Annotated in this window: 115 protein-coding genes and 3 pseudogenes (2 of these 118 cut by a window edge); 62 read left to right on the top strand and 56 right to left on the bottom strand. The window is 64.2% G+C overall.

Going from position 1 to position 112,036, the window contains the following annotated elements; genetic code table 11:
* From AC51GT_RS09775 to msrB, 3 genes are all read right to left on the bottom strand, one after another.
* Positions 1-145, bottom strand: the 5' portion of a protein-coding gene (locus tag AC51GT_RS09775) for a hypothetical protein (RefSeq protein ID WP_496324310.1). 320 nt of this gene lie to the left of the window's left edge; only the first 145 of its 465 coding nucleotides appear in the window; the start codon lies at positions 143-145; its stop codon lies off the left edge, out of view.
* 107 nt (positions 146-252) lie between these two features.
* The gene (gene msrA, locus AC51GT_RS09770; protein ID WP_496324309.1) at positions 253-762 is read right to left on the bottom strand and encodes a peptide-methionine (S)-S-oxide reductase MsrA; all 510 of its coding nucleotides are present in this window, start codon (positions 760-762) and stop codon (positions 253-255) included.
* Positions 763-1,221 (bottom strand): peptide-methionine (R)-S-oxide reductase MsrB, encoded by a 459-nt coding sequence (msrB, locus tag AC51GT_RS09765; protein ID WP_496324308.1) that lies wholly within the window; start codon positions 1,219-1,221, stop codon positions 763-765. It abuts the gene before it with no gap.
* A gap of 180 nt (positions 1,222-1,401) precedes the next feature.
* On the opposite strand from msrB, the gene AC51GT_RS09760 reads away from it, so the two are divergent.
* A complete protein-coding gene (locus tag AC51GT_RS09760) occupies positions 1,402-2,676 on the top strand; it encodes an MFS transporter (protein WP_496328625.1) in 1,275 nt (424 codons plus the stop codon).
* Positions 2,677-2,796: 120 nt separating this feature from the next.
* Here the strand turns inward: AC51GT_RS09760 and AC51GT_RS09755 are convergent, their stop codons facing one another.
* Positions 2,797-3,786: a hypothetical protein gene (locus AC51GT_RS09755; RefSeq protein ID WP_496328624.1), complete on the bottom strand. Its 990-nt coding sequence runs from the start codon at positions 3,784-3,786 to the stop codon at positions 2,797-2,799.
* Between the two features lie 167 nt (positions 3,787-3,953).
* On the opposite strand from AC51GT_RS09755, the gene AC51GT_RS09750 reads away from it, so the two are divergent.
* The 3 genes from AC51GT_RS09750 to AC51GT_RS09740 all read left to right on the top strand — a co-directional run bounded on the left by AC51GT_RS09750 (position 3,954) and on the right by AC51GT_RS09740 (position 5,954).
* Positions 3,954-4,493 carry a Dps family protein gene (locus tag AC51GT_RS09750; RefSeq protein ID WP_496324305.1) on the top strand — a complete coding sequence of 180 codons (540 nt, stop codon included), beginning with the start codon at positions 3,954-3,956 and terminating at the stop codon, positions 4,491-4,493.
* A gap of 110 nt (positions 4,494-4,603) precedes the next feature.
* A complete protein-coding gene (locus tag AC51GT_RS09745; protein WP_496324304.1) occupies positions 4,604-4,978 on the top strand; it encodes a nuclear transport factor 2 family protein in 375 nt (124 codons plus the stop codon).
* A gap of 4 nt (positions 4,979-4,982) precedes the next feature.
* Entirely contained in the window at positions 4,983-5,954 is a 972-nt protein-coding gene (locus AC51GT_RS09740; protein WP_496328623.1) for an alpha/beta fold hydrolase, read from the top strand.
* A 13-nt stretch (positions 5,955-5,967) separates the two neighbouring features.
* Here the strand turns inward: AC51GT_RS09740 and fmdA are convergent, their stop codons facing one another.
* Together fmdA and AC51GT_RS09730 are read right to left on the bottom strand one after the other, a co-directional pair.
* The gene (fmdA, locus tag AC51GT_RS09735; protein WP_496328622.1) at positions 5,968-7,227 is read right to left on the bottom strand and encodes a formamidase; all 1,260 of its coding nucleotides are present in this window, start codon (positions 7,225-7,227) and stop codon (positions 5,968-5,970) included.
* Positions 7,228-7,239: 12 nt separating this feature from the next.
* Positions 7,240-7,536: an FmdB family zinc ribbon protein gene (locus AC51GT_RS09730; RefSeq protein WP_496328621.1), complete on the bottom strand. Its 297-nt coding sequence runs from the start codon at positions 7,534-7,536 to the stop codon at positions 7,240-7,242.
* Between the two features lie 124 nt (positions 7,537-7,660).
* Between AC51GT_RS09730 and AC51GT_RS09725 the strand changes: the two genes are divergently transcribed.
* A complete protein-coding gene (locus tag AC51GT_RS09725) occupies positions 7,661-8,539 on the top strand; it encodes a LysR family transcriptional regulator (protein ID WP_496324300.1) in 879 nt (292 codons plus the stop codon).
* Positions 8,536-9,447, top strand: a complete 912-nt coding sequence (locus AC51GT_RS09720; RefSeq protein ID WP_496328620.1) for a serine hydrolase — start codon at positions 8,536-8,538, stop codon at positions 9,445-9,447. Before AC51GT_RS09725 ends, AC51GT_RS09720 begins: the two co-directional genes overlap by 4 nt.
* Positions 9,448-9,481: 34 nt before the next feature.
* Here the strand turns inward: AC51GT_RS09720 and AC51GT_RS09715 are convergent, their stop codons facing one another.
* A complete protein-coding gene (locus AC51GT_RS09715) occupies positions 9,482-10,207 on the bottom strand; it encodes an SDR family oxidoreductase (protein WP_496328619.1) in 726 nt (241 codons plus the stop codon).
* Positions 10,208-10,341: 134 nt separating this feature from the next.
* Between AC51GT_RS09715 and AC51GT_RS09710 the strand changes: the two genes are divergently transcribed.
* Positions 10,342-10,821 carry a MerR family transcriptional regulator gene (locus AC51GT_RS09710; RefSeq protein WP_496328618.1) on the top strand — a complete coding sequence of 160 codons (480 nt, stop codon included), beginning with the start codon at positions 10,342-10,344 and terminating at the stop codon, positions 10,819-10,821.
* Between the two features lie 74 nt (positions 10,822-10,895).
* A complete protein-coding gene (locus AC51GT_RS09705; RefSeq protein ID WP_496328617.1) occupies positions 10,896-12,701 on the top strand; it encodes a penicillin-binding transpeptidase domain-containing protein in 1,806 nt (601 codons plus the stop codon).
* Positions 12,702-12,710: 9 nt separating this feature from the next.
* On the opposite strand, the gene AC51GT_RS09700 is transcribed toward AC51GT_RS09705, so the two are convergent.
* Positions 12,711-13,391 carry an SDR family oxidoreductase gene (locus AC51GT_RS09700; protein ID WP_496324295.1) on the bottom strand — a complete coding sequence of 227 codons (681 nt, stop codon included), beginning with the start codon at positions 13,389-13,391 and terminating at the stop codon, positions 12,711-12,713.
* Positions 13,392-13,482: 91 nt separating this feature from the next.
* On the opposite strand from AC51GT_RS09700, the gene ggh reads away from it, so the two are divergent.
* The 3 genes from ggh (at position 13,483) to AC51GT_RS09685 (ending at position 16,518) form a co-directional block, all read left to right on the top strand.
* A complete protein-coding gene (gene ggh, locus AC51GT_RS09695) occupies positions 13,483-14,823 on the top strand; it encodes a glucosylglycerate hydrolase (protein WP_496324618.1) in 1,341 nt (446 codons plus the stop codon).
* Between the two features lie 53 nt (positions 14,824-14,876).
* Positions 14,877-15,821, top strand: a complete 945-nt coding sequence (locus AC51GT_RS09690) for an alpha/beta hydrolase (protein ID WP_496328616.1) — start codon at positions 14,877-14,879, stop codon at positions 15,819-15,821.
* A 76-nt stretch (positions 15,822-15,897) separates the two neighbouring features.
* Positions 15,898-16,518, top strand: a complete 621-nt coding sequence (locus AC51GT_RS09685; RefSeq protein WP_496324293.1) for a TetR/AcrR family transcriptional regulator — start codon at positions 15,898-15,900, stop codon at positions 16,516-16,518.
* On the opposite strand, the gene AC51GT_RS09680 is transcribed toward AC51GT_RS09685, so the two are convergent.
* The gene (locus AC51GT_RS09680; RefSeq protein WP_496328615.1) at positions 16,515-16,688 is read right to left on the bottom strand and encodes a hypothetical protein; all 174 of its coding nucleotides are present in this window, start codon (positions 16,686-16,688) and stop codon (positions 16,515-16,517) included. The genes AC51GT_RS09685 and AC51GT_RS09680 overlap by 4 nt on opposite strands.
* 223 nt (positions 16,689-16,911) lie before the next feature.
* A complete protein-coding gene (locus AC51GT_RS09675) occupies positions 16,912-18,993 on the bottom strand; it encodes a PhoX family protein (RefSeq protein ID WP_496328614.1) in 2,082 nt (693 codons plus the stop codon).
* 127 nt (positions 18,994-19,120) lie between these two features.
* On the opposite strand from AC51GT_RS09675, the gene AC51GT_RS09670 reads away from it, so the two are divergent.
* The 3 genes from AC51GT_RS09670 (at position 19,121) to AC51GT_RS09660 (ending at position 23,050) form a co-directional block, all read left to right on the top strand.
* Positions 19,121-20,575, top strand: a complete 1,455-nt coding sequence (locus tag AC51GT_RS09670; RefSeq protein ID WP_496328613.1) for a phytoene desaturase family protein — start codon at positions 19,121-19,123, stop codon at positions 20,573-20,575.
* Positions 20,572-21,366 (top strand): LLM class F420-dependent oxidoreductase, encoded by a 795-nt coding sequence (locus AC51GT_RS09665; RefSeq protein ID WP_496324289.1) that lies wholly within the window; start codon positions 20,572-20,574, stop codon positions 21,364-21,366. The genes AC51GT_RS09670 and AC51GT_RS09665 overlap by 4 nt, the downstream gene beginning before the upstream one ends.
* A 139-nt stretch (positions 21,367-21,505) precedes the next feature.
* Entirely contained in the window at positions 21,506-23,050 is a 1,545-nt protein-coding gene (locus AC51GT_RS09660) for a hypothetical protein (RefSeq protein ID WP_496328612.1), read from the top strand.
* 16 nt (positions 23,051-23,066) lie between these two features.
* Here AC51GT_RS09660 and AC51GT_RS09655 read toward each other — a convergent pair whose 3' ends face one another.
* The 3 genes from AC51GT_RS09655 to AC51GT_RS09645 all read right to left on the bottom strand — a co-directional run bounded on the left by AC51GT_RS09655 (position 23,067) and on the right by AC51GT_RS09645 (position 25,987).
* Positions 23,067-23,747: an ABC transporter ATP-binding protein gene (locus AC51GT_RS09655; protein ID WP_496328611.1), complete on the bottom strand. Its 681-nt coding sequence runs from the start codon at positions 23,745-23,747 to the stop codon at positions 23,067-23,069.
* Positions 23,744-24,874, bottom strand: a complete 1,131-nt coding sequence (locus tag AC51GT_RS09650) for an ABC transporter permease (protein WP_496328821.1) — start codon at positions 24,872-24,874, stop codon at positions 23,744-23,746. The genes AC51GT_RS09655 and AC51GT_RS09650 overlap by 4 nt, the downstream gene beginning before the upstream one ends.
* A gap of 192 nt (positions 24,875-25,066) precedes the next feature.
* The gene (locus AC51GT_RS09645) at positions 25,067-25,987 is read right to left on the bottom strand and encodes an alpha/beta hydrolase (RefSeq protein ID WP_496328610.1); all 921 of its coding nucleotides are present in this window, start codon (positions 25,985-25,987) and stop codon (positions 25,067-25,069) included.
* Between the two features lie 93 nt (positions 25,988-26,080).
* Between AC51GT_RS09645 and AC51GT_RS09640 the strand changes: the two genes are divergently transcribed.
* On the top strand, positions 26,081-27,382 hold the full coding sequence (locus tag AC51GT_RS09640) for a TrpB-like pyridoxal phosphate-dependent enzyme (RefSeq protein ID WP_496324285.1): 1,302 nt from the start codon (positions 26,081-26,083) through the stop codon (positions 27,380-27,382).
* Between the two features lie 138 nt (positions 27,383-27,520).
* Here the strand turns inward: AC51GT_RS09640 and AC51GT_RS09635 are convergent, their stop codons facing one another.
* Both AC51GT_RS09635 and AC51GT_RS09630 read right to left on the bottom strand, forming a co-directional pair.
* Positions 27,521-28,618, bottom strand: coding sequence for an inositol-3-phosphate synthase (locus tag AC51GT_RS09635; RefSeq protein ID WP_496324284.1), 1,098 nt, complete (start codon positions 28,616-28,618; stop codon positions 27,521-27,523).
* Positions 28,611-29,252, bottom strand: coding sequence for a PadR family transcriptional regulator (locus AC51GT_RS09630; RefSeq protein ID WP_496328609.1), 642 nt, complete (start codon positions 29,250-29,252; stop codon positions 28,611-28,613). Before AC51GT_RS09630 ends, AC51GT_RS09635 begins: the two co-directional genes overlap by 8 nt.
* Positions 29,253-29,560: 308 nt before the next feature.
* On the opposite strand from AC51GT_RS09630, the pseudogene AC51GT_RS09625 reads away from it, so the two are divergent.
* From AC51GT_RS09625 to AC51GT_RS09615, 3 genes and pseudogenes are all read left to right on the top strand, one after another.
* Positions 29,561-29,950, top strand: a pseudogene (locus tag AC51GT_RS09625) (DUF5318 family protein); the annotation flags it as partial.
* A 191-nt stretch (positions 29,951-30,141) separates the two neighbouring features.
* The gene (locus tag AC51GT_RS09620) at positions 30,142-32,301 is read left to right on the top strand and encodes a transglycosylase domain-containing protein (RefSeq protein WP_496324282.1); all 2,160 of its coding nucleotides are present in this window, start codon (positions 30,142-30,144) and stop codon (positions 32,299-32,301) included.
* Between the two features lie 115 nt (positions 32,302-32,416).
* Positions 32,417-34,015: a glycosyltransferase family 87 protein gene (locus AC51GT_RS09615; protein ID WP_496328820.1), complete on the top strand. Its 1,599-nt coding sequence runs from the start codon at positions 32,417-32,419 to the stop codon at positions 34,013-34,015.
* A gap of 11 nt (positions 34,016-34,026) precedes the next feature.
* On the opposite strand, the gene AC51GT_RS09610 is transcribed toward AC51GT_RS09615, so the two are convergent.
* Both AC51GT_RS09610 and AC51GT_RS09605 read right to left on the bottom strand, forming a co-directional pair.
* Complete coding sequence (locus AC51GT_RS09610) at positions 34,027-34,635, bottom strand: GNAT family N-acetyltransferase (protein WP_496328608.1); 609 nt, start codon at positions 34,633-34,635, stop codon at positions 34,027-34,029.
* Complete coding sequence (locus AC51GT_RS09605) at positions 34,632-36,089, bottom strand: hypothetical protein (protein ID WP_496328607.1); 1,458 nt, start codon at positions 36,087-36,089, stop codon at positions 34,632-34,634. The genes AC51GT_RS09610 and AC51GT_RS09605 overlap by 4 nt, the downstream gene beginning before the upstream one ends.
* 172 nt (positions 36,090-36,261) lie before the next feature.
* Here AC51GT_RS09605 and rpsF point away from each other — a divergent pair.
* The 4 genes and pseudogenes from rpsF to rplI form a co-directional block, all read left to right on the top strand.
* Positions 36,262-36,537 (top strand): annotated as a pseudogene (rpsF, locus tag AC51GT_RS09600) (30S ribosomal protein S6); the annotation flags it as partial.
* A 243-nt stretch (positions 36,538-36,780) separates the two neighbouring features.
* The gene (locus AC51GT_RS09595; RefSeq protein WP_496324279.1) at positions 36,781-37,314 is read left to right on the top strand and encodes a single-stranded DNA-binding protein; all 534 of its coding nucleotides are present in this window, start codon (positions 36,781-36,783) and stop codon (positions 37,312-37,314) included.
* 67 nt (positions 37,315-37,381) lie between these two features.
* A complete protein-coding gene (gene rpsR, locus AC51GT_RS09590) occupies positions 37,382-37,645 on the top strand; it encodes a 30S ribosomal protein S18 (RefSeq protein WP_020106984.1) in 264 nt (87 codons plus the stop codon).
* A gap of 18 nt (positions 37,646-37,663) precedes the next feature.
* Positions 37,664-38,119: a 50S ribosomal protein L9 gene (gene rplI, locus AC51GT_RS09585; RefSeq protein WP_496324278.1), complete on the top strand. Its 456-nt coding sequence runs from the start codon at positions 37,664-37,666 to the stop codon at positions 38,117-38,119.
* Between the two features lie 77 nt (positions 38,120-38,196).
* Here rplI and AC51GT_RS09580 read toward each other — a convergent pair whose 3' ends face one another.
* Together AC51GT_RS09580 and AC51GT_RS09575 are read right to left on the bottom strand one after the other, a co-directional pair.
* Positions 38,197-38,814: a lipocalin family protein gene (locus tag AC51GT_RS09580; RefSeq protein WP_496328606.1), complete on the bottom strand. Its 618-nt coding sequence runs from the start codon at positions 38,812-38,814 to the stop codon at positions 38,197-38,199.
* Positions 38,815-38,826: 12 nt separating this feature from the next.
* Positions 38,827-40,962 (bottom strand): MMPL family transporter, encoded by a 2,136-nt coding sequence (locus tag AC51GT_RS09575; RefSeq protein ID WP_496328605.1) that lies wholly within the window; start codon positions 40,960-40,962, stop codon positions 38,827-38,829.
* A 132-nt stretch (positions 40,963-41,094) separates the two neighbouring features.
* Here AC51GT_RS09575 and AC51GT_RS09570 point away from each other — a divergent pair, with 132 nt between their 5' ends.
* Positions 41,095-41,538 (top strand): MarR family winged helix-turn-helix transcriptional regulator, encoded by a 444-nt coding sequence (locus AC51GT_RS09570; RefSeq protein ID WP_496324275.1) that lies wholly within the window; start codon positions 41,095-41,097, stop codon positions 41,536-41,538.
* A gap of 31 nt (positions 41,539-41,569) precedes the next feature.
* On the opposite strand, the gene AC51GT_RS09565 is transcribed toward AC51GT_RS09570, so the two are convergent.
* Positions 41,570-42,133 carry a hypothetical protein gene (locus AC51GT_RS09565; RefSeq protein ID WP_496328604.1) on the bottom strand — a complete coding sequence of 188 codons (564 nt, stop codon included), beginning with the start codon at positions 42,131-42,133 and terminating at the stop codon, positions 41,570-41,572.
* 504 nt (positions 42,134-42,637) lie between these two features.
* Between AC51GT_RS09565 and dnaB the strand changes: the two genes are divergently transcribed.
* A complete protein-coding gene (gene dnaB / locus AC51GT_RS09560) occupies positions 42,638-44,020 on the top strand; it encodes a replicative DNA helicase (protein WP_496324273.1) in 1,383 nt (460 codons plus the stop codon).
* Positions 44,021-44,237: 217 nt separating this feature from the next.
* The gene (locus AC51GT_RS09555) at positions 44,238-44,426 is read left to right on the top strand and encodes a hypothetical protein (RefSeq protein WP_496328603.1); all 189 of its coding nucleotides are present in this window, start codon (positions 44,238-44,240) and stop codon (positions 44,424-44,426) included.
* 98 nt (positions 44,427-44,524) lie between these two features.
* On the opposite strand, the gene AC51GT_RS09550 is transcribed toward AC51GT_RS09555, so the two are convergent.
* Positions 44,525-44,689 carry a hypothetical protein gene (locus tag AC51GT_RS09550; RefSeq protein WP_496328602.1) on the bottom strand — a complete coding sequence of 55 codons (165 nt, stop codon included), beginning with the start codon at positions 44,687-44,689 and terminating at the stop codon, positions 44,525-44,527.
* Positions 44,690-44,790: 101 nt separating this feature from the next.
* Positions 44,791-45,228 (bottom strand): winged helix-turn-helix transcriptional regulator, encoded by a 438-nt coding sequence (locus tag AC51GT_RS09545; RefSeq protein WP_496324270.1) that lies wholly within the window; start codon positions 45,226-45,228, stop codon positions 44,791-44,793.
* A 118-nt stretch (positions 45,229-45,346) separates the two neighbouring features.
* Between AC51GT_RS09545 and AC51GT_RS09540 the strand changes: the two genes are divergently transcribed.
* The 5 genes from AC51GT_RS09540 to AC51GT_RS09520 all read left to right on the top strand — a co-directional run bounded on the left by AC51GT_RS09540 (position 45,347) and on the right by AC51GT_RS09520 (position 49,576).
* A complete protein-coding gene (locus AC51GT_RS09540; protein WP_496328601.1) occupies positions 45,347-46,819 on the top strand; it encodes an MFS transporter in 1,473 nt (490 codons plus the stop codon).
* Between the two features lie 176 nt (positions 46,820-46,995).
* The gene (locus AC51GT_RS09535; RefSeq protein ID WP_496324268.1) at positions 46,996-47,415 is read left to right on the top strand and encodes a nuclear transport factor 2 family protein; all 420 of its coding nucleotides are present in this window, start codon (positions 46,996-46,998) and stop codon (positions 47,413-47,415) included.
* A gap of 108 nt (positions 47,416-47,523) precedes the next feature.
* Complete coding sequence (locus AC51GT_RS09530; protein WP_496328600.1) at positions 47,524-48,060, top strand: hypothetical protein; 537 nt, start codon at positions 47,524-47,526, stop codon at positions 48,058-48,060.
* Positions 48,060-48,347: a response regulator transcription factor gene (locus AC51GT_RS09525; RefSeq protein WP_496328599.1), complete on the top strand. Its 288-nt coding sequence runs from the start codon at positions 48,060-48,062 to the stop codon at positions 48,345-48,347. The genes AC51GT_RS09530 and AC51GT_RS09525 overlap by 1 nt, the downstream gene beginning before the upstream one ends.
* Positions 48,348-48,961: 614 nt before the next feature.
* Positions 48,962-49,576, top strand: a complete 615-nt coding sequence (locus AC51GT_RS09520) for an alpha/beta hydrolase-fold protein (RefSeq protein WP_496328819.1) — start codon at positions 48,962-48,964, stop codon at positions 49,574-49,576.
* Here the strand turns inward: AC51GT_RS09520 and AC51GT_RS09515 are convergent.
* A complete protein-coding gene (locus AC51GT_RS09515; RefSeq protein ID WP_496328598.1) occupies positions 49,560-50,933 on the bottom strand; it encodes an outer membrane protein assembly factor BamB family protein in 1,374 nt (457 codons plus the stop codon). The two genes, AC51GT_RS09520 and AC51GT_RS09515, sit on opposite strands and share 17 nt — an antisense overlap.
* 2 nt (positions 50,934-50,935) lie before the next feature.
* Positions 50,936-52,267 (bottom strand): hypothetical protein, encoded by a 1,332-nt coding sequence (locus AC51GT_RS09510; protein WP_496328597.1) that lies wholly within the window; start codon positions 52,265-52,267, stop codon positions 50,936-50,938.
* A gap of 199 nt (positions 52,268-52,466) precedes the next feature.
* On the opposite strand from AC51GT_RS09510, the gene AC51GT_RS09505 reads away from it, so the two are divergent.
* Positions 52,467-52,997 carry an ester cyclase gene (locus tag AC51GT_RS09505; protein ID WP_496328596.1) on the top strand — a complete coding sequence of 177 codons (531 nt, stop codon included), beginning with the start codon at positions 52,467-52,469 and terminating at the stop codon, positions 52,995-52,997.
* Positions 52,998-53,122: 125 nt separating this feature from the next.
* Here the strand turns inward: AC51GT_RS09505 and AC51GT_RS09500 are convergent, their stop codons facing one another.
* Together AC51GT_RS09500 and AC51GT_RS09495 are read right to left on the bottom strand one after the other, a co-directional pair.
* Entirely contained in the window at positions 53,123-53,527 is a 405-nt protein-coding gene (locus AC51GT_RS09500; protein ID WP_496324262.1) for a type II toxin-antitoxin system VapC family toxin, read from the bottom strand.
* A complete protein-coding gene (locus AC51GT_RS09495; protein ID WP_496324261.1) occupies positions 53,524-53,757 on the bottom strand; it encodes a type II toxin-antitoxin system Phd/YefM family antitoxin in 234 nt (77 codons plus the stop codon). Before AC51GT_RS09495 ends, AC51GT_RS09500 begins: the two co-directional genes overlap by 4 nt.
* A gap of 234 nt (positions 53,758-53,991) precedes the next feature.
* Here AC51GT_RS09495 and AC51GT_RS09490 point away from each other — a divergent pair, with 234 nt between their 5' ends.
* The 3 genes from AC51GT_RS09490 (at position 53,992) to AC51GT_RS09480 (ending at position 56,252) form a co-directional block, all read left to right on the top strand.
* On the top strand, positions 53,992-54,639 hold the full coding sequence (locus AC51GT_RS09490; protein ID WP_496328595.1) for a DedA family protein: 648 nt from the start codon (positions 53,992-53,994) through the stop codon (positions 54,637-54,639).
* A 177-nt stretch (positions 54,640-54,816) separates the two neighbouring features.
* The gene (locus AC51GT_RS09485) at positions 54,817-55,059 is read left to right on the top strand and encodes a hypothetical protein (RefSeq protein WP_496324259.1); all 243 of its coding nucleotides are present in this window, start codon (positions 54,817-54,819) and stop codon (positions 55,057-55,059) included.
* A 56-nt stretch (positions 55,060-55,115) separates the two neighbouring features.
* The gene (locus AC51GT_RS09480; RefSeq protein ID WP_496324258.1) at positions 55,116-56,252 is read left to right on the top strand and encodes a 3-ketosteroid-9-alpha-monooxygenase, oxygenase component; all 1,137 of its coding nucleotides are present in this window, start codon (positions 55,116-55,118) and stop codon (positions 56,250-56,252) included.
* A 47-nt stretch (positions 56,253-56,299) separates the two neighbouring features.
* Here AC51GT_RS09480 and AC51GT_RS09475 read toward each other — a convergent pair whose 3' ends face one another.
* Positions 56,300-56,887: a TetR/AcrR family transcriptional regulator gene (locus AC51GT_RS09475; RefSeq protein ID WP_496324257.1), complete on the bottom strand. Its 588-nt coding sequence runs from the start codon at positions 56,885-56,887 to the stop codon at positions 56,300-56,302.
* Positions 56,888-57,000: 113 nt separating this feature from the next.
* Here AC51GT_RS09475 and AC51GT_RS09470 point away from each other — a divergent pair, with 113 nt between their 5' ends.
* Entirely contained in the window at positions 57,001-57,789 is a 789-nt protein-coding gene (locus tag AC51GT_RS09470; protein ID WP_496328594.1) for an SDR family NAD(P)-dependent oxidoreductase, read from the top strand.
* Between the two features lie 18 nt (positions 57,790-57,807).
* Here the strand turns inward: AC51GT_RS09470 and AC51GT_RS09465 are convergent, their stop codons facing one another.
* From AC51GT_RS09465 to AC51GT_RS09450, 4 genes are all read right to left on the bottom strand, one after another.
* A complete protein-coding gene (locus tag AC51GT_RS09465; protein ID WP_496324255.1) occupies positions 57,808-58,560 on the bottom strand; it encodes an IclR family transcriptional regulator in 753 nt (250 codons plus the stop codon).
* A 178-nt stretch (positions 58,561-58,738) separates the two neighbouring features.
* Positions 58,739-59,392, bottom strand: coding sequence for an IclR family transcriptional regulator (locus AC51GT_RS09460; protein ID WP_496324254.1), 654 nt, complete (start codon positions 59,390-59,392; stop codon positions 58,739-58,741).
* Positions 59,393-59,565: 173 nt separating this feature from the next.
* Positions 59,566-60,477 carry a biphenyl-2,3-diol 1,2-dioxygenase gene (gene bphC / locus AC51GT_RS09455; RefSeq protein WP_496328593.1) on the bottom strand — a complete coding sequence of 304 codons (912 nt, stop codon included), beginning with the start codon at positions 60,475-60,477 and terminating at the stop codon, positions 59,566-59,568.
* Positions 60,478-60,505: 28 nt separating this feature from the next.
* A complete protein-coding gene (locus AC51GT_RS09450; protein ID WP_496324252.1) occupies positions 60,506-61,678 on the bottom strand; it encodes an acyl-CoA dehydrogenase family protein in 1,173 nt (390 codons plus the stop codon).
* Between the two features lie 243 nt (positions 61,679-61,921).
* Between AC51GT_RS09450 and AC51GT_RS09445 the strand changes: the two genes are divergently transcribed.
* The gene (locus AC51GT_RS09445; RefSeq protein WP_496324251.1) at positions 61,922-62,410 is read left to right on the top strand and encodes a nuclear transport factor 2 family protein; all 489 of its coding nucleotides are present in this window, start codon (positions 61,922-61,924) and stop codon (positions 62,408-62,410) included.
* A gap of 7 nt (positions 62,411-62,417) precedes the next feature.
* On the opposite strand, the gene AC51GT_RS09440 is transcribed toward AC51GT_RS09445, so the two are convergent.
* Positions 62,418-62,921: a flavin reductase family protein gene (locus AC51GT_RS09440; RefSeq protein ID WP_496324250.1), complete on the bottom strand. Its 504-nt coding sequence runs from the start codon at positions 62,919-62,921 to the stop codon at positions 62,418-62,420.
* A 207-nt stretch (positions 62,922-63,128) separates the two neighbouring features.
* On the opposite strand from AC51GT_RS09440, the gene AC51GT_RS09435 reads away from it, so the two are divergent.
* Complete coding sequence (locus tag AC51GT_RS09435) at positions 63,129-63,989, top strand: alpha/beta fold hydrolase (protein WP_496324249.1); 861 nt, start codon at positions 63,129-63,131, stop codon at positions 63,987-63,989.
* Positions 63,990-64,086: 97 nt separating this feature from the next.
* On the opposite strand, the gene AC51GT_RS09430 is transcribed toward AC51GT_RS09435, so the two are convergent.
* Positions 64,087-64,542: a hypothetical protein gene (locus AC51GT_RS09430; RefSeq protein ID WP_496328592.1), complete on the bottom strand. Its 456-nt coding sequence runs from the start codon at positions 64,540-64,542 to the stop codon at positions 64,087-64,089.
* Positions 64,543-64,785: 243 nt separating this feature from the next.
* The gene (locus tag AC51GT_RS09425; RefSeq protein ID WP_496324247.1) at positions 64,786-65,451 is read right to left on the bottom strand and encodes an O-methyltransferase; all 666 of its coding nucleotides are present in this window, start codon (positions 65,449-65,451) and stop codon (positions 64,786-64,788) included.
* Between the two features lie 111 nt (positions 65,452-65,562).
* On the opposite strand from AC51GT_RS09425, the gene AC51GT_RS09420 reads away from it, so the two are divergent.
* From AC51GT_RS09420 to AC51GT_RS09405, 4 genes are all read left to right on the top strand, one after another.
* Positions 65,563-66,255, top strand: coding sequence for a TetR/AcrR family transcriptional regulator C-terminal domain-containing protein (locus tag AC51GT_RS09420; protein ID WP_496324246.1), 693 nt, complete (start codon positions 65,563-65,565; stop codon positions 66,253-66,255).
* Positions 66,256-66,354: 99 nt separating this feature from the next.
* Positions 66,355-67,434, top strand: a complete 1,080-nt coding sequence (locus AC51GT_RS09415; protein WP_496328591.1) for an NAD(P)H-dependent amine dehydrogenase family protein — start codon at positions 66,355-66,357, stop codon at positions 67,432-67,434.
* A 69-nt stretch (positions 67,435-67,503) separates the two neighbouring features.
* Positions 67,504-68,358, top strand: coding sequence for an oxygenase MpaB family protein (locus AC51GT_RS09410; protein ID WP_496328590.1), 855 nt, complete (start codon positions 67,504-67,506; stop codon positions 68,356-68,358).
* Between the two features lie 93 nt (positions 68,359-68,451).
* Complete coding sequence (locus AC51GT_RS09405) at positions 68,452-68,925, top strand: TspO/MBR family protein (protein WP_496324243.1); 474 nt, start codon at positions 68,452-68,454, stop codon at positions 68,923-68,925.
* A gap of 39 nt (positions 68,926-68,964) precedes the next feature.
* Here AC51GT_RS09405 and gdhA read toward each other — a convergent pair whose 3' ends face one another.
* The 3 genes from gdhA to AC51GT_RS09390 form a co-directional block, all read right to left on the bottom strand.
* On the bottom strand, positions 68,965-70,308 hold the full coding sequence (gene gdhA / locus AC51GT_RS09400) for an NADP-specific glutamate dehydrogenase (RefSeq protein WP_496324242.1): 1,344 nt from the start codon (positions 70,306-70,308) through the stop codon (positions 68,965-68,967).
* Positions 70,309-70,457: 149 nt separating this feature from the next.
* Complete coding sequence (locus tag AC51GT_RS09395; protein ID WP_496324241.1) at positions 70,458-70,958, bottom strand: hypothetical protein; 501 nt, start codon at positions 70,956-70,958, stop codon at positions 70,458-70,460.
* A 78-nt stretch (positions 70,959-71,036) separates the two neighbouring features.
* Entirely contained in the window at positions 71,037-71,684 is a 648-nt protein-coding gene (locus tag AC51GT_RS09390; protein ID WP_496324240.1) for a LysM peptidoglycan-binding domain-containing protein, read from the bottom strand.
* A 229-nt stretch (positions 71,685-71,913) separates the two neighbouring features.
* Between AC51GT_RS09390 and AC51GT_RS09385 the strand changes: the two genes are divergently transcribed.
* Positions 71,914-72,762, top strand: a complete 849-nt coding sequence (locus AC51GT_RS09385; RefSeq protein WP_496328589.1) for an SDR family oxidoreductase — start codon at positions 71,914-71,916, stop codon at positions 72,760-72,762.
* 82 nt (positions 72,763-72,844) lie between these two features.
* Here AC51GT_RS09385 and AC51GT_RS09380 read toward each other — a convergent pair whose 3' ends face one another.
* Entirely contained in the window at positions 72,845-74,053 is a 1,209-nt protein-coding gene (locus tag AC51GT_RS09380) for an acetyl-CoA C-acetyltransferase (RefSeq protein WP_496328588.1), read from the bottom strand.
* A 74-nt stretch (positions 74,054-74,127) separates the two neighbouring features.
* On the opposite strand from AC51GT_RS09380, the gene AC51GT_RS09375 reads away from it, so the two are divergent.
* Positions 74,128-75,366 (top strand): CoA transferase, encoded by a 1,239-nt coding sequence (locus tag AC51GT_RS09375; protein WP_496328587.1) that lies wholly within the window; start codon positions 74,128-74,130, stop codon positions 75,364-75,366.
* Positions 75,367-76,557 (top strand): acyl-CoA dehydrogenase family protein, encoded by a 1,191-nt coding sequence (locus AC51GT_RS09370; RefSeq protein ID WP_496328586.1) that lies wholly within the window; start codon positions 75,367-75,369, stop codon positions 76,555-76,557.
* Positions 76,558-76,559: 2 nt separating this feature from the next.
* Here AC51GT_RS09370 and AC51GT_RS09365 read toward each other — a convergent pair whose 3' ends face one another.
* From AC51GT_RS09365 to AC51GT_RS09345, 5 genes are all read right to left on the bottom strand, one after another.
* Positions 76,560-78,050: a phospholipase D-like domain-containing protein gene (locus AC51GT_RS09365; RefSeq protein ID WP_496328585.1), complete on the bottom strand. Its 1,491-nt coding sequence runs from the start codon at positions 78,048-78,050 to the stop codon at positions 76,560-76,562.
* Between the two features lie 105 nt (positions 78,051-78,155).
* Positions 78,156-79,670, bottom strand: a complete 1,515-nt coding sequence (locus tag AC51GT_RS09360) for a glutamine synthetase family protein (protein WP_496328584.1) — start codon at positions 79,668-79,670, stop codon at positions 78,156-78,158.
* Between the two features lie 13 nt (positions 79,671-79,683).
* Complete coding sequence (locus tag AC51GT_RS09355) at positions 79,684-80,319, bottom strand: aromatic-ring-hydroxylating dioxygenase subunit beta (protein WP_496328583.1); 636 nt, start codon at positions 80,317-80,319, stop codon at positions 79,684-79,686.
* On the bottom strand, positions 80,316-81,641 hold the full coding sequence (locus AC51GT_RS09350) for an aromatic ring-hydroxylating oxygenase subunit alpha (protein WP_496328582.1): 1,326 nt from the start codon (positions 81,639-81,641) through the stop codon (positions 80,316-80,318). The genes AC51GT_RS09355 and AC51GT_RS09350 overlap by 4 nt, the downstream gene beginning before the upstream one ends.
* A 99-nt stretch (positions 81,642-81,740) precedes the next feature.
* A complete protein-coding gene (locus tag AC51GT_RS09345) occupies positions 81,741-82,610 on the bottom strand; it encodes a MurR/RpiR family transcriptional regulator (protein WP_496328581.1) in 870 nt (289 codons plus the stop codon).
* A 157-nt stretch (positions 82,611-82,767) separates the two neighbouring features.
* Here AC51GT_RS09345 and AC51GT_RS09340 point away from each other — a divergent pair, with 157 nt between their 5' ends.
* On the top strand, positions 82,768-84,345 hold the full coding sequence (locus AC51GT_RS09340; protein WP_496328580.1) for an HNH endonuclease signature motif containing protein: 1,578 nt from the start codon (positions 82,768-82,770) through the stop codon (positions 84,343-84,345).
* Between the two features lie 72 nt (positions 84,346-84,417).
* Here AC51GT_RS09340 and AC51GT_RS09335 read toward each other — a convergent pair whose 3' ends face one another.
* A complete protein-coding gene (locus AC51GT_RS09335; RefSeq protein ID WP_496328579.1) occupies positions 84,418-85,419 on the bottom strand; it encodes an aldo/keto reductase in 1,002 nt (333 codons plus the stop codon).
* A 113-nt stretch (positions 85,420-85,532) separates the two neighbouring features.
* Between AC51GT_RS09335 and AC51GT_RS09330 the strand changes: the two genes are divergently transcribed.
* The 5 genes from AC51GT_RS09330 (at position 85,533) to AC51GT_RS09310 (ending at position 89,137) form a co-directional block, all read left to right on the top strand.
* Entirely contained in the window at positions 85,533-86,369 is an 837-nt protein-coding gene (locus tag AC51GT_RS09330) for a helix-turn-helix transcriptional regulator (protein WP_496328818.1), read from the top strand.
* A gap of 66 nt (positions 86,370-86,435) precedes the next feature.
* Complete coding sequence (locus AC51GT_RS09325) at positions 86,436-87,023, top strand: TIGR03086 family metal-binding protein (RefSeq protein WP_496328578.1); 588 nt, start codon at positions 86,436-86,438, stop codon at positions 87,021-87,023.
* Positions 87,024-87,073: 50 nt separating this feature from the next.
* The gene (locus AC51GT_RS09320) at positions 87,074-87,370 is read left to right on the top strand and encodes a hypothetical protein (protein ID WP_496328577.1); all 297 of its coding nucleotides are present in this window, start codon (positions 87,074-87,076) and stop codon (positions 87,368-87,370) included.
* Positions 87,371-87,400: 30 nt separating this feature from the next.
* Positions 87,401-88,606 carry a sensor histidine kinase gene (locus AC51GT_RS09315; RefSeq protein ID WP_496324230.1) on the top strand — a complete coding sequence of 402 codons (1,206 nt, stop codon included), beginning with the start codon at positions 87,401-87,403 and terminating at the stop codon, positions 88,604-88,606.
* A 126-nt stretch (positions 88,607-88,732) separates the two neighbouring features.
* Positions 88,733-89,137: a carboxymuconolactone decarboxylase family protein gene (locus tag AC51GT_RS09310; RefSeq protein WP_482136393.1), complete on the top strand. Its 405-nt coding sequence runs from the start codon at positions 88,733-88,735 to the stop codon at positions 89,135-89,137.
* Between the two features lie 15 nt (positions 89,138-89,152).
* Here the strand turns inward: AC51GT_RS09310 and AC51GT_RS09305 are convergent, their stop codons facing one another.
* A complete protein-coding gene (locus AC51GT_RS09305) occupies positions 89,153-90,718 on the bottom strand; it encodes an AMP-binding protein (protein ID WP_496328576.1) in 1,566 nt (521 codons plus the stop codon).
* A gap of 179 nt (positions 90,719-90,897) precedes the next feature.
* On the opposite strand from AC51GT_RS09305, the gene AC51GT_RS09300 reads away from it, so the two are divergent.
* The 5 genes from AC51GT_RS09300 to AC51GT_RS09280 are packed head-to-tail and all read left to right on the top strand — an operon-like array spanning position 90,898 to position 95,209.
* Complete coding sequence (locus AC51GT_RS09300; protein ID WP_496324227.1) at positions 90,898-91,356, top strand: nuclear transport factor 2 family protein; 459 nt, start codon at positions 90,898-90,900, stop codon at positions 91,354-91,356.
* A 12-nt stretch (positions 91,357-91,368) separates the two neighbouring features.
* Positions 91,369-92,190 carry a mycofactocin-coupled SDR family oxidoreductase gene (locus tag AC51GT_RS09295; protein WP_496328575.1) on the top strand — a complete coding sequence of 274 codons (822 nt, stop codon included), beginning with the start codon at positions 91,369-91,371 and terminating at the stop codon, positions 92,188-92,190.
* 48 nt (positions 92,191-92,238) lie between these two features.
* Complete coding sequence (locus AC51GT_RS09290; RefSeq protein WP_496328574.1) at positions 92,239-93,054, top strand: LytR/AlgR family response regulator transcription factor; 816 nt, start codon at positions 92,239-92,241, stop codon at positions 93,052-93,054.
* Positions 93,051-93,428 carry a hypothetical protein gene (locus AC51GT_RS09285; RefSeq protein WP_496328573.1) on the top strand — a complete coding sequence of 126 codons (378 nt, stop codon included), beginning with the start codon at positions 93,051-93,053 and terminating at the stop codon, positions 93,426-93,428. The genes AC51GT_RS09290 and AC51GT_RS09285 overlap by 4 nt, the downstream gene beginning before the upstream one ends.
* A gap of 8 nt (positions 93,429-93,436) precedes the next feature.
* Positions 93,437-95,209, top strand: coding sequence for a sodium/solute symporter (locus AC51GT_RS09280; protein WP_496324223.1), 1,773 nt, complete (start codon positions 93,437-93,439; stop codon positions 95,207-95,209).
* A 60-nt stretch (positions 95,210-95,269) separates the two neighbouring features.
* Here the strand turns inward: AC51GT_RS09280 and AC51GT_RS09275 are convergent, their stop codons facing one another.
* Both AC51GT_RS09275 and AC51GT_RS09270 read right to left on the bottom strand, forming a co-directional pair.
* Positions 95,270-95,623 (bottom strand): hypothetical protein, encoded by a 354-nt coding sequence (locus AC51GT_RS09275; RefSeq protein WP_496328832.1) that lies wholly within the window; start codon positions 95,621-95,623, stop codon positions 95,270-95,272.
* A 23-nt stretch (positions 95,624-95,646) separates the two neighbouring features.
* A pseudogene (locus AC51GT_RS09270) lies at positions 95,647-95,967 on the bottom strand (class I SAM-dependent methyltransferase); the annotation flags it as partial.
* A gap of 272 nt (positions 95,968-96,239) precedes the next feature.
* On the opposite strand from AC51GT_RS09270, the gene AC51GT_RS09265 reads away from it, so the two are divergent.
* The 3 genes from AC51GT_RS09265 to AC51GT_RS09255 all read left to right on the top strand — a co-directional run bounded on the left by AC51GT_RS09265 (position 96,240) and on the right by AC51GT_RS09255 (position 99,718).
* Complete coding sequence (locus AC51GT_RS09265) at positions 96,240-96,602, top strand: DUF485 domain-containing protein (protein ID WP_496328572.1); 363 nt, start codon at positions 96,240-96,242, stop codon at positions 96,600-96,602.
* Positions 96,599-98,233, top strand: a complete 1,635-nt coding sequence (locus AC51GT_RS09260; protein WP_496328571.1) for a monocarboxylic acid transporter — start codon at positions 96,599-96,601, stop codon at positions 98,231-98,233. Before AC51GT_RS09265 ends, AC51GT_RS09260 begins: the two co-directional genes overlap by 4 nt.
* A 108-nt stretch (positions 98,234-98,341) precedes the next feature.
* Positions 98,342-99,718: an NAD-dependent succinate-semialdehyde dehydrogenase gene (locus AC51GT_RS09255; protein ID WP_496324219.1), complete on the top strand. Its 1,377-nt coding sequence runs from the start codon at positions 98,342-98,344 to the stop codon at positions 99,716-99,718.
* Between the two features lie 153 nt (positions 99,719-99,871).
* Here the strand turns inward: AC51GT_RS09255 and AC51GT_RS09250 are convergent, their stop codons facing one another.
* Together AC51GT_RS09250 and AC51GT_RS09245 are read right to left on the bottom strand one after the other, a co-directional pair.
* Positions 99,872-100,981, bottom strand: a complete 1,110-nt coding sequence (locus tag AC51GT_RS09250) for an NAD(P)/FAD-dependent oxidoreductase (protein WP_496328570.1) — start codon at positions 100,979-100,981, stop codon at positions 99,872-99,874.
* A 78-nt stretch (positions 100,982-101,059) separates the two neighbouring features.
* Positions 101,060-102,532: an MFS transporter gene (locus AC51GT_RS09245; protein ID WP_496328569.1), complete on the bottom strand. Its 1,473-nt coding sequence runs from the start codon at positions 102,530-102,532 to the stop codon at positions 101,060-101,062.
* Positions 102,533-102,773: 241 nt separating this feature from the next.
* Here AC51GT_RS09245 and AC51GT_RS09240 point away from each other — a divergent pair, with 241 nt between their 5' ends.
* Entirely contained in the window at positions 102,774-104,117 is a 1,344-nt protein-coding gene (locus AC51GT_RS09240) for an NAD(P)/FAD-dependent oxidoreductase (protein WP_496328568.1), read from the top strand.
* A gap of 34 nt (positions 104,118-104,151) precedes the next feature.
* Here AC51GT_RS09240 and AC51GT_RS09235 read toward each other — a convergent pair whose 3' ends face one another.
* A complete protein-coding gene (locus AC51GT_RS09235; RefSeq protein WP_496324215.1) occupies positions 104,152-104,448 on the bottom strand; it encodes a hypothetical protein in 297 nt (98 codons plus the stop codon).
* Positions 104,449-104,593: 145 nt separating this feature from the next.
* Here AC51GT_RS09235 and AC51GT_RS09230 point away from each other — a divergent pair, with 145 nt between their 5' ends.
* Positions 104,594-105,367 (top strand): nucleoside phosphorylase, encoded by a 774-nt coding sequence (locus tag AC51GT_RS09230; protein ID WP_496328567.1) that lies wholly within the window; start codon positions 104,594-104,596, stop codon positions 105,365-105,367.
* A gap of 18 nt (positions 105,368-105,385) precedes the next feature.
* Here AC51GT_RS09230 and AC51GT_RS09225 read toward each other — a convergent pair whose 3' ends face one another.
* Entirely contained in the window at positions 105,386-105,832 is a 447-nt protein-coding gene (locus AC51GT_RS09225; protein WP_496324213.1) for a riboflavin kinase, read from the bottom strand.
* 276 nt (positions 105,833-106,108) lie between these two features.
* Between AC51GT_RS09225 and AC51GT_RS09220 the strand changes: the two genes are divergently transcribed.
* Complete coding sequence (locus tag AC51GT_RS09220) at positions 106,109-106,663, top strand: NADPH-dependent FMN reductase (RefSeq protein WP_496328566.1); 555 nt, start codon at positions 106,109-106,111, stop codon at positions 106,661-106,663.
* Positions 106,664-106,768: 105 nt separating this feature from the next.
* Positions 106,769-108,241 (top strand): glucose-6-phosphate dehydrogenase, encoded by a 1,473-nt coding sequence (gene zwf, locus AC51GT_RS09215; protein ID WP_496324211.1) that lies wholly within the window; start codon positions 106,769-106,771, stop codon positions 108,239-108,241.
* Positions 108,242-108,243: 2 nt separating this feature from the next.
* Here zwf and AC51GT_RS09210 read toward each other — a convergent pair whose 3' ends face one another.
* The 5 genes from AC51GT_RS09210 to AC51GT_RS09190 form a co-directional block, all read right to left on the bottom strand.
* Complete coding sequence (locus AC51GT_RS09210; RefSeq protein ID WP_496328565.1) at positions 108,244-109,809, bottom strand: MFS transporter; 1,566 nt, start codon at positions 109,807-109,809, stop codon at positions 108,244-108,246.
* 94 nt (positions 109,810-109,903) lie between these two features.
* The gene (locus tag AC51GT_RS09205) at positions 109,904-110,782 is read right to left on the bottom strand and encodes an alpha/beta fold hydrolase (RefSeq protein ID WP_496328564.1); all 879 of its coding nucleotides are present in this window, start codon (positions 110,780-110,782) and stop codon (positions 109,904-109,906) included.
* A 365-nt stretch (positions 110,783-111,147) separates the two neighbouring features.
* Complete coding sequence (locus AC51GT_RS09200; protein ID WP_496328563.1) at positions 111,148-111,513, bottom strand: UBP-type zinc finger domain-containing protein; 366 nt, start codon at positions 111,511-111,513, stop codon at positions 111,148-111,150.
* Between the two features lie 65 nt (positions 111,514-111,578).
* Positions 111,579-111,740: a hypothetical protein gene (locus AC51GT_RS09195; protein ID WP_496328562.1), complete on the bottom strand. Its 162-nt coding sequence runs from the start codon at positions 111,738-111,740 to the stop codon at positions 111,579-111,581.
* A gap of 154 nt (positions 111,741-111,894) precedes the next feature.
* Positions 111,895-112,036, bottom strand: partial view of an FUSC family protein gene (locus AC51GT_RS09190; protein ID WP_496328561.1) — the end only. 2,036 nt of this gene lie beyond the right edge of the window; the window shows 142 of its 2,178 coding nt (coding positions 2,037-2,178); its start codon lies beyond the right edge, outside the window — the gene reads right to left on this strand; the stop codon is at positions 111,895-111,897.

The raw sequence follows: 112,036 nt of genomic DNA, 5'->3' as shown, positions 1-112,036 counted from the left end.
TGGCAAGAACTCCCAACACCAGCCAGCCGGCCGCCATGCCCCACCAGTATTGGACGGGTAGTCCCACTTCCTCGCTCACCTGGCGCCGCGCGCGGTCGGCGGACTCCAGTTCGCGGCGGGCTTCTTCCGGATCGATGTCGGCCATGATGGGAACTCACTTTCCTATTGGGAAAGTAGTATCTACTTTCCTGTCGGGAAAGTCAAAGCCCCCGCACGACCGGAGTCGGGCGAGGGCTTTGGTGTGTCTGCGATCTAGCTGGTGGTCTGTGCTCGACGGGGCAGTTTCCAACCCGGTCGGACGTAGTGACAGGTGTAACCGTTGGGGATCCGCTGGAGGTAGTCCTGGTGTTCGGGCTCTGCCTCCCAGAAGTCGCCGGCCGGGGTCACCTCGGTGACGACCTTGCCCGGCCACAGTCCCGACGCGTCGACGTCGGCAATCGTGTCCAGCGCCACCTGCTTCTGCTCGTCGTCGGTGTAGAAGATCGCCGACCGGTAGCTGGCCCCGACGTCGTTGCCCTGTCGGTTCTTGGTCGACGGGTCATGGATCTGGAAGAAGAACTCGAGCAGATCGCGGTAGCTGATCTGTTCCGGATCGAACTCGATCTCCAGGGCCTCGGCATGCGTGCCGTGGTTCCGGTACGTCGCGTTCGGGACATCGCCGCCGGTGTATCCGACCCGCGTCGAGAGAACGCCGGGCAGTTTGCGGACCAGGTCCTGCACGCCCCAGAAGCATCCGCCGGCCAGTATCGCCTTTTCGCTCATCTACTTCGCCTCCTCGGTGGTGAACAGCTCGAGATACTCGCCGTAGCCTTCCTTCTCCAGGTCGGCGACCTGGATGAAGCGAAGCGCGGCCGAGTTGATGCAGTAACGCAGACCGCCTTCGGCGATGGGTCCGTCGTTGAAGACGTGGCCGAGGTGGCTGTCGCCATGGGCCGAACGCACCTCGGTGCGGACCATCCCATGGGTGGTGTCACTCTTCTCTACGACGTTTGCCGGTTCGATCGGGGTGGTGAAACTGGGCCAGCCGCAGCCGCTGTCGAACTTCTGGGTCGAGGTGAACAGGGGTTCGCCCGAGACGATGTCGACGTAGAGGCCGGCTTCGTGGTTGTCCCAGAATTCGTTGCGGAAGGCCGGCTCGGTGGCCGATTCCTGCGTGACGGCGAACTGCGCCGGGTTCAGGCGCGCAACGGCGTCGGGATCTTTGCGGTATTCATGCGACACGTGGACTCTCCTTTGTATTTCTCACAGCCGGCTGCCGGCGTCTGACATCGGCAGGATTCGGCGGAGTTCTGTTCCTACAACGACGGGTGGGGCCGGGGTGTTCCTTCGCCCCCGGGCGCCGGGTCGATTCGAATGGGACCATGCTTGAAAGCCGGGGCCGAACGTGGGAAAGGGATATCTGTGCGCTCATGGGTGGTCTGGGCGACAGGTGTATTCGCCTATGTGGTGGCCATCCTCGCCCGCACCACCCTCGGTGTGTCCGGGCTCGATGCTGCCGACCGGTTTTCGGCGGCACCCGGTGTGCTCTCGACGTTCGTGGTGTTGCAGCTCACGGTTTACGCGCTCGCGCAGGTGCCCGCCGGCCTGTTGCTGGACCGCTTCGGGTCGCGGGCGATGCTCGCGACCGGTGGGCTGATCCTGGTCACCGGACAGATGACGATGGCGCTGACCGACGACCTGCCGGTCGCCATCGCGGCTCGGGTCCTGGTCGGGATCGGCGACGCGTTCACGTTCATCTCGGTACTGCGGTTGGTCCCACGGTGGTTCACCCCGCGCCGGGTACCGCTGGTCACCCAGTTCACCGGGATCTGCGGACAGTTCGGGCAGGTGTTGTCCGCGGTGCCATTCCTGATGCTGCTCGATGCCCAGGGCTGGACACGGGCGTACATGTCGGCCGCGGCCCTCGGGTTGCTTTCGGTGGTGTTGACGGTGGCGGTCGTCCGAAACGCCCCGGCCGGAACCGAGACGGCCGTGCCGCGGACCTCGCTGCGCGTGACGTTGGCGGGCGTCAAGACGGTGTGGTCGCGGTCCGGGACGAAACTGGGATTCTTCACTCACATGGGGACCCAGTTCTCGATCACGGTGTTCTCGCTGATGTGGGGCATCCCGTATCTGACCGCTGCTCAGGGGCTCTCGAAGGAGACCGCAGGCGGAATCCTGACGGTCTCGGTCGGTGTCATCATCGTCGCCGGAATCCTGATCGGGGTGTACTCCGGACGCTATCCGAAGCGGCGGTCGGATCTGGTGCTCGTGATCATGGGCAGCAATGCGGTGGTCTGGGCGGCGGTGTTACTGCTCCCGACCCGGGCGCCGATGTGGTTGCTGATGCTGTTGGTGGTGGTCATCTCGGTCGGCGGCCCCGGATCGGTGATCGGCTTCGACTTCGCCCGGACCTCGAACCCGGGCGCGGTGCTGGGCACCGCGCAGGGCCTGGTCAACATGGGTGGGTTCCTGGTGTCGATGGTGGTGATGCAGGTGATGGGCAGCATCATCGGCGCGATGGGCGGCTACTCGTTCGACTCGTTCCGGGTCGCGTGGACCGTGCAGTTCGCCGTCTGGATCTTCGCGATCGGGGGTGTCCTGGTCTATCGCGGGCGGGCGCGCCGGGAAGCAACCGCGCGCACGATGGAGATCTCGGTGCCCGCGCCCGGCACCGCTGCGCCGCCAACCAACTGACGGTTCGATCACTTCGACCTCGAGCAGTCCGGGGTCCCGGGACCAAAAAGCCCGATACCGGCGCAGAATTGCGCCGATATCGGGCTGGTGCGAACCACGGGTGGGCCCGCCTCACCGTAACTAGCCTGCGGGTGAGACAACGCCTCCGGTCAGGACGCGATAGGCGTAGGTGCTCGCGATGAGCGTGAGCGGGACGGTGACGAGCAACCCCAGGCCACACAGCAGGGCGCCCACGATGTTCAGGCCGACGCAGGCAAGTGCCAGCAGGAACAGCGGACCGACATTCTTGGAGGTCAGTTCGAAGCTCGCCTTGATCGCGGTCATCGCGTCCATGTCGCGGTCGATTGCGAAAGTCAGCGCGTACCAGGTCAGGAACATGATGATCAGGCCCGGGATGATGAGCAGGATGAAGCCGATCCAGGTGATGATGCCCACGACGATGGCGACGATGAACACCACGCCCAGGTTCCTGAAGTTGAAGAACGCGTTGATGTTGGGGCGCTGACCATCGAGTTCGGCCAGGGCGCCGTTGGTGACGGCGGCCTTGAAGATCGTGGTGACGACAAACGAGGCCAGGCTACCGAGCAGGCTCAGGAGCCACGAGTCGGTGTTGAAACTGAAGCCGGAGAATGCGAACTGGACGACGAGGCTGACGACGAACGCCAGCAGGCAGATCGCGATCCAGGGGCCGGCGTTGGCCTTGAACTTTTCCCAGCCGTAGTTGATCGCCGCACCGACGGACAGCTGTGGCGGCCCGAAGCCGCCGCCGGCGGGGTATCCGCCACCCTGCGGTGAGTACTGGCCCACCGGAGGTGGTGGCGGAAAGCCACCCGAAGACTGGTAACCACCCTGCGGCGGCGGGTAGTGCCCACCTGCCGGGGGCGGTGGATAGGACTGGCCGCCCTGCGGGGGCTGATATCCACCTTGCGGCGGGTACTGGCCGCCCTGCGGAGGCTGGTAACTGCCGGGCGCCGGGTACTGGCCGCCTTGCGGGGGCTGATAGCCGCCCTGTGGTGGGTATTGACCGCCCTGCGGCGGTTCGGGCTGCCCCGGATTCTTCCCGAGAGGAACGCCGGGTTCGTCTCCGGGCGGGGGTGGGTTCTGCGTCATTTCGCAATCCTTCGATGTCTATCGGACTTGGGCACTAAGTGTTCAGTTGACCCAATCCCAATGGGTATGGGGTGTCAAGGACATCGGGACTCGGTTGACCGGCGTGTGGTGAGTCGAGCGGTTCGCCCCGACGTTTGAAAGTTACGTCTGCTGGGCACCCCATGGTCATGACTACATTCACAGCACCGGGTCTCTCGGATGAGGCCACAAAGAAATTGATCGCAGTCATGCAGGAACGCCTCAGTGCATTCAACGACCTGCACCTGACTCTCAAGCACATTCACTGGAACGTGGTCGGACCGAACTTCATCGGCGTTCACGAGATGATCGACCCGCAGGTCGACCTCGTGCGCGGCTACGCGGACACACTCGCCGAGAGAATCGCGACGATGGGCGGATCGCCCAACGGCACCGCCAAGGCGATCGAGGAAGACCGCTCCTGGAAGGACTACTCCGTCGGTCGCGACACCGTCCAGGCCCATCTCGGTGCGCTCGACCTGGTGTACGTCGGTTTCATCACCTCGCATCGCGAGGCGATCAAGGTCGCCAGTGAGATCGACCCGATCACCGAGGACATCCTGATCGGCCAGACCGCTGAACTCGAGAAGTTCCAGTGGTTCGTCCGGGCGCACCTCGAGAACGCTGCGGGCGAGTTGGCCAATGCCGGCGCAAAGACCAACGCTGCTGCCGCTGACCAGAGTCGCTGACCGGCCACTTAAGACCGGACTCTCCAATACCCCGTCGGCACAGGTTGCCGGCGGGGTATTGTGCTGCCTCGAACTAGAACACGTTCTACTGATTCGAGGGGAGACGCCAGATGGCGAGTGTCGAGGAGTTGCAAAAGGTTGTCGAATCGTATGTCGACCTGGTTGCGAACGGAACGCCGGAACAGGTGGCCGATCTCTACGCCGACGGTGCATCCGTCGAGGATCCGATCGGCGCCGACATCCGGAACACCCGCGAGTCGCTGATCGAGTTCTACGGCGTGATCGCGGCGATGGACAAGGCCACCGCAGAACTGCATTGGACCAAGATCGCGGGGGACACCGCGGTCTTCGAGTTCACGTTGATCACCGAGACCGCGGGAATGTCGTTCAAGATCACCCCGGTCGACATCATGGTGTTCGACGACGACGGCAAGATCAAGACGATGCGAGCGGTCTGGCGGCCCGAGGACCTGCAGCAACTCTAGTGTCGTGCGCTATCGACGAGTGACGGTCGCCGGTTTCGACTGGAACCTCATCGATGAGGGTTCCGGGCCGGTGATCCTGCTCTGCCACGGCTTTCCGGGTCTGGCGTACAGCTGGCGTCACCAGGTCGAGCCGCTGGTGAGTGCCGGGTTCCGGGTGATCGCCCCGGACATGCCCGGATACGGCGCAACCACCGCGCCGGCGACGATCGGTGAGTACACGTATACGTCGGTCGGTCGGCGCTTGATCGGTCTGCTCGACGCGTTGGACGTCGATCGCGCGGTGGTGGTCGGCCACGATTTCGGGGCACCCACGGCGTGGACCCTGGCGCTCACACATCCCTTGCGCATTGCGGGACTGGTCCTGATGGCGATGCCGTACTCACCGGACCGGCTTCCGATAAAGCCGTCCGATGCGTTCACCGCCATCGCGCAGAACCACTTCTTCCATTTCGAGTACTTCCTGCAGCCCGGGCTCGCCGATGCCGAACTCGATGCGGCACCCCGAGAGTTTCTGCACCGCATCCATCACGCCCTCTCGGGGGCCTATCGCTACCTCGACATCTGGCAGCACCCGAGTGGTCGCGGGGGCACCAGGGTCGGATATCTCGACGCGTTACCGCAGGCGCCGCCACTGCCGTGGGCGTGGCTGACGGCCACTGACGTGGACATCTACGAAAGTGCTTATGGCGAAGCAGGTTTCACCGGTGGATTGAATTGGTACCGTGCCGCCGACCTCAATTGGGAGCAACAGGCCACGCGGCCGCGCAGTCTCGATGTGCCCGCGATGTTTCTCTGCGGCGGCAACGATCCCGTGCTGACGATGACAGGAACGAAGGCCATCACCCGAATGCGGGAGATGATGCCTCGGCTGCAGCGGGTCGAAATCTATCAGGGCGCCGGGCATTTCATCCAGATGGAATGCGCCCAGGAGGTCAGCGCCGCGCTGGTCGAGTTCGCGGTCGACCTCGACTGGTGAGTCCGCGACACCCTCACCGGCCGCGACTCGCGTGGGGTGCACCGATGCCGGGATCGATCTGGGTCGGGCCGTTGGGCCCGGGTGTGATGTCGAAGTCGAAGATCGCGGTCGGGAGGTACACGGTGGCGCAGGCATTGGGTATGTCGACCACACCGGACAACCGTCCTTCGATGGGTGCGGCGCCGAGGAGCAGATAGGCCTGTTCGGGCGCATACCCGAACTTGGTCAGGTAGTCGATCGCGTGCAGGCAGGCGCGCTGATACGACAGATGTGAGTCCAGGTAACGCTGCTGACCGTCGAGGGTGACCGAGGTGCCCGAGAACGCCAGCCACTGTGAATACTGCGGGTCGGTGTTGCCGGGCATGAAGATTGCGTTCTCGCCCACCCCGTAGGTGGTCATGCCATCGCGGAGGATGTCGACGCGGAGATCGATGAAACCACCCATCTCGATGGCGCCACAGAAGGTGATCTCACCGTCTCCCTGGCTGAAATGCAGGTCACCGACGGAAAGGTTGCCGCCGTCCACGAAGACGGGATAGAAGACGCGGGTGCCCTTGGTGAGGTTTTTGATGTCCTGATTGCCGCCGTTCTCCCGGGGTGGTGCGGTTCGCGCGGCTTCGGCTGCCGCAGAGGCGAATTCATCGCCGGTCAGGCTTCCGAGAATGGCATCTCGGGGTTCCGGTGGCAGTGCCAGCGGTGGCACCCGGTCGGGATCGGTTGCGATCAGGGCTGCTTCGCGGGTGTTCCAGGTTCCCAGGAGTTCTTTCGAGGGCGCGGTTCCCATCAGCCCGGGATGAACGATGCCGGTGAAGCCGACACCCGGGATGTGACGTGAGGTGGCGGTCTGGCCGGAGAAGTCCCAGACCGCCTTGTACGCATCGGGGAACTGTTCGGTGAGGAAGCCGCCACCGTTGTCGGTTGGGAATATCCCGGTGTAACCCCAGCCCTGGCCGGCCAGCGGTCCCGAATCCTCTTGCGGGATGGGGCCGAGGTCGAGGATGTCGACGATCAGCAGATCCCCGGGCTTGGCACCCTCGACCGCGATGGGTCCACTCAAGGTGTGGACCGTGGTCAGTGGTGCGTTGAGGATGTCTTCGGCCGAGTCGTTGTTCTCGATGGCCCCGTCGAACCATTCCCGGCAATGGACGCGAAAGCTCTCACCCGGTTTGACGGTGACCGCGGGCGGGATCGCGTGATGCCAACGGTTGTGGCCCAACAACTGCTGTTCGGTGAACTTCTTGGTGGAGTCGAGCGGAAACACCACGTCAGGCATGAGCTGATCTCCCTAGGGTCGGGGCAGGGTGGAATGCCGGGGGTCGGTGGACACGGTGCGACGCCGTGGCGCAGGTTGCCGGGGCGAGGGAAGCGGACCGTTCACGACAGTCGGTTCGGAGGCACTGCGTTTCGTCGCATCCAGGACACGCATCGACGGGGAACTGCCGGAGGTGAGGCCGACTGTGGTGATCATCCGCCGCGACGCCGATTCGCAGCGGGGACAAGATGACTCGGCGGGTAGTTCGGCGAGGGAATAGTGGCGGTCGAAGTCGCCGCAGGACTGGCAGCGGAATTGATACGTGGGCATACTGCCCTCCCGTCACTCGGGGGTGAAACGGCTGCCGGACCATCATTACACGCAGATCGCACTCCTCGCCGGGGCTCGACCGTGCAAATGCCTGTGGTCGCCGAAAGATGTCACAGTGGTGGGTATGGATCTGGTCCGACACCTGAGGTTCTTCGTGGCGGTGGCCGAAGAGGGACATTTCGGCCATGCGGCCGCACGCCTGGAGATGACACAGCCCCCGGTGTCCCAGGGGTTGCGACGCCTGGAGAAGGAACTCGGTGTCGAACTCATCCGCCGGGGACCACAGGGAGCTGTGCTCACCGGTGCCGGACGCGAACTCCTGCCCCGTGCCCGGGTATTGGTCGACGACGCCGAACGATTTGCCGGGGAAGCCCGGCGATTACGCGAGCACCGGGACGTCCTGCGATGCGGATTGCCCTCCGACCTGGACCCGGCGATCGCGGCCCGCTGTTCGATGGCCCTCGCCGGACTGGGACCCGATCGGGGACATCGGATGGTCACCGGCACGGTCGCGGAACTGGTCGCGGACGTGCGGAAGGGCCTGCTCGATTTCGCCGTGGTCGAGCATCCTTGTGTCCGTGACGATCTGGAGGCGGGTTCCGCGGTCCGCATCGATCGGACATTCATGGTTCCGCAAGGTCATCCGGTGACGACGGCGACGCGGCCTTCGGTGCGCATGCTCGCTTCGCTGGCGTTGGCGCATGTGCCCCGGGCCGCGAACCCGCCCGCCGTCGACCTGCTCCTCGACACACTCCATGTCCGCGGGCTCGACGTCGACGTCCTGCCTGTCCGGACCGCGGGTGAGGCCATCGCGGCCGTGGCGGGCGGTCAGGCCTTCGCGCTGGCGGTGGATGAAGATCACCTCCAGCACATCGCCGGCATCAGGCTGGTGCCGATGATCCGGGAGGACGTTCCCCTGCGACTGCTGGTCGTGCGGCGTCCGGGAGCCGATCAGGTGGCGATCGACGCGGTCGAATCGGCGTTGTGGAAACTCTCCCGGTGACCGCGCAGGATGTCGCGACGGCCCGGTCCCGGATCGGGGAGACCTTCGCCGACGCCGGCTGCGCGGGCTGGGTGCACGCCCGGACCATCGGTCGGGCGCCTTCCCGTGAGTTCGTCTGGGATGCAGACGATCCGGTGGTGATGGCGTCGGTGTACAAACTGCCGCTGATGGTGGCACTGTGTCGGAAATCGGACCGCGGTGAGCTCGACCTGGCCGCGACCGTCACCGTGGATCCGCGCAGTTGTGCGGCCGGACCGACCGGCATTGCGGCGCTGCACGATCCGATCACGTTGAGTTGGCGTGACCTGGCCGTGCAGATGATGGTGGTCTCGGACAACGCTGCCGCCGACGTGATCCTCGCCGAGGTCGGACTGGCCGCGGTTCGGGAGGTACTCGAGTCGGTCGGCCTGGAGGGGACCCGCGTGGTCGGCGGAATGGCTCAGTTGCAGCAACAACTCGTGGCCGAGACCGGGGCGGACACGGTCTCCGAGGCCTTTTCGGCGTTGGCGAACATCGACCGTGACGACACCATCAGCGCGTACGACCCAGCATTGGCCAGTGCCACCACACCACGTGAGGCCACCCGACTGCTCGAATTGATCTGGGACGATCGGGTGGCCTCACCGGCGATGTGCGACCTGATCCGCAAGACCATGCGTAAACAGGCGTGGCAGCAACGCATCTCGTCGGGATTCCCGCTGGGGGTGGCAACCATTGCGGGCAAGACCGGAACACTCGGCGCCATCCGGAATGAGGTTGCGGTGGTCGAATACCCCGGCGAGCATCCGATCGCGGTCGCCGTGTTCACCCATGCCGCCCGATCGGAGATGTCACTCCCGACGGTGGAGGCCGCGATCGGACGGGTCGCCAGGATCGCGGTGACGGAGGTCCGGAGCCCACTTGTCTGACTGTCACTGCGAGGCGAAGTGCCTGCTGCGCTGGTCAGCTCGCGGTGAGGAGTTCGGTCATCTGCTCGTAGAACGCGGCAGGGTCTCCGGCCAGTGACGCCTTCACCATCGCGGTCCAGTCGTCGACGATCACCTCGATCGAGCCGTCGACCAGGCCTTCGAGTGAGCGACGGGGCACGTCGCGGGGATCGATCTTGGGCCCGTCGTAGCCGGCCGAGATGTCCGTGTCGGCAGCACCGAGGAGGACCCCCTGTACGAGAGTGCCCGCAGCGGCGAGCTCGAGGCGCACGCCGTTGGTCATGTTCCATTCAGCTGCTTTGGCAGCGGAATACGAACCGGTGCCGGGGGCGGCGAACCAGGACAGGGCAGACAGTACGTTCACGATCGCACCACCACCGTGTGCGGCGAGGACCGGGGCGAATTCCCGGATCACGCCGAGTGTTCCCCAAAAATGTGTGTCCATCTCCCGGCGAATCTCGGACAGGTCGCCCGTGACCAGCGGCGCGCCGGTCGCGATGCCGGCGTTATTGACCAGGAGGGTTACATCCGGCGCGGCGGCGGCCGCCGCGGCGACGGACTGATGGTCGGTCAGGTCGAGTCGCAACTGCACCACCCGCTTGTCGTCGAAATCGAGGGTCGCCATGCTGCGGGCCGTCGCGTACACCTTGCTCACGCCACGGTCGAGCAACTCGAGCACGAATTGCCGGCCGATGCCACGATTGGCTCCGGTGACGAGGGCGATCTGATCAGTGATGTCCATGGGGGCCTTGCTTTCTGGGAGATCGGTGTGGTCATCGGGTCGTATCCGGCCCGACTTCGGCTACTCTAAAACCTGACGTTGACGTGAAGGGCAAGTCGGCGAACGGGATAGCCCATTTCGAGGAGGCGCACGGGATGCGGATAGGGGATGTCGCACGCCGCACAGGAGTCAGCACGAGAGCTCTCCGTTACTACGAGGAGCAGGGTCTTCTTGCTTCTGAACGTACTGCCAGTGGCCAGCGCACATATCCGGAGTCAGCCGTCGAGCGGGTGAAGTTGATCCAGCAGTTCTTTACCGCCGGTCTGTCGAGTCGAACGATCCTGCAGCTGCTGCCCTGTGTCGACACCGGCCAGGCCTCCCCCGAGGGCTTCGAGCTCCTCGCCGCAGAACGCGACCGCATCAGCGCCGCGATGGCAGATCTGGCTGCCGCACGCGATGCCCTCGACCGGATGATCGATATCGCGCACAACCCAACCCCTGAACATTGCCCCGCCCTCCGCGAGACCCCTTGGTTGCCATACGACGCCGCCGGCGCCACCACCGTTGTCCAGCTCCCGGATCGGGCGCGGCCAGTGGTCCTTGACGACGCCAGGGGTGGGGCCGAACTGCGGTGATAGCAGAACGCTATCGCCCGGCGGAGTGTTGCGACCTTGTGGGCGATGCGCCGGGATGGTTGAGTTCGCGGGCAATGAGTATTGATGAGCGCACTCGGCCGGGTAAACGATGGATGGCAGCAGCGGTGGTGCTGGTCGTGGCGCTGGTGGTGGCGGCCTGCGGTCAGCCCGGGGACGATCCGGAGAGCAACTTCGAGGCCTTCGCGTCGGCGCTGGAGAAGAAGGATGTGGCCGAGGCGGCTGATCAGACCACCGATCCGGCGACCGCCAGGGTGGCGATCGGGGACATGTACAGCCGCCTCGGGGACGAGGCCGAGGTCGATGTTGCGGTCGGAGACGTGGGATCCGACGGTGGGGACGGCCGACTGACCATGACGTGGACATTCGGGCCGGGTAGAGATCTGACGTATGAGACCATCGGCCGATCGGTGGAGACCGACGACGGCAGGCGGCTGGAGTGGTCACCGGCCCTGTTGCACAGCAACTTACGACCCGGAACATACTTCCAGTACTTCGACGACAAGGAGTTGCTCACCCCGGTCGTCGACCGATCCGGCGCCGAGTTGATGACCTGGCAGACGGTCGGTGTGATCACGTTGGATCAGGCGGCACTCGGCGAGGGTTCGGCAGCGCTGGCGCGGGTACTGGGCGGGATCGACCCGTCGATCACCGATGCGTCGATCCGGACCGTGGCAAAGGACCAGGGCGGACCGACCGTCACCGTCGCGACGCTGCGGGCAGATGATCTGGAAAGGGTTCGCGAACAGCTTGATTCGATCAACGGTGTCGAGGTCGCGGAGCAGGGGAAACTGCTCACCGTCGAACGTGGACTGCGCTCGCCCGTGCTGGCCGGGATGGAAGAGATCTGGAATGAGCGGATCTCGGCCGGGGCCGGGTGGTCGGTCCGGATCGTCGACGGTGACGGCAACAGCGTCGATCAACTCAAGAGTGTTCTCCCGCAACAGGTCGAACCGATCGGGCTGACACTGGACCTGCGATTGCAGATGCTTGCCCAGCAGGCCGTGTCGTCGCAGACCAAACCGGCGGTGCTGGTGGCGATCTCGCCGTCGACCGGAGGGATACTCGCGGTGGCACAGAACGATGCGGCGAACAAGGAGGGTCCGATCGCGCTGACCGGGCTGTACCCGCCCGGCTCGACGTTCAAGACCGTGACGACGGCGGCCGCGTTGACGTCGGGTGCGGTGACGCCGCAGACGCAACTGCCCTGTCCGGGCCGCGCGACCATCGAGGGACGGACCATCCCGAACGAAGACGAGTTCGATCTGGGTTCGGTCCCGCTCAGCACAGCCTTCTCCCGCTCGTGCAACACCACGATGGCCACGCTGTCGAACCGGCTGGGTGCCGGTGCGTTGCCGGCCGCTGCCGAACAGTTCGGGATCGGTGTGGACTTCGTGGTTCCCGGTATCACCACGGTCACCGGGAAGGTCGGCGCCGCGGATACGCCGGCGCGCAGGGTGGAGAACGGGATCGGGCAGGGCAGTGTCACCGTCTCGCCGTTCGGTCTGGCGGTGGCCGAAGCGAGCCTGGGCAATGGGTCACTGGTGGCGCCGGGCCTGGTGGCCGGTGAGCAGACCACCTCGGACAAGACGCCACCGCCGCTCGACCCCGATGTGGTCACGGCGTTGCGGGCGATGATGCGGGAAACCGTGACGTCGGGCACCGCATCGTCGCTGGCCGACATCGACGGGCTCGGCGGTAAGACCGGCACCGCGGAGTACGGCGACAACACCGACGCGCACGGCTGGTTCGCGGGCATCCGCGGTGACATCGCCTTCGCCTCGCTGGTGGTCGGTGGAGACAGCTCGGGTCCGGCGGTGGCGGTGGCCGGCGACTTCCTGCGGCCGGCCGCCGAGGGCTGAGACCCCGGGTCAGCGACGACCGGTGGGCTTGAGCACGATCTCCTGCGGGTGGGCGTCGACCGGGGTGTGGATGGCGGCGACCACCGCCGCGGCCACGGTTTCGGGGCGTAGGTAGCGGGTCCCGTCGTAGTCGATGCCGCCCTCCATGGCCACCAGTTCGGCCTGCATGTCGGTGTCGATCCGGCCCGGGAAGATCGATGTCACCCGCAGAGCGGGTTCTTCGATCCGGACCGCGTCGGCCAGCGCGCGCAGGCCGAACTTGCTGGCCGCGTAGACGCCCCAGCCCGGGTTGACCCGCTGACCGGCACCGGAATTGATGAACACCACATGACCGCCGGCGTTGCGCAGGGCGGGCAGCAGCTGCCGGGTGAGTTCGGCGGCGGCGATGAGGTTGACCTCGAGGACCCGGCGCCACTCGTCGGCGGGTGATTCCTCGACGGTGCCCCAGCTGATCACCCCCGCGTTGTGCACCAGCACGTCGAGCGAGCTGATCGCCTCGGTGGCGGCAGCGATCTCGTCGGGATCGGTCAGCTCGACCGGCCAGGTGCTCGCACCGTCCAGTGACAACGCCATGTCGTCCAGTTCGGTGGAAGGCCGGCCGCCGAGCAGCAGGTCATGGGTGGGGGCGAGTTGGCGGGCGATGGCCGCTCCCAGCCCGCGGCTGGCGCCGGTGATCAACGCGGTTGGCATGACCTCAACCTTAGTGCCGACGGGCCGGGCGCCCGAGGGGTCGGGCGACCAGACCGGGCGCGAATGGAGGTGGGGGGCCAGAATGTTCAGCGTGGGATACTCCGGCTTCACGAACACACAGCTGTCCGCCCGCGCGGCGTACCTTCTGCGCGGCAATGATCTGGGGACGATGACCAGCGCGGCGCCGCGCCTCTACCCGCACATGTGGAGCTGGGATGCCGCCTTTGTCACGGTGGGTCTGGCTCCGCTGAGTGTCGAGCGGGCGGTGGTCGAGATGGACACCCTGCTCTCGGCGCAATGGGGCAACGGGATGATCCCGCACATCGTGTTCGCCAACGGGCGCGATGGTTACTTCCCCGGGCCCGCCCGCTGGGAATGCTCAGAACTGGCGTTCAATGCGCCGCGGGCGCCGCACACGTCCGGCATCACGCAGCCGCCGGTGCATGCGATCGCGGTCCAGCGGATCCTCGATCATTCGCGGCGGCAGGGCCGCACCACCCGGTCGGTGGCCGAAGAGTTCCTCGACCGGCGCTGGGGTGACCTGGTGCGCTGGCATCGGTGGCTGGCGCACGCACGGGATCCGAAGGGGCGCGGCCGGATCACGCTCTATCACGGCTGGGAGTCGGGGATGGACAATTCCCCGCGGTGGGATGCGGCCTACAACAATGTGCTTCCGGGGGTGGATCTCCCGCCGTATACGCGGGCGGACCTGTCGCACGGCGCCGACGCGTCGATGCGTCCCACCGACATCGAATACGACCGGTATCTGTGGCTGGTCGAACAGATGAAGCGCGCCAACTACGACGACGCGATTCTGCCCGAGGTGATGAGTTTCGCGATCGAGGACGTGTTCGTCAGCGCAATCTTTGCGGTCGCCTGCGACGTCCTGGCCACGATCGGCGAGGACTATTCCAAACCGCTCGCCGACGTCCGCGACCTGCGGGCCTGGTCCGACCGCTTCCGTTCCGGTGTGGCCGCCTCGACGTCGGAACGCAACGGCGCGGCACGGGATTTCGACATCCGTGCGGACCGCTGGATCAATACCGAGACCATCGCCATGTTCGCGCCGTTGCTCTGTGGTGGTCTGCCGCGGGATCGTGAACGGGCCCTGTTGCGTCTGTTCGAGGGCCCGCGCTTCTGTGGTCATCCGGATCTGAAATATGCGGTGCCGCCGTCCACGTCACCGATTTCGGTGGACTTCAAACCGCGGGAGTACTGGCGCGGGCCGGTCTGGCCGGTGATCACGTGGCTGTTCTCGTGGGCTTTTGCCCAGCGCGGCTGGCCCGAGCGGTCTGCACGTCTTCGCGAAGAAGGGCTGCGGCAGACACAGGACGGATCTTTCGCCGAGTATTACGAGCCGTTCACCGGTGCGCCGCTGGGCAGCATGCAGCAGTCGTGGACGGCGGCCGCGGTCCTGGACTGGCTCGACTGAAAAATTGCCTGGTGGGTCTGGACACCACGGCCGTTGTCCGATTGAGTGATCCGATGGCCTCTCAAGTCGACCCGCCGTCGCCCTCACGGGTGACCGCTCCCGCCGGCGCCGACGTGATCACCCTCGAGTTGCCGGCGGTCACGCTCACCGCCTTTGCCTGGGGGCCGCCCGACGGTCCACTTGCACTGTGCCTGCACGGTTTTCCGGACACCGCCTACAGTTGGCGACATCTCGGTCCACGGTTGGCGGCCGAGGGATACCGGGTCGTGGCGCCTTTCACCAGGGGTTATGCGCCGTCGACGGTCGCGGCGGACGGTGATTACCACGTGGGTGCGCTGATGTCCGATGCGGTCGAGATCCATCGCCTTCTCGAGGCGGACAACCGCGCGGTGGTCATCGGCCACGACTGGGGTGCACTCACCTCCAACGGTCTTGCCGCATACGGGGATTCCCCGTTCGCGGCGGTGGTGTCGATGTCGGTGCCGCCGGTCGGCGCCTTCACGTCGCCGTCCGGCGACACCGCCGGGCTGATGAAGCTGCTCGGCCGCCAGCTGTTCATGAGCTGGTACATGATGTTCGTCCAGTTGCCGCGGCTGTCGGAGCGCAGCCTCGATCGGCTGATCCCGCTGCTGTGGCGTCGCTGGTCACCGGGCTACGACGCCGGTGAAGATCTGCCGCAGGTCTTTGCCGCCCTGCCGAATCGGGAGCATCGCGCCGCAGTGCTCGGCTATTACCGGGCGACGCTGCGACCGGGGCGCAGCGCCGATCGGTATCGCCGCATGCAGGTGGCGGCTTTCGGCAAGCCGCTCACACCACTGCTGTATCTGCATGGCGCCGACGACGGGTGCATGCAGGCCGGGTTCGCCGACCGTGCCGGCAAGGTCCTGGTGCCGGGTGGTCGAGTCCGCGTCGTGCCGGATGCCGGTCACTTCCTGCATCTCGAGAAGCCCGTGGAGGTGGGGGAGTTGATCATCGAATATCTCCGCCAGGACACGTGAGGGATTTATCGTGAATTGTTTGACCGGCGGATGAACAATTGATTGCCGGGGTCCGGCGGTCATAGAATCCCGGGTGATGAGTACGCCAACGAGGAAACCGCGCGGTGATCGGCATCCGGACAAGTTCGGGGACCGCCGCCGGGAACTGGCGAAATCTGCTCTGGCGACACTTGCCCGACGTGGTTACGCCAACACGAGTCTGCGCGACATCGCAAATGATTCGGATTTCACGCACGGCGTCCTGCACTACTATTTCGCGGACAAGAACGAACTGATGATCTTTGTCGTCCGCGAATACAAGGTCGAATGCGTGACCCGATATGACGCGGCCGTCGAAGCGGCCACCAGTGCGGCCGACCTGTCCGTCCGGTTCGCCGCGGCGCTGAAGGACACCGTGATCGTGGACGCGTCGATGCATCGGCTCTGGTACGACATGCGGGCGCAGAGCTTGTTCGACGAGCGCTTCCGGTCCGCGGTCGGAGAGATCGAACAGGGCCTCGAAGACATGACGTGGCGGGTGGTCACCCGCTACGGAGAGTTGGCCCAGGCAGCCCCGGCGCTGCAGCCACCGCAGGCCTACGCGCTGATCGACGGTTTGTTTCAGCAGGCGCTGTTCCGATGGCTGGGCGGCGACGATTCTGCCGGGGACTACCTGGCCGCACAGGTGAGCGACGTGATGGCCAAACTCTTCACCTAGGGGTTGGTCGTGGTCTCGGGGTTTGGCGTAGGCGTGGCGCCGGGTTCGACCGGGGGTGTGGCCGGTGGCGCGGGGGCTGGTTTGATCTTCTGCTTCAGCTGGTAGGCCTTGATGAAGATCGCCCCGAGAATTTTCTGAATGCGGGTGGGTTCCTGCGCTTGTTCTGACACGTTGGTTCGCTCCGTGGTTGGTCGGCAATGGTGTGACCCGGTGCGGGGCGATGATTCACGCGTCGAACCCTGCCCCGGTCGACACACACCGGACACACGCTCCCACCCCGTAGATCCCTCCCCGTCGGATCCATGGAAACGTAACCCATCCACGGCCGCGTGGATAGGCTTTCGCGACGGCCTTTTTGAAGGATGCCCGGTGTCCCGGCCCCACGATGCGGCGTCAGGTGCCGATCTGACCGCCGGTCTTCCAGACCGCCACCACGGCCGGACGGGGTTGGCTGTCACCACCGTCGGGCCAGTGTGAATACGGCTTGTCGGCGGAGTATCCGTCCTCCTCACCCGGATGCTGGACGCACACGATGACCCGGTCGGTCCCGATGATCGGGCCACAGGTCTCGGCGCTGCGCGGGACGGTGAGGAATTGCTTTGTCTCGCCCCGGTTCTCACCTGACAGCGCTACCGCGAACAGACCGTCGTTGTTGCCAAGGGCATTGCCGTCGGTCGAGACCCACAGGTTGCCGTGCGGATCGAAGGCCACGTTGTCGGGGCAGGAGATCGGGCTGACCCGAGTTTTGTCGAAGCCGCCGTAATAGGTGTCGGCGGCCGCCGGATCGCCGCAGACCAGCAGTAGATCCCAGGTGAAGGTGGTACCCGCGTGATCGTCGGTGATCTCGATGATCTGGCCGTTCTTGTTCTTGTTGCGGGGGTTTGGTGCATCGGCCGCGGCCTCATCGGCGGTGCCGCGATCGCTGTTGTTCGTCAGCGCGCAGTAGACCTTGCCGGTGACCGGATGCGCCTCGATGTCCTCGGGGCGATCCATTTTCGTGGGGTTGACCTTGTCTGCGGCTTGACGGGTGAACACCGCGACCTCTTCGGCGCTCATGCCGGCGACGCGTGAGCGGGCGCCGTCGTCGGTCACCGTCAACAGGGGAAACCAGGTGCCGGTACCGGCGAACGACCCAGACGACGGCAGTGCGCCGCTGCCGTCGATCGATGTGGGTTCGTCGCCCGTCAACTGGGCGACGTACAGGGTGCCGGTCGACAGGATGCTCATGTTGTGGCGCATCGCCGCGGCGCCGAGCCCGGGCTGAACCTTCTTGTCCGACACGAACTTGTAGATGTACTCGAACTTCTGATCGTCGCCTGTGTAGGCCACCACGGTGCCGTCGCCGGTGACGAAGATGTTGGCGCCTTCGTGCTTGAGCCGGCCCATGGACGAATGCTTGACCGGCGTGGATTCCGGATCGTGCGGGTTGACCTCCACGATATAGCCGAACCGGTTGCCCTCGTTGGGCTCTCGGGCCAGATCGAACCGGGTCTCGTAGCGGCCCCACTGGTGGTAGTCGTCTTCGTCGTCGAATCCGTAGCGCTCGAGACGCTCTTTGGCGACCGGTTCGGTGACCGATGCGGCGCCGGTGAAGTAGTTGTTGAAGTTCTCTTCCCCGGAGACCATCGTGCCCCACGGGGTCAGGCCCCCGGAACAGTTGCCGATGGTGCCGAGAATCGTTGTCCCGCCGGGATCAGCGGAAGTCTTCACGAACTCGCTGCCGGCCGCCGGACCGGTCAGGGTGAACGGGCTCATCGCCGTCAACCGCCGATTGCGGTCGCCGACCACGGGCGTGAGCTTGCCGGAACCACTCTCACCCCGGACCTCGACAACCGTGATCCCGTGCGCTGCCATCGAGATCCGGGCCTGTTGCTCGGTGGGCTCTTTGGGCCGGTAGCCGGAGAACATGAATTCTTCGGTCGTGTACTCCTGATTGACCACCAGGTAGAAGTGCCCGGCCCGACCGTCGATGGGGATCAGCCCGGCGAAGTCGTTGTTGAAGCCGAACTGCTTCTCCTGGGCGGCGGCGGTCTGATTGTCGAAATCGAAGTCGGGGGCACCGGGCAACACCGGATCGCCCCATTTGATGACCACCGCCTGTTCGTAGCCCGGCGGGATCACCAGGGCGTCTTCGACATTCGGTGCCACCGGGACGAAGTTCATCCCGGTGGTTCCGGTCCGGGCCGCAGCTCCGACACCGGTTCCGGCGGCGGTGCTGCTCGTGGCTGTCGACGTGGTGTTGTCACCGCAGGCGGCCAGGGCCGAGGTGGCGCCGACCGCCACCACTGCGGCGGCCGAGCCACGCAGGACCGAACGCCGTGAGATGGCTCCGCGGGCGATGTCCCGAAAGTAGGTGTTGTTGCTGCTGTTGGGGGGTTCATGCCAGCAGGCGTCGCCGCACTTGTAATGGCAGGTCACCAGAGAACGGGCAGACGCTTCTTCGTGCTTGGTGGTGATGGTGAGCGGAATTCGCACCGCATGTCCCCTCGGTAGTCAGACGTCGAGCAACCGGTCGAACGTTAGGCGGCGCAAACAACCGGCGCCCGAACCCGGGGTGAATCGGTGGTTAAGTCTTGGCATTTGGGGTCTACCGTTGATGGGCATGGGAGCAGACGGGTACGACGCAGTGGTTGTGGGATCGGGTCCGAACGGGCTGTCCGCGGCCGTCACCTTGGCCAAGACGGGCCGCAAGGTGCTCGTACTGGAGTCGCATCCCTCGATCGGTGGCGGGACACGGACCGCCGAACTGACCGAGCCGGGCTTTCGTCACGATGTGTGTTCGGTGGTGCATCCGACCGGTATGGCCTCCCCGGCGTTCAATTCGATGGACCTGACCCGGCACGGCCTGCAGTGGCTGGTGCCCGAGATCGGTGTGTCGCACGTGTTCGGTGACGGCACCGCTCTGCCGCTGTACACCGACCTCGCCCGGAGCAAGGAGTTCCTCGGTCGCGACGCCCGGGCCTGGTCGGCCACCGTGGGTTACGCCGCGGCGCACTCGGCGGATCTGATCGCCGATTTCTTCGGCCCCTTCCGTGTACCCCGGCACCCGCTGGCCGCCGCACATTTCGGTCCGCTGGCCCTGCTCAGTGCAGATGCGTTCAACAAGATCATGTTTCGGGACCCGCGGACGCGCACGGTGTTCTCCTCGATCGCCACCCATGTGGTCCGGCCGCCCGATGAGATCGCGACGGCCGCGGTGGGACTGCTCCTCGCGATGCTGGTGCATTCCGGCGGTTGGCCACTGGCGCAAGGGGGTAGTCAGGCGGTTGCCGATTCACTTGCCGGTGCACTCCGCGAGCATGGTGGGCACATCGAGACCGACCATCCCGTCCACAAGTTCGACGATTTGCCGGATGCCCCGCTCAAGCTCTTCGACATCGACCCCCGGCAGTTCGCCACCATCATGGGCCACCGACTGCCGGCCCGCTATCGTCGCCGGCTCGCGAAGTTCCGGTTCGGCCCGGGCACCTTCAAGGTCGACTTCGCCTTGTCCGAACCGATCCCATGGACCGACCCGCATACCGGATCCGCGGTCACGTTCCATCTGGCCGAGAACGAACAACAGATCCGCGCCAACGAGAAAGACGTGCAGGCCGGCCGGATACCGCAGCGTCCGAACCTGATCGGTGGCACGCCGACCGTGCTGGACCCGACGAGGGCTCCCGCCGGCAAGCACGTGGCCTGGGCATACTGCCACGTGCCGCATGGTTGCGACGTCGACCTGACGGCTGCCGTGGAGGCGGAGATCGAGCGGTGTGCACCGGGTTTTCGGGACGTCGTGCTCGCGCGGCACGCCATGACGGCGAAGCAGTATTCCGTGTACAACCCGAATTACGTAGGTGGCGACATCAATTCGGGCATTTCGGATCTCCGTCAGCAGTTCACCAGGCCGGTCGCGGCCCGGGTGCCCTACGCGACGCCGGTGCGGGGTGTGTTCCTGTGTTCGTCGTCCACCCCTCCCGGCGGTGGTGTGCACGGGATGTGTGGCATGTACGCCGCCGAAGCCGCGATCACTCAGGAGAATTCGGGACGGAACTCAGGCAGACTGAATTCATGACTGCACCCATTCAGATCGCTGTTCAGCTGCAACCACAACATGCCCGGTACTCCGACATCCGCGACGCCGTTCTGCGGGCAGAGGATGCCGGGGTCGACATCGCGTTCAACTGGGATCACTTCTTCCCGCTCTACGGAGAGCGCGACGGGGAGCACTTCGAGTGTTGGACGATGCTCGGAGCGTGGGCGGAACAGACGTCGAACATCCAGATCGGCGCGCTGGTCACCTGCAACAGTTACCGGAATCCGGACCTGCTCGCCGATATGGCCCGCACGGTCGACCACATCTCGGATGGACGGCTGATCCTGGGCATCGGATCAGGTTGGTTCGAGCGCGACTACACCGAGTACGGGTACGAATTCGGGACCGCGGGTGGCCGGCTCGATGCGCTCGGTGAGGCGCTGCCCCGGATCAAGGACCGGTTCGCGAAACTCAACCCGGCGCCGACCCGCGAGATCCCGATCCTGATCGGCGGTGGCGGTGAGAAGAAGACGCTGAAGTACGTGGCCCAGCACGCCAACATCTGGCATTCCTTTGTCGACGTCCAGACCTACCGTCACAAGGCGCAGGTACTGGCCGATCACTGCGCCGCGGTCGGACGCGATCCGAACGAGATCGTCCGGTCGACCGAGCTGTCCGAGGCCGAGACCCCCGCCGCCGCCGTGACGATGGCCGACGGCCTGGCCGACGAGGGCGTGACGCTGTTCACCGTTGGTCTGAACGGCCCGAGTTACAACATGTCGCTGGTCACCGAGCTGTGTGCGTGGCGCGACCGGCGCAACAGCGCGTAACGACCCCCTCCGAGAGGGCGATCACCCACACAGACGTGCGGCGGGTGTACGTCGGCGATAATGGTCGGCAAACGTCCGGTGGGTATGTCGCCCGCGGCGGGCGATAGGCTCGGCGAGACAGGTGACGAGGTGAGTTGCGGTGACCTACTGGTCGACGTCGCAGTCCCGCCTGTTGCCCGAAGCCGAGTTCATCGCCGCCATCGGGCAGTCCGCCGCGGCGGTGGCGCCGCCCGGGGCCGTCGGCGCGAAGATCTGTTTCGGTTTCGCCGGGACCTCGACCCGGTACACACTGACCTACTTCGGGCAGGTGCCGCCCACCCCGGTGCCGGCGCCGCCGGTCACGCTGGAACTGGCCAGAGACCTGCGGGTCGGGCGCTATCAGGCCGGGCTCGATGCGGCGCTCTCCGTGGAGATGACACTGAGTGCCGCCCCGCCGGTGGTGCGGTACGACCATGGCGAGATGGGACCCATCGACCCGGGACTGATCTTCGACCCGGACTCCTACCGGGACGACCTGCTCCGGTATCCACGAACCGCGCCGCAATGGCTGATCGACTACGTCGGTGGGATTCCGCTGGCGCAGTTGCTCTCTGGTACATATTTTCCGTTTCCGGGCCCGGGTTCGGTGCCTTCGCGCGCCACCGATCCGGCGTCGGCCGTGGCCATCGCACTGGACTTCATCCGCGTGCGCCGGGTGGACTTCGCCGGGCACAATCTGTATTCCCTGACCGCACAACGCATACAGGCCGGTTGGCGGGTGTTCACCCGCGCGCCGGCCGACCCGTCGCGCGCCGGTGGTCAGATGCGGTTGATCTTTCTGGTCGCCGACGACGGTGTTGTCGAAATTCCCGCCCTGGCAATGACTCCCGACGCGAACGAGTTGGCGTTCACCCAGCGTGCATTCCAGCGCGCGCATCAGGCGAGCCGGCTGCCGTCAGCTCCGGCCCCGGTGCAGTACGGCGGTGTTGCGGTCGCGACCCGCGGGGAGCCGGAGTCGACCGCCGACGTACCGGGAGCGCGCGAGGCCCAAACGGCCCGGGACAACCTGTGGCGCAGTGTCGGACAGGTGTACGAACCGCTGCTCCCGCCGCTGGACGCCGACGGCGTGCTCTGGCCGGGCGGGACCCGGGCGTACCGGGTGGTGCGACGCGTTCGGACCACGCTGCTCGCCACCGACGGGATGTCGGCACCGAGCCTGACCGGCGGTGGAACCAGCACCGTGTACGGTCCGGTGCCGGGTGGCTCGATGGTCGGTGTGGGAGCGGAGTTCTTCCTGGAGTCGGTCGATCCGGGACTGCGGGCCGATGAGAGTGTCCGCGAGCATTGGCTTTTCGGGGTGCTCTCGGCAGTTGCGGAACGGGCGGCCACCGACGGTTCGGATTTCGTTCGCTCGATCACGGCCGCACCCGAGGCGGTGTACGTGGAACTACCGGGCCTGGCCGGTCCCCGGGAATGGCTGGTGAACGGCACCGCCGGTGTCCTTCTGGGCAACAAGGGGTGGGGCGCGCCAAGCGGTTTCGACACCCCGCTGGGCCGCGTCGCGCTGATCACGGTGACGGTCCTGCGGGCCAGCGAATCGGTGACCACGTCGGCCTGGCCGTCGGCGGCCGGTGAGATCTTCCGGCAGCTCGACGCCCGGCGCGTCGGGCACTACTTCGATCCGGATCGGGTCGCGATCTATTAGGCAGCCCCCGGGACCGTCAACGCACCGGTGTGAGGCGCCCGTCGATCATCTCGACCACCCGATCGCAGTGGGAAAGGACATCGTGATCGTGGGTCACCATGATGGTGGCAACGTTTGCGCGGTGGGTCTCTTCGGCGAGCACCTGCACCACCTCGTGGCTGCGCTTGCGGTCGAGTGCGGCGGTTGGTTCGTCGACGAGCAGCAATGACGGCTCGGTGACCAGGGCACGGGCGATGCCCACCCGCTGACGTTCACCACCGGACAGCTGGCCCGGCCGCTTGTCGAGCCGATGACTCATGCCGACCGCCTCCAGCAACGGGAGGGGATCGCGGCCCCGGCGCCCGGTGATCGTCGGCATCAGGCGCAGCTGATCGAGTGTGGTCAGCGACGGCACCAGGTTGGCGGTCTGGAACACGAACCCGATGTGGTCGCGGCGGATCTTCGTCAGCTTCTTCGCCGTAACCCCGCTCAGGTCGGTCCCGGCCAGGTGAACCGAGCCTGTGGTGGGGACGGTCAGCCCGCCGGCAACCGCGAGCAGGGTCGACTTGCCAGACCCGGAAGGCCCGACAATGGCGACCAGCTCGCCGGGGGTGACCTGCAGGTTCACGTTGTCCAGGGCGGTGATCGAACTGTCGCCGTCCCCGAAGGTCAGTGTGACGTCGCGGAGTTCGAGGCCCGCGGTTCCGGTGGTGGTCATCGGTTCTCCCCCAGGGCGGTCAGTGGATTGATGCGGGCGACTCGGATCACCGCGACAGCCGCGCCGAGTAGTCCCAGGACGATCAGCAGGACCGCGCCCCGGAGAATGGGCCCGGCTTGCATGGAGAAGGGCATCCCGGTTCCGCTGAGCCCGGATCCGAACCCGACGCCGATGCCGACTCCCACGGCGACGGAGCCGAGAAGGACGAATGTTGCCTGCAGGATGCTGTCCCTGAGCAGGTACGGCGTCGAGGCACCGAGTGCGCGTAGGAGTGCAAGTTCTCGCGTGCGTTGCACGGTCCAGATCGTGAAGAAGGCCCCGACCACCAGTGCCGAGATCGCGTACAGGAACGCGGTGATCATCGACATGGTCATCGTCTCCGCCGCGTATCCGGGTGAGGCATCGAACGCGTCCTCGAGGCTCTTCGACGATGTGCCCGCCGCGGCATCACCGGATGTCAGTTCGGGCAGCTGGTTCGAGGTTCCTTCGATCGCGACCACGCTGGCCTCATCGTAGATCCGTGGGTCGAAGGAACCGTCGCTGTCGCCGCCGCTGTTGATCTCCTGCCAGGTGGTCAGTGGGACATAGGCGATGTCGACGTGGCCGAATGTGCGCTTGTCCGCGGTGAATCCGACAACGTTGAGTTCGGTGCCGATGCGATCGATCGTGATCCGGTCGCCGATCTCGACACCCTCGTCGCGGGCAGTCGAACTGACGATGATGTCGTTTGGTCCGGCGATGGCGGTGCCTTCGGCGGCCTCGGGTTCGAGAAATGAACCAGGGGTCACGCCGAACAGTGTCAGGTCAACGGGCGTGCCATCACTGTTGTGCGCGTTGACGATCGAGTTGCCCATCAGTTCGGCGTGCTCGACGTCGGGTTGCTGCGCCCACGTTTCGGCCTGCGTTTGGGTGACCACCGACCGGGAGAATGCCGAGTCGGTCTTGGTGCCCTCGGCGAATGCGAATGCCTGTACCGGACTGCGCTGAAGGCCGGAGACACCGTCGTCGACGAGGCCGGTGGACAATCCGGAGAGAATCACCATGAGGACCGAGATCAACGCGACGACCGCCCCCATCAACAGGAAACGTGTGCGCGCGTAGATCAGCTCGCGAACTGCCAGGAACATCCGAAACTCCTTGCCGATGAGCGCGGGCAGAAGAACGCTGTGCTCACCGTCGACCAGGGGGGTGACAGGGGTACTCGGGAGCAGTCCGGCCGGGGGCATGTTCCCGCCTTGCCGATCCGAGATCGCGTCCGGATTGTTCCGCCGGGTAACCCTACTACGGCAAGTAGTAGTTGTTCGGGGCGGCTCTGCCGGTCACTGGTCGGGCAGTCTCGGCCGCCCGTCCGTGCGGAGTGCGTGACGCATGGCGTCGGTCTGGGCAGCCAAGAATTCGCGGACGACGGGCGCACGGTGGCCGACCGCGTCGAAACCGTGGAAAGCCCCGGACACGACCTCCAACGTGCAGGGCACTCCCGCTGCCTCCAGCCGCGCGGCGTAGGTCCGGTCCTCTTCGAAGAACAGGTCCAGTGATCCGACTCCGATCCAGGCCGGGGCCAGACCGGTCAGATCGGTGCGACGGGCCGGAACCGCGACGTCGGGCGAGGTATCACCGAGGTAGCTCTCCCAGCCGAACCGGTTGCTCGCCGCGTTCCACAACCGGTGGTTCTTGTCGGGCGTGCCCGAGCGATCGTCGAGCATCGGATAGATCAGCAACTGCAGGATCGGGGTGATCTGGCCGCGGTCGTGGGCAAAGGCCGCGACCGTCGCGGCCAGTCCGCCGCCTGCGCTGGCACCGCCGACCACGATCCGGTCGACGTCGACCTCCGGCCGTTCGGCAAGCCAGCGCAGCGCGGCATAGCAGTCCTCCGCGGGGACGGGATAGGGGTGTTCCGGGGCGAGCCGGTACTCCACAGAGGCCACGGTGGCGCCGAGTGCGTCGGCAAAATGCTTGCAGGTGGCGTCATCCTGCGCCGCGGTGCCGATCACCATGCCGCCGCCGTGGATCCACAGGACCGCGGGCCCCGGGACGGTGGCCGGTTTGGTGGGACGGAACAACCGGACACTCACGCCGGGAGCGACCTGATGGACCGTGGCGGCGGAACTGCCGCGGATCAGTTTGGTCAGCGACCGGATCACCGGCACGGTCCTGGGTCCGACCAGTCGCTGCGGGATGAACAGCGAATACAGGCGCAGGTCAGGGTGGAATGCCCGGCGATTTCGGATGCGGTTGATCATCACGTCGGATGCTAGCCGGGTAACGCCGCCGGCCGTCTGGGTTTCGGGGTAACCCCCGTGACCGTGGACGGGGGTACGCCTAAAGTCGTGTGCATGACCATTGACACCCCCGTAGCCAGTCGTGACCTGATCAGTGTGGATGTCCCGACCCACTGGTACAACCTGGCAGCGGAGTTGCCCGAGCCGATCCCGCCGCATCTGCATCCCGGCACCAGGGAACCGGTCGGCCCTGACGATCTCGCGCCGCTGTTCCCGTCGGGCCTCATCGCGCAGGAGGTGTCGACCGAGCCCTACATCGAGATCCCCGAACCGGTCCGTGAGGTCTACAAGATGTGGCGGCCCTCGCCGCTGATCCGGGCCCGCCGCTTCGAGGAGGCGCTGAACACCAAGGCGCGGATCTACGTGAAGTACGAGGGGGTCAGCCCGGTCGGCAGCCACAAGACCAACTCGGCAGTGGCGCAGGCCTACTACAACTCGGTCGACGGCGTGACCCGCCTGACCACCGAGACCGGCGCCGGTCAGTGGGGTAGTGCCCTGGCTTTTGCCGGCGCGTTGTTCGGCATCGATGTCGAGGTATGGCAGGTGCGGGCCTCCTACGAGTCCAAGCCCTACCGCGGCTACCTCATCGAGACATACGGCGGCACATTGCATTCGAGCCCCTCGGAGTTGACCGAGGCCGGCCGCGCGATCCTGAAGGAGACACCGGACACCACCGGCAGCCTCGGGATGGCCGTCAGCGAGGCCGTCGAGGCGGCGGTGAAGGATCCCGGTGCGCGGTATGCACTCGGCAGCGTCCTCAATCACGTTGTGCTGCATCAGAGTGTGATCGGAGTGGAAGCCGTCGACCAGCTCGCGCTGGTGGAGTCCGGTGGCGCCGATTACGTCTTCGGTTGTGCCGGTGGCGGTTCCAACCTCGCCGGCCTGGCGTTCCCGTTCATCCGCGAGCAGATCCATGGCCGGTCGAACCCGAAGATCGTCGCCGCCGAGCCGGCCGCGTGCCCCTCGATCACGAAGGGTGAATACCGTTACGACCACGGCGATGTCGCCGGCCTGACGCCGCTGCTCAAGATGCACACGCTGGGTATGGATTTCGTGCCCGATCCAATTCACGCCGGCGGCCTGCGCTACCACGGCATGTCACCGGCGTTGAGCCACACCGTGGAACTCGGATACGTCTCCGGTGTTGCGATCGAGCAGAAGGACGCGTTTGCCGCCGGTGTGCTCTTCGCTCGGACGCAAGGCATCGTCCCGGCGCCGGAATCGACCCACGCGATCGCCGCAGCCGTCGACCGCGTCCGTGATTCCGACGCCGAAGAAGTGATCGTCATCGGCCTGAGCGGACACGGCCAACTCGACCTGCCCGCCTACTCGGCGTTCCTCAACGGAACGATGTAGCACCCCGATGATGTGGCCTTATGGCGTTGCCCACCTGGGCTTTTGATCGCCAAAAGGCCACATCATCGGGTTCGACGCCAAGAGCCGCACACCTCGAAAGGTGTGCGGCTCTTGGGTTGTGTCAGTTGTCGAGCTGGATCAGGCGTCTGCACCGATGATGAAGGCTTCGAGCTGGTCGCGCGCGACGTCGTCGGCGAGCTGCTCGGGCGGGCTCTTCATCAGGTAGGCCGAAGCCGGGAGGATCGGTCCACCGATGCCGCGGTCCTTGGCGATCTTGGCGGCGCGCACGGCGTCGATGATGATGCCTGCCGAGTTGGGGGAGTCCCAGACCTCGAGCTTGTACTCGAGGCTCAGCGGCACGTCACCGAAGGCGCGGCCTTCGAGGCGGACGTAGGCCCACTTGCGGTCATCGAGCCATGCGACGTGGTCCGAAGGTCCGATGTGGACGTTCTTGTCCTCGATCTTGTTGGCCAGCGCACCGGTCAGGTTCGAGGTCACAGCCTGCGTCTTCGAGACCTTCTTGGACTCCAGGCGCTCACGCTCGAGCATGTTCTTGAAGTCCATGTTGCCGCCGACGTTCAGCTGGTACGTGCGATCGAGCGTGACGCCACGATCTTCGAACAGCTTCGCCATGACGCGGTGGGTGATGGTGGCACCGACCTGGCTCTTGATGTCGTCGCCGACGATCGGAACACCGGCGTCGGTGAACTTCTTGGCCCAGACCGGGTCGCTGGCGATGAAGACGGGCAGTGCGTTGACGAACGCGACGTTGGCGTCGATGCAGCACTGTGCGTAGAACTTGTCGGCCTGTTCGGATCCGACGGGCAGGTACGAGACGAGGACGTCGACCTTGTTGTCCTTGAGCACCTGGACCACGTCGACGCCGTCGCCGTCGGCCTCGGTGATGGTCTCGCGGTAGTACTTGCCGAGGCCGTCCAGGGTGTGGCCGCGCAGGACGTTGACGCCGGTCGGCGGCACGTCAGCGATCTTGATGGTGTTGTTCTCGCTGGAGAAGATGGCGTCCGAGAGGTCGAATCCGACCTTCTTGGCGTCCACATCGAACGCGGCGACAAAGTTGACGTCGCGGACGTGGTACTTACCGAACTTCACGTGCATGAGGCCGGGAACGCTGGCGTTCTCGTCGGCATCCTTGTAGTACTGCACGCCCTGGACCAGGGATGAGGCGCAGTTTCCCACGCCAACAATCGCCACGCGAATTGAACTGTTGTCACCCATGGTCGGGTTCCCCTTCTTTGTGTGGTGTTACTGAGGTTGTTTCGGGTTCTGCAAAGACCGTTTCCGAGGGCAACGGTCCGGGATTTCTCGACGTGTCCGTCGAATCCTCGGTCCGTTCCGAGCTCTCGGCGGCGATGAGCTCGTTGAGCCAGCGGACTTCTCGTTCGCTCGACTCGAGACTCAACTGATGGAGCTGCTTGGTGTAGCGATCGACTGTGCGGTTCGAGCGACCGACAGCCTCTCGGAGACCCTCGCGGCGTTCTTCCACTTGCCGGCGCCGACCCTCGAGGATGCGCATGCGCGCCTCGGCGGGAGTCCGGCTGAAGAATGCGAGATGCACTCCGAAGCCATCGTCGGTGTAGTTCTGCGGGCCGGTGTCTGCGAGCAGTTCGGCGAACCGCTCCCGTCCCTTCGGGGTCAATGCGTAGACGCGGCGAGCGCGTCGCTTCAAAGTCCCGGGTGTGCCCGAATCCTCAGCGATCAAACCGTCTGCCTGCATTCGGCGCAGCGACGGGTACAGCGATCCATACGAAAACGCGCGGAATGCACCGAGCAGGCCGGTGAGCCGCTTACGCAGCTCGTAGCCGTGCATCGGAGACTCGAGGAGCAAGCCGAGTACTGCGAGTTCGAGCATATTCGGTCACACCTCCATCCGACGTGTTTCAGAAACCTGTAAGCCTGATGCTACACACGTATGTATCGCGCCGATATAACCGGTACCCCATACCGGCTTGACCTGCGCTGATCCCGCCCGCCCCTCCGCCGAGCGGGCCGAAAACACCGTCGAGCGGGCCGAAATTGCCGCCGAAACGGACAAGTTCGGCACGGTCGACGGTCATTTCGGCACGCTCGACGGGCGGGGGATATACCGCATCCGGAGCGACATCGCCGGACAACCACGAACGCCTGCTGGTCGGAGCCACGTACTCTTGACGAGTGCCAATGCAGCGACAGGTGGTGGACTACGCGCTACAGCGGAAGTCCCGGCTGGCCGAGGTCTACGCCGGGCGTACCGGTGTGGCCGAGGTCTGCGATGCCAGCCCCTATCTGCTGCGGGCGGCCAAGTTTCACGGTCTGACCAGCTCAGAACGATGCCCGATCTGCCGAAAAGAGCAGGTCACGATCGTTTCTTGGGTGTTCGGCGAGAAGCTTGGGCAGGTTTCGGGTTCGGCCCGTACAAATGAAGAGATTCAGCGCCTGGCGGCGAGCCAGGAGGAATTTTCGGTACACGTGGTGGAGGTGTGCCGCACGTGCAGCTGGAACCATCTGGTCCAGTCGTACGTGTCGGGATTGCCACCGCGACCGCCCGTACGCCGGACCCGCCGGGTTGCCGGCGGACGGGCATCGAAGAACACGACTACCGGTGATCCCGCGAAGGCGGACGCCGATAAAGGCCCAGCAGGAATGGGCACTGAAGGTATGGAGAAGTATCTGTGAGCAACGGCCCTGACGGACCGAACCGATCTGGATGGAACGCTGGCAACGGTGGCACCAGGCAATCTGCGTCCCCCGGTCGGAATCCGGTGCAGAAGAAGCGTGCGTGGCAGAAGGCGCTGGCCTGGGTCCTCGGCCTCGGTGGCGCCCTGTTGCCCGGCTTCGTCCTGGTGATGGCAGCGGTGTTCCTGTTCACCTACTCCGATGTGGCGGTCCCGGCCCCCGGTGACATCAAGCAGAGTCAGGTCGCGACAGTGGTCGACACCAACGGGGGTGAGATCGCCAGGATCATCCCGCCGGAGGGCAACCGCACCGACGTCGCGATCGAGGACATCCCGCTGGTACTCCAGCAGGCCGTCATCGCCGCCGAGGATCGTGAGTTCGAAGAGAACGCGGGCTTCTCCATCAGCGGATACGGGCGCGCCGCGCTCGGCAAGATCACCGGCAACGAGAGCGCCGGCGGTGGCTCGACCATCACCCAGCAGTACGTGAAGAACGTGCTCACCGGCGACGAGGCCAGCTACCAGCGCAAGTTCCGTGAGTTGGCGATCTCCACCAAGATGGCCAACGAGTGGTCCAAGCCGGAGATCATGGCCGCCTACCTCAACACCATCTACTTCGGCCGGGGCGCCTACGGCGTCGCCGCAGCATCGAAGGCGTACTTCAACAAGGACATCCGCGACATCACCTTGTCGGAGTCGGCAGTGCTCGCCAGCTCGATCCGGTCCCCTTCCTACTACGACCCGGCGACCAATCTCGAAGCAGCGCAGGTCCGCTGGCAGTACGTGCTCGACGGCATGGTCACCACCAAGGCGATCACCGAGGAGGAGGCTGCCGCGCAGCAGTACCCGACCGTGGTCGATCAGCAGGCACAGACCGGCGATCCGGCCAGTGACGGGCCGAACGGCCTGATCAAGCGCCAGGTGCTCGCCGAACTGGGCGGCCTCGACATCTCCGAGGACGAGATCCGTACCGGCGGACTGAGGATCACCACGACCATCGATCCGCAGGTCCAGAGCGCCAATGTCTCGGCGGCCAACAACTCGCTCGACGGTGAACCGAAGGATCTGCGGACCGCAGTGGTATCGGTCGATCCCAAGACCGGTGCTGTGAGGGGCTACTTCGGTGGCAACGACGGCAACGGTTTCGACTACGCACAGGCCGATCTGCAGACCGGTTCATCGTTCAAGGTGTTCGCGATGGTGGCCGCGCTCGAGCAGGGCATCGCGCTGTCGAAGACCTATAGTTCGGCGCCCTTCGAATCCGGCGGTGTCACCATCAACAACTCTGATGGCACCTCATGCGGTAGCTGCAACCTGGCCACCGCGATGAAGATGTCGCTCAACACGGTCTTCTACCGGCTGATGATGGACCTCAACGGTGGACCCACCGCGGTCGCCGATGCGGCTCACCGCGCCGGTATCCCGGAGACCCGGGCCGACGGCACCCCGACGCTGGAGAACCAGGACGGCAGTGGCGTCGAAGGCGGTGTGGTGCTCGGACAGTACGACTCCCGCGTGATCGACATGGCGTCGGCATACGCGACCCTGGCAGCCTCGGGCACCTATCACACGCCCCACTTCGTGCAGAAGGTCGAGAACTCGCAGGGTGAGGTGCTTTTCGAGCGCACCGACAACCAGGGCGAACGCCGGCTCCCCGCCGAGGTCGCCGACAACACCACCGCCGCACTCGAACCCATCGCCGCATACTCCAACGGCAATGCGCTCGATGGTGGTTCGCGGCCGTCGGCTGCCAAGACCGGCACCACGCAGCTCGGCGACACCGGTATGAACAAGGACGCCTGGATGGTGGGTTACACGCCGCAACTGTCCACCGCGGTCTGGGTCGGTACCGACAACGGCACCGAACTGGTCAACTACAACGGCTCCACGATCTACGGTTCCGGGCTGCCCGCGCAGATCTGGCGGACCGCCATGAACGCGGCGCTCGACGGCCAACCGATCGAGGACTTCCCGAAGCCGGCTGCAGTGGGCGGTATCTCGGGCATCCCGTACGAGGCACCGCCGACGTCCACGGCCACCTCCACCCGCACTGCGGCCCCGACGACCACCGAACCGGAGGAGACGGCGACGTCCCGACCCGGTGTGACGTTGGCGCCGGGCATCGTGATCCCGCTGCCCGGTGGCGGTGAGGCCGGCGAAGAGACCGAGACCGAGCCCGAACCCGAATCAGAGGCCGATCCGGAGTTGCCATCTGAAGAGGCCGGCCCGCCCACCAGGAATCCGTAGGCGGGTCGTGGCCACCGACGGCGATCCGGGGGGCTCTGCGGTGCCGACGGAACATCAAGGGCCGGACCAGGACACCGACGCCCGACACGCGAGCGACACGGACGAGACCGACGCGTTGAACTTGTTCGACACGCCTGCGGAGCCGGCATCGGATCGCCGTGAGGTGACCACCCGCGAGCTGCCCAGCCGCACCGACCCGATCGTCGCACCGGGCAGCATGGTGATCGGTGGCCCGATCGGCCTGCACGCGGTTGTCGGCCGCAGCCGCACCTGGACCCCGGTTCGGGTGCTGATGCTGATCGCGCTGGTGTTCCTGGCACTCGGTTGGTACGCCAAAGCCGGCTGCCTGCAACAGGCCCCCGATGCCGAGACCGGGGTCATGGGCCTGGACTGGGACAACCATCGGCAATACACCGCAATGTGTTATGCCGACACGATTCCGCTGTACAGCGCCGAGCGGCTCGATGTGGGCGCGTTCCCGTACAAATCGTCCTGGTATGAGGACGACGGGACGGGCGGGCAGCAGCAGCGGTTCATGGAGTACCCGGTCCTGACCGGAATGTTCATGTACGCGGCGGCGCAGACCGCGCACGGCTGGGAATGGGCGCACGAGAACTGGGGCGTCCCGGCGGCATTGGATGTCGTCCTGTTCTTCAATCTGGTCGCGCTGGGTCTGGCCCTGTGCTGGTTGGTGACCATCTGGGCGACGGCCCTGACCGCTTCGCGACGGGTGTGGGCGGCGGCGCTGGCCGCGGCCTCACCGCTGGTGATCGTGCACATCTTCACCAACTTCGATGCCATCGCCATCGCAGCGCTCTCGGTGGCCATGCTCGCGTGGTCGCGGCGAAACCCTTGGCTCACCGGCATTTTCCTGGGTATCGGCATGTCGGCCAAGCTGTATCCGGCGTTGTTGCTGATCCCGTTGCTGGTGCTGTGTCTGCGTGCGGGCAAGGTGCGCGACTTCCTGGTGACCGCGGCGCTGACGGCCGCTGCGTGGCTGCTGATCAACCTGCCGATCATGGTCACCCATTTCCGCGGCTGGACGGAGTTCTTCCGGTACAACTCGGATCGGGGCACCGACCCCGACACCCTGTTCAACGTCATCTCCGCGATCACCGGTTATCAGTGGGGCAATCAGCCGGGCCAGCCACCGACGCTGCTCAACGCCATCAGCATGGGACTGTTCATCCTGGTCGCCCTGGTGGTGGTGTTCATCGGGTTCCAGGCCCCGATGCGCCCGCGCCTGGCACAGTTGATGTTCCTGACCGTGGCCGGATTCCTGCTCGTGAACAAGGTGTGGAGTCCGCAGTACTCCCTGTGGTTGGTGCCGCTGGCGGTGCTGGCACTGCCGCACACCCGAATCTTGTTGTCCTGGATGTTGATCGACGCTCTGGTCTGGGTGCCCCGGATGATGTGGTACCTGTACAAGGAAACCGACGACGGGCTGCCCGAACAGTGGTTCCTGTCGGCGGTGGTGATCCGCGACGTTGCCGTGCTCGCGCTCTGCGCGATGGTGATCTGGCAGATCTATCACCCCACCTCCGACCTCGTCCGACGTGGCCGCGGGTGGCGCAGCATCGTCGTCGACGATCCCGGTGGCGGTGTTCTGGACCGAGCCGAAGACCGGATGCCGTGGCCGCGCCGGTCGACCAAAGCCGCACTCCGGGACAGTGATCAGCCCACCGAGGCGTTCGAGGTCGGTTCGCGGGCCTGACCGCGACGACGTCATCGCCGGACGCGCTGCTCCAGGACCTTCTTCGCCGTCGGCCAATCCTCGTCGGTCATCGCGTATTGGGCCGTGGTGCGCCACAACGACGGTCGCGGTCCGTTCGAGGTCTCCTCGGTGGGTCCGGGCAGTGGGCGGTGTTTGCGGAGGAGTCCCTCGAACGTGGCGCCCAGCTTGGTGATCCCGGCCCGCGACTGGGCATTTCGTTCGTCTGTATGCCAGATGATCCGTACTGCACCGAGCTGTTCGAAGGCGCGGTGCAGCAACAGGAGTTTGGCGTCCGGGTTGACCGTGGTGCCCTGTACTGCGGTCGAATACCAGGTGTGGCCGATGGCCACCGTCCAGCTCGCCGGATCGATGTCGTAGTAGCTGGTGGATCCGACGATCCGATCGGAGTCGCGGTCGATCACGGCGAAAGCCACCCGATCCGGGGTGTCGAGTGCGGTCTGGATGTACCGAACAGCGCTGTCCGCGCCGGTCGGAACCGTGGTCCATCGGTAGGCGTCCGGGCGATCGACCGCCGCGGACAGCTCGGGGGCGTCGGACAACTCCAACGGGCGCAGGGTGACCCGGGCTCCGGTCAGGACAGGCGCGGTGAACCAGCTCATGCCGGAACGGTAGTCTCCGGGACCTTCTCGGGTGAAGCGGTTTTCGGCGGTACCCGCAGGGGTGCCCCGACGAGGTGATAGATGAGGATCAGCAGACACAGCGCATGCGACCAGACGCCGAGCTGGACGCCGCCCATCACCCACCAGGTCATGTCGTCACCGCGGGTCAGGATGCCGAACATCCGGAAGATGGTGAGATCGAGTGCGACGTCGCCGATCAGATATGCCGCGATGATCCGCCAGTCGACGGCGAGCAGCACGAAGAAGGGCAGGATCCACAACGTGTACTGCGGTGAGTGCACTTTGTGGAAGAGCATGAAGGCGGCCAGCATCGCAGCGCTGGTCCCGATCCACGGGAAGACGTTGCCCCGCTGCCAATGCCGGACACCGAACCAGACCGCCGCGGCCATGCCGACGATGATCAACAGCGGTGAGGCCACCCCGACGAGCGAGTTGTAGAGACTGTCCGGGTCATGGGGTCCGTCGCCGGTGAGATGCCGAAGGCCCCAGTACCAGATGGAGTTGGTGTCGACGTCGGCCTTGCGTTTGCCCTGGAACGACAGGGAGGCCTTCCAGCCTTCGAAACCCGCGACCATGAACGGCAACTGGACGGCGACGACCGTTGCGATCGCGATCCCGACCACACCGCCGGCGCCCTTCCAGTCCAGATCGGATTTCGAGGCCCGCGCCCCGCGAGCGGCGCGGGTCAGGACGAAGATGGCCAGCGGCAGGACGAACAGGCCCGGATAGATCTTGAGACAGAACCCGATCGACAGGACAAACGACGTCCAGAAGGCGCTGGTCCGCAGCGACAACCACGGCAATCCGGTGCGGGGGTTGATGCGGGCGCCGAAGATCATGATCGCCACCGCGACCACGGTCGTCGCGACGACCGGCAGCTCCCAGTTGTGGAACGCATAGAGAATCAGTGCGGGTGTTGCGGCCCACAGCAGGACCCACCACCGCGCCAGCAGGGCCAGCAGGATGACGATCAGGACACCGAACGGTGCGATCAGCAGAGCCGACTGGAAGAGGAAGTCGCTGTCGGTGTGGGCGCCGCTGGCGCCGAGGTACATCAACAGACCCGAGAGCACCGGGTACTCGACCACGCCGCCGTACAACACGCCGTTCTCGGAGATGCCACCGTGGATGAACGGGAACACGTGGTTGTTGATGTCGCGGCCGATCCAGAGGAACTGCAGGTCCGAGTAACACGGCATCAGGATCTCGCCGGTCCCGACGGGCCAGTGGGCGCTGCGGCCGGACGCGTCGAACGGTGCTCCGCCGCAGGTGGCCTTGCCCAGATAGCCGAGCCACATGAACAGCGAACTGATCACCAGCGAGATCAGCAGGATCAAAACCAGTTCGCCGCGACCGGAACTCAGGCGCAGGCGCCAGGACGGTTTTTCGGAGGTCGTCAGCTCCCACGTTGAAGGGACCGGCGGCGAAGGCATGGGCTACAGGGTAGGAGATGGGGTGTCGCGTGGCCGTTGCCACCCATGGGGGCGGTCAGGATTTCGCTGGTCAGGGTCATCTGGGGTACCCTGGCTCGGTTGCCGACGCAGGCGACCCTCCTGCCACGGAACGTCCGTGGCCTACCTAGTCCATAGGAGGTGATGAGGTCTTATGCGTCATTACGAATTGATGGTCATCCTTGACCCCAACCTGGATGAGCGAACTGTTGCTCCTTCGTTGGATACTTTCCTCAATGTGATTCGCCAGGATGGCGGAAATGTTGCGGGCGTCGATGTCTGGGGCAAGCGTCGTCTTGCTTACGAAATCCTCAAGCACACCGAGGGTATCTACGCAGTCGTCGATCTGAACGCGGAACCGGCCACGGTCACCGAGCTCGATCGTCAGCTCAAGCTGAACGAATCGGTGCTTCGCACCAAGGTGATGCGCGTGGACGAGAAGGCCAAGGTGCGACGGGCGAAGATTGCTGCCAAGTTCGCTGCCAAGGCTGCGGCCAAGCCGCCGAAGGTAGCCAAGTAGCTACCCGGTGTTCTCGGAGAACCAAAGGCTCTCCGCGAACGTCCTAGTGCGTGTCGGTGCCGAGTTCTAGGCTTCCTCTCAGGCAGGGGGCCTCGCTCGGTGCACATCGACCCCAAACCACTGCGCAACCGCAACTGATCTCGGGAGATACACATGGCTGGCGATACCGTCATCACCGTCGTTGGAAACCTGACAGCCGATCCGGAACTACGGTTCACACCGTCCGGTGCCGCTGTCGCGAACTTCACCGTGGCTTCGACGCCGCGGACGTTTGACCGGCAGACCAATGACTGGAAAGACGGCGAAGCGCTGTTCATGCGGTGCAACATTTGGCGCGATGCCGCGGAAAATGTTGCCGAGTCTCTCACCAAGGGTTCGCGGGTGATCGTGTCCGGCCGGCTTAAGCAGCGGTCGTACGAAACCCGTGAGGGCGAGAAGCGGACGATAGTGGAACTAGAGGTCGACGAGATCGGTCCCTCACTTCGCTACGCCACCGCAAAGGTCAATCGGGCCTCACGCGGCGGCGGAACAGGCGGAGGTGGCGGCAACTTCGGGTCCGGCGGCGGCGGTGGAAACCGTGGCGGCGGCGGAGGTAACTCGAGTGCAGCTGCATCGAACGACGATCCGTGGGGCAGTGCTCCCGCGAGCGGATCGTTTGGTGGCGGGGACGACGAACCACCGTTCTGACGAACATTTCCAGACACCGATCGGGATGAAACCCGAGCCGTCTGAACATTTTTTGGAGTAAGTACACATGGCTGGAAAAGCTAAAGGCGGACGGAAGGTCCGTGGCGCAGAAAAGGTTGTCAAGGCCAAGGCCTGCACCTTCTGCAAAGAGAAGAACCTACTGATCGACTACAAGGACACCGCGCTGCTGCGTCGTTTCCTGTCGGACCGTGGCAAGATCCGCTCGCGTCGGGTCACCGGTAACTGCGTCCAGCACCAGCGTGACGTGGCCATCGCGGTGAAGAACTCGCGTGAAGTTGCCTTGCTGCCCTTCACTTCGACCTCTCGATAAGCGGAAAGGACCAAGAATATGAAACTGATCCTCACCGCAGAGGTTGAGAACCTGGGCACGCCCGGCGACACCGTCGAGGTCAAGGATGGCTACGGCCGTAACTTCCTGCTCCCGCGTGGACTGGCGATTGTTGCCACCAAGGGCGCAGAGAAGCAGGTCGAAGGCATCCGTCGTTCACGGGCTGCCCGCGAAGTCCGTGGCGTCGAACACGCCAACGAGATCAAGCAGGCCATCGAAGGACTCTCCGAGGTCAAGCTGGGCGTCAAGACCCACGACTCCGGCAAGCTGTTCGGTTCGGTGACCGCCAACGATGTCGTCGGCGCCATCAAGACCGCCGGTGGTCCGTCGCTCGACAAGCGGAGCATCAACCTGCCCAAGGGGCACATCAAGGCCACCGGTAAGTACCCGGTGGTGGTCAGCCTTCACAACGACATCGTTGCGAAGTTCGACCTGACCGTGGCTGCTGCCGAGTAGTCAGCTTCTGTCTACGACAAACCCCCGGCCCTTTTGGGTCGGGGGTTTGTCGTATGCGGGGTACCGCGGCTGGGAGATCAGACGGTGCAGAGCGGTCGGATCTCGTTCGAGCCACCGGCGGTCGGGGAGGTCAGGATCAGGCAGGCGTTGTAGCCGTCGTCCTCGGCTACCTTCCGGATCTCCTTCCAGCCCTCGGCACTGATGTTCGGTTCGCGCGACAGGACGAAGGCCGACGTGCGCGACGGGTTGCCGACAAACGCCCACGAGTAGTCGTCGGCGATGTGGGAGACCACGTAGTTGGTCGGTCCGCTCTTGGACTCCTGCGTCGGGACGCCCGGGAAGCTGACGTGCAGTTGCGCGCCGGTGACGGTGTCGTTGACGCGGGCGTTGCCGAGGATCCGGTTGTCGCCGCCCGTCCAGGTGATGCAGGTGTTCTCGACCCGGATGTTCGCTGCGTCGATCTGCTGATAGTTGGCCTTGGTGTCGCGGGCGCAGATGAGATTGAACGGCTGCGGCAAAGCGGCGACCTGGTTCCAGGTACCGAGGTAACGCTCCGTGTCGAGTTTGGCCACGGGCTTCAACGGCGGCGGGGCAGAGCTGATGTCGGCGGAGGCCGGTGCGGCGAAGGCCAGGGCGAATCCCACCGCCAGGGCACCGGTCACGAGTTGGGTGATGCGACGAGTCGAGAACGTCATGGTTGTCGTCTCCTACTTCGGTTGCGTTGATGACACAGGTTGTGGACGCGCTTGTGTATCCACATTGCCGGGCCACCAGATTCGTGGCCCGATCAGACTGAAGAGCGCCGGGATGACCACCGTGCGGACGAGGAAGGTATCGAGCAGGATGCCGATGCCGACGATGATGCCGAGCTGGGTCAGGGTGATCAGCGGGAGGATGCCGAGCACACAGAAGACGGCAGCCAAAACGATTCCGGCGCTTGTGATCACAGCTCCGGTGGAGGCCACGGCGCGGATGATGGCGTCGCGGGTTCCGTGTCCGGGGGTTTCCTCGCGGGCTCGGATCACCAGGAACATCGTGTAGTCGATGCCGAGCGCGACCAGGAAGAGGAACGAGTACAGCGGCACGTTGTCGTCGAGGGCTCCGAAGCCGAAGACGTGCTCACTGATCAAGCTGCCCAGTCCGATGGCGGCGACGGTGCTCAGCACCGTGGTGGCCACCAGGACCACCGGCGCCACGAGTGCTCGCAGGAACACGATGAGGATGACGAACACCACCGCCAGGATCAGCGGAATGATCAGGAAGCGGTCGCTTTCCGCGGCGTTGCGGGTGTCGAGTGCCTGCGCGTCCGAGCCGCCGACCAGGGCGTCGGAGCCGGGGATGTCGCCGGTCGCCGTGCGCAGATCGTCGATGATGTCGAAGGCCTGCTGAGAGGCCGGGTCCGCGTCGATCACCACCGACCACTTGGTCCATCCGGTGTCGGACTGTCCGGCTTCGGTCGCCGACTCGACACCCTCGGTGCCGTCGAGGGCTTCTTGAACCTGCGGTGCGGTATCGGTTTTCGCGACAACCGTCGTCGGATCTGCTTCGCCGGCCGGGAAGTGTTGCGCCAGAACGTCGAAACCTTCGACGGAGTCGGCGCTGACCCGGAACTGTTCGGTCTGTGACAGACCGATCTGGGTTCCGACCAAGCCGAGTGAACAGGCGATGAGCACGGTCAGTGCGATCGACAGAACGCGCACCGGATGACGGGAGACGCCGCCGGCGATTCGGAACCACAGACCACCCTCGGTCGGGATCGGATCCCCGACCTTCGGGATGAACGGCCAGAACAGCCGAGTTCCGCAGAGCGCCAACAACGGTGGCAGAACCAGGAGGGCGAACAGTACGGCGACCACCAGGCCGGCGGCGGCCAGAGCGCCGAGACTGCGGGTGCTCGGCAGGGCTGCGAAGAGCAGGGTCAGCAGGGCCAGCACCACCGTGGCGTTGGATGCCAGGATTGCCGGGCCGGCGTGCCGCACGGCCTGGCGCAGCGCCAACCGGTGATCGGATTCGGTGCGGAGTTCCTCGCGGTATCGGGAGATCAACAGCAGGGCGTAGTTGGTACCGGCACCGAAGACGAGCACGCTGGTGATCCCGGCAGTGGAACCGTCGAACGACAGGCCGGTGAGTTCGGCCAATCCGGTGCCGATCGAGTTGGCGACGCGATCGGCGAACGCCACGACGATCAGCGGGATCAACCACAGGATCGGCGAGCGGTAGGTCACGATGAGCAGAATCGCGACGACCAGGGCGGTCACGGCGAGCAGGGTGATGTTGGCGCCGGAGAACGCGTTCGCGGTATCCGCGCCGAACGCCGGCCCCCCGGTGACATAGGTCTTCAGGTCGGTGGGCAGGCCGTCGTCGGCGGCGCTGCGGAGGTCATCGACGAGGTCGGTGAGTTTGAAGCCGCTCAGATCGGTGTTCACCGGCACGATCGAGATCGCGGCCACGCCGTCCGGCGATGTGACGACCGGTGGGCCGGGCGGGGTGTCGGCAGGTACCGATCGGTCGACGGCAAGCATGCGCTGGTGTGCCGCGGCCACGGCTTCCTGATCCGCAGGGGTGAGCGCAGCGCCGTCCGCGCGCACGGTCACCAGTACCGCGGGGGCGACGTTGGAGTCGGGGAACTCCTCCAGAATGTCTTTGACCTGCGCCGAATCGGCGGAGCTCGGCAGCGAGGTGGGGGCCTCTTCGGCCGAATCATTGCCGCCGATCAACCCCATCGCGGCGCCCGCGAGTATCAGTATGACCAATGCGACCACCCACGACCGCCGACCCGTCACGAGATCGGCGAAGCGGTCCCAACGGGTGCCAGAATGGATGGACTTGTCGATAGTCGCCATTGCAAAACCGTCTCACATGTTCAACTATTGAGCAACTAAAGTATCTCGGGTTGAGATGCTTTGACCGGAAGAAGGAACCCTGTGTCCGAGCAACCGCCATCTGTGGACCCGCGCGCTGCGCTGGAATCCCAGATGTCCTCTGACCTGCGGCTGCTCAACGCCGCATCGGATCGGATCACGAGGGTTTTCGCGGGGCAGAACGATCTGAGCGCCAACGACTTCCGGGCACTGCTGCACGTGATGGTCGCCGACGCCGAAGGTGAGCCGCTGACCGCGGGCGCCCTGGGCAAGCGGATGCAGGTGTCCGGGGGTGCGGTGACGCATCTGGTCGAGAGGATGATCGCGACCCGACACATCCGGCGCGCATCGCATGAGCGTGATCGCCGGAAGGTGATGCTTCATTACGACGACCACGGCATGGCCGTTGCGCGGGAATTCTTTGCGCCACTCGGCCGCCACATGCGCGATGCGTTCGCAGACTTGCCCGACGACGATCTCGAGGCCGCGCACCGGGTGTTCACCGCGATGGTCGGCGCCATGCAGGCCTATCAAGAAGAGCTCGGCGACCCGAAATAGGCGAGCGCGGTTGAGGTTCGAGAATCTGGCGTCAGCCTTGGTCGGCGGGTGGGAATCGAGGATCGGCGTTCTTGTCATGGCGGTTGTCCCCTGCGGGATAGACGAACTTGAACCAGGTCTGGGTAACGGTGAACGCCCGTGAACCAGCGGCGCAGGTGACGCCGTCGGGGCTCACGGCGCAGGTTGATCCGTCGACGGTGATCGACTGGCCGATGTCGAGGAGTGGTGCGCGGAACCAACCCCGTGGGGTCGTTCGGTACCCGGTGTCGGCCGGAACCCAATACGGGCCGTTTTGTCCGCCGGAGATGGCCACCCCGACGGTGCCTGGCGGTGCGGTCCTGGGATGGCCGCTGCAGCCGTTGAAGCCGTATCCGGGGCCCAGCGCGCACGTGCGACCTCCGGGCGTGACAAAGAAAGTGCGCCCGTTGTCGGCGTGGTCGGGGGAGCGGTGGGGAGATGGGTCGATCGCCGCATATCCGGATAGGTCGGGCATCTGTTGATGGTTCGGCGATGGTGCGGCCGGCGCCGTCGCGCCCGTTGTCAGCAGCGCCGCCACGGCGGTAGCCACGATGATCGTCCCGACCAACTTCCGCACGAACGCCTCCCCCGAATGGTCCCCGTCACATCATTGCACCTGAATTGGCATCATCACGTGGACTCCCGGAGATGAGCATCAAAAAGGATCGCGAAGATCACTTTTGACAGCTCGCAAAGTAAGTCGCGTGTTTGCGGCGTGAAAGCCTGCGCGCCACCCGGGATTCATCATGAGCTAAACCGAACACGCCCGAAATCGGACATCTTGGGACACGCCGCCAGAACGCTATCCACAGTAACTAAAAGTCTTGAACAGCCTCTGAGCTGCGATGATCGCAAATGTGATCTCAGTTATCCACAAGTTCCCCACAGGGCGCTAACAAGATGGGTCGCCTGGTGCACAGATGGTTAACAGGGTGATCCACAGGTGCATTTGGCCGGATCGGCACCACCCCTTAGTGTCTGCCGGAGTGTGTCGATTCGGGTTGGCTCCGGCATGGCAGATCGGAGATGTCGGACAGGCCTGCGAGACTTGAACCGAACAAACTATCGAAGGGGTGGCGTCTTGGCCGTCGTTGATGATCGCGGGCATGCTGAACCTCAGGATCAGGCCCCACCGAGCGAGGATTTCGGTCGTCAACCCCCTCAAGACATGGCTGCAGAACAGTCGGTTCTGGGCGGCATGATGCTCTCGAAGGACGCCATCGCCGATGTTCTCGAGAAGCTGCGCCCCGGCGACTTCTACAAGCCCGCGCATCAGTCTGTGTACGACGCCATTCTGGATCTCTACGGCAAGGGCGAACCTGCCGACGCCGTCACCGTGGCGGGCCAGCTGGACCGCATGGGTGAGCTGCGCCGGGTCGGTGGTGCTCCCTATCTACACACGCTGATCTCTACCGTTCCGACCGCTGCCAATGCCGGCTACTACGCCGAGATCGTTGCCGAGAAGTCGATTCTGCGCCGCCTCGTCGAGGCGGGCACCCGCATCGTGCAGTTCGGTTACGGCGCCGACGGCCAGGACGTTGCCGAAGTCGTCGACCGCGCGCAGGCCGAGATCTACGAGGTCACCGAGCGTCGCACCACCGAAGACTATGTGCCGTTGGAAGAGCTGCTGCAGCCGACGATGGACGAGATCGACTCCATCGCCTCGGCCGGCGGAATGTCCAAGGGCGTGCCGACTGGCTTCCACGATCTCGACGAACTCACCAACGGACTTCATCCCGGCCAGATGATCATCGTCGCGGCGCGACCCGGTGTCGGTAAATCGACCCTTGCCATGGACTTCCTGCGGTCGTGCTCGATCAAGCACGGCAAAGCCAGTGCCATGTTCTCCCTGGAAATGAGCAAAACCGAGATCGTCATGCGGTTGCTCTCCGCCGAGGCCAAGATCAAGCTCGGCGACATGCGCGCCGGACGGATGAGCGATGACGACTGGACGCGACTCGCTCGCCGGATGGGTGAGATCTCCGAGGCGCCACTGTTCATCGACGACTCGCCCAACCTGACCATGATGGAGATCCGCGCCAAGGCGCGGCGGATGAAGCAGAAGCACGACCTCAAGCTTGTGGTGATCGACTACATGCAGCTGATGTCGTCGGGTAAGAAAGTCGAATCCCGCCAGCAGGAAGTCTCCGAATTCTCGCGAAGCATCAAGCTTTTGGCGAAGGAGATCGAAGTACCGGTGGTCGCGATCAGCCAGCTGAACCGTGGTCCCGAGCAACGTACCGACAAGCGTCCGCAGGTCTCCGACCTTCGTGAATCGGGATCGCTGGAGCAGGACGCCGACATGGTCATCCTGCTGCACCGCCCCGACGCCTTCGAACGCGACGACCCACGCGCCGGCGAAGCCGACATCATTGTGGGCAAACACCGTAACGGTCCGACCGCCACGATCACCGTTGCGCACCAACTACATTTGAGCAAGTTCGTGGACATGGCCCGCGGCTGATCGTTGCCGCGATCGGCATTGCGGATTCGCGGTTGGATTTCGCTTGCGGAACATGTTGCGGAGATGAACAGTGAGCCTTCACCAGTGGCATCCGAATCCCGATCGGAAATCGAGCAAGGGTTTCTGGCTCAAATTCGCGCTGTCGATGTCGATGATTCTGGCAGTGCTGATACTCGTGGCAGTGATTGCGTAGTCATTGCTTCTCTGGTCTCGAAACATGAACCAGGCGATGACCGACGCGGCGATCCGGCGGTACTACACCGATCAGTTCGATGAAGGTGCCCGCCTGACCACCAGATCAGGCCAGAGTGCACTTGAGTTCATCCGGGTGCAGGAGATCATCGGCGCGCGGATCGCCCCCAACTCGCGGATCCTCGACGTTCGGGCCGCTCTACCACCTCCATGACCGTTCCGATCGACTCACCGCATTGCAGGAGGCTGCCCGCGTAACCGTGTCTGGAGGGCAGCGGGCACTTCCATACCGCCGCTGAACTCGAGCGCGAATTACTCGAGGCGGAACTCGTCGACGTCGAAGTACACGCAATTGAAGGGGCCGCCGGACTCGCACTTGAACAGATGCCCACTGGCGACAGGGAACTCCTCGAGGCCGCACTGACCATCGCGCGGCGCACCGGTCACCTCCCCGGTGTTCGTGATATCAGCAACCACACCATCGCAATTGGGCGCGTGTCGTAAACGCAGCAGTCACGATTTGTGGACGACTGCCGGTGTGCCCGCATGCACCGATCTGCGTTGAGCACGAATCGAATTCATTCTCCGACGACGTTGAGTTCCGTCCTGGTGTCGTAGTCGGTGCGAGCGCCGGCGACCTCGTTCTGGTGCTGTTCGGTCCATCGCACCAAGGACTGAATGGTGTCGAGCAGGGTCACGCCCAGTGGCGTGAGCGCGTACTCGACCCGAGGGGGCACGACGGGGTACACGGTTCGGCGAACGAGGCCGTCGCGCTCCAGTTGGCGCAGGGTCCGAGTCAGCATGCGCTGGCTGATCCCGCCGATCTCGCGGCTCAGTTCGGTGAAACGCAGGGTGCGTCTCTCGAGTAGCGAGATGGCCAGCAGCGACCACTTGTCCGCGATGCGGTCGAGTATCTGGCGGACTTCGCAATCCTCCCGGGTGTCCCATTGCCGGGCGCCGTAGTCATCTTCGGTATCCCCGCAGTAACCGGGGATCTTTGAAGTGCCTTCTTCCATGGTCAGCAATGGTGCCTGAAGATGAGGTCAGTTACAAGAAGTAACTGTATGGCCCAAAGGGAACTGTCTCGATTCACCCAGGCCTCCGCTGCTTCATCCACAAAGGAGTTTGCCGATCATGACCACATCACAGGCTTCGATCCCCGGTGACCGCCCCGGTCGCCTCGGCTGGCGCACCCGGGGCGTGCTGTTCGTGCTCTGCGGTGCGATCTTCCTGGAAGGGATCGACGTGGCCATGCTGAACGTGGCGTTGCCGTCGATCCGGGCCGATCTCGGGCTGTCCACCGGTGAACTGCAGTGGGTCATGAGCGCCTACGTGCTGGGGTACGGCGGTTTCATGCTTTTGGGAGGGCGCGCAGCCGACCTCTTCGGGCGACGGCAGATGTTCCTGGTCCCCCTTGTGGTGTTCCTTCTCTTCTCCGGCCTGGGTGGTCTGGCCACCGAAGGGTGGATGCTCATCGTCGCCCGGTTCGTGACCGGCGTTGCTGCCGCGTTCATGACCCCCGCCGGGCTTTCCATCGTCACGACGAGCTTCGCCGAAGGTCCCCAGCGCAACAAGGCCCTCCTGATCTACTCGGGAACGGCATCAGGGGGCTTTTCCCTCGGGTTGGTCATCGGCGGCCTTCTCGCGGCGGTCGACTGGCGGTTGGTGTTCTTCGTCCCGGTAGCCGTGTCGCTGGTGATCCTGCTCGCGGCTTTCCCGCTCGTGCCGAAGTCCCCGCGCCCGGACCGCAAGGGTCAAAGCGTCGACGTCGCCGGGGCCGTCAGCATCGCGGGAGCGATCCTCCTGCTGGTCTTCACAGTCGAGCGGGCCACGCATGTGGAGGTGATCTGGACACTTGCCACCCTTGCGATCAGTGCCCTGTTGTTCGTCTCGTTCGTGGTGATCGAACGAAAGTCGTCGGCACCGCTGGTCCGCCTTGGCATCTTCGGATCGGGGTCGCTCGTGCGCACGAACCTTGCTGCACTGCTGTTCGCCGCAGGCTTCTTCGGGTTTCAGTTCATCGTCGTTCTGTACCTCCAGGAACTACGAGACTGGTCCACGCTGGCAACGAGTTTCGCTCTCCTGGCAGTCGGCATCGATGCGCTGTTGGCGCCGACCCTCACACCTAAGCTCGTCGATCGGTTCGGCTACCCACGGGTGGTCTTCGGTGGTCTGCTGATAGCGGTTCTCGCCTACGTCATGTTCTTACCGATCGGTATGGACTCGACCTACCTGGCGATGTTCCCGACCATGATTGTCTTGGGGCTCGCCTTCGCCCTGGTGTACGGACCTCTCACCATCGCAGCTACTGAAGGCATCAAGGAAGACGAGCAAGGTCTCGCCGGCGGACTGCTGTACACCTCGTTCCAGTTCGGAGCCGCGCTCGGCCTCTCGGCAGTCACCGTCGTATACGTCCTGGCTGCTGGTAGCGGCGGGTCGCCCGAACAAATGCTCGACGGCTACCGAGCAGCCTTGCTCGTGCCACTCGCCGCCGCCGGTCTCGCTGCCTGCATCACGGCGTTCGACCTCCGCCGCGTCGCGGTCGCCGGACCCGAGGCGGAAATCAGTCGCCGTCCCAGTTCCAAGGGTGAGCGACAAACGATCTAGAGCATCGGTGATCGGTTGCCTCGCAGCGACTTCGCGTTTCAGGTTCGGTGGGCCGTCGCTGTTGGCCGATAGGTCATTTGGCCGATGCGATCCGAGCGGCTGATTGTGATCATTGGTGTCGCAGCTATGCGGACGATGTCAGATCCGCAGCAACACAACTGGAAGGCGAAGTCGGGATGAATACGAATCTGAGTGCAGAGCAGCAGGAGTCACAGCACAAGGCCGTGGTGGTCGGGATGTACAACGACCTGAGGCAGGGCAACGGCGAAGCGGTCTTGATGGCGCTGAGTGAAGAGATCGCGTGGACGGTGCCACCGGGTTTGTCCTACGGCGGTACCTACCACGGCCGAGAAGCAGTGCTGAACAACGTCTTTTCCCGCTTCGTCACCGACTGGGAGGATTTCGAGGTTGACTGGGACGAGGTCTTCGGCGTCGGGAATGTGGTGATCGCACTCGGTCACTATGCCGGCAAGCGCCGTGAGACAGGCAAGACCATGCGTGCACGTTTTGCACACGTATGGCGATTCACCGATGGTGTGCCGGTCACTTTCGAGACCATCCCGGACACGCACACCATGGTCGCGGCGATGTCGTAGATGTGGGCAGCTCTTCTGAGAAGTGTTCTTCCGGTTGAAAATTGAGCGTCCGATAGGCCTCCGCGCCGGCACCGGTTGCGTGGACGGACCGAATGCTACTGTTCGGCGGTGCCTGAGATTCGAGTAGCAGAAGTACTTTCCGCGCTGTCTCTGACCACCGATCTCGCTGCCGGGGTCCCTTTTGAAAAAGGGCTTCGCACATGCGTGGTCGCCTCGGTGTTCGCCGACGAAGTGCTCGGTGTCGATGCGGTTACACTGCGGACCATCTTCGAGACGGCGCTGCTGCGCTCGGTCGGTTGTACCTCGTTCGCACCGGAACTCGCTGCGATCTTTGGGGACGACGTTGCCTTCCAAGCGGCGTTGAAGACGTTCGAGCCCGGCGACGAGGAGAAGTTCGCTTCCCAGTTGAGCACCCTCAGCGATCAGAACGGTACCGGGGGTTCGGGACTGGCCGCGCCTCCCGTGGAGGTCTTCCAAACAGTCGGCGTGGACGCCATGCGCAGTGGCTGCGAGGCCAGCCGCTCGTTGGGCGCCGGCCTGGGTTTGCGGCCGGAGTCATGGCGGCAGCGGACAGATTTGTCGGGCTCACCGAACCGCGTCCGTACCGTGCGGCCTACACGGTCGAGGCTGCCGTGGGGATACTGATGCGGGAGGTCGAGACCGGCGGGCTGGACCGACAGGCGTGTGCGGTGGTGATCGAAGCGGCAGGTCGGCCTCGGCCTCGATCGAAACTGCCTGCGGGACTGACCGAACGAGAGGTGGAGGTGCTCTGCCTGGCCGCACGAGGGCTGAACAACCGCGAGATCGGGGAGGAGCTCGGAATTTCGGGTCGGACGGTGGGACACCATCTTTCCCACATTTACGACAAGGTCGGCCGGCGCACCCGGGCCGGTGTTGCGGTGTTCGCGATGGAACACGACTTGCTTCCGTGACCCACTGCGTGGCCGTGCGCACCCTGATGCACGCAGTGAGGCCCTGATGCCGGGACCGAAACTTCGATGACGTGGGAGCAAGCGGTCTGTGCCATCCTGGGTGTCGATAATTTGTAGGAGGTAGTCGAACTGATGACGGTCACTGCGCCAGATCCGTCCGCCGGGTACACCGATGTCAACTTTCGTTGGTACAGCGAGGTTCCTGTGGTCGTCTCGCTTCATCTGACCGGTTATCCCGCACCACCATCCATGGCGGCATCGGGCTGACGCTCACCGAGCCGGGTGTTTATGCGACGACGGTGCGACTTCCGGACGACGCATGTGTGAGTTATGGCTTCTTGGTCTTCTAATCCGTTGAAGCGCAACAAGAATTTTCGATCTACCAGGTCCTCGACAATCTCGTCTCCGACCCAGCCAATCCTGATGTGATTCGCCGTCCGTTCGGTATGCGCGGCTGGTCGTCGGTGTTGGAATTGCCGGGCGCGCGGACACACCCGGCGTGGCCGGACCCTGACCAGGGTGCCACATCCGAGGGTGAATCGTCCTATGCCATAGTCGAATCAGGTCGTACGCTGACGATTCTTCCTGGTGATGCGGACGGACCGCTCTTGGTGATGTTCGACGGAGATCTGTGGGCCGACGCCGACGTCGGCTATCGCAGCGCAATGACTCAGCGCAACAAGGATGCAACTGGTCCATCGCCAACAACCATTCTCGTCAGCACACCTGACCGGCAGATTCTCGACAACCGAGAGTTGATGACCCACTTGTTGACACGCGAAATACTGCCGGCACTCGAACGAGCGGGAATCAGGGGGAAGGGGCTCATCGTCGGCGGACAAAGCTACGGTGGCCTGGCTGCGGCTGGTCTTCTGATCGACCTGCCCGACCTCATCGACGCTGCGATCGTCCAGTCGGGGTCTTTCTGGTTCGACGAAGAGAGCGAGACGCGCGACTATGGGCGGCCGGGGACGCTGACTCGGTCACTCGAGCGTTTGTCCGGAACCCGGACTCTCACCAATCGTGTTGTGGTGCAGGTCGGAAGCCTGGAGGGTGCGATGGTCGATCAGTCGCGGTGGTTCGTGGACGCAGTGAAGGGCGCCGGGGCGGAGGTGCACTTCGAAACCTACTCCGGCGGACATGATTACGCGTGGTATCGCCACGGAATTGCTCTACGCGATCGACCGTCTGTGCCCGTGACGGGGCCGGTCACTACGGCAGCGGTTTGAGACCGATCATCCGGCGGTCCGACGAGAAGATCCACCCGTCGTCGTGCCGTATGGTCGCGCCACCTGAGGCGAAGGTTTCGGGATCGGAGTCGATGGCAAGGAATGGTGCCGTCCACACCACCCGGCCGGTCTTGACATCTAATGCGGTCAACGCGATCCCGTCGGTGCCGACGAGCACGTTGTCGCCGGCCGCTGCCGGCGTCATCGTCTCAGCTGTGTCTTTGTGCCACAGCTGTTTTCCTGTCCAAAGGTCGATGCCGGTCTCATTCGCCCCGTCGCGCAGATAGATTATGTCGCCAGTGATGGCTGTCACGGCTCCCTGTGTCCCGTTGTCGCCGGTCACGAGGTCGATGTTGGTCCAGAGTCGATCGCCGGTGGTGCGGTCGTATGCGGAATCTCCCATCAAAATGGGTGCGTCGGTGCCCGACAGCTGATCGAGCGCCGGCCGCTGCACTGCGGCGCTCTTCACTGTTGCGAGCACCTTGCCGTCAGGGCCTCGGAGCAACTGCTCGGAGACTGCGTTGTATGTCTCGCAATCGGTATTAGACTGCGCCACAACACCACCGGATTCCAGACTCGCGGCGTAGATGCACTCGTTGCCGGTGTTCCACAGCTCAGCACCGGACTCGGCATCGAATTGCGCCATCTCGATCCCCGTCTGAACGGCACCGACGCCGTCCGTCACGGTCAGTACCTCGCTGTTGAACACCGAATCCCATCCGGCGCCGATGTCGAAGCTCTGCGACCAGTTGGCCGAGATGTCGTCGTAGTTGCCCGAATGGACTCGGACGTCGTTGTCTTCGGGATTGCCTTCGGCGGTGTAGAGGGTGTCCGAGGTGGTGGTGATACCAAAGACCGACTCGTCGACCGTCCGCCGTTCGACCTCCCCCGATTCGATGTCATAACGGACGAGCTCATAGCCTTCATTCATTGCGTAGCAATAGATCTTGCCGTCGAGCGGTTCCTCGCTGCATTGCTGGAGATCGGTCGCGGGAGCCTGCCAGCGGACCGTCCCATCGTCGGGATCGATGCCGATCATGACGGCGTCGTCGAGGGTGTAACCGTCGTTGGGGATGCCGGCAATGGTCATCAGGGTGTCATCCACAAGGATGAATCCAGGGAAACCGGAGTTGTAGGAGGACCCCCCGCGCGGGTCGGAGAAATCAGCGAACGGACGGTCGAGATACTCGGCGGCATCGAGGGACCAGGCGAGTCCGGGAGCTTCCGCAGTGGTCGCGGTGATCTTCTTGACCGGTGTCTGAGAATGGTGGTTCACCAATATAAATCCCGCCGCGGTGAGGGTCACAACGGCAGCTGCCGCGGCGGCGACGAGTTGCCAGGTGCTCTTGTCGGGCACGTCTACAGTTCCAATCCGGGTGTGAGCGCGATTGATTCGAGTTCATCGAGCGGGAGAATCTGATCGGCGCTTGCTGCGCTGGAGCTGACGGAGATCCTCGTCCCGGCGGGCCGCGTCACGACGACGGAGTTCGACATTTGTGTTGTGGATTCTTCTGGCTTGTTCATCGGGAAGGACGAGTAAAAGGACCGCTCGGTCTGCACGACGGTCCCGTCCTCGAGTGTGCGGAGCGTCTTCTGTCCACCCGAACCCGGTTCCGGGCGTTCCGGGGCGGGAAGGGCCTGACCCCCGGTGATCGAAATATTCAGATCCACACCTGCTTGTACATCCGAAATCCCGGTGCACAGCGTCTGGTTTCCCCCGAGTTGCAAGGGTTTCAGCTTCGGACCGCCGAGATCAACTGTCGCGAGGACCGCGTCGAGCTTACGTGCCTGCTCACGAGAGACGGCCGGGCCGTTGGTCTCGGAGTAGCCATAACACTCTTCCGGCGGGGGCGGGGTCCCAGCTGGAACGGCCGTGGTGACGCGGAGCCGTGGATCTGCGACGATGCGCACCAGATCATCAACGGTCAAGGGTATTTCACCGCTGTTCTCCTGCCGCGTGGCCCCGAAACTGTCGCTGGCGCTTGCGCTGATCCAGGATCCGTCGGCCACGTATGCCTGTGCCGACCTGCTGAGGGTGCGAACGCCGTTCACTTCCCGCCAGGTGTCGTGCACATCGACCACCGTGCCGTCGGCCAGGGTGCGACGCTCGTCGAGATGCCCTGCGACGCACGGTGGAATCGGTGCGGACTTCTGTTGTACGCCGATGTACAAACTCCCCTTTGCTTTCCCGTTGACCACGGAACCCGACGCCGATGTATATCCGTCCGGCGCCGAGTCGGAGTCGCCGAAGTCGGTGATCGGTTGAAAGATCAGCGAGCGTTCTGGACTCGCGAACTCGATCTCGGCACTGCCAGGCAATGTTTCGGCTACTGCCTGCGACATTGCGGTTGCTTTGGAGCCGTTGAACCAGGGAAATTTGGGGTTGTCGTAGGTTTGCTGGCTGCCTGTCATGACCGAGATCGCACTGTAGCCACCGAACTCGTCAGGTTGCTCGATGACGTCGCATCCGGGGATGTCAGCCGTCAGGTCGACCGGTTCTTCCACCCTGTCGAACTCTTCGGGCGCAGTGGGTTCTGGCTCCGCGGTCGACGACGTCGGAGCCGTCGTCAGTTCTGGTTCGGGCTCAGGTTGTAGGAGTCCCGCCATCACGATCCCGAGCGCGAGGACGGAGACGATGACAAGCGCGAAGGTCCACGCTTCTTTCTTGCGTGATGAGACGTGATCGTCCATCGGTCTCCCCCTGATCGTGGCCGCTACAGAAGCCATGTCGTGACGATCAGCAAGTTCGTTACGCGAAGCAGGATTCGTGCCGAGCCGTCGATCGAGTAGTCGAATACATGCGCTTTCGGTGGTGTGCGGTGTCAGTCTGAAGGGAAGCGGCCATAGCGGTATCGGCGAACGTGCCGCACAAACAATCCATGGAGGAGCGATGACTGATCCCCGCAAAAGTTCGACCACCACAGCCCCGCCGAAGGACGACGTCTCCAACGCTGAACTCGTCCGCTGGGCATTGGGTCGCCTCAACGCCCGGGACATCACCGGTCTGCGCAGGTTCTGGACCGCCGACACGATCGTCGATTTCCCAACCGGGACATGCCGTGGAGCCGACGCCATCGCCGCTTACTTCGAGGAGGTCTTCGCGGCTGTGCACGACTTCGACATGGAGGTCGTGTCGATCGCCGGGTCCGGCAAAGACGTTCTGGTCCACTGGCATCTGACCGGTCGGCATGCCGGTACTTTCGTCGGGGTGGCCGGAACCGGACGGCCGATCGCCCTCGATGGTTTCGACCACTTCGTCATCGCGGATCGGAAAGTCGTCACCAACACGGTGCGCTATGACCAGATGGAGTTTGCGCGTCAGATCAAGATGCTGCCCCCGGATGGGTCGAATGCGGATCGCGCAATGAAAGCTGCCTTCAACGTCAAAACCCGTGTCACGGGGAGGGTTCGCCTGCGCTGACAGAAGCGCTGATCGCCGGGCGGCTATCGATGAACCCGGTGTCAACGGACGTGTTGTCTCGAAGTCCAATGACGATTCGGGCTACTAGAGCTACGCGAGCTGCTACTGATCTGGGTTCCGGCAGTTCATTTGGACAGTCGTGTGTTGATCACCGGGGTGAGCGCGCCGTCGATCAGGAGTCGGTCACTTGTGGCGATCGTGAATCCCCGGCGCGCAGCCTGGGCGACGATCATTCGGTCGAATGGGTCTTTGTGATCCCAGGGCAGGCGGCCGGCGGTGGCCGCGTCCGCCGAATCGATCGACAGGCCGGTAGCTCCCATGGCCGCCAGTGTGTCGTCCCAGACCGACAGGAGCGCGTCGCCATCGAAGCGGCCGATACGGGTTTTGATTGCGATCTCCCACGTAGATGCCGCCGACACGAAGAGCTCGTTGGACCTATCGGACAACAGATCGCGAGCGGGTGATGCGATTCTCTCGGGGGCTGTCACCAGCCACAACAGCGCGTTGGTGTCGAGCAGAATCGACGTCACCGGGCGTCGTCCCAAGCCGACAGTTCAGACTCCGGCAGTGGTTCATCGAACGAGTCCGGAATGACGAGATGCGGCAGCTGTCCGAATGTTCGTGGAGTGGCATGGACGGGGGAGAGTACGGCCACCGGCCGGCCATGATTGGTGATCGTCACCGAGATGCCGGACCTTTCGACCTCAGCCAGAACTGCGTTGAGGCGCGTTTTGGCCTCTGTGCTGGTGATCATCTTCATGGAACCAATTTACACCAGTGAAACTAGTGCGAATAGTCCAAATGGGCCTTGTCATCGATCGCGCCAGGAGGTTCCACGCGCCGCAGAAAGCGCAACTGTCTGAGCCAGACTCCGTTGGCCCGTAGGGGAGGATCGGGAGTCAACGGGCAGGAATTGAATTGCTGGTATACCACTATCCGACCCGGCGTCCGAGGCAAACTCGATATCGGCAAACGGCAGGAGTTCGCAGCGCAGATGGACGTGATCAACGAATTCGTCACCGCCCAGGCCGGCGCGCTGTGGGTCTACCCGGTGCTGTTCGCGTTGTGCGCCATCGACGGGTTCTTCCCGCCGCTGCCGAGCGAGTCGGTCCTGATGACCTTGGCGTCGCTGTCCGGATCGACGGGTCGGCCATTTCTGTCGGTGCTCATTCTGGTCTCGGCGCTGGGTGCGATCGTCGGGGACAACATCGCCTACGAGATCGGGCGAAGAGTGGGCGCAGATCGCTTCGCGTGGATGCGCAAACCCAAGGCACGTGAGGCGCTCACCCGGGCACGCCACGGGCTCGACAAACGCGGCGTGGTGATCATCCTGACGGCGCGCTACATCCCGATCGGCCGGGTCGCCGTCAACATGACTGCCGGTGCCACGCACTACCCACGAAGAAAGTTCGTGCCCCTCACCATCGTCGCGGGTGTCACCTGGGCGCTGTATGGGGCCCTGATGGGACGGTTCGTCGGTGATTTCTTCGACGATCAACCACTGATCGGTGCGGGCGTCTCCATCGTTGTCGCTCTGGTATTGGGCGTCCTCCTCGATCGCGTGATGAAGAGGTTCCACGCGGTGCGGGAGGCTGCGGTTGTGGACCCCGACTCGGGGGAGCCCGAAAAGGGCGTCAGCTGACCAGAGAGTTGTTGCACGTGAAACATTGCCGCCGTCGGTGGTGGTGAATGTGCCGCATCTGTTCCGTTGGGCTGAATTCATGTGGTCCCCGCCACATCCCGGTTCCTAGTCTCGGTCTATCCGAGGAAGGGATCCGGAAAATTGCAGTCTCTCGCTTGCCACACCTGTGACGCTCGCGTGTCCGTCGCGAAGTACAGCCCCGCTCACACGAGCATCCAATGGACCGCCGAGGCCTCCCAGACGTGCCGGGAGATGGCCGCGGCCGCTGCCGTCGATTGCGGTGGCTACCTGCTGCGCTGTGAAGCGCTCGATCGCACGGTCGATGAAGCGGTGAAAGACGGCAAGATTCCGATGACCACTCGTTCTGAGCCGGCCGTCCGGCCCCTTGCCGCAGAAGAAGTCTTCACCGCCTCCCGGTGATCGCCGTTTACTTTCAGCCTGTTTGACCTCCCTACCCACCCCATCTGGAGAACCCCATGACCGTCGAGCAAGAGCGCATCGAGATCCGAAACATCGACACCGGCACCAATCCAACGCGTTTCGCGCGTGGCTGGCACTGCATCGGTTTGGCAAAGAACTTCCGTGACGGTAAGCCGCATCAGGTCCGCGTCTTCAACACCGAGCTGGTTGTGTTCGCCGACTCGACCGGCAAGATCAACGTGCTCGACGCCTTCTGCCGGCACATGGGCGGCAACCTCGCCCGGGGCGAGATCAAGGGCGACACGATCGCCTGCCCGTTCCACGACTGGCGCTGGAACGGCAAGGGCCGCTGCGAATCGGTTCCCTATGCCCGCCGCACCCCCAAGGTGGCCCGCACGAAGACCTGGACCACGATGGAGCGCAACGGCGTCCTGCTGGTGTGGAACTGCCCGCAGGGGACCGAACCGACTCCAGAGCTTGCGATTCCGGAGATCGAGGGCTACGAAGACGGACAGTGGAGTGACTGGACGTGGACGACGATTCACGTCGAGGGATCGCACTGCCGTGAGATCGTCGACAACGTCGTCGACATGGCCCACTTCTTCTACGTGCATTACCAGATGCCGGAATACTTCAAGAACGTCTTTGACGGCCACGTGGCCGGTCAGCACATGCGCTCGTACGGACGCGACGACATCAAGACCGGCGTGCAGATGGATCTTCCCGAAGCCCAGACGATCTCGGATGCGTTCTACTACGGCCCCTCGTTCATGCTCGACACGATCTACACCGTGGCCGACGGTTCGACCATCGAGTCCAAGCTGATCAACTGCCACTACCCGATCGACTCGAACTCGTTCGTGCTGCAGTTCGGCACGATCGTCAAGAAGATCGATGGCATGACCGATCAGCAGATGGCCGATATGGCAACGCTTTTCACCGACGGACTCGAAGAGCAGTTCGCGCAGGACATCGAGATCTGGAAGCACAAGTCTCGCATCGAGAACCCGCTCCTGACCGAAGAGGACGGCCCCGTCTACCAGCTCCGTCGCTGGTACAGCCAGTTCTACGTCGACGTCGAGGATGTCACCCCGGACATGACCCAGCGGTTCGAGTTCGAGGTCGACACCACCCGTGCCCTCGAGAACTGGCACAAAGAGGTCGAGGAAAACCTCGCAGCTCCCCAGGAGTGATGCCGTGCCTCTCGGCCCTGCCACTCCGATGGTGCAGGGTCGAGAGGTCAGGTGTTGCGGTGGCGCATCCCGTCGACGAACACGTTGATCACGGTGCGGGCCAGATCGGCAAAAGTCTGCTCGGGGCTCGGCCGGAACCAACGTGAGGCGTGCCAGAACGAGTCGTAGAGAAGTTCTTGAAAGAGCTTGGGGTCGACGTCGGTGCGCAGGTCGCCGGCGGCAACGCCTTCGGTGATGGCGTCGCGCCAGGCAATCTCCATGGTGTCGGCGGTCGCCGCCATATCGGCCTCGACCACACGTTCACGCATGTAGTCGCCCTCGCGCCGCCAGATCGAGGTGGCCCCGTGGTACTGCTCGCTCGTCTCCAGCGCGACCTCACCAAGCGCCACCAGGCGTTCAACAGGTGGCAGCTCCCGCGCCAACACGTCGTTGCACCGGGCCGACAGATCTTCGATGTACTCGCGGATGAGTTCGGTGACGATCGCTTCCTTGGACGGGAAGTAGTGGTAGAGCGCGCCGGAATAGACGCCCACCGCTTCAGCGATCTCGCGAATAGTGGTTGCAGACACGCCTTTTCGAGCAAAAATCTCAGCTGAGCGATCCAGGATCAACTTCCTGCGTTCTTGCGGATCCACGGCAATACCCCTGTCGGATGCGGGCATTGGGTGCCCACGCGCTGCTGATTGTGCCACATCCGTTGATCAAATGATCAATGGGCCCGAAAGTTCACGTTCCCAAAGGAGTATGCATGACTGCCCCCGGCCCCGATCATTCTTTCCAAGCAGGCGCGCTGAACGGCCACTCCGCCATCGTCACCGGCGCCGGGCAGGGGATCGGACGCGGTATCGCCCTGGCGTTGGCGGCGGCCGGAGCGCAGGTGGCGGTCGTCGGCCGGACCGAGGCGACCATCGGTGCCGTGGCCGAGGAGATCGTCGCCCGCGGTGGTCGTGCGGTGCCATTTGTCTGCGATGTGACCGACGGCGGTGCGGTTGAGGTGCTGGTGCCGGCGATCGTAGCCGAGTTCGGCGGAATCACGGTGCTGGTCAACAATGCCCAGACCGCGGCACCGGGATTGCTGCTCGAACTCGACGAGGCCACCTATCGGGAAGGCATGGAATCGGGCCCCACCGCAACATGGCGCATGATGCGGGTCTGTCATGAGTATTTGAAGGATGGCGGATCGATCGTGAATCTCGGGTCGGCGGCCGGCATCCGTTGGAACCCTTCGGGCACCGGCGGCTACGCGGCGGCAAAAGAAGCTGTCAGGGTGTTGACCCGAACTGCTGCATGCGAATGGGCGGCCGACGGAATACGAGTCAATGCGATTCTGCCGCTGGCCAATTCGAAGACGATGGAACAGTGGGCCGAACACGAGCCCGAAGCTGCCTCGGAGTATCTCCGCACGGTTCCCCTGGGGCGCCTGGGAGATCCGGAGGCCGACATCGGTCCCGCCGCGGTCTTCCTGTGCAGCGATGCCGCCCGGTACATCACCGGACACACACTGGCCGTCGACGGTGGGCAGGCGCTCGTCCGCTAGGTTGCAGCGCCCACCGGGTCATCCGGCTCGGCGGGCGGATCCGCTGTCGCCCAGGGATTGCCAGATCGCCCTGGCCGCGGCCCGCAGGGGCATCGCCAAGGTGACGGTGTCGACGCTGCCGGCCGGCCCGGTGACCGACAGGGCGCCGACGCAGGTGCGGGTGTTGCCGATCGGGGCGGCCACGCACGCGACACCGGGCACGGAGTCCTCGCATTCGTACGCCACGTTGCGCTGGCGGATGTGGGCGATCTCGTGGCGTAGCCCGTCGTTGTCACCCACGGACTTCAAGGACGCCACTGCCGAGCGGTTGCGCATCGGATCGACCCCGGAGTGTGCGATGAGCGCTTTGCCGAGCGCGGTCCGCAAGGCCGGTTGGCGCCCGCCGATCCGTGAGGGTAGCGCGACCGGACTGCATCCGACTTTGTCCAGGTAGCGGACGTCGTTGCCGTCGAGAACCGCGAGGTGGACCACCAATCCGGTCGTGGCGTGGAGCTCGTGCAACACCGGATGCGCGGCCCGGTGCAGGCTGTCGTGCTGTTGGGCGAGCGCGCCCCACTCGAACATGGTGCGGCTCAACCCGTACGACTGGCCGTGCCTGCTCACCCAACCGAACTCGACGAGTTGCGAGAGCAGTCGGTGGGCCGACGAACGCGGTAGTCCGGTGCGACAGGACAACTGGGACAGGGTGAGTTCGTTGCCGTCACGGAACTCATCGAGCAGACCAGCGACCCGGTCGATGACGGCCGGGGAAAAGTCGTCGCCGTTTCTCACGTAAACCTCCATCGGTCAGCAGGCCGGGGCCGTGGCCTGCGAGCGCTTGAGGATCGTATTGATCAAGCGCTCAATCAATATTGATATGACGATAGCAGGACTGTGACGTAGGTCAAACCGGAATCGTGACGTGGGTCTCGGGCCCGGAGATTTCCGGTCGGATCACGGTGGGTGATGCTCAGGCAGAGAGCTTCGATGCCACCAGGTCGGTGGCCTGGACCAGGTCGCGGTGGGCACCTTCTGGTGTCCGTCCTGCCGGTCCGGTCAGCGAGAGTGCGGCGATCTCGCCGTTGTGTGCGGCAAAGGCGATGGCGACGCAACTCACCTGCTCGCCGGCGGCGCCGTCGAGAACGCGCTCGGCAGCGCCGGGTACTTGGCCGTCGCGATGGGCCAGTAGGGCGGCACCCTCGACGGTTTCATGGGCGGGACGCCGCTGTCCGACGTGGGTGGGAAGTGCTGCGGCCCAACGTCCGCCGACTTTTTCGAGGTAGAGCAGGTCGTCGCCGTCGAGAACCGCCAGATGCACCGCCATCCGGGTGCGCTTGTGCAGTTGGTACATGCTCGCGAGGGCGGCTTGATGAATTCGATCGTGGCTCTGTGCAAGGGATCCGAGCTCCGCCAGCTTCGGGCCGAGGTGGTAGGTGGTCCCGGTCCGGTGTATCCAGCCGACCTCGACGAGTTGCAGGAGCATGCGATGGGTCGACGACCGGGGAAAGCCGGTTCGCTCGGCCAGTTCGGTGAGCGTCAGATTGTCGGAATCGCGGAACGGTTCGAGCAGCAGTAGTACCCGTCCCATGACGGTCTGGGGTCGTTCGTCGTCTGTGAGGGTCACGGGCACTCCGAAAGCGATGTGATGAGTCATTGATTGATCATCCAATCAATGAGTGGATCGTACTGCAGCATCGTTCGACTTGCGAAGGGAATGGGAGCGGACACAGAAAAGCACCGCGAAGAAATGTCGCGGTGCTTTTCCGGGGGAAGTGCTCTGACCTGCGGTTCGAGCGGTCAGCCGGCCGCCGGGATGAACGCCTTGAGCGGTTCGGATCCGGACTGGTCATGGCCCCAGTAGGCGTCGGCGGTGATCTCTTCCGATGTGTAGTGTCGCTCGTCGACGAGCATGCCCTCGGTGCCGAACTCGAGGTCCCACCCGCCGGGAGCCCGAACGTAGAACGAGATCATCTTGTCGTTGGTGTGCCGTCCGAGCGTCGACGAGATCGAGAACTTCTGCTTGTTGACCCGATCGAGTGCCTGGCCGACTGCGTCGAGTGTGTCGACCTCGGTCATCAGGTGGACAAGGCCGGGTGCCTCGGTCGGCGGCGCCGGGCACAGCGCCAGGCTGTGGTGCCGCTGGTTGATCCCGAGGAAGCGAACTCGCATGGCACCCTCTTCGTCCAGCCGGATCGAACCGCGCGGAAGGAAGCCGAGTACCTGCGTGTAGAACTCGTACGACTCATCGAACTTCGCGGTCGGCAGCACCACATGTCCCAAGCCGTGCCCGCCGGTCACCCAGCGACCGGCGAACGGCGTCACCACCGGGCTGTGGTCCAGAACCGGTCCGTAGAACACCTCGAGGCGGGTCCCGGTCGGATCGTCGAACGCGATGGCTGCTTCGGCATCGATATACGAGCTTTCCTTGCGCGACAACACCTCAACGGCGCGCCCGGACTTCTCGACGGCCTCCCGCACTCGTTGGAGTGCGAACTCGTCGCGTACCTCCCAGCCGACGGCCAGTGCCTTGTCGGAATCGCCCGGGAGCACCGCGATGCGTGAGCGGCGTTCGTCGACGCGGGCGTACAGCCCGCCCGGCTCGGGACCGCTACCGACGGCCATACCGAGACCGTCGATGAGCAGTTCGCGCCAACGCGCGACGTCTTGCGTCTGGATTCTGAGGTAACCGAGACCCCGAAGTTCTGTCATGGCTTCTTTCCTTGAAATGCGAAGAGGGTCAGATCATTGCGCGGTATGCGCCCTGCGGGTCACCGCCGAGCTGCGCGAGGGCGGCGGAGTGATAGATCATGCCGGGCACGTGGATGGCATGCGTCAGACCGACATGGGCATCACGCCAGAACCGCTGCATCGGGGTCTTGGTGTGGACCGCGGCGCCGCCGGCACGCGCGAAGATCTCGTCCATCGCACGGACGGCCCGCCACGCGGACGAAATCTGGGTGCGACGGCCGGCCGCCCGCTCTTCGAAGCCGATCTCGATACCGCGATCGGTCTTGTCCCAGAAGCGGTCCACGGTTTCCAGCAATGCCAATCGGGAAGCGTTGATCTCCGCAGCCGCCTCGCTGATCGCGAACAGGACGTACGGGTCCTCCTTGATGGGGACGCCGGTGACCTGCACGCGCTCCTTCTGGGCGGCGACGTAGCAGGCCAGCGCACCTTCGGTCATACCGATCAGCGAGGAGGTGATGCCCAGCGGGAAGATGCAGGAGAACGGGAAGCGGTACAGCGTCTCGTCGCGTCCGGCGTGACGCCAGCCGTTACCGCTGAGCACGATGTCGGCGTCGAGTGTGCGGTGCTCGGGGAGGAACGCATCTTTGACGATCAGGTCCTTCGAGCCGGTGCCACGAAGACCGATGACATTCCAGCTGTCCTGGTCGATCTCGTAATCCGAGCGCGGGAGCACGACGTGTAGCACCTTGCCGGTCCGGTTGCCGTCCTTGTCACCGACAGCTGCACCGATCATCACCCAGCCGCAGTGGTCGGTGCCGGACGAGAACGACCAGCGACCGTTGAGGATGTAACCACCGTCGACCGGGACCGCGACACCCATCGGCGCGTACGGCGACGCCATCCACATGTCGTTGTCCTCGCCCCAGATCTCTTCCTGGGCTTTGGGATCGAAGAATGCGAGTTCCCACGGGTGGACGCCGACGATGCCGGCGACCCACCCTGTGGCACCGTCGAGCGCGCCGAGCGCCATGATGGTTTCGGCAGCCTCACGGGGATGACCTTCGAAGCCGCCGTACTCCTTCGGCTGGAAGGTGCGGATGATGCCGGACTCACGCAGGTTCTTCGCGGTCGTGTCGGTGAGTCGCATCAACGACTCGCCTTCGGCTGCGTCCGCGCGGATCTGGTCCGCGTGCTGCATGATTCTGTCCAATACCTGGCCCATGGCGTGACTCTTCCTGGAATTCGGCCCGTGACGAGCCGGGGACTGCGTGGGTATTTCTCCACGGAACTGACAAGGCCTGCACGTGATGTGCAGGTGTGGTGTGACCAACATTCCCAGCGCGCCAGTGATGGTGCACCTAGGTTTCCGTTGAGCGGGACGCCTGGGGTGGTGCCGGGTCGATCCCGGTAGAACAGGATGGACCGGCATCACCTGTGGGTGCCTGCATCTTCCCGAAGGAGCGATATGACCGACACCGCTGACCTGGTGGCTTCTCTGCTCGAGCGCGTTCAGATCCTCGAGGACAAGGCCGCCATCCACGAACTGCTGACCGCCTACGGACCGGCCGTCGACGCCGGTGACGCCGATGCGGTGGGGCGGCTGTGGGCGGATGACGCTGTCTACGACATCGACATCCGGGTGATGGAAGGGCGCGACGCGATCACCGAGATGGTGCGCACTGCGCCCCATCAGGACTACATCAACGAGGGCTGCGGGCACCTGCTGGACCCGGTCCACATCCGAGTCGACGGTGACACCGCGGTTGCGACCTGCCACTCGCTGCTCCTGCGCCGCAATGTCGACGAGGATTCGTTCCGGGTCTGGCGCGTCACCGCCAACCGATTTGATCTCGGTCGAATCGATGGTCGGTGGCTGATCCGTCGCCGCACCGCCCGGTTGCTCGATGGCAGTGCCGGCGCCCGCGAGTTGCTGGGTCGCGCGTCGCAGGGCTGAGCGCGGCTCAGGCGTCGAGCAGGGTCGGGGACGGCTCGATCCCGAATGCCCCACGGAAGAAGATCATCGGACGCTCCTCGGTCACCGACTCGAGTTCGAGGACTCGGCCGATCACCACGTCGTGATCGCCGGCGGTGTGGACGTCGTGAATCTCCGCGTGCGCCCGCATCAGTACGCCGGGCAGCGACGGTGTGGACCACTTCGACAACTCCCAATCGAGACCGTCGAACTTACGGCCGGCGCGACCACCGAATCGGGCGCACAGGTCGGTCTGGGCCTCGTGCAAGACATTGATGCTGAATCGTCCGGTGTCACGGATTCGAGGCCAGGACCGGCCGCGGTGATCGGCGCAGAACAGGATCAGTGGCGGTTCGAGCGACACCGACGCGAACGACTGGCAGGCGAACCCGATCGGGCCCTCGTCGTCCATGCTCGTCACGACGGTCACGCCACTTGCGAATTGGCCCAATGCTTTGCGCATCTGAGCCTGTGACATCGTTTCGATCGACATCTGATCCACCTCCGATTCCGTTGTGTCGTCGAGGATTCGACGGGTTGCGGTGAGCGTAAGGGGGACGGCCGGGTGTTCACAGCCGGGTTTCGCTCAGTGGAAGCCGTTGGTGGGCAGCAGTTGTGTCGGTGTCTGCCTCATTCGGCCCGTCTCGTTCAGCGGAATCCCTGCTGTGGCCGACGGCCCGCGCTGGCAACGTCATGGACCATGACCGCAGACGTGAGCTACGAGCAGACCCGGCGAGAACTCGAGACGAGCCTCGGGGTGCTGCGCTATCACGAGGCCGGCGACGGACCGCCGTTGCTGCTGCTCCACGGATCGGGTCCAGGGGTCACCGGATGGCGTAACTATCGTGGGGTGCTATCCGAACTCTCTGAACAATTCCGTTGCCTGGTACTCGAATTCCCTGGCTTCGGCGTGAGTGACCCGGTCGACGGGCATCCGATGGTGATGGCAGAGTCCGCCGTCGGGGTGTTCCTCGACGGGCTGGGGCTCGGGCCCGTCGACATCATCGGCAACTCCATGGGTGGCATTGTCGCCACGAAGGTTGCGATCGCCGAGCCCGAACGGGTCGGAAAGCTCGTCACCATCGGCGGTATGGGCAAGAACATCTTCTCCTCGGGACCCAGCGAGGGCATCAAGTTGCTGATGGAGTTCACCGACAACCCCACCCGGGAGGGCCTGATCCGCTGGCTCCTGTCGATGGTCCACGATCGCGCCCTGGTCACCGAGGAACTGATCGACGAGCGTTGGGAGCTGGCCACCGAGCCCACCACGCTGGAGATCGCCCGACGCATGTACAGCAGCAAGGCATTTGCCGCGACGATCGCGGCGAACAATTCCGCCGACGCGGTGCCCTACTGGGCTCAGCTGCAAAAGGTGAAGTCGCCGACGCTCCTGACCTGGGGCCGCGACGACCGGGTCAGTCCGGTGGACCTGGCCCTCCTGCCGATGCGCGACATCCCGAACGCCGAACTCCATGTGTTCCCGAACTGCGGGCACTGGACGATGATCGAGGCACGAGAGGCATGGCTCTCTGCGGTGCTGGCCTTCCTGACGCGGGCGTAGGCATTCGTCCTGGGTGCCGAAACCTGATGCAGCCACCCCTGATCGAACCATCGGTCAGGGGTGGCCGCGTTTGCACCCGGGGGGGTGCTGCCGGTGCTCAAAACGGAAGTGCCCAGCAGGACGATCCGAAATCGTGGCCGACTGCCACGTCGAACTGAACCGTCGACTTCTCGCCACCACCGGACTGCCACGCCGTGATCTTGTGTGGGCCGGTACCCAGGGGCGTCCACATGACCGACACAGAGTTCGCCGCCGGCACCGGGGAGAGCTGACCGAACGCCGCCGGGGCGCTGTCCCAAAAGTAGATGGGACCTTTGCTGATGTTGGCGTCGATCGTGACCTTGTAGGTGCAGCCAGAACCGTGCTGCGCCGATGTCAGGAAGCTCGGACCCGGGGCGACGCTGATCCCCTGCACTTCGGCTTGCGCGCTCGGCGCGGCCAGGGCCAGGCCACCGACGGCGACCCCTATCGCAGCGACACTGATCCAGGCATTGCGTAGTCGGGCGGATTGTTCCTTCAATTGTGCTGCGGTAGCAGCATTGTCCGTTGACATGATCGTCACACCTCTCGGTAGTCGTTCTGCGGTCGATTGATTCGCAGTACGTCAAGGCTCGGGGTGGAGCTTCCCGAAGCCGTGAGTAGTCGACTACCTCAGTTCCGTGACCGCTCCTATTATCGCTGGGCACAGCGCATTTCATCTCAGTGAGTACTGAGGTCTGCCCTTTCGGGAGTGCCCGAAAGGGCCGGCTGCTGGGGTGAGTGCAATCCGGGTTCGTCGCCCCCGGGGGGTGTAGATCTAGCCGACGTCCTGAACAAGTGCAATTGCGAATCCGTCCCAGCCCTTGACCCCGACTGTTTGCAGGGCGGTGGCATCGAGTCGGGGGTCGGTGGCGAGAAGCTCGAGTACCTCACGGGAGGCCACCACGCGTTCGTCGTCCTGGGCGGGGTCGGCGATCGCGCCGTCGCGGGCGACGTTGTCGACGACGATGACGGTGCCCGGCCGCGACAGTCGCAGCGCAGCGCGTACGTAGTTGCTGTTGTTCGGCTTGTCGGCGTCGATGAAGACCAGATCGAACGGGGCATCCGCGGGCAGGGTCGGCAGGATGTCCAACGCCGCACCGACCTTGATCTCGACGCGTTCACCGACCAGTGCGCGGTCGACGTTCGCCCGGGCCACCTCGGCATGGTGGGGTTCGTATTCGAGCGTGATGACGCGACCGTCGCCCCCGACTGCCCGCGCCAACCACACGGTGCTGTATCCGCCGAGTGTGCCGATCTCGAGGATCCGGCGCGCGCCGATCGCTCGTGCCAGCAGGTGCAGGAACTTGCCTTGAACAGGTGCGACATCGATCGCCGGTAGCTGCGCTTCGGCGTTGGCGGTGATGACGGCGTCGAGCGCGGGATCATCACCGATCAGGACATCACTCAAGTACCTGTCGGCGGCGGCCCAGTTCTCGGTCATGTTTTTCAGTGTGCCGCTTCCCGAAAGGCTTGCCCATACTTCTGGTCAGACTTCGCCTGGCTGCACCGGTCCCTGAACTAGTGTTGGCCACGAGCCCCAGGGAGGTGCGCGTTGTCGGAGTCGGCAAGTGAGAATCCGGTTGCTGCGCGCCGGGGGCGCCCTGCCCGGATCAGTCGTGAGGGCATCGTCCGAGCTGCCCGCGCCCTGCCGCCGGACGCCATGACGATGCAGGCGGTGGCCGATGTGTTGGGTGTCGACCGCAAAGCCCTCAGCTATCACGTGAACGATCTCAACGGCTTGCGTGAGCTGGTCGCCCTCGACGTGTTCGAGTCCGCGTTGAGTCGGGTGGATCTACCGGCCGGCGCCGACTGGCGTGAGGTGATCCGCCGGTATGCCGGCGCGACGCGGGATGCGGTTGTCACGGTGGGGGCCCTGTCGATGTACATCCGGCTGCCCGGCGCCGGGGGCGTGCGAACCCTGGCCCCGGTCGAGCGGGTGCTGCAGAGCCTGGTCGACGCCGGTTTCGGTGTCGACGAGGCGGGCCGGATCCTCGCGTTGTTGACCGAGGTGGCCTACTCGACCGGTCGGGACACGGTCCAGGCCACCGACAGCAGGATCCATCCCGACGTACCCGATGTGGCCCGCACCTTGCTGAACGCACCGGATACCGACTTTCCCGTGCTCCGCAGCCTGGTCGCGGTGAGACAGAACGCAGGCTCCGACGACGGACAACTCGAGTTCGATCTGGATGTGATCATCGCGGGTCTGGAACGGCGTCGGGCGCTGATGTCACCGTCCATCTGAACTCTTTTCCCCGGTCGGGAAAAAGATTCCGAAAGTGCGTATCGGCACGCGCGCTGCCGTGTAGTCATAGGGGAAACCCGGACTCGAATCGAGGCAGCTATGCCACAGAAGAACGCCACCCCGTACCGCGTGGTCCAGTGGACCACCGGAAATGTCGGAGTCGAAGCCGCAAAGGCGATCGCCGCCAATCCCACGCTCGACCTGATCGGTTGTTTCGCCTGGTCTCCGGACAAGGTGGGTCGCGACGTCGGTGAACTCTGCGGCATCGAGCCGTTGGGCGTCACGGCGACCAACGACATCGACGCGCTGTTGGCGCTGAAACCTGACGTGGTGGTCTACAACCCCATGTGGATCGATGTCGACGAACTGGTCACGATCCTGTCGTCGGGCGCCAACGTCGTGACCTCGGCGTCCTTCATCACCGGCCACAATCTCGGGGAGGGCCGTGACCGGATCCTGCAGGCCTGCGAGGTCGGTGGATCGACGATCTTCGGTTCCGGTGTGAGTCCAGGCTTCGCCGAACTCTTGGCCATCGTCGCGACGAATGCGTGCGACCGGGTCGACAAGGTGACGATCGCCGAAGCGGCGGACACAACCTTCTACGACTCGCCGGACACGGAACGGCCGGTCGGATTCGGTACTCCGATCGACGACCCGAATCTGGCTCCGATGGCCGCCACCGGAACCGCGGTTTTCGCCGAGGCGGTCCGGCTTGTCGCCGATTCACTCGGCGTCGAACTCGACGAAATCGTCTGTGAGGCCGAGTATGCGCAGACAACGGCCGACGTGGATCTGGGTTCGTGGATGATTCCGGCGGGATGTGTTGCCGGTGTGTATGTGAGTTGGCAAGGACGCGTGGTTAATACGACGCTCATCGACGTGAATGTTCGATGGCGCAAGGGGCAGACCCTCGAACCGGACTGGCAGATCGGAGCCGAGAGCTGGAAGATCACCATCGACGGCCGCCCGACGGTGAACATGAGTATCGGATTCCTTCCTCCGCCTTACTACGAGGCGGAAACCATGGCCGACTTCCTCAAGCTCGGCCACATCATGACCGCGTTGCCGCCCATTCACGCAATCTCTGCCGTGATCGGCGCCGCTCCCGGAATCGCCACGTACAACGACCTTCCGCTGACCCTGGCCCGCGGTGTGGTGCCGCGCAACGTCACCGCCTGAACAGATCCGGCGGGCCCGGGGGTCCCTGCCCTATTCTGAAAACAAAGGTGATCAGATGATGGGGGGCCGATGGGAAACAGTGGCGGCCGGATGTCGCGCGACGAGATGGATCGGATCGACAGCAGCTTCTTCGCCAAGTCGCTGCTGTCGATGGGGCGGACGATGAGCACGGCCACCGTGATCATGCAACTGGCCAATCCTGCCGTGGGTTACGGCGTGGCCCGCAGCAAGGTCGAGAGCGGCCGGCTCGATCTGCATCCGGTCAAGCGGGCGCGCACCACCGGGGCGTACCTGGCGGTGGCCGTCCTGGGAAATGCCAACGACCGCAAGAACTTTCGGAAGGCCGTGAATCGTCAGCACGTGCAGGTTCGCTCCGACGAGACCAGTCCGGTCGACTACGACGCAATGAACGTCGATCTGCAACTGTGGGTTGCGGCCTGCCTGTATCTCGGGTGGGAGGACATCTACGAGAGGGTTCACGGCCCCTTGGCGGGTGAGGACCGGGAGACGTTCTACCGGCAGGGCAAGGTCTGTGGCACCACGTTGCAGATGCCGGCGGAGGCGTGGCCACCCACGCGGGCGGAGTTCGGACAATACTGGGATCGGCAGGCGGCTGAGATCTCGATATCGGACGAGATCCGTGAGTTCCTTCTCGGCATCGCGAACTTCGACTACGCGCATCCGGTGATCAAAAAACGTTATGGCCCGGTCAAATACCGACGGACCATCGGTTATCTGCCGCCCCCGTTCCGGGAGGCGTTGCGGGTTCCGTGGACGACGGCGGACCAGGAGTGGTTCGACGGCTATGTGGCCGATCTCGTCGAGCGTGAGCGGCGGAAGTCGTTGTGGCTGTCCCAGTTGGGCTTTCGTCTGCTTCTCTGGGACGCACGCCTGCGGTCCCGCCTCGGGCGTCCGCTGGTCTAGGGGGCAGGGCTTCTCCCGGAGATGAGGTGGGCGGTCCGGTCACCGGGAGTACGTTGGCGGTGAGACTGTTCCACATCCGACGGGAGTGCCGGTATGCGTTCGATTGTCAGAACCGCCAGCGCGGTCACCATCACAGCTGTGGTCGGCTCGATCGCGTCGAAAGACACCGACTCCAAGTGGTATCGACGGTTGTCGAAGCCGGCGTTTCAGCCACCGGCAGCAGTGTTCCCGATCGTGTGGACAGCGTTGTACGCCGACGTCGCGATCAGTTCGGCGGCAACGATCGATGCACTGAATGACGACATGCGTCACATCGACGCGGCAGCTTTCGAGCGTGCGTTGGCCGCAAATCTGATCCTGAACGGTGCCTGGACCTGGGTGTTCTTCAAAGCGCACCGTACCGGCGCCGCCACCGTGACCGCCGCGGCGCTCGCGGCGAGCAGTGCCGACCTGGTTCGTCGCGCCGCGCCGGCGTCGTCGACCGCGGCCGCCGCGTTGGTGCCCTACGCGGGCTGGTGCAGCTTCGCGACGCTGTTGTCGGCTGCGATCTGGCGCCGCAATCGCTGAGGTGACGGGGTCGACCGCTCGCCGGTCCGGAAAGACGACTCAGATGAGACCTTGCGCGATCATCGCGTCGGCAACGTGGGTGAAGCCCGCAATGTTCGCGCCGGTCGCGTAGTTGCCGGGAACTCCGTAGTCGTCGGCGGTGTGCAGGCACGTGTCATGGATGTTGCGCATGATCGCGGCGAGACGCGCTTCGGTGTGTTCGAACGACCACGAGTCCCGTGACGCGTTCTGCTGCATCTCGAGCGCGCTGGTCGACACGCCACCGGCATTGGCGGCCTTGCCCGGCGCGAACCGTACGCCGGAGTCGGCAAACAGGCGCGTCGCCTCGGGTGTGGTGGGCATGTTCGCGCCCTCGGCGACGATGGAACAACCGCCCGCGATGAGCGCCTTCGCGTCGTCGGCGTCGAGTTCATTCTGGGTCGCACAAGGCAGGGCGATGTCGACCGGCACGTTCCAGATCGTGCCGCTGCTACTGAATGCCACCTTGCCGCCACGGGCTTCGGCGTATTCGGCGATACGTCCGCGGCGGGTCTGCTTGATCTCTTTGAGGAGTTCGAGGTCGATGCCGTTGTCGTCGACGACATATCCGCTCGAATCCGAGCATGCGACGACGGTGCCGCCGAGCTGGTGGATCTTCTCGATGGCATAGATGGCGACGTTGCCCGACCCGGACACCGCAACGCGTTTCCCGTCGAAGGACTCGCCGGCCGCCTTCAGCATCTCGCCGACGAAGAACACCACGCCGTATCCGGTGGCCTCGGTGCGCACCTGTGAACCGCCCCACGACAAGCCCTTGCCGGTCAACACTCCCGATTCGTATCGGTTGGTGATCCGCTTGTACTGGCCGAAGAGGTAGCCGATCTCGCGGCCGCCGACGCCGATGTCACCGGCGGGGACGTCGGTGTGCTCGCCGATGTGTCGATAGAGCTCCGTCATGAACGACTGGCAGAAACGCATCACCTCGGCGTCCGAACGGCCCTTCGGGTCGAAGTCGGAGCCACCTTTGCCGCCGCCGATCGGTAGGCCGGTCAGGGCGTTCTTGAAGATCTGCTCGAAGCCCAAGAACTTGACGATGCCCAGGTAGACGCTGGGGTGGAACCGCAGGCCACCCTTGTACGGGCCGAGCGCGGAGTTGAACTCGACCCGGAAACCGCGGTTGATCTGCACCTGCCCGTCGTCGTCGGTCCAGGGCACGCGGAAGATGATCTGACGTTCCGGCTCGCACAGACGCTTGATGATCGCGGAGTCGGTGTACTGCGGGTGCCTCTCGACCACGGGGCCGAGACTGTCGAGTACCTCTTTGACTGCTTGGTGAAATTCGAGTTCACCCGGGTTGCGGGCGATCACTTCGTCGTAGAGGTCTTGCAGCTTCGCGTCGATCATCGGATTCGTCTGGCTCCTTCGTGCTCCGAGCACCGCGAGATGCTCGCCCGCGGTGTCAGTGGCCGTCAACGGCAGACGGCACCGCCAGCCAGCCTATCGACCGACAGGTACGCCCCGGCTCACCGGTGACGGATCAGACAACTCCCGGGTCAGGGCGCGACGAAGCCCCCGACGCCCGGAAGTGACGGCTGACCTGCATTGGGATAGGCCTGGGAACCGTCGATGGAGACGGTGATGGCCACCGGTCCAGAGCCGGTGGCCACGGTCGACGCGGTGGGTGCCGGGTCAAGGTAGTACGGGCACAGTTTGACTGTGGTGGCTCCTGCGGCACCGGTGCCGAGGTTGAGATAGTTGATCCGGATCAGGGCGCTGGCCGCACTGGTCGAGCAGGTTGTCGGGCTGCCGGGAGCCGTGAAGGTGGTCCGGCCCGGCGCCGGTGAAGATGCATCGACCGAGACGAACAGCGGCCAGGGAACTGCCAGTCCGCTGATCTGCAGGCCGAGTGCCGGCACCTGGTAGACGGATACCGGCGCGGCGGTGAGGGTGGGGCCGATGGGTGCGGCTGATGCGACGGGGGCCCCGGCCACGGCCAATCCTGCGGCGGCGAGCATCGCGCCCGCCAATACCGATATTCGTTTCGCAATGCGCATGATTTCTCCCTTTGGTGGTCGGCTTTCTCCGCCTATCGAAAGGGTGACTCTGTTGTGTTACAGCCGGGATCAATTCGCTTATCTCGGGAAATGGACCACCTGATTGGAGAACAGGGAATCGGGGGCAGAAATATGGTTGGCCGCCGCGACGACCCCGAGCCAGGTATCGAGATTATCGTTGCCGTATTCGGCGTGGCAGAGCGTATGAAGTGTGTCGCCGGCAACGTGGGCGCGTCGATTCAGGCCGGGGATGATAAGGACTTGACCAAGAGTGAGGGTTCCGTTGTGCGGCAGTTGATTTGCGTGCGCGAGCATGATGCGAAGATGGTCATCGCCGTACCAGCGGAAGGCCAGTTCGTGCAGATTGTCGCCGGTGACGACGGTGTGGTGACCGGGGTTGGCGAGGTCGGGAATGAGTAGCCATGAACCCGGTTGAATCGGACGTTGGGCGACGCCGTTGATCAGCTCCCAGATCAATTGGGTCGCGGTGTCGGTGGTGCCGTAATAATGCTGCGTGATCGCCTGCCGGGCCGCGGAGCTGTCCGGTGTCGAGAACTTGTGGCGAAAGGTCACATACGGAACCTGGAGTTGCTGTCCGATGCTGATCACGTTGGGATCGGCGAGGTGATTCTGGCGCGCGATCACCGGATACAGGGTGCCGTCGCCGTACTCGCGCTGCGCAATTGTGAAGAGGGTGTCGCCGGGCTGGACGTTGTAGGTCTTCATCGTTTCCTCGCTCGTAGACGTGTCGTGGCTTTCGGGGCTCTCCGATGGGCCCGAGGACAACTCTCGTCGTGAGGACTCCGTGTGTCATGCGTATCCGCGTACCCGGTTTCGAGCAGTGGCGCGGTCGCGGCCGGAGTAGTCGGTAGAGGGTGCCTCTCGCAAATGAGAATGACGTTCTGGTAACCTGCAGGAATCGCGCATCACATCGTCGAAGGGCTCTGGTCGAACCATGTCGGACAATCAGCTGGAGTCGTTGGCTCCCAATGCTTTCGAGAACCGCACCGTGCTCATGTCCGGCGGCAGTCGCGGTATCGGCCTCGCCATCCTGATCGCGCTGGCCAAGCGGGGCGCCAACATCGTGCTCCTGGCCAAGACCGACGTGCCGCATCCGAAACTGCCGGGCACGATTCACACGGCAGTCGACGAGATCACCGCGGCGGGCGGTAAGGCCGTCGGTGTGGTCGGTGATGTGCGTGTCGACGACGACGTACAGCGGGCGGTCGCGACCGCTGTCGAGACCTTCGGCGGCATCGACATCCTCATCCACAACGCCAGCGTCATCAACGAGGCCGGGACCGCCGATCTGCCACTCAAGCGCTACGACCTGATGCAGGGTGTCAACGTCCGGGGCATGTTCTCGCTGACCCAGGCAGCGCTGCCGCATCTGGCGAAATCACCGAATGCGCAGATCCTGTCCATCGCGCCCCCGCTCAACATGTCGCCGCACTGGCTGGGCAAGTTCCCGGCCTACACACTCTCGAAGTACGGGATGACGGTCTTGGCCCTCGGTTTCGCGGCCGAGTTCGCAGACCAGAACATCGCCAGCAACTGTCTGTGGCCGGAGACGACCATCGCCACCGCTGCCGTGAAGAACCTGCAGGCCGACCCCGAGGCCGCCTCGCATGCGCGTGAGCCCGAGGTCATGGCCGACGCCGCCACACTGATCTTGGCGCGGCCGTCGTCGGCCACCGGTGAGGTTCTGATCGACGCCGACGTCCTCAAGAACGCTGGTGTCACCGACCTGTCCACGTACGGCGGTACCGAACCCCTCGACCTCGACTTCTACATCGACGCCTGAACCGCCGAGGGGTTGGATCAGCTCAGCGACAGGTCCGGATCGACCTCGACCAAATCCGTCCGCTCGACCAGTAGATCTCGCCTCAGACCTTTTCGAAGATCGCGGCCAGACCCTGACCGCCGCCGATGCACATGGTCTCCAACCCGTACCGGGCGTCGCGTCGCTGCATCTCCCGGGCCAGCGTGGCCAGCATCCGGCCACCGGTTGCGCCGACCGGATGGCCCAGCGAGATACCGGAACCATGCACATTGGTGCGCTGATGATCGTCGGCGGTGAACTTCCACTCCCGCATCACGGCGAGCGCCTGCGCGGCAAATGCCTCGTTGAGTTCGATGAGGTCGACGTCGGAGAGTCCGAGTCCGGCCTTGGCGAGTGCCTTCTCGGTGGCCGGGACCGGCCCGATGCCCATCACCCTGGTTTCCACGCCGGCCACACCCCATGACACGAGCTTGACCAAGGGGGTCAGGCCCAGTTCGGCGGCCTTCTCGGCGGTGGTCACGATGCTCAGTGACGCGGCGTCGTTCTGACCGCTGGCGTTACCCGCGGTCACGGTGGCGTCGGGATCCTGCTTGCCCATGATGGGTCGCAATTTCCCGAGCGACTCGACCGTGGTGTCGGCCCGCGGGTGCTCGTCGGTGTCGATCACCTGGTCACCGGAGCGGGACGGGACGGTCACCGGCACGATCTCTTCGGCCAGGATCCCGGCCTGCTGGGCGGCCACGGCCCGGGCGTGGGAGGCGACGGCGAGTTCGTCCTGCTCGAGCCGGCTGATGCCGTACTCACGGCGTAGGTTCTCTGCCGTCTCGATCATGCCGCCGGGTACCGGATAGAACTGTCCACCTGCGGTGGATCGGGCCCGGACCAGGCTGTCGTGCATCCGGATGCCGGAGCGGGCGCCGCCCCATCGCATGTCGACGGAATAGAACGAGGCGTTGCTCATCGATTCGATACCACCGGCCACAACCAGTTCGTTGTCACCGTTGCCGACCTGGAAGGCCGCCTGGATGACTGCCTGCAGGCCCGATCCACAGCGGCGGTCGATGTGCATACCGGGGACGGTCACCGGTAGTCCGGCGTCGAGCGCCACCACCCGGCCGATTGCCGGTGCCTCACTGTTGCCGTTGCAATGACCGAGGATGACGTCGTTGATCTTGTCCGGTGCGATTCCGGTCCGTTCGAGCAGCCCCTTCATCGCAGCGACACCGAGATCGACTGCGGTGAGCGACTTGAACATTCCGCCGTAACGGCCGATCGGAGTGCGAATCGGTTCACAGATGACAACCTCGCGCATAGGGTTTCCCTTCCCCTTTATAGGCCCATAATGCAAGGTGGACCCATGACCTTTCGCACTGTGCCCACCGTCCGATGAGTTCGGAGAGCAAACCCCAGGCGTTACCGTTGGCGGGTTTACGAATCATAGAGGTATCCAGTTTCGTCGCAGCACCCCTTGCCGGAATGACCCTGGGATCGCTTGGCGCCGAAGTGATCCGCGTCGATCCGATCGGGGGCGCCGCGGATTACAAACGCTGGCCGGTCACCGAGGACGGCGAGTCGATCTACTGGGCGAATCTGAATCAGGGAAAGCGGTCGCTGGCTGCGAACTTTCGTGATCCGGAAGCCACCGCGCTGATCCGTGAACTCATCCTCGAAGCGGGAATTGTCGTCACCAACGCGGCCGGACGGGAGTGGCTCGAATACGACAACCTCGTCAAAGACCGGCCCGACCTGATCCACGTCCAGGTGCTCGGCCGCGCGGATGGGCGCGGTGCGGTCGACTACACCGTCAACGCTGCGATGGGATTTCCTCTCGTCACCGGCCCGACCGCCCTGGGAGCACCGGTCAACCATGTGCTCCCGGCATGGGATGTGGCCTGCGGGTTGTATGCGGCCCTGTCGGTGACGGCTGCGGTGCACCGCCGGGCGAGCACCGGGGAAGGGGCGCAAATCGTGTTGCCCCTCGAGGATGTCGCGTTGGCGACTATCGGCCACCTCGGCTATCTCGCCGAAGTGCAGCTCGGTGGACCCGACCGGCCCCGGGTCGGCAATTTCGTATATGGCACCTACGGAAGCGATTTCCGCACCGCTGACGGAGAAACGATCATGGTTGTCGCGGTCACGCCGCGACACTTCCGCGACCTCGCCGCCGTCACCGGTACCGCCGACGCCGTGGCTGCATTGGAAATCACACTGGGCGTTGACTTCAGCAACGACGGAGATCGCTTTCGCCACTGCGACGTCTTGAGCGGATTGTTCTCGATCTGGTTCCGTGACCGGACCATCGACGAGGTGGAGAAGGAGCTCAGTACGACAGCTGTTGTCTACGAGCGCTATCGGACCTTCAAACAGATCGCCGCCGATCCGCGCGTCACCGACAATCCGATGTTCCAGCAGGTCGATCAGCCGCGGATCGGCTCCTACCTTGCGCCGACCACGCCGATGTCGATCGACGGACGGTATCCGGCTCCGCGGCCCGCGCCCGCGAACGGTGATGACAGTGCCACTGTCCTCCGCGAATGCCTGGGCTTGAGCGAGAAGGCAATTGCCGATCTCGAGGCCCGCGGGGCCATTCGGGTATCGACGCCGGCCACCCGAGAAGGAGAGTAGATGACGCGCCTGGCGCAGACGCATGACCTGACCGAGGTTCAGATCGACATCTTGTCCACCGTTCGCAACTTCGTCGACCGCGACATCATTCCGAACGCGCAGGCCCTCGAACAGTCAGACACCTACCCGCAGGCAATCGTCGACACGATGCGCGAGATGGGTCTGTTCGGGCTGATGATCCCGGAAGAGTATGGCGGACTGGGGGAGTCGCTGCTGACGTATGCGCTGTGTGTCGAGGAGTTGGCCCGCGGCTGGATGAGTGTGTCGGGTGTGATCAACACCCACTTCATCGTGGCCTACATGATCCGCCAGCACGGGACCCCGGAACAGAAGGCGCATTTTCTTCCGCGAATGGCGACAGGTGAAGTGCGCGGTGCCTTTTCGATGTCTGAACCCGAGCTGGGGTCAGACGTCGCGGCGATCCGAACCCGGGCCCAGCGATCCGGAGACGACTATGTCATCAACGGTCAGAAGATGTGGCTCACCAACGGTGGCAGTTCCACCTTGGTCGCAGCCCTGGTCCGCACCGATGAGGGTGCGGCCAAGCCGCATGAGAACCTCACCACCTTTCTGATCGAGAAGCCGGCCGGATTCGGTGAGGTGGCACCGGGTCTGACGATTCCCGGCAAGATCGACAAGATGGGGTACAAGGGGATCGACACCACGGAGTTGTTGTTCGACAACTACCGGATCTCGTCGGACATGGTCCTCGGCGACAAGCCTGGTCGGGGCTTCTATCAGATGATGGACGGTGTCGAGGTCGGACGTGTCAATGTCTCGGCCCGTGCCTGCGGTGTGGCGATCCGGGCGTTCGAGTTGGCTGCGCGATATGCCCAGCAGCGCAGCACGTTCGGGAAGCCCATCGCCCAGCATCAGGCGATATCGTTCTCCCTCGCGGAAATGGCCACCAAAGTCGAGGCGGCACATCTGATGATGGTCAACGCGGCCCGGCTGAAGGACTCCGGTGAACGCAACGACGTGGCCGCGGGTATGGCGAAGTACCTGACGAGTGAGTACTGCTCCGAGGTCACACAGGCGAGCTTCCGTATCCACGGCGGCTATGGGTACTCGAAAGAGTATGAGATCGAACGCCTCATGCGCGAGGCGCCGTTCCTGCTGATCGGTGAAGGCACCAGTGAGATCCAGAAGACGATCATCAGTAAAGGTGTGATGCGCAGCTACGCGTTATAGGGTCAGTGCGTACCAGCGAGCTCTCGGTGGGCTGCGGCCCGGATCTGTCGTCGACCCACAACCAGCCGATACGTCTTCTCCAACAACGAGGATCGGGTCCGCTCGGGGTCCATCAGTTCGTTCTCGGCGAAGGGGCTGTCCTCGCCGTCGACGATGTCGTGATCGAACTCGACAAGGGTCCTGCCGCCACCGCACATCGCGTCGATGGCGGCGACGAGTCCGGAATGGTTGATCACAGCTTGAAGTTCGTCAGCGTCGACGTCGAGGTGTTCACTCAGCAAACGATTTCGGACTCCGCGGATCGCAATGCGGTTCTCATTCGATTCTGGAAGGTCGGGATCGATCTCGACGGCGAGGTCACATTCGCTGTCGAAGCCCATCGACCGGTTGTTGAGATTGGATGACCCCACGCGCAGGAGACGGTCATCCATCACCAAGACCTTGGCGTGCACGTATATCGGTTCCCCGGCTGCGGTCACCGGATGGTATGCGCGGAAACGCTTTTCGGTGTCGGCCTGCCATAGGAACTGGAGGAGGCGATGGCGGGCACCGTCCATCGCCTGCTGTTCGAGCCAGCTGTCGGCATGCCGGGGCAGGACGATCACGATCTCGGGTCCTCCGCTTTCGCGCAGACGTTTGGCCAGGGCCTCGGCGATGGTCCGGGACGCGAGGTATTGACTTTCGATGTAGAGGTAGTCCCGAGCGGCGGCGATGACTGAGAGATATAGAGATTCGATCTCCCGCACCTCGTCCCGGCCCGGGATTTCTGGCAGTGTCCGCGCCACGGCCACGTTGACCGATTTCATGGTCGGAACCAGTGTGTCGGGCCAATAAGTGTCCCCGCCGCCGGTGATCTGCTCGAGGGTGCGACCGGTTGCTGCCAGCCACCGGGCCCGCGCCATCTCGCCGACTACCCGGGCCGCGTCTCCGTCAACAGCGGTGGTCGCATCGTGCCAGGGCCCATAGGTCTTGCCGTTGGGCTTGGTGCGTCGATCGTTCTGATCGAGGTGATCGGAGGTGTCCCACCGGTCGACGGTCATGTCGATGCCGCCACAGAACGCGATCTGATCATCGATCACCAGGATCTTTTGGTGGTGTGCCGCGCCAACCGGGTGAACCAGATCGTTCTCGAACTGCAGAGCGGGGTCGGTGAGCCAGTTCTGAATGAAAACCGGCGCCATCCCCCTGTTGATCGCACCCAACCCCAAGTTCCACTTGAGGAGGTTGATATTGAGCCCGGGTCGGTTCTGCGGCAACCACTTCAGGAAATCGCCGAGTGCATTGGGTCCGTCGAGGGTCTGGCCCTCGGGCTCGAACTGGATCCGGGTGTCAAAATCCCACCCGATAAGAATGATTCGGCTGCGTGCCTGCAACATCGCGGCCTTTGCATGCCTGAAGTAGTCGGCCGCGTCGATGATCACAGCGAGTCGATCGGCCTCGGCGATCTTCCAGCAGGTCTCATCGGGCACAAGCACCGGCTTGTCACTGCTCACGGGGGACCCTCGGCTTCTTCGACGGATTAGCGGTGTCAAATTAACACGCCGCGCCGAGCCGAACTCGACGCGGGCGCTATCCGGGTGCGCGCCGATTCGATGTCGTCAGTACTGGCCGAAGTACTCCCGGTGTTCCCAGTCGCTGACAACGTCGGGGTCGAAGGAGCCCTCGGCTTCGAGGAAGCGTTTGACCTCGAAGTCCTTCAGGCCGATGAACCAGTCGATGAAGTCGTCACCGAACGCGCCGCGGTAGACCGCGCTCTTGCGAAGGTATTCGATCGACGATTCCAGCGTCGGCGGCAGCAGTCGAGCGTGCTCAGCGGTATAGGGCTCGGCTTCGGCCGGTCCGGGGTCCATGCCGAGGGTGAGACCCTCCATACCTGCGATCACCTGGCTCGCGACATAGAAGTACGGGTTGGCCGCAGGCTCACCGATCCGATTCTCGACGTGGGTTGATCTGTCGCCGGGTCCGCCCTGGACGCGCATCATCGCCGCGCGATTGTCGATGCCCCATGTGGCCCGCGTTGGGGCCAGAGAGAACGGCTTACGGCGGTGGTATCCGTTGACTGTCGGCGTGGTGAAGACCGAACCCGAGTCGGCATGCTCGAGGATTCCGGCGATGTACTGCTTGGCCGGTTCTGACAGGATCTCGGAAGAGCTTGCCGCAGTGGCGAATATGTTGACGCCCTCGGAATCAATCAGTGACTGGTGCAGGTGCCAGCCATTGGCGTAGAACCCGGGGAGTCCCGGTGCGCACATGAACGACGCGTGTAACCCCATCCGCCGCGCCACCTGCTTGGTGGCAACCTTGAACAGCATCATCGCGTCGGCGCAATCGAGGCCTGCCATGGGCGAGAAGGTGAACTCGCACTGGCCTGGACCCCATTCATCCTCCATGGTGCGCAGTGGCAGGCCGACAGCCATCAAGTTGTCGGCGAGTACAGAGAGGACGTCCTCGATCTGGTCCTGGTGGTCTTCGGATTGATAGGCGTAACCCGGCGCGATGGCGGTCACCTCGGGCGCGTCCGGAGGACTGCCGGGCCCTCCGAGTGTGCCTGGGAGAAGGGGCTTGTCGACAAGCTTGGTCAGGTAGAACTCGACCTCGAGTCCGCCGAGAAATCGGAACCCGAAATCGTTTTCCATCCGCTCGAGTTGGGCCTTGAGTTGATTGCGGCCGTCGAACGGAACCGGCGTGCCGTCGTTGTAGTAGACCGACCCCATGCACCATCCGGTGCGGTCCACCCAGGGGAGCACGCGGAAGGTCAGTGGGTCCGGAACGAGGATCACATCGGGGAAACCCCCGAGTTGTTTGTTGCCGAGACTGCCGTCTGACACGAACGGGTTGTAGACGATGCCGTCGGCGGTGTCGAAGTAGAAGATCGCCGTGGAGAAGTCCAGGCCATTGCGCAGAACGGATGGAAACAAGCCGGACAAGACAGACTTGCCGCGCAGTTTGCCGTGCGGATCGGTCGACGACACACGGATCGTACGCAGGTCCCATTCTGGCAGCTTGCGTTCGATCTCGGCTGCGGCAGCCTTTTGTTCGTCGGTCCAGAGGCCGTACTTTTCGATGAAGTCGCTGGTGCCGATTGCGGAACCGGCGTCCATTGCTGAGGTCATGGGAGAACTCCGATCAAAGGAAGAAGGTGAGGTTGTGGTGGCTACGAGCAGCATCGAGAAGGCAGACGATCTTTCGCGCGATGCGGATCTGGTTGTCTTCGGTGGTCAACACGTAGCCCACCCATCCGGACATCGTCTGGAGGGTGTGGCCGGCGCGAACTTCGTGGACCACGAACTGGGCTCGGATCTTGACCTCGCCGGGACGTTCGGTGGGCACCCTGATGAACCCGGTCAGTGAGTGACTGGTGGATGACGCCGGAAGCTGGGAGTACGCAACTCCTGTGCGTAACCAGACAATCCGATCGGCCAGTCGGCGGCGATCGTCGCAGGCGATGGATACGTGTGTCTGCGGATCACCCGCGGTGCCGTCTGGGAGACCTGACGTGGCCGGTATCCAGTACATGCACTCCCGGGCCATCAAACCGAACCATTCCTCGTACCGTCGGCGGTCGAGCAACCAGTTCTCGTGAAGGATCAGTGATTCGTAGACAGTGCGCTCGTCCTCGTCCAGTGTTGTCCCACGGCAATCGAATTCGGCGACGTCCCCCCGCATCACGGCGTAGTAGTCGTCGTCGATATAAGTTGAGTGCAGAGTGTCGGTGACGATGTCCTCGAGGAGTGGAATGTTGAGCTCGTCCGACCGGGTCACGGTGTGCTCCCGTCGGCCGTTTCGACAGCCAGTTTTGTGTCCGAGGTCATGATGCGTTTCCATTCGGCCCAAAACGCCCGCACCGGCAATTCGCTCGAGACCGGTGCGGTGGGGAGCCCGACGTCGTTCAGACTCTGACGGCCGGTATCGAGATGGCGGCTGGTATCAACCCACTCCATCTCGGGTATACCCAGTCCCACTTGGCATTCCTCAAAGTTCGCGAGGTCGTCCGGCTCGCCGAATGCCGGGAAATCTTCTTGCAGGCGCATCCGTAAGGTGTTGATCTCATCAGGTAAGTCATCGGCAACAAGTCGGGTGGAGTACCAGACCAGGGTGGTCTCGGCGACACCGTAAGGTTCGATCACCTGGATCTGATTGCCGATGATCAGTAGGTTCGGGAAGATATTGAGGTTCATGCCGGATCCGACCGCAACATCCAATGCGGCGGCGGCGGTGCGGTGGCCCAGGCGTTCTCGCAGAATCTCCGCGTACCGGTCGCCGCCGGGCATCGGAGCTGCACTGCTCCAGTACTCGACGATCTCGTCGCGCTGATCGAGGAAGGTGTGACCGTTCCCCAGATCTGTCACGCTTTGCAAGCCGCTGTCGACGTCGCCCAGTACCCACTGCATGTCGACGCCGACCCCATAGCGCTCCTTCCGCATCTTCAACAATGAGGCATGTGAATAGCCAGGGTGGTAGCCGTCGGCCGAATTGTCGTATGTCAGCTTCCAATTCCCGCGATAACTGAGCCGGTGCTGTCCTGATCTGACCTCCAGTTGCGCGCCGGGCCAGCGGTCGAGCCACTGATCGATCAGGGTGGTGGCCGGACCGAGGTGAGCTTCCAGATCTGGCATCTCCGGATTGAGGGTGGCGAACACAAGTCCGCGATAGGACTGTGTACGCACGCGTCCAAGCCCCATGTTCGAGGGCTGGAAAGAGTGGCCGTATCCGCCTTTCATCGGAACGCCGATCAGTCGACCGGTGTTGTCGAAACTCCAGTTGTGGTAGGGACATACGAAATTTTTGCTGTTGCCCGAATCATTCCGGCAGACGGTGGCGCCGCGATGCGTGCAACGGTTGATCAGGACGTGGACTGAGCCACCTCGGTCGCGGGTGACGATGACCTGCCGTAGGCCGAGCCGCTTACGCACAAAATCGTTGGGTGCGGGGATCTCGCTTTCATGCGCGAGGTAGACCCAGGTTCCACCGAAGACGCGCTCCATCTCGGAGGCGAATACTTGCTGATCGGTGTAGAGGCTGGCATGGACACGATGGGGTTGGACCAACTCGTCAAGCGCATGAGAGTCGAAAGGTGTTGTCATGGGCGCACTCTCGCAGGAGCAGTATGGGCGTCCGGTGCGGACGGCTCAATGTTATATCCCGTTCAGTGATAGAGCCCATCTGTAACAGTTAATTCAGTGTTACGGCTCTGAGTCCGGCCAGTCTGTCGCTTTGGGGTCGGCGAGCAGTTGTTCGAAGCCGGCCAGGCGATGGTGCGCGGGTTCGCCGAGTCGTTCGGCGAGCACGCTGAGCATCGTCTCCACCAGCATCAGCCCACAGGTGAGTGCGTCGAACGGTGGCGGGCCGGACACCGATGAGGTGAGCACGACGTCTGCGTCTGGTGCCAGGGGCGAGAGGATCGGGTCGGTGATCAGCACCAGCGTGGCATTGAGGCGCTTGGCCTGGCGCCCGAACGTGACGGTATCGGGTTGGTAGCTGCGGTAATCGAATGTGACCACGACCGCGTGCTCGTCGAGGCCCAGTAGTGCCCGGGTCCGACTACCGCTGTCGACGGCAACCAGTTGGACCCCGGAACGCAGGAGGGACAAGTACGAGGCCAGGTGTTGACCGAGCACCACCGACGACCACCCGCCGGTGATGTACACGGGGCGGCTGGTGTCGGCGAGTAGGTGGACCAGCCTTTCGAAGTCTGCGGGCCGGATGTCGGAAAAGGTGCGGCGTACTGACTCTGCCACCGATTTCTCGGCCAATTCCAAGAAGGTGGTGGCCGACCGGCGCGAATCGTCGGGGTATCGGTCGGTCGGGACATATAGCCTCTGGGCGAGTTCGCTTTTGAGTTGCTCGCGAAAATCGGAATAGGAGTCGAAACCCAGTTTCGCAACGAGGCGGACCACCGTCGGCACACTCACCTGTGCCTGTTGTGCCAGGGAGGCGGCTGATCCGAGCCCGGGTACCGGGTAGTCCTCGAGCAACACTTCGATGACCAGTCGTTCCGATGGGGTGAGTTGGTTGCGGACCCCACGGATGAGCTCACTCACGAGTGCCGTCATCCGGCGAACCTATCGCATCAGATCGCGATAACGCGGGGCCGGGCAGCGCTATCAAGCTACGGAAGAAGCTCGGCGTCTTGAGTCGAACAAACATTCGACATCTGGTGGCATCGCGGGTAGACTTATGGCAATACTTCGATCAGATGTGCTGGGGGGCATGATGACTGACGATCCACCTGTTGACTCTTCGGTTGATTCCTCGCCGGTTCCGGTACTGGTGCGCAAGTACCTCGAGTTGGAGTTGCTCGTTGCCGATATCGCGGACTGCGCTGATTCCGATATGTCTGGCGCGGAAGTCAATGAGCTTGTGCGGGTGCATGAACGGATCGCCCGTAAGGTCGAGTTCACCGGGTTGCGTCACCTGTTGCGGGTCTCGGATCGGTCATCGTTTACCGAAGCCGGGTATTCGTCACTGTTCGGTTTCACCCGTAGCGAGTTGCGGCTGAGCAAAGGGCAAACCATGTCCCGGATCCGAGCCCTGGAGGCGGTCGGCCGGTTCCATACGATGCAGGGTGAAGAGTTGGCGCCGAAATGCCCTGCCGCAGAACAGGCGTGGTCACGCGGTTTGATCGGGGCGGCGCATATGGATGTCATGTTGGATGTGCGCAAACAGATCCCATCGGCCTCGGACCCGGCAGTCTATGACGTGGTGGATCATTGGATGACCGAAGAAGCTGTCGGCCAAGATCCCACCCAGTTGACCGCCGCCGGCCGTGCGGTGTTGGCCCGGGTCGATCCTGATGGTCGGTTGACCGACGATTCGGATCGGGCCCGCAAACGCTCGCTGGGTATCGGGGATCAGGGGGTGGATCTGATGGCCAAGATCACCGGCACCCTCGATCCCGAAACGCTGGCCCTGTTGAGGACGGTGATGGATGTGTGGGCGGCACCGGGGATGAACAATCCAGCCGACCCGAACTCGCCGACCGGTGCGTCCGATGATCCGAAACAGGACAAAGAGCTGATCAAGGCTGCGGCCGAGCGGGATACCCGTTCGAAGGGCCAACAATGTCACGACGCGTTCAAGGCGATCCTGAAGACGATTTTGGAGTGCAATCTGCTGGGTAAGTCGCATCGTGGTTTGCCGGCGCAGTTGATTGTCACGATGACCAAGCAGCAGCTCGACGAGTGTGCGGGGATCGCCAGAACGGCGTCGGGAGTCGATATTCCGGTCAAAGAGGCCCTGGATCTGGCGGCCCGGTCCGACAAATATCTGGCTGTCTTTGCTGACCACTCCGCTGAGGTGTTGTATCTCGGCCGGACCAAACGGACCGCGCAGAAGGGGCAACGGTTGGCGTTGTTCGTCCGGGATCGCGGTTGCTCACATCCTGGCTGTACCAATCCGGCGACCTGGGTCGAGGCCCATCACTTACTTGCCTGGATCAATGGTGGTTTGACCGACATCGACATGATGGGATCAGCCTGCCCGCCGCACCACAAACTCATCGGTGACGGACCGCATCAGTGGCAGACGATCATGATCACCGAAGGCCCCGATGCAGGCCGGGTCGGGTGGATACCGCCGGCGTCGGTGGATCCGGAACGAAAACCGCGGGTCAACCGGGCCCAACACGTCAACGAAACCCTCGCAGCAGCCTGGGAGAAGGTTCTCGCTGATCGCCGTGCGGCATTGGCCGCAACCATGCAGGAGTTGACCACTCGTGAATCCGACTCGCCAACCCAAACCGACCCGCCAACCCGCTCCGGCTCAGATGCGCCTGATCAGTATGAGTAAGGAATGCGACTTGTCGACATCGTCGTCACTCAGTTGACGGTACCGCCACCCGGGCAGGCACCAAAGAAGTTCTCAGCGTTCGCTGTCCAGCATCGCCATATGGTCCTCGGCGTAGCGAGCGCCGGCAGCGGCGCCGGCCGGGACAGTGGCCTCGATGGTGTCGAGTTCCGCATCCGATAGCTTGATGTCAAGGGAGCCAAGCGAATCCTGCAGCCGTGAAACCTTTTGGGTGCCAACGATCGGGATGATGTCGTCACCCTGAGCCAGCACCCACGCGATGGCGAGCTGCGCGACACTGATGCCGCGCTGATCGGCGATCGTGGCGAGTGCGTCCACGAGCTCGAGATTCTTGCGCAGGTTGTCGCCCTGAAAACGTGGGGTGTGCGTTCGATAGTCGTTGGGCGCGAAGGTGGTCCCGGCCCCCACCGCGTTGCTGAGCAGGCCGCGCGACAGGACGCCGTAGGCGGTGATCCCGATCCCGAGTTCACGGGCGGTCGACAGGATTCCGGACTCGATACCGCGAGAGATCAGTGAGTATTCGATCTGAAGGTCGACGATGGGATGGACTGCCGCAGCGCGGCGGATCGTATCGCTACCCATCTCCGACAGGCCGATGTGGCGGACGTAGCCGGCGTCGACCATTTCCGCGATGGCGCCGACGGTCTCCTCGATCGGCACTGCCGGGTCGAGTCGGGCCGGACGGTAGATGTCGATGTGATCCACGCCGAGGCGGGTCAGCGAATATGTGAGGAAGTTCTTCATCGCGGCCGGGCGGGTATCAAACCCGACGAATCCGCCGTCCGGAGAACGGAGTCCGCCGAACTTCACGCTGAGCTGCACGTCGTCACGACGCCGTTCGCGTAGCGCCCGGCCGATCAGCATCTCGTTGTGGCCACCTCCGTAGAAATCGCCCGTGTCGATGAGGTTCACGCCGGCATCGAGCGCGGCATGGATCGTGGCGATCGACGCGCTGTCGTCGCTGGGACCGTACATGCTGGACATACCCATCGCGCCGAGACCGATTCGCGAGACCGAAGGTCCTGTCTTTCCGAGGGTTACCTGTTGAATGTTCATGGACTCAGCGTGGCCGGGTCGGATGGTGCATGGCAGAGACCGGTTATCGGGGGACCGCCGGTCCCTGGCCGGTATGACCGCCGACGAGCACACTGGTTGGCGTGAGCACACGCATGGACCGCGAAGAGCTGGCCGACTTCCTACGTCGTCGTCGCGCGGCTCTTGTGCCCCGCGACGTGGGGCTGCCCGAAGGCGTTCGCCGTCGCACACCGGGACTCCGTCGTGACGAGGTGGCTGTCCTGGCCGGGATGTCGACCGACTACTACACCCGGCTCGAGCAATCGCGCGGCCCACACCCGTCGACGCAGATCGTCGCATCCATGGCGCGCGCCCTCCGGCTCACCGACGACGAACGCGACCACCTCTATCTGCTGTGTGGACATGCGCCACCGCCTCGCATCGGTGGTGACTCCCATGTCGGGCCTGGTCTGCTGTATCTACTCGACAAGCTCGATGACATCCCGGCCTGCGTGATCTCAGAACTCGGCGAGACGTTGGCGCAGAACCGGCTGAACATGCTGCTCTTCGGCGATCAATCGGCTGTGACCGGACTGGATCGTTTCGTCACCTGGCGCTGGTTCACCGATCCGGAGGTCCGCCGCCGTTTCAATCCGGAGGACATCCCGAGGATGAGTCGCAAGCACGTCAACGACCTACGCGCGATCGCGGCCAAACGAGGCGACGATGCGGTGGTGACGGAATTGGTGGGAGGGTTGCAGGCCGGCAGCGAAGAGTTCGTCGAGTTGTGGTCGGAGCATCGGGTGGCAACCCGGGTCAGTGCCCTGAAAAGGTTCATCCACCCCGAGGTCGGCGAGATCGCCCTGCAGTGCGAAACGTTGGTCACCCAGAATGAGGACCAGCACCTCCTTGTGTATTTCCCACAACCGGGCACGCCCGCCCGCGAGCGTCTCGACCTGCTGTCGGTCATCGGCACTCAGTCCATGGCCTGAAGATGCCGCCGCGGACTGTCGCGTTTTTTCAAGCGCGGGCCGGTGATGGGGAGAAGACTCGACGGCATGACCACCACAACTGTTGACCTACTGCGACCGGTCCTGTCCGATCTCGCGGTCGTCGTCGCCAACACCGGCGGCCACGACCACGCACCGACGCCATGCACCGAACTCGATGTCGCACAGCTGCGTAACCATGTCGCGGGCTGGCTGGCCACCTTTGCGTCCGGGTTCGCCGATCCCGATGGACGGGCACCGGCGGGTGGTGCCGAGGTCCCGCAGGCGGCGGGGCCGGCTGCCGAGGTGATCCGTTCAGCCGCAGATCAACTGGATGCGGCGGTGCGCGCCGGCGCAGACCAGCGTCCGCTGTATCTCGGGGAGAGCCCGATGCCCGGCGACATGGCGATGTCGATGATCCTGTGGGAGTACGTGGTCCACGGCTGGGATCTCGCGGTGGCCACCGGCCAGGTCTGGGACCCCGCACCCGAAGCGGCGGTAGCGTCGGCGACCTTTGCCCCCAACATGCTGACCCCGGACCACCAAGGGCCGGGTAAGACGTTCGGGCCGCGCGTGCCGACTGCCGAGGATGCCTCGGACCTCGAGCGGTTACTGGGACTCTCGGGCCGCGACCCCGCGTGGCAACCACCGCGCTGAGCGGGTGAGTCCGGGGACCCGGTGTCGCCGGCGGCGGTAGAGTCCTGAGGGTGAGTACCCCCTTGACTGCACCAGTTGTTGCCGCCGGACTCGTCGGCGGATATGCCACCGCTCGATACAGCGGACGTCGCGAACTCGGCGGGGTAGTGCTTGCCGCGGCCGGTGGCTGGTGCGCCACCCGGTGGTACCAGGAGAAAGGCCCGGTCGTGGCCGGATCCCTGCTTGCCGGATATCTCGTCGCATTCGGCGCGTCGCATCCGCTGGCCAAGAAGGTCGGGGCCTGGCCGTCGGTGTTCGCCGTGACCACAGCGGCCGCCGGCGCGGCAGACGCTGTCGCCGATCGCTGAGCAGACCCACGACAACGTGATCGGCCGCTGATGTCGGGCATCACGATCACCGTTGTTGTCATCGCGGTATTGGTGGTTGTGATTGCCGTTGTGGCACTGCGGGTTCGGACCCGCCCGACTCTGACAACACCAGCCGAGCGTGCGGTTCACGCGACCCTGCACACCGCCTCACTCGCGGCCCGGCCCTTGCGCCGAGGTCTGAATGCCGACTCGGCCGCGCAGGCCGCGCCGCATCTGCAGAGTTTGACCGCTGCCGACGCCTTGGGCATCGCCGACGCCGACGGGGTGGTTCTGACCTGGACCGGGTCCCACGAACGGCTCGCGACAGAGTTCGCGAAAGCCGCGGTTCGAGCTGCGGCCGAAGGGCGCCGGATCCTCATCAAGGCCTCTGAACTCGATGAGCCCGGTGTCCGCGCACTGATCGTGCAACCGATGCCTGCCGACGGCACCGGATCGGTGGGTGTGATCGGTGTCGTCACCAGGAACCAGCCGGGACCGGGCATGCTGTCGGCGATCACCGAGGTGGCGCACTATGCGGGCAATCAGATCGAGCTGGCCGATCTCGATGCCGCTCGTGCCCGTCTGGACCGCGCGGAGGTCCGCGCACTACGGGCGCAGATCAGTCCCCATTTCATCTACAACGCGTTGGGTACCGTGGCGTCGTTCGTGCGGACCGATCCCGACCAGGCCCGTGAGCTCATCCTCGAGTTCGCCGACTTCACCCGCTATTCGTTTCGCGCGGCGGGTGAGTACACACTGCTCGCCGACGAACTGCGCAACATCGATCGCTATCTGACGTTGGAACGGGCCAGATTCGGCGGTTCACTGTCGGTCAAGCTGCAGGTCTCCCCCGAGGTCCTCAACGTGGTACTGCCTTTCCTCGCGTTGCAGCCGCTGGTGGAAAATGCGGTCCGGCACGGCATTTCGAGTAAGCCCGAGGGTGGAACGGTGACCATCATCGCGGCCGACGAGGGTACGGATTGCGTGATCAGCGTCGAAGACGACGGCATCGGTATGGATCCGGAACTCCTGCGCTCCGGCGATCTCGATGCGATTGTCACCGGGTCCGGCGGACCCAGCGCCACCGAGAACGCGCACGTGGGCCTGGCCAACGTCGACGACCGGTTGCGCGCGGCGTTCGGCAATGACTACGGACTGGTGGTCGAGACCGCACCCGGTGCCGGGACCAAGGTGAGCATGCGGGTACCCAAGTTCCGGCCGGGCATCTCGGTCTGAATTGCACCCCACCAGGGGTTGACTTCGAGTGCGCTCCAACTCTTACGCTGCGTTCTATGAAGAAAGACGGTGATGACCTGGCCGCCGCGTCCGGTGACCGCAACGACAACGATGCAGGAGACACCCATGAATGACGCCACCACGCGCGAACAACGGTACGACCATGGACGATCGGTGCTCGACGCGATCGATGGAGAAGCCGGTGTGAACGTGATCGATTCGCTGAAAGATGTTGCGCCAGAGCTCGCACACCAGGTCGTGGCATGGGGATTCGGCGACATCTACTCGCGACCCGGTCTCGAACCGCGCGACCGCCAGCTCGTCACCCTCGGGATGCTCACAGCGCTCGGCGGATGCGAGCCGCAGCTCGACGTCCACATCAATGCATCCCTCAACGTCGGTCTGTCGCCGCACCAGATCATCGAGGCCCTGCTGCATTCGGCTGTCTACTGCGGATTCCCGCGCGCGCTGAACGCCACCCTCACCGCGAAGAAGGTCTTCGCCGAGCGTGGGCTACTGCCGATCTCCTGATCGTTCCGCGCCGAGTCAGCCTGAGACGGTGGATGTTTCGCTCGGTTGGTTGCGCTCTGCCACGATCTTCCTGATCGCAGCCTTCTGCACCTTGCCGCTCGGTGTACGGGGGAACTCGTCGAGTTGATGTAGTTCCTCGGGCCATTTCTGCTTTGCCAGACCGGATACCGTGAAATGTGCACGTAGATCGTCCAACGTGGGCATCACCGCACCCGGCTTGAGTCGCAGGACCGCTGCGGTGTGTTCGCCGAGTCGGGCATCGGGTGCGGAGACCGCGGCTGCCTCGGCCACGCCCGGCAAACCGAGCAATTCCTCTTCGACCTCCTGTGCGCTGATGTTCTCGCCGCCACGGATGATGACGTCGTTCTTGCGGTCGGTGATCGTCAGGCTGCCGTTCTCGTCGAGTATTCCGATATCGCCGGTGTGGTACCAGCCATCGGAGTCAAAAGCGTTGGCAGTCAACACGTCATCGGTGTATCCGATGCAGAGGTCGGGGCCGCGGGAGAGGATCTCGCCGTCGGGTGCGATCTTCAGCTCCACGCCTTCGAGAGCACTGCCGTCGGTCTCCGTACGTTTGGTGACCGAGTCGGTGATCTTCGACCCGGTGATGGAGGGATGCTCGGTGCTGCCGTAGGAGCGGTAAGCGGTGACGCCGAGTTCGGTCAGTCGGCGGGTGAAGGTCAACGGGACGGAGGCACCACCGAGGCCGGCGTACGGCATGAACTCCAGATGCGCGGGTGTGAAGTCGGGGTGATCGAGCACGCTGGTCACGAAATATGGCGCGCCGCCACCGACTTTCAGCTTCCGCTCGGTCATCAGCCGCAGCACCACAGCCGGATCCCAGACGTCGATCAGATGGATCGGATAGCCGTCGAGGATCGGGATGAGGAATGCACTGACCATTCCGATGAAGTGACCGATCGGTGCGCCGGTGATCTGTGGCTGTCCGTCTCGCGGCCATCGCGCGGCCAGCTGCCGCGTTTCGCAGACCAGGGTCTGATGACTGTGGATGACGCCTTTGGCCTTGCTGGTCGTTCCGGAGGTGAAGGCGATCAGCACGGGCGCAGCGGGATCGGCCTTGGTGATCCCGGTCATCGGTTCATCCGCGAGGAGCGCGTCAAAGCTCGCTCCGACCACACCCACGATCGGGACGTCGCGGTACAGGTCTGGCTCGTATGTCATTTTCCCGAATCCGTCGGCGGTGATCACCACCTTCGGCTTCGTGGTCGCGATGATGTGGGTCATTTCCTTGGGGCCGTAGAAGTGGACCACGGGCACGATGACCGCCCCGAGGAACGAGGTGGCCCAGAAGGTCGCGGCAGCCTCCATCCAGTTGGGCAGCTGTGCGACGACAACGTCCCCCTCGCCGACGCCGCGATCACGGAGGCCGGCGGCCAACCGGCGGGCGACGAGTTCAACGTCGGCGAATGTCCCCGCGTAGGGGTGGGTCGCGGAGTGCACCTCGAAGGGGAGGTGGCCGCGGTCGGCCAGCCCACGGGCGGCCAGCTCGCCGATGGTCTCGTCGGTCCACCACCCATCGTCTTTGTACCGTTTTGCCAGCTCGTCGGGGATATGTCTCATCGAGTGCTACTTCCTGCCGCGTTGATGCTCAAGTTCGACCGCATCTTGACAGCGGACGATTATGACGTAGATCATACGAAGCAATCTAGTTTCCAAAATGGAGAATAGCGTTTCCGCGCCGCGCTGATGGCGTGAATGCTGTTCTGTGGTCAGTAGTTCCCGCAGCGAGGAGTTGTCAGGTGGAGATCCAAGAAGTTGTCGACCGGCTGGAAATCGAGCAGCACCTGACCAATTACGCCAAGGCGGTCGACTCCGAGGATTGGGACCTGTGGCGCTCGCTCTACACCGAGGATGCGCGCGTGGACTACTCCGCCGTCGGTGGCCCGACGGGCAATCGGATGGAGATCTCGGCATGGCTGGAAGCCTCGATGTCCTTGCTCCCGATGAAACAGCACTTCATCACCAACATCGACTACACGATCACCGGGGATACCGCCGAGGTGCGGGCGATGTTCTACAACCCGATGATCCTGCCTGGTCAAACCGAGAAGAGTGACTGCGGCGGCTGGTATCGCCACAAGCTGATCCGGACGCCAGAAGGATGGCGCACGTACGACTTCCAGGAAGAAGACGTCTGGTTCAGCTCCGGGGTCCAGGCCGAGAAGAAGGAACGCGGAACGACGGTCGGTCAAGGCTGAGGCCTGAGCAGCATGGGTGAACTCGACAACTCGGTCGCACTGGTCACGGGGGCGGCGCGCGGGCAGGGACGCAGTCACTGTGTGGCGCTGGCCGACGAAGGCGCCGACATCATCGCGATCGACATCTGCGCCGACATCGACTCGATTCCGTATCCGCTGGCCACGAAAGAGGACCTCGACGAGACCGCCCGCCTGGTCACGGAGAAAGGCCGCCGGATCTCGACATATACCGCTGATGTGCGGCAACTGGCCGACCTCGAGGCCGCTGTCGCAGCCGGTGTCGCCCAACTCGGCGAGATCGACATCGTGGTCGCCAATGCCGGTGTGGTCGCGCTCGGAGTCGCCGATCCGAAGAATGAGCAGCTCTACCGCGACATCGTCGAAACAAATCTGTTCGGGGCCTGGAACACGATCACGGCCACCGTGCCCTCGATCATCCGCAAAGGCCGGGGTGGATCGATCGTCCTGACCAGTTCGGTTCAGGGTCTGACCGGACGCGGTGGTGACGGGAGTGCGGCGGTCTTCGGATACGCCGCCTCCAAGCACGGGATCGTCGGGTTGATGCATTCGGCGGCAAACGCGTACGCGGCCCACAACATCCGCGTCAACACGGTTCATCCGACCGGGGTCGCGACACCGATGATCCTCAACGAGTACATGGCGCAGATGCATGCCGAGGGACGCTCGTCGGGTCCCATGGCGGGCAACCTGCTGCCCGTCCCGTGGGTCGAGGCCCAGGACGTCACCAATGCGGTGGTGTGGCTGGTGAGTGAGAAGGCTCGGTACGTCACCGGCGTCGCATTGCCGGTCGATGCGGGTTGCGCGGCGATGTAGTCCGGTTCGGCGGCCGCGCGTGGCACGATAGACCCTGTTGTGTCACAGATGAACAAGGATTCCGCGCCCGCGAAACGGCCGGCACTGACGGTGCTGGCCGTCGATGACGAATGGCCGGCACTCGATGAACTGGCGTATCTGCTGCGCGCAGAGGATGCAGTGGCCGAGGTGCTCACCGCAGGTGACGCGACCACCGCATTGCGTCTGATCAAGGACCGTCCCGACAGCATCGACGCGGTGTTCCTCGACATCAACATGCCGGGCCTCGACGGACTCGAACTGGCCGGGGTGCTGGCGGCGTTCGCCAACCCGCCTGCGGTGGTGTTCGTGACCGCACACGACGACCGGGCGGTGGCCGCGTTCGATCTCGGCGCACTCGACTATCTCCTCAAACCGCTACGAGCGCAGCGTCTTGCAGAGGCGGTCCGGCGGGTTGTCGAACAGCGAGAGGCCGCTGAACCCGGCGCGAGCCCGCCATCCGTTGGCGCCGAGGATCCGGATGAGGTGATCCCGGTCGAGATGGGCGGCTCCACCACGCTCGTCAACCGCTCGGACGTGGCCTGGGTGGAAGCCGAGGGCGACTACACCAGGCTGCACACCGCCGCCGGGTCCCATCTCGTTCGCATCCCCATCTCGTCGCTTGAAAACCGTTGGGCCCAAGCCGGTTTCCTACGGGTACACCGTTCGTACCTGGTGTCGTCGTCGCTGGTCACCGGCATTCGCACGGTTGGCTCCGGCATGGTCGTTCTCCTTCGCCCGGGTCCGAATGCGGCGGTGGTGGAGTTGCCGGTGAGCCGGCGGCACACGAGGGAACTCAAGGATCGTCTCGTCCGCAGTCCCAAACAAGAGCGCCTCACCCGATGACCACCGCCGGAGAGGACTTGCCCCGAGCCCGGGAACGGGTGGTGCTCGCCACCCGCCGAGGAGCGCGGACGGTCCGAACCCGGGTGGAGGTCCAAGAGCAGACCGAGGTCGGCGACGCGCTCATCCGCGGGTTGATGCGGGCGCAGCTCGGGCTGGCACTGCGGCTGGCCGCGCCCACCCTGCTGGTGCTGTGTTCGATACCGGTGGTGATGAAGATCTTCCCGTGGCTCACGGAGGTGTCGATCTTCGGGATCCTGTTGCCCTGGTGGATCCTTGGATTCACGGTCTATCCGCTGCTGGTCGGCGTCTGCTGGGTCTACAACCGTCTCGCCGACCGAAATGAGCAAGAGTTCGGCGACCTGGTCGACGACTGACACCGCAGATGCAGACGATTTCCGGCCAGTCGGTACCCATCCCGACACTCATCGCATTGGTGGTCGCCGCGGTCGCGACCGTTGCCATCGGCGCCTACGGAGTCCGACTGGCCCGCACGACATCCGACTTCCTGGTGGCCTCCCGCAGCGTCGGACCCCGATGGAACGCCGCCGCCATCTCCGGTGAGTATCTCTCTGCCGCCTCATTTCTCGGCGTCGCGGGTCTGATCGCGAAGTACGGCGCCGACGCCCTGTGGTATCCGATCGGTTTCACCGCCGGGTACGTCGGCCTGTTGCTGTTCGTGGCGGCACCGCTGCGCAGATCCGGCGCCTACACCGTCCCGGACTTTGCCGAATTCCGATTGCAGTCCAAGCGTTTACGCAAGCTGGCGACCGCCGTCGTGGTTCTCATCTGCATCCTCTACATGGTGCCGCAGTTCCAAGGCGCAGGCCTGACCCTCAACATCCTGCTGGGTATCCCGCCGTGGGTCGGTGCAGTGGTGGTGGCGCTGATCGTGATCGCCAATGTTGTCGGCGGTGGGATGCGTTCGATCACCTTCGTGCAGGCCTTTCAATACTGGCTCAAACTCACCGCCGTCGCGGTGCCGGCGATCGTTCTGGCCATCCACTTCTACGGGGCCGACGATGATCAGGGTTCCGACGCGCCGCCGACGGTGTCGGCGGCGACCACCGTCGACATCACGACGGATGTCGTCGTCACCGTGGCCGCCCCACTCGAGGTGGTCGTGTTCGGGGAGGTCGACGACATCGCGATGACCGGGCCGGTGACACTGTCCCCGGGTGAGCACACGCTCAGTTCGGGGTCCGAACTCGAACTCGCCGCCGGATCGGCGGTACCGGTGGTCTCCGGTGCACCGTCGACCCACGATGAATGGGCCACCCCGGGCTGGGGTTTCGGCGGGGACCACGCGATGTTCCAGGTCTTCTCACTGATCATCGGGATCTTCCTGGGCACCATGGGGCTCCCGCATGTGCTGGTCCGTTTCTATACGAATCCGGATGGCCGGGCCGCCCGCGCGACGTCGCTGGCGGTGGTGGGTCTGCTCGGGGTGTTCTATCTGTTCCCCACCCTGCTCGGTGTCTTCGCGCGTCTGTGGGTTCCGCAGCTACTCATCACCGGGGCGTCGGATGCGGCTGTCCTGTTGCTGCCGGGCTCGGTGTTGTCGGGCATCGGAGGTCAGTTGGTCGCGGCACTGGTGGCCGCAGGCGCCATCGCGGCTTTCCTCGCCACGTCGTCCGGCCTGCTGGTCAGCGTGGCGGGTGTCCTGAGCACCGATGTGCTGCGTGGACGGGTCCGCGACTTCCGGGCCGCGTCGGTGCTGGCCGGTCTGGTGCCGCTGTTGCTGGCAGTGGGGGTGACCTCCATCGATCTGTCCCGGACGGTGGGTCTGGTGTTCGCGGTGGCGGCGTCGACGTTGTGCCCGCTGCTGGTCCTGGGCATCTGGTGGCGGGGGCTCACCGCGATCGGTGCGGCGGCCGGCCTGATCGTCGGCGGTGTGGTCGCCGGTGGCGCCGCCCTCGCGACATCGTTGGGCGGCATCGACGACGGCATGCTCGGCGGTTGGCCCGCGGTGCTGGTCGGCTATCCGGCGGCGGTCAGTGTGCCGTTGGCGTTTGCCACGATGGTGCTGGTCAGCAAGTTGACGGCGGACCGGGTCCCGGCTGATGTCGGGCGGTTGCTGACCCGTCTTCACGCACCGGAAGGGCTCGGTGTCGGGCGTGATCGCGAGGTGGGTCTGGACTTCGGGGAGGAGCGCTGACACCAACGCGATTTTCGAGACGGTCGGTACATCGCAGATCGCAAGAAATCTGGTGCTGCATCAACCACAGGGATTGCGCTGGGCAAAGGAGATGGAGTCCGATGCAGTGGGTGTGGATTCCGGCGGCTTGAGAACCGCGGTCAGATACTGGTTGCCTTCGGGGGTTGGGGTGAGCCGACCGTAGCGGGATTGCAGATCGGATTGACTATGAATGATTGTCTGCCAGTTCATGTGGTCGAGCCGGCTGGTGTTGTCGCGGTCGGTGCGCCCCGTGGTATCGGTGTCGTTCGCGCCGACAAGCGTTTTGAGTCTTTTGTACCGCTCGGACGTTGATTGCGATGGTGCCGCTGCGAGTTGGGCGATCTGAGCAAGCCGGCTGCCCTGAACTGAGAGTTCAGTGATGGTGGTGAGCACGCTCCTGACGACAGAGCGCGTGTGTCCAGGCCGGCCCCCAGGATGACGACCTGCTCGCACCCTTGCTCGCAGGCCGCGAGTAAGAAGTCGTCGAAGAATTTCGTGGCCAGAACGCGATCTTCGTAGAAGTCGTCAACGAGTTGTCGCATCCGCTCCCACGTGTCGACAGCGTCCTCGGGCGCGTCCGGGTCGAAGAACGCTGTCTCGGCGGCCTCGGCGAAGAGCTTTGCATACGGATCCGCGAACAGAGCGTTCGCGCGTACCGTTTCACGCGCGCGGATCAACGCCACTCCGATCGCAGTCAACCCAACTCCGGCCAGCGAATCCGGCAGACCTCTCCCCATGGACTCAATCCTCCCAGACGGTTCTCTGGGCAACATAGCCTTCGCGCCGGCGTTTCGATTCGTTTTCAACATCGTCCGAACCACTTTTCACCGCTGACAGCCAGGGCACAGCTCCCGATGCCCTTCGCTTACCGTTCGTCGCTCAGAATCGACCGTTCGTCGCACAGTTCGACAGCTCACCGTGTGACTGCGACCACGCCATATTCATGTGACCTGGACCTCATTAACGTCTTCTGACAGGTTCTATCACTCACTTATGTCAGGAGACTCCCGTGACCGCATCAGACCTGAGCCCGGAGAGGTCGCCCGAGCGACCGACCCCGGACGCGCAGGCGTTCATCGACATGCAGGCAAGTCCGGAGTTCCAGGATCTGCGCCGTCGACTACGCGTGTTCGTCTTCCCCCTGACGGGCTTCTTCCTGGCCTGGTACATGCTCTATGTCGTCGTCGCCACGTATGCGCATGACTTCATGGCCACCAAAGTGTGGGGCAACATCAACATCGGCATCATCTTCGGTCTCGGGCAGTTCGTCTCGACGTTTGTCATCACAGCCGTATACGTGCGATTCGCCAATCGTGACCTCGATCCACGTGCCGCGGCCATCCGCGAAGAGTTGGAAGGACCGATCAAATGACCTCTCTCGCCGCGGACACCGCCTCGGTCGGCAATCCCGCACTCAATATCGCCATCTTCGTGGCATTCGTCGTCATCACCATGACGATCGTGATCCGGGCCAGCAAGACCACCAAGAAGGCCTCGGACTTCTATACCGGCGGCGGCCAGTTCTCCGGACCGCAGAACGGCTTCGCGATCGCCGGTGACTATCTGTCGGCCGCATCGTTCCTCGGTATTGCCGGCGCCATTGCCGTCTACGGTTACGACGGTTTCCTCTACTCGGTCGGTTTCCTCGTTGCCTGGCTGGTGGCCCTGCTCCTCGTTGCCGAACTGCTGCGCAACACCGGCCGGTTCACGATGGCCGATGTCCTGAGCTTCCGACTGCAGGAACGTCCGGTCCGGATGGCTGCGGCATTGTCGACTCTGACGGTGTCGCTGTTCTACCTGCTCGCCCAAATGGCCGGTGCCGGTGGACTTGTCGCCCTGCTGCTGAACATCGACGGCAAGTTCGGGCAGAGTGTTGTGGTCGCGGTGGTCGGCGTCCTGATGATCGCCTACGTCCTCATCGGCGGCATGAAGGGCACCACTTACGTCCAGATGGTCAAGGCGGTTCTCCTCATCGCCGGTGCCGGCATCATGTTCTTTCTGGTGTTGTTCGCGGTGAAGGGCAACTTCTCGCAGTTGATCGCCGATGCGCAGGCCACCGTGAGTGGTTCGGCAAACGAGGCGGTGGCGGGCCGTGACATCGCTGCTCCCGGTGCGAAGTACGGCATCAGTGAGATGTCGAAACTCGACTTCATCTCGCTGGGTATCGCTTTGGTTCTCGGTACCGCAGGTCTGCCCCACGTCCTGATGCGCTTCTACACGGTCCCGACCGCCAAAGAGGCGCGCCGCTCGGTGACCTGGGCGATCGGACTCATCGGTGCCTTCTACCTGTTCACCCTGGTTCTCGGTTACGGTGCCGCCAAATCGGTTGGCCCGGACAAGATCCTCGCCGCACCGGGCAAGGAGAACTCAGCGGCACCACTGTTGGCTTTCGAGCTCGGTGGCACCATCTTCCTGGCCGTGATCTCGGCGGTGGCCTTCGCGACCATCCTTGCTGTGGTGGCCGGACTGGCCATCACCGCCTCCGCCTCGTTTGCCCACGACATCTATGCCAGTGTCATCAAGCGCGGCAAGGCCTCTGAGGAACAGCAAGTTCGCGTTTCGCGGATCACCGTGGTGGTCATCGGTGTCGTCTCGATCGTGCTGGGCATCCTGGCCATGGGGCAGAACATCGCCTTCCTGGTCGCCCTGGCCTTCGCGGTTGCCGCCTCGGCCAACCTGCCGACGCTGCTGTTCTCGCTGTTCTGGAAGAAGTTCAACACCACCGGTGCCCTGTTCAGCATCTACGGCGGTCTGATCGTCTGCATCGGACTGATCGTGATCTCGCCCGCCGTCTCCGGTAAGGCGACCTCGATGTTCCCCGATGCCGACTTCGACTTCTTCCCGATGTCGAACCCGGGCATCGTCTCGATCCCCGCCGGCTTCCTGCTGGCCGTGATCGGCACCTACATCGGGCGTCGCAAGCAGGAGAACGCCGCGAAGCAGGCCGAGATGGAGGTCCGTTCGCTGACCGGTGTCGGCGTCGAGAAGGCTGTCTCGCACTGACCTCGTAACCCCGATGATGTGCGGTTTTGGCGGTCCCATCCTGGGACTTTGTTCGCCAGAACCGCACATCATCGGGTTAAGCCGTTGTGGCTTGGGTACTCGATCGCAATGAGTGCTTACACGACCACAAATCCGACCACCGGCACGACCGAGCGCGAGTTCGAGAGCCTCACTGCGGCGGGTGTCGAAGACGTCCTGACCCGTTCGATGGCAGCGTACGAGCCATGGAAGACGACGTCCGTGGCAGACCGAGCCGCGGCGCTGTCGCGCACCGCTGACCTGTACGAACAGCGCGCCGATGAGTTGGCGCAGGCCATCACCACCGAGATGGGTAAACCCGCGGCACAGGCGGTCGGGGAAGTGCAGCTCGCAGCGGCGATCTACCGCTATTACGCCGACAACGGATCCGATCTGTTGAAAGACGAAACACTCGATGTCGGCGGGGCCGACGAGTCGATCGTGCAGACGGAACCGGTAGGACCCCTGGTGGGTGTCATGCCGTGGAACTATCCCTACTACCAGGTTGCCCGGTTTGCCGCACCGAACCTGATGGCCGGCAACACGGTCATTCTCAAGCATGCGTCGATCTGTGCCGGTTCGGCCCTGCTGATGGAAGAGCTACTGCATGCGGGCGGTGTTCCGGAAGACGCGTACATCAACGCGTTCGCCTCCAGCGACCAGGTCGCCGACATGATTGCCGACCCGCGAATCCGAGGGGTATCGCTGACCGGTAGCGAAGCAGCGGGAGCCTCCGTCGCCGAGACGGCGGGACGGAACCTGAAGAAGGCGGTACTCGAGCTCGGCGGGTCGGATCCCTTCATCGTTCTCGAGACCGCCGATCTGGAGAACACGGCGCGGACCGCGGCCAAGGGTCGATTGTCGAACGCGGGCCAGGCATGTAACAGCCCCAAGCGTTTCATCGTGCGCGACAAAGACTTCGACACATTCGTCGCGACGGTCACCGCGGAGTTCGAGTCTGCGACGGTGGGTGACCCGTCACAGTCCGACACCGTGGTCGGGCCGCTGTCGTCCGTCGGCGCCAGGGACACGGTGGTCGATCAGGTCAAGAAGGCCGTATCGCAGGGCGCCACGTTGCACACCGGGGGTGACGCGTTGGACGGAGACGGCGCCTTCATGCGTCCGGCGGTGCTGACCGGCATCACCAAGGACATGGATGCCTACTCGGAGGAGATCTTCGGTCCGGTGGCGATGGTCTACTCGGTGGCGTCGGAAGACGAGGCGGTGAAACTGGCCAACGACGTCGAATTCGGGCTCAGTGGTTCGGTCTGGGGTTCCGATCTCGACAAGGCCCGCGACATTGCCGATCGCCTCGAGGTCGGTATGGCCTACATCAACGAGCACGGAACAACGTTGCCGGGCTTGCCCTTCGGAGGCGTCAAGCGCTCCGGGTTCGGTCGAGAACTCGGACGTTGGGGGATGGGTGAGTTCGTCAACACCCGACTTCGCCGCACCTCCAGCCGATGACCCCCCACCGTCGACCGTGCCGAAATCCCCGTCGACCGTGCCGAAGATGTCCGGGGCGTAATCGAGAGTGACTGTTTCCGAACAGTTTTGGCACGCTCGGCGGTAACAAGGGCACGCTCGACGGTGATTGAGGCACGCTCGGCGGAGGGGTGGTCAGTCGAGGGCGGCTGCGACTGCTTCGGCGATGGCGAAACAGGATGTGAGACCGGGGGATTCGATACCAAAGAGGTTCACCAAACCCGCGATACCGTGCTGTGCGGGGCCCTGGATCAGGAAGTCCGCGGCCGGTTCACCCGGACCGGAGAGCTTGGGTCGGATGCCGCAATACGCCGGGGCCAGTGAGTCATCCGGTAGCGCCGGCCAATATCGGCGGATCTCGGAGTAGAAACTGTCGGCTCTCGACGGATCCACGTGGTGGTCGATGCTGTCCACCCATTCGACGTCGGGACCGAAACGAGCTTGACCGCCGAGATCGAGCGTGAGGTGTACGCCCAGTCCACCATCGACGGGGATCGGATAGATCAGTCGCGAGAACGGCACCTTGACACCAGCCGGCGCATAGTAATTCCCCTTGGCGTAGTGGCGCTTCGGGATGTGTTCGGCGGGAAAGCCATCCAGACGGGCCGCGACATCCCAGGCGTCCAACCCGGCGCTGTTGATCACGGTGTCGCAGGCGATGTCGGTGTCGTCGATGGTCAGGACGATCGAAGGTCCCCGGCCGTCCACGACGGCGACCGATCCGCCCGTCACGGCGCTGCGCAGCACGGTGATCGCGCCGGCCTCCTCGGCGTCGTACCGCAGTGCGGTCATCAGGCCGTGGCTGTCGACGATCCCGGTGGACGGCGACAACAGTGCCTGGTGCGCGTGTAGCTCCGGTTCCAGATCGGCGAGCTCATCCGAATGCACCAGACGAAGATCGTTGACGCCGTTGGTCTTTGCGGCGTCCGCGATGCTTGCCAAACGGTCGACCTGATCGGCATCGGTCGCGACGATCAGCTTGCCGATCCGCCGATGGTCGACGCCCCTGTCGGTGCAGTAGGCGTAGAGCTTGTCCCGGCCGGCCGTACAGAAACGCGCCTTCGCGCTGCCTTCGGGATAATAGATACCGGCGTGGATGACCTCGGAGTTGCGTGAACTGGTTTCCGAACCGATCAACTCGGCCCGTTCGATGATGAGGACCTCGCGCCCGCTGCGGGCGAGCTGCCGGGCGATGGCCAAGCCGATCACGCCGGCGCCGATCACCACACAATCGACCTGCTCCACCGTCCACCTCTCACCGCCCCGTCGAACGCAGAAACGCTCCATGCGCACTGACGCATGGAGCGTATCCCGGTCGATCACTCACCGAGCAGCAGTTGCCGACCCCTCTATGTCGGTGGCGCCGGTTGACAAATCGGCGGGAGATGGTGGCGCCTGGAAGCGCGGGACGAACGCGGTGAATACGAAGGCGAGCAGTGCGGTACCGGCGGCGAGGAGCATCGTGACCTTGAACGCATCCGCGGAGGGCACGTCGAACCCGCCGGACGAGATCGTCATCTGAGCCAGGATCACGCCGACGATCGCGCTGGCGAAGGACGTTCCGAGCGAGCGCATCAACGTGTTGAAGCTGTTGGCCGCGCTGGTCTGCGACATCGGGACAGCGCCCATGATCAGCGCCGGCATCGCTCCGTAGGCCAAACCGGTGCCGATTCCGATGATCATGGCCACGATGATGATCTGCCAGACGGTGTTGAGTGCAAAGGCCCCGAAGATGTAGCCCGCCGCGACGACAAGCGCTCCGATCATCAGCGTCGTCTTCGGGCCGCGCGAGTTGGTGATCCGCGCCGACACGGGGGCGGCCAGCATCATCACCACACCGAACGGAGCCATCACCAGACCGGTGACCAAGGTCGACTTGCCCAGGCCATAGCCGGTGGCCTCGGGTAGCTGGAGTACCTGCGTCAACACGAGGGTCATCGCGAACATCGCGAATCCGAGGGCGACCGATGCGAGGTTGGTGAACAGCACCTGGCGGCCGGCGGTGACCCGCAGGTCGACAAGTGGCAGCTTGGTTCGCAGCTCCCACCACCCCCAGACGGCAAACGCGATCAAGGAGAGCAGTGCCAGCGCCACGGTTGTGCCGCTGGTCCAACCCCAGTCGGCACCCTTGGTGATGGCGAGCAGCAGGGCGATCAGCGCGGTCGAGAGTGAAGCGGCACCGATGTAATCGAAGCTGCCGCCGCTGCGGACGTCGGATTCGGGCACGAACACCAGGACCAGCACGGTGGCCAGAACGGCGAGCGCCCCCGAGATCCAGAACAGGAAGTGCCAGTTGGCGTATTCGGCGATCAGGGCCGCGATGGGCAGCCCGAGTGCGCCACCGATTCCGAGCGATGCGCTCATCATGGCCACCGAACTCGCCAACTTCTCTTTGGGGAGTGCATCGCGCATCAGGCTGATTCCCAGCGGGATCACCGCGCCGGCCAGGCCTTGCAGCACCCGTCCGAGGAGCAACGGGATCAGGCTGTTGCTCAGCGCGGCGACGACGGAACCGAGGACCAGGAGCATCAGGCTCAGCAGCAGCAACCGGCGCTTGCCGAACATATCGCCGAGGCGGCCCATGACGGGTACGGCAACGGTGCCGGTCAGCAGGGTCGCGGTGACGGCCCATGCGGTGTCGGACGGCGAAGCGCCGAGGAGCTTGGGCAGTTCGGGGATAATCGGGATCATCACGGTCTGCATCAGAGCTGCGACGACACCGGAAAACGCCAGGATTGCCACAATCGGACCCGGCGAACGGGTCTGTGCGGTGTCGCCGGTGGCCGGAACATGCATGTAGCGCCTCCATGAGTGGTCTGGTTCGTGGGCGCCAGAACTAAAGCAGCCGACTGACTGAACTTAAAGCGTGTGACTCAATCGGTCAATGGGTAGAGGCATGAGACACCACGCAGCCACATTCCCTTTCGGAACACCGTCGGAAAGGTCGGACGATAGACTTTCGCAGTAGTCACGACTGTGATGGAAAGGCCTGTCACCGGAGGCCTTTGGTGGTGGCAATCTGCGATCGAAAGAGAACATGACCACATCTGAGCGCCCGCACGTACTGATCGTCGGCGGCGGTTTCGGTGGACTGAATGCGGCCCGAAAACTACGGCACGCCGACGTCGACGTCACGCTGTTGTCCCGCGGAACGAGTCATGTCTTTCAGCCGCTGCTCTACCAATGCGCGACGGGTGTGCTGTCCGAAGGTTCGATCGGCAGTCCGCTGCGACATCTGTTGCGGCGGCAGAAAAATACCCACGTGGCACTGGGCGAGGCGACGGCGATCGACGCCGCCACCCGAACTCTGACCGCCTGCCGCAGCGATGGGTCGATGTTCGACCTGCCCTACGATCACCTCGTGGTCGCCGCCGGCATGCGGCAGTCCTATCACGGGCACGACGAGTACATCGACTGGGCGCCGGGCATGAAAACGCTGGACGACGCCTTGACGATCCGCCGCAAACTGGTCACCGCATTCGAGATGGCCGAGTCACTGCCCACCGCGGAAGAGCGAGCGCGATGGTTGACGTTTGCCGTGGCCGGTGGTGGACCGACCGGCGTGGAAATCGCCGGTCAGATCCGCGAGTTGGCCTTGCACGCCTTGACCAACGAGTTCCGGTCGATCGATCCGTGCGAGGCCAGGGTGTTGCTGTTCCACAGCGGTGACCGGGTCCTGCCCTCGTTCGACAAGAGACTGTCGAAGAATGCGCAGCGCACGCTGGAACGGGTCGGTGTCGAGACCCACCTCGGGGTTCATGTCACGGATGTGGGTCCGGGCTACGTCGAGACGACCACCAAGGCGGAGCCGAAGACCACGACCCGTTTCGAAACGCAGACCGTCGTCTGGACTGCCGGTGTGGAGGCCGTGCCCTTCGCCAAGGCGCTCGCCACCGCGCTGGGTGTCCCGCAGGACCGGTCCGGGCGTATCGCAGTCGAACCGGACCTGACCGTTCCCGGGCATCCCAACATCTGGGTGGTCGGCGATCTGATGTCGCGCGACGAGTTGCCCGGGGTGGCCGAGGTCGCGATGCAGGGCGGGCGGTACGCGGGCAAGCTGATCGCGACGGAGGTCGCATCGGGTGGCACCGCGCCGCGGCCGCCGTTCAAGTATCGAGATCTCGGTAACGCGGCCTACGTCGCACGGGGCCACGCGCTCGTTCAGGCTGGGCCACTGCATCTTTCCGGACGACTGGGTTGGATCTCTTGGGGGTTCATCCACATCGTCTTCTTGGCGGGAGCCCGCAATCGTATTGGTACGCTGCTGAACTGGGGTGCGACGCTCTTGACCGGATCGAGACGAGAGCGTGCTGTCACCTTCGGTGACTCACGCATCGCCCGGAACACGTACTTCACCAACGCCAGGAAGAACGCGAGCTGACCGACTGCTGTGCGCGGTTCGGCCATCACCGGATTCAGAACGCCGCTGTGCCCATCGTCGCCAACATCAGTGCGAACAGCAACCATCCGGCGCCCTGCCAGATCGTCCAGGTGCCACCGCGCTTCCATACCCGGTAGCCGATGATGAAGGCACCGATACCGCCCAGGAGCAGGATCGCGGTGGAACCCGCACCCCAGAGCAGGCTGGACGGATCGATCAACAGGTCGGCAACGAGCCAGATGGCAGCCAGGGCGATCACCACGACGACGTATTTGGCAGCGGACCGGAATGCACGTGGGTCGTTCCAGCGCTTCTCGACGTCATTGGTCACGGAGGCCTCCCTTTCTGTGAACTGTTGCCGGGGTGATACCCCGAATGAGCCGATTTCATGCACGCGTTTCAGCTCGCCGGGCGGATCGGTCGACTGCGCGCTACTTTGCACAGGCAACTACACCTCACGAAGCCAGGAGCCATCAGTGTCAGAGCAGATCGTCGACAAGAACGCCGCCGGACTCGATGTCCGGCAGTACCACATCGGGGTGGCCCCGGGTGAGGTCGGAACAGTGGCGTTGTTGCCGGGCGATCCGTTCCGGGTGCCCTTTGTCGCCGAGTTCCTGAGCGATGTGCGGGACGTCGCCCACAATCGCGAACACCGGACGATGACGGGTTACTACAAGGGCAAACTCATCACCGCGACCTCGACGGGGATGGGTTGCCCGTCGACGGCCATCGCGGCGGAGGAGTTGGCCCGGGTTGGTGTCACTTCGCTTATCCGCGTGGGGAGTTCGGCCGGTCTGCAGCCAGGGATCGCCCCGGGTGACCTCCTGGTCAGCGAGGGTTCGCTGCGCAATGACGGAACCACCGCGGCATACGTCCATCCGGGTTTCCCTGCGGTGCCGGATATTTCGATCGCGGCAGAACTGCGTCGCGTTGCCGAGGCCATGGCGGCGGAGCGTGGCGGTTTCCGCGTGTACTCGGGCATCAACGCGACCGACGACGCGTTCTACGCGGAAGGCCCGGAGTGGATTTCCCAGTTGTCCCAGATGGGAATCCTGAACGTGGAGATGGAGAGTTCGGCGCTGTACGTCGTTGCGAAACTGCGTGGACTGCGGGCCGGCATGGTGTGTGCCTGCTCGAGTAATCTCGTCGACGGTGTCAGCGTCTACGGCGACCAGAAGGCCGCACTCAAGGACGGCTGGATGCGCAGTATCGAGGTTGCACTCGATACTGCTGTTGCACTTGACCTTTGAGCAGGTATTCGGGGTCGGTCAGGCTTCCGGCCGGGTCGGGTACATGGCCATCAGGTCGCGGGCTGCCTGCTTGTCGCCGTTCATGGCATCGACCAGGTCGTCGATCGAGTTGAAGTTCTCCATCCGACGCACCAGCGTTGTCAGCTCCGCGACCGCATGGGCGCCGTACAGGTCTTCTTCGAAATCCATGACGTACGCCTCCACCGTGCGGGTGCGACCGTCGAATGTCGGGTTGTTGCCCACCGAGATCAGCGCAGGCAGCCAGGTGCCCGGGTGAAGACGACCGCGAGGCGGTTCGCCCTCGGCCAGGCTGAACCAGCCGAAGTAGACACCGTCCTCGGGGATCCGACTCTCGTCTTCGGCGCGGATGTTCGCGGTCGGGAAGCCCATGGGCGCTCCGCGTCCTTCGCCACGCACGATCACGCCCGCGGCGTAGCCGAGCGGTTCGTCGGAGTTGCTGGTCACTGCACTATCCCTTCGTGGGGTCACAATCGGCGGGTGCGGACACCGCATCGAGCGGCGACCGAATGCTGCCTTCGAGCGTAGACCGGTCCGGTTGCGCACCTGCGATCTGGCCGTCGCGATGTGGGGGGTTTCATCGTCCGGGCGACGACGAAAAACTCTCGGCGACTCAAACCCGTGGCAGGGCTGCGCTGGTGACGTAGCCTCACCCACGGTCGCAGAAATGCCGGTCTGCGGCCGATGAGCACGCCGCCACCATGGAGTCTGGAGCTGACCGCCTTGTCTGAAGCTGGATCGTTGAAGGTCTCGGTTGTTGTCGGGAACCCCAAGCCGCATTCGCGGACCAGGACGGTCGCCGAGGCACTCGTGCCGGCGCTCCTCGAGCCGGGTTCGTACGAGGTGGAGGTCATCGAACTCGCCGACCTGGTAGATGAACTGTTCCAGTGGGGCTCGGAAAAGGTCACCGCAGCAAAGACTTCGGTCGCGGCCAGCGACCTGGTCATTTTTGCCACACCGACCTACAAGGCCTCCTACACCGGACTGCTGAAGGCATTTCTCGATCAATACGGCACGGACGGCCTCAAAGGCGTGGTCGCGATACCCGTGTTCACCGGCGGCGACCTGACACATTCGCTGGCACCCCAGACGACACTGGCGCCTCTGCTCCTGGAGTTGGGCGCCGCGATACCGGGCCGCGGTCTGTACTTCGTCATCGACAACCTGCCCGAGCTCGACAGCTTCATCGCGCAGGCAGCTGCCGACTATTCGGCCGTGTTCACCGCACTGTCGTCGGTGGCGGGTTCGGTCCGTCCGGCCCTGAAAACCGCTCCATAGCGGGGCGCCGAGGGCAATGCACCCTCGGCAGGTCGTCAGCGGGACGAAGTCGGGGTCGCGTCGGTTGCGCTGCCTACTTCGCTCTCAGGTGGGACGATCGACGATGTGTCCGGACTCGAAGAGGCCCACGGGGCCACAGCGGCCAAGAAGTTGCCGCCCCATGTTGTGGTGCTGTTCGGTGCCACCGGCGACCTGGCCCGCCGAAAGCTGTTGCCCGGCCTCTTCCATCTGTTCATGTCGAAACTGGCACCGCCGATGCGGATCGTCGGAACCTCGCTCGACGACCTCGACACCGAGGAGTTCCGCGCGGTTGCGGTCAAGGCCTGCAGTGAGTTCTCCAGCCGGGTCTTCACACCCGAGGCGGCGGCGGAGTTCGCCGAGACCCTGAGCTATGTGCCGCAGGGTGCCGGCGCTGAAGCACTCGCCGCACAGGTGCGCCAGGAGCTGGCGGTGCTCGGCACCGACGCCCACATGCTGCACTACCTGAGCGTGCCGCCGAAGGCCGCGATGGCCGTACTCGAGATGTTGCACGAAGCCGAACTGGTGGAGAAATCTCGTGTGATCATGGAGAAGCCGTTCGGCACCGACCATGACAGCGCGGTCGCGTTGAATGCCTCGATCCACCAGTGGTTCGCCGAAGACCAGATCTTCCGTATCGATCACTTCCTCGGTAAGGAAGCGGCCCAGAACATTCTGGCCTTCCGGTTCGCCAACGGATTGTTCGAACCGATCTGGAACCGGAACTTCATCAATTACGTCCAGATCGATGTGCCCGAGAAGCTGGCGCTCGAAGGCCGGTCACACTTCTACGAATCGACCGGCGCGTTCCGGGACATGGTCGTCACCCATCTGTTCCAGATCCTGGCGTTCGTGGCGATGGAACCACCGACCGCGTTGGCGCCCGGCCCGATCGGCGAGGAGAAGAACAAGGTCTTCCGGTCGATGGTGGCGCTTGATCCCCGAAACGTGGTGCGAGGCCAGTACACCGGTTATCGCGACGAACCCGGTGTCACCGCCGAGTCGCAGACCGAGACCTTCGTGGCACTCAAGGCGGAAATCGACAATTGGCGGTGGGCCGGGGTCCCGTTCTATCTCCGGACCGGGAAGGGGCTGGCCGATGGGCAGCGCATCATCTCGATCGCGTTCCATGAGCCGCCGAAGAGTATGTTCCCGGACGGATCCGGTGTGGGACAACAGGGTCCGGATCATCTGACGTTCGACCTCGCCGACGAGTTCAAGGTGTCGCTCTCGTTCTACGGCAAGAAGCCGGGTCCGGGCATGAAGCTCGACAAACTGAGCCTGCAGTTCGCCATGCAGGAAACCGAGCAGTCCGGGCTGGTGTTGGAGGCATACGAACGCCTCATCCTCGACGCGATGAAAAACGACCACACGCTGTTCACCACGGCCGAAGGCATTGAACGCCTGTGGGATGTCTCGGCGCCACTGCTGGCCGAGCCGCCGCCGGTACGCAGTTACAGTCAGGGTTCCTGGGGCCCCAACGCGATTCATCAGCTCATCGCGCCGCATGCCTGGCGGCTGCCGTTCGAACGGATCTGGCGCCACAAGAAGCAGGACTGACCTCACTCGTCCTCGGCCGCATACTCTTTCATCAGCGCCCGCTCTTTGGTGAGGTTCGGGTACCAGATCCGGACGACCACGGCGCCGATGAACACAACGATGATCGCCGAGGCGTAGGCCAGAAAGTCGCCGCGCACGAACGCCTCTCGTGCCGCGGACAGGATCTCGGTGGCGTTGTCGGGATAGCGTTCGGCGAGATCGGCGGCACTGGAGAACGATTTGGTCAGCGCCGCCTGGGTCTGGTCGGTGATGGTGTCGGCGTCCGGTGATCCGGAGATCTGCTTCGACAGGTCGTGGGCGTAACCGGCGGTGAGGAGGGCGCCGAGGATCGACTGCATGATCGCGCCGCCGAGGTCACGTTGCAGGTCGGACATGCTCGAGGCCATCCCCGCCCGCGACAACGGCACCGACCCGGTCAGCGACCTCGACGCCGGTGTACCTGCGATACCCACTCCCACACCGATGCAGATGTAGACCAGCGCGACCTGCCAGTAATGGGCGTGCTCGCTCCACATCGTCATGGCGAAGACCATGCCGAGGCCGATGGACGCGAAACCGACGAGCAGTGTCGTGCGGGATCCGAGGTTCTCGACCATCCGCGCCGACAGCGGGGCGACGATCACCATGGAGGCCGCGGCCGGGAGGACCGAGGCGCCGGCCGCGAGTGTCGAGTACTCCAGAACGTTCTGCAGGTACTGCTGGCCGATGTACATCGCGCCCATCAGGGTGCCGAACACGACGATGCCGCCGAATGCGGCGACCCAGAAGGTTGGCCTGGCGGCGATCGTGAGGTCGAACAGTGGTGTGGCGGCGCGGTGTTGCCGGACGAAGAATGCGATCGCGGCGGCAAGCGCGATGGCCGCCAGGATCGCTGTGATCGTCCCGGCACCGGCCATCGGCAGGAAGTTCAACGACAACACCATCGCACCGATGAAGGCGATGGACAGGACGCCGCCGAGATTGTCGACCGGATCGGTGGAGTCGCCGCTGTCACCGGGTATCAGTCTGAGTGCGGCGATGAGTGCGACGACGGCCAGCGGCAGGGTCACGAGGAATACCGAATGCCAGCTGAACACCTCGAGCAGGCCGCCGGACAGGACCGGACCCAGAGCGGTGATCGCACCACCGAGCGCCGACCAGGCCGCGATGGCCTTGGTGCGGCTCACGCCCTGCCACAATGCCGTGATGATGGCCAGTGTTGTCGGATAGGCGAGTCCGGCCGCGACGCCCCCGAGGAGACGGCCGGCGAACAAGATCTCGACATTCGGGGCAAACCCGGCAATGAGCGACGCCGGAATCGACAGCGCCAGCCCGATGACGAGCATCCGTTTGCGGCCATGCCGGTCGCCGAGGGCTCCGAAGTACAGGACCGAGGCGGCCAGACCGAGGGAATAGCCCACGGCGACGAGGTTCAATCCGACAGAACCGGCATCGAAGTCCTTGCCGATGTCGGGCAGCGCGACGTTGGCCACCGCCAGATTGATGTTGGCAACGCCGGCGACCAGGATCAGTGTTGCCAGGACGATTTTCGCGCGAGGAGGTGCCTTGTCGGTGACCGATGCAGTCACGGGTTCTCCTCCGGCGGATGTGCAGTATCCGTACTGAAACGCCAAGCCGTGCAAGAGTATCGCGAATCGCTGGCCCATCCGGGGCTAATCGATGTCAGCGCAGGGTGTTCGCAACGATTTTCGCGAGCTCGAGCGGTGCATCACTCTGGACCGAATGTCCGGCGCCGTCGACGGTGAAGACCTCCAGGCCGGGCCGGTACCGACGCAACGTGTCGACGTCGTCGTCGGCGACGAACGGGGAGAGGGCGCCCCGGATCAGAGTGATCGGAGTCTCGCTGTCGGACAGGTCTTTCCACAGCGGCTCGGGCTCGATGGACTTGCGGAACCGGTCGTACCGCCATCGCCAGCGGCCGTCATCGATCTGGCGGGTGTTGTGGATGACGCCTCGCCGGATCGACGATCGGGGACGGTTCGGGGCGGCGGCAGCGGTGAGCTCGATCAGCTCGTCGAGATCGTCGAAGGTGTCCGGTCCGCCGACCAGCGCAACGGTGCCGCGTTCCTTGCCACTGAGATTCTGGACCCGTTTGGGTGATTCCGGGCTGACGTCGACGAGGATCGCGCGCTTGATCAACCCCGGGTTGCGGGCGGCCAGCGAGATGGTCGTGAGCCCGCCCAGCGACATCCCGACCACCAACTCGGCGTCCCGGGCGAGGTCCCTGATCACCGGTCCGACAGCCTGCGCATTGAGGTGTGGCCGGTAGTCACCGTCGTCGCGCCAGTCCGAATGGCCGTGGCCGGGTAAGTCGATGGCCAGCGCAGGCACCCCGAGCGCCAGCACCACACTGTCCCAGGTGTGGGCGTTCTGGCCACCGCCGTGCAGGAACACCAGCCGTGGTGATTCGGTGCCCCACTGCAGCGCGCTGACGGCCCGCCCGTCGACCACAGTGTCGATCCGGGTGACCGGCGGGATCCGATCCGGTTCCAGGCCAAGCTCTTCGGCGTTCTCGGGCAGCAGGTCGAACTCAGTGGGCATCGGGTTGTCCTCTTCGGTGATCTGGTCTGTGGAGAACACTATCGACCAGACCGCGGCCACAGAGGGTTTCCGGGGACAACTGAGCTCTTTTGCGCAGCCCGATCGAATCCACCGAGCGGGCCCAAATCACCGTCGACCGTGCCCAAAACACCGTCGAGCGTGCCCAAAACACCGTCGAGCGTGCCCAAAACACCGTCGAGCGTGCCCAAAACACCGTCGAGCGTGCCCAAAACACCGTCGAGCGTGCCCAACTTGCACAGACACCGAGCGCGTCGTGCATCTTTGGCACGGTCGACGGTAACCAAGGCACGGTCGACGGTCGGTTGGGCACGCTCGACGGTCGGTTCGGCACGGTCGACGGGGGGTCAGTCGGTGCGATTGCGCAGTTGGTCGACCCAGTTGGTGGGGACTCGGTCGGCCGGTCCGGGTGTCGACTGTTCGGCGGGCCGGGAGTGCGGGGGAGCCAACTCCGGCCCGTTGTAGTAGTCGTTGGTGGAGTAGTCCCAGAACCAGTCCTCACCCGGCTCGTATGACTGGATGATCGGGTGCCCACTTGTCGTGGCATGGGCGGACGCATGACGGGAGAGGGAATCGTCGCAGCATCCGATGTGCCCGCACGCCGCGCATCGACGGAGGTGAAACCACCAACCGCCGGTGCGCTCGCAATCGACGCAGCCCGGACCGCTCGGTGGTACCGCAGGATCAATGGAAGGGGTCGTCATGCATCCCATCCAAGACCAGCCTCGTCGACATTGCACGCGGTGCAGCGAAATCGGTTGTCGCCGAGCGGATCTGATCAAGCGTTGCTGGGTGCGTCCTCGCGGCGGGTGAGCAGTTCGAGTTCGAGTTGGGTACGTGCGGAGGTCGGCCGGCCGGCGGCATCAAAAGGCGCATGCGGTGAGGTGTGGTTCTGATACACCGCAATGATCCCGGCCACCACGGCCGGTCCGATAATCACCAAAAGTTCCATGGCAGTAACTATCCGTTCAATAACTTTCTGCCAACAGTGGCGGAATTGCCAGCCTTGGCAAAGTTTCTGCCAAGGCTTGTGATGGCGAAGGTTGTGCAGGTCAGGACAGTGTTGCTGCCATCAGAGCGCCACGGCAACTGATTTATTGCGGTCTGCTTCCACGCATCAACTCGAGCTCGCCGAGGTAGGCCGCTGTCGCGATGAGTGGACGTGCCTCGTCGATGCCCAGACTGGTTTTCTCGCTGTCGGCGCGAAGCGCGGCCACCATTGCAGCCGCGATTCGG

It is taken from the genome of Williamsia sp. z34, from assembly GCF_059553395.1.
This window is presented reverse-complemented; position numbering and strand designations above follow the sequence as displayed.

Bases quoted from the DNA above. Each gene is read 5' to 3' on its own strand.
- AC51GT_RS09205 (WP_496328564.1), bottom strand. From the start codon at position 110,782: ATGCCCACTGAGTTCGACCTGCTGCCCGAGAACGCCGAAGAGCTTGGC.
- AC51GT_RS09280 (WP_496324223.1), top strand. From the start codon at position 93,437: ATGCAGACGATTTCCGGCCAGTCGGTACCCATCCCGACACTCATCGCA.
- AC51GT_RS09580 (WP_496328606.1), bottom strand. From the start codon at position 38,814: ATGACGTTCTCGACTCGTCGCATCACCCAACTCGTGACCGGTGCCCTG.
- rpsR (WP_020106984.1), top strand. From the start codon at position 37,382: ATGGCTGGAAAAGCTAAAGGCGGACGGAAGGTCCGTGGCGCAGAAAAG.
- AC51GT_RS09440 (WP_496324250.1), bottom strand. From the start codon at position 62,921: ATGTCGATCGAAACGATGTCACAGGCTCAGATGCGCAAAGCATTGGGC.
- AC51GT_RS09670 (WP_496328613.1), top strand. From the start codon at position 19,121: ATGGGAGCAGACGGGTACGACGCAGTGGTTGTGGGATCGGGTCCGAAC.
- AC51GT_RS09640 (WP_496324285.1), top strand. From the start codon at position 26,081: ATGACCATTGACACCCCCGTAGCCAGTCGTGACCTGATCAGTGTGGAT.
- AC51GT_RS09360 (WP_496328584.1), bottom strand. From the start codon at position 79,670: ATGACCTCAGCAATGGACGCCGGTTCCGCAATCGGCACCAGCGACTTC.
- AC51GT_RS09325 (WP_496328578.1), top strand. From the start codon at position 86,436: ATGACCACCACAACTGTTGACCTACTGCGACCGGTCCTGTCCGATCTC.
- AC51GT_RS09655 (WP_496328611.1), bottom strand. From the start codon at position 23,747: ATGACCACCACCGGAACCGCGGGCCTCGAACTCCGCGACGTCACACTG.
- AC51GT_RS09335 (WP_496328579.1), bottom strand. From the start codon at position 85,419: ATGAACATTCAACAGGTAACCCTCGGAAAGACAGGACCTTCGGTCTCG.
- AC51GT_RS09545 (WP_496324270.1), bottom strand. From the start codon at position 45,228: ATGGAAGAAGGCACTTCAAAGATCCCCGGTTACTGCGGGGATACCGAA.
- gdhA (WP_496324242.1), bottom strand. From the start codon at position 70,308: ATGATCGACGCGAAGCTGCAAGACCTCTACGACGAAGTGATCGCCCGC.
- msrA (WP_496324309.1), bottom strand. From the start codon at position 762: ATGAGCGAAAAGGCGATACTGGCCGGCGGATGCTTCTGGGGCGTGCAG.
- AC51GT_RS09480 (WP_496324258.1), top strand. From the start codon at position 55,116: ATGACCGTCGAGCAAGAGCGCATCGAGATCCGAAACATCGACACCGGC.
- AC51GT_RS09445 (WP_496324251.1), top strand. From the start codon at position 61,922: ATGACCGACACCGCTGACCTGGTGGCTTCTCTGCTCGAGCGCGTTCAG.
- AC51GT_RS09310 (WP_482136393.1), top strand. From the start codon at position 88,733: ATGAATGACGCCACCACGCGCGAACAACGGTACGACCATGGACGATCG.
- AC51GT_RS09630 (WP_496328609.1), bottom strand. From the start codon at position 29,252: ATGCTCGAACTCGCAGTACTCGGCTTGCTCCTCGAGTCTCCGATGCAC.
- AC51GT_RS09490 (WP_496328595.1), top strand. From the start codon at position 53,992: ATGGACGTGATCAACGAATTCGTCACCGCCCAGGCCGGCGCGCTGTGG.
- AC51GT_RS09665 (WP_496324289.1), top strand. From the start codon at position 20,572: ATGACTGCACCCATTCAGATCGCTGTTCAGCTGCAACCACAACATGCC.
- AC51GT_RS09540 (WP_496328601.1), top strand. From the start codon at position 45,347: ATGACCACATCACAGGCTTCGATCCCCGGTGACCGCCCCGGTCGCCTC.
- AC51GT_RS09610 (WP_496328608.1), bottom strand. From the start codon at position 34,635: ATGAGCTGGTTCACCGCGCCTGTCCTGACCGGAGCCCGGGTCACCCTG.
- AC51GT_RS09200 (WP_496328563.1), bottom strand. From the start codon at position 111,513: ATGGGATGCATGACGACCCCTTCCATTGATCCTGCGGTACCACCGAGC.
- AC51GT_RS09725 (WP_496324300.1), top strand. From the start codon at position 7,661: ATGGATCTGGTCCGACACCTGAGGTTCTTCGTGGCGGTGGCCGAAGAG.
- AC51GT_RS09605 (WP_496328607.1), bottom strand. From the start codon at position 36,089: ATGCCTTCGCCGCCGGTCCCTTCAACGTGGGAGCTGACGACCTCCGAA.
- AC51GT_RS09240 (WP_496328568.1), top strand. From the start codon at position 102,774: ATGACCACATCTGAGCGCCCGCACGTACTGATCGTCGGCGGCGGTTTC.
- AC51GT_RS09730 (WP_496328621.1), bottom strand. From the start codon at position 7,536: ATGCCCACGTATCAATTCCGCTGCCAGTCCTGCGGCGACTTCGACCGC.
- AC51GT_RS09295 (WP_496328575.1), top strand. From the start codon at position 91,369: ATGGGTGAACTCGACAACTCGGTCGCACTGGTCACGGGGGCGGCGCGC.
- AC51GT_RS09405 (WP_496324243.1), top strand. From the start codon at position 68,452: ATGCGTTCGATTGTCAGAACCGCCAGCGCGGTCACCATCACAGCTGTG.
- fmdA (WP_496328622.1), bottom strand. From the start codon at position 7,227: ATGCCTGACGTGGTGTTTCCGCTCGACTCCACCAAGAAGTTCACCGAA.
- AC51GT_RS09745 (WP_496324304.1), top strand. From the start codon at position 4,604: ATGGCGAGTGTCGAGGAGTTGCAAAAGGTTGTCGAATCGTATGTCGAC.
- AC51GT_RS09395 (WP_496324241.1), bottom strand. From the start codon at position 70,958: ATGCGCATTGCGAAACGAATATCGGTATTGGCGGGCGCGATGCTCGCC.
- AC51GT_RS09290 (WP_496328574.1), top strand. From the start codon at position 92,239: ATGAACAAGGATTCCGCGCCCGCGAAACGGCCGGCACTGACGGTGCTG.
- AC51GT_RS09410 (WP_496328590.1), top strand. From the start codon at position 67,504: ATGGGAAACAGTGGCGGCCGGATGTCGCGCGACGAGATGGATCGGATC.
- AC51GT_RS09260 (WP_496328571.1), top strand. From the start codon at position 96,599: ATGACCTCTCTCGCCGCGGACACCGCCTCGGTCGGCAATCCCGCACTC.
- AC51GT_RS09375 (WP_496328587.1), top strand. From the start codon at position 74,128: ATGAGTTCGGAGAGCAAACCCCAGGCGTTACCGTTGGCGGGTTTACGA.
- AC51GT_RS09690 (WP_496328616.1), top strand. From the start codon at position 14,877: ATGGCCTCTCAAGTCGACCCGCCGTCGCCCTCACGGGTGACCGCTCCC.
- AC51GT_RS09570 (WP_496324275.1), top strand. From the start codon at position 41,095: ATGTCCTCTGACCTGCGGCTGCTCAACGCCGCATCGGATCGGATCACG.
- AC51GT_RS09450 (WP_496324252.1), bottom strand. From the start codon at position 61,678: ATGGGCCAGGTATTGGACAGAATCATGCAGCACGCGGACCAGATCCGC.
- AC51GT_RS09750 (WP_496324305.1), top strand. From the start codon at position 3,954: ATGACTACATTCACAGCACCGGGTCTCTCGGATGAGGCCACAAAGAAA.
- AC51GT_RS09505 (WP_496328596.1), top strand. From the start codon at position 52,467: ATGACTGATCCCCGCAAAAGTTCGACCACCACAGCCCCGCCGAAGGAC.
- AC51GT_RS09470 (WP_496328594.1), top strand. From the start codon at position 57,001: ATGACTGCCCCCGGCCCCGATCATTCTTTCCAAGCAGGCGCGCTGAAC.
- AC51GT_RS09385 (WP_496328589.1), top strand. From the start codon at position 71,914: ATGTCGGACAATCAGCTGGAGTCGTTGGCTCCCAATGCTTTCGAGAAC.
- AC51GT_RS09555 (WP_496328603.1), top strand. From the start codon at position 44,238: ATGAACCAGGCGATGACCGACGCGGCGATCCGGCGGTACTACACCGAT.
- AC51GT_RS09715 (WP_496328619.1), bottom strand. From the start codon at position 10,207: ATGGACATCACTGATCAGATCGCCCTCGTCACCGGAGCCAATCGTGGC.
- AC51GT_RS09525 (WP_496328599.1), top strand. From the start codon at position 48,060: ATGCGGGAGGTCGAGACCGGCGGGCTGGACCGACAGGCGTGTGCGGTG.
- AC51GT_RS09350 (WP_496328582.1), bottom strand. From the start codon at position 81,641: ATGACAACACCTTTCGACTCTCATGCGCTTGACGAGTTGGTCCAACCC.
- AC51GT_RS09510 (WP_496328597.1), bottom strand. From the start codon at position 52,267: ATGGACGATCACGTCTCATCACGCAAGAAAGAAGCGTGGACCTTCGCG.
- AC51GT_RS09535 (WP_496324268.1), top strand. From the start codon at position 46,996: ATGAATACGAATCTGAGTGCAGAGCAGCAGGAGTCACAGCACAAGGCC.
- AC51GT_RS09635 (WP_496324284.1), bottom strand. From the start codon at position 28,618: ATGGGTGACAACAGTTCAATTCGCGTGGCGATTGTTGGCGTGGGAAAC.
- AC51GT_RS09650 (WP_496328821.1), bottom strand. From the start codon at position 24,874: ATGTTCCTGGCAGTTCGCGAGCTGATCTACGCGCGCACACGTTTCCTG.
- bphC (WP_496328593.1), bottom strand. From the start codon at position 60,477: ATGACAGAACTTCGGGGTCTCGGTTACCTCAGAATCCAGACGCAAGAC.
- AC51GT_RS09255 (WP_496324219.1), top strand. From the start codon at position 98,342: ATGAGTGCTTACACGACCACAAATCCGACCACCGGCACGACCGAGCGC.
- AC51GT_RS09315 (WP_496324230.1), top strand. From the start codon at position 87,401: ATGTCGGGCATCACGATCACCGTTGTTGTCATCGCGGTATTGGTGGTT.
- AC51GT_RS09520 (WP_496328819.1), top strand. From the start codon at position 48,962: ATGTTCGACGGAGATCTGTGGGCCGACGCCGACGTCGGCTATCGCAGC.
- AC51GT_RS09330 (WP_496328818.1), top strand. From the start codon at position 85,533: ATGGACCGCGAAGAGCTGGCCGACTTCCTACGTCGTCGTCGCGCGGCT.
- AC51GT_RS09575 (WP_496328605.1), bottom strand. From the start codon at position 40,962: ATGGCGACTATCGACAAGTCCATCCATTCTGGCACCCGTTGGGACCGC.
- AC51GT_RS09495 (WP_496324261.1), bottom strand. From the start codon at position 53,757: ATGAAGATGATCACCAGCACAGAGGCCAAAACGCGCCTCAACGCAGTT.
- AC51GT_RS09285 (WP_496328573.1), top strand. From the start codon at position 93,051: ATGACCACCGCCGGAGAGGACTTGCCCCGAGCCCGGGAACGGGTGGTG.
- AC51GT_RS09705 (WP_496328617.1), top strand. From the start codon at position 10,896: ATGAGTATTGATGAGCGCACTCGGCCGGGTAAACGATGGATGGCAGCA.
- AC51GT_RS09305 (WP_496328576.1), bottom strand. From the start codon at position 90,718: ATGAGACATATCCCCGACGAGCTGGCAAAACGGTACAAAGACGATGGG.
- AC51GT_RS09430 (WP_496328592.1), bottom strand. From the start codon at position 64,542: ATGTCAACGGACAATGCTGCTACCGCAGCACAATTGAAGGAACAATCC.
- AC51GT_RS09390 (WP_496324240.1), bottom strand. From the start codon at position 71,684: ATGAAGACCTACAACGTCCAGCCCGGCGACACCCTCTTCACAATTGCG.
- AC51GT_RS09685 (WP_496324293.1), top strand. From the start codon at position 15,898: ATGAGTACGCCAACGAGGAAACCGCGCGGTGATCGGCATCCGGACAAG.
- AC51GT_RS09380 (WP_496328588.1), bottom strand. From the start codon at position 74,053: ATGCGCGAGGTTGTCATCTGTGAACCGATTCGCACTCCGATCGGCCGT.
- AC51GT_RS09425 (WP_496324247.1), bottom strand. From the start codon at position 65,451: ATGACCGAGAACTGGGCCGCCGCCGACAGGTACTTGAGTGATGTCCTG.
- AC51GT_RS09755 (WP_496328624.1), bottom strand. From the start codon at position 3,786: ATGACGCAGAACCCACCCCCGCCCGGAGACGAACCCGGCGTTCCTCTC.
- AC51GT_RS09595 (WP_496324279.1), top strand. From the start codon at position 36,781: ATGGCTGGCGATACCGTCATCACCGTCGTTGGAAACCTGACAGCCGAT.
- AC51GT_RS09710 (WP_496328618.1), top strand. From the start codon at position 10,342: ATGCGGATAGGGGATGTCGCACGCCGCACAGGAGTCAGCACGAGAGCT.
- AC51GT_RS09245 (WP_496328569.1), bottom strand. From the start codon at position 102,532: ATGCATGTTCCGGCCACCGGCGACACCGCACAGACCCGTTCGCCGGGT.
- AC51GT_RS09345 (WP_496328581.1), bottom strand. From the start codon at position 82,610: ATGACGGCACTCGTGAGTGAGCTCATCCGTGGGGTCCGCAACCAACTC.
- AC51GT_RS09700 (WP_496324295.1), bottom strand. From the start codon at position 13,391: ATGCCAACCGCGTTGATCACCGGCGCCAGCCGCGGGCTGGGAGCGGCC.
- AC51GT_RS09340 (WP_496328580.1), top strand. From the start codon at position 82,768: ATGATGACTGACGATCCACCTGTTGACTCTTCGGTTGATTCCTCGCCG.
- AC51GT_RS09415 (WP_496328591.1), top strand. From the start codon at position 66,355: ATGCCACAGAAGAACGCCACCCCGTACCGCGTGGTCCAGTGGACCACC.
- rplI (WP_496324278.1), top strand. From the start codon at position 37,664: ATGAAACTGATCCTCACCGCAGAGGTTGAGAACCTGGGCACGCCCGGC.
- AC51GT_RS09370 (WP_496328586.1), top strand. From the start codon at position 75,367: ATGACGCGCCTGGCGCAGACGCATGACCTGACCGAGGTTCAGATCGAC.
- AC51GT_RS09645 (WP_496328610.1), bottom strand. From the start codon at position 25,987: ATGATCAACCGCATCCGAAATCGCCGGGCATTCCACCCTGACCTGCGC.
- AC51GT_RS09435 (WP_496324249.1), top strand. From the start codon at position 63,129: ATGACCGCAGACGTGAGCTACGAGCAGACCCGGCGAGAACTCGAGACG.